Annotated in this window: 108 protein-coding genes and 4 tRNA genes; 40 read left to right on the top strand and 72 right to left on the bottom strand. The window is 67.3% G+C overall.

The features are described 5' to 3' along the window. The first annotated feature begins 86 nt into the window (after window positions 1-86). Window positions 87-380 (top strand): helix-turn-helix domain-containing protein, encoded by a 294-nt coding sequence (locus DVK03_RS02275; protein WP_004044502.1) that lies wholly within the window; start codon window positions 87-89, stop codon window positions 378-380. A 114-nt stretch (window positions 381-494) separates the two neighbouring features. Here the strand turns inward: DVK03_RS02275 and DVK03_RS02270 are convergent, their stop codons facing one another. Together DVK03_RS02270 and DVK03_RS02265 are read right to left on the bottom strand one after the other, a co-directional pair. After that, window positions 495-2,375, bottom strand: coding sequence for a PINc/VapC family ATPase (locus DVK03_RS02270; protein WP_004065310.1), 1,881 nt, complete (start codon window positions 2,373-2,375; stop codon window positions 495-497). A 117-nt stretch (window positions 2,376-2,492) separates the two neighbouring features. After that, a complete protein-coding gene (locus DVK03_RS02265; protein ID WP_115802128.1) occupies window positions 2,493-4,124 on the bottom strand; it encodes a methyl-accepting chemotaxis protein in 1,632 nt (543 codons plus the stop codon). Window positions 4,125-4,291: 167 nt separating this feature from the next. Between DVK03_RS02265 and DVK03_RS02260 the strand changes: the two genes are divergently transcribed. From DVK03_RS02260 to DVK03_RS02245, 5 genes are all read left to right on the top strand, one after another. Next, window positions 4,292-5,386: a M20 family metallopeptidase gene (locus tag DVK03_RS02260; protein WP_115802127.1), complete on the top strand. Its 1,095-nt coding sequence runs from the start codon at window positions 4,292-4,294 to the stop codon at window positions 5,384-5,386. A 328-nt stretch (window positions 5,387-5,714) separates the two neighbouring features. Beyond that, window positions 5,715-7,229, top strand: coding sequence for a carboxypeptidase M32 (locus DVK03_RS02255; protein WP_115802126.1), 1,515 nt, complete (start codon window positions 5,715-5,717; stop codon window positions 7,227-7,229). 91 nt (window positions 7,230-7,320) lie between these two features. Then, on the top strand, window positions 7,321-7,497 hold the full coding sequence (locus DVK03_RS20465; RefSeq protein WP_004044508.1) for an HVO_0416 family zinc finger protein: 177 nt from the start codon (window positions 7,321-7,323) through the stop codon (window positions 7,495-7,497). A 157-nt stretch (window positions 7,498-7,654) separates the two neighbouring features. Further along, window positions 7,655-9,505, top strand: coding sequence for a UvrD-helicase domain-containing protein (locus DVK03_RS02250; protein ID WP_008605905.1), 1,851 nt, complete (start codon window positions 7,655-7,657; stop codon window positions 9,503-9,505). A gap of 6 nt (window positions 9,506-9,511) precedes the next feature. Then, on the top strand, window positions 9,512-10,672 hold the full coding sequence (locus DVK03_RS02245; protein WP_115802125.1) for a M24 family metallopeptidase: 1,161 nt from the start codon (window positions 9,512-9,514) through the stop codon (window positions 10,670-10,672). A 33-nt stretch (window positions 10,673-10,705) separates the two neighbouring features. Here the strand turns inward: DVK03_RS02245 and DVK03_RS02240 are convergent, their stop codons facing one another. Further along, window positions 10,706-10,948 (bottom strand): hypothetical protein, encoded by a 243-nt coding sequence (locus DVK03_RS02240; protein ID WP_115802124.1) that lies wholly within the window; start codon window positions 10,946-10,948, stop codon window positions 10,706-10,708. 147 nt (window positions 10,949-11,095) lie between these two features. Between DVK03_RS02240 and DVK03_RS02235 the strand changes: the two genes are divergently transcribed. After that, window positions 11,096-12,922 (top strand): SLC13 family permease, encoded by a 1,827-nt coding sequence (locus DVK03_RS02235; protein WP_115802123.1) that lies wholly within the window; start codon window positions 11,096-11,098, stop codon window positions 12,920-12,922. Window position 12,923: 1 nt separating this feature from the next. Here the strand turns inward: DVK03_RS02235 and DVK03_RS02230 are convergent, their stop codons facing one another. Then, window positions 12,924-13,658, bottom strand: a complete 735-nt coding sequence (locus DVK03_RS02230) for a DUF502 domain-containing protein (RefSeq protein ID WP_115802122.1) — start codon at window positions 13,656-13,658, stop codon at window positions 12,924-12,926. 109 nt (window positions 13,659-13,767) lie between these two features. Between DVK03_RS02230 and DVK03_RS02225 the strand changes: the two genes are divergently transcribed. Beyond that, the gene (locus DVK03_RS02225) at window positions 13,768-14,379 is read left to right on the top strand and encodes a riboflavin synthase (RefSeq protein ID WP_115802121.1); all 612 of its coding nucleotides are present in this window, start codon (window positions 13,768-13,770) and stop codon (window positions 14,377-14,379) included. Between the two features lie 56 nt (window positions 14,380-14,435). On the opposite strand, the gene DVK03_RS02220 is transcribed toward DVK03_RS02225, so the two are convergent. Continuing rightward, a complete protein-coding gene (locus DVK03_RS02220) occupies window positions 14,436-15,473 on the bottom strand; it encodes a PrsW family intramembrane metalloprotease (protein WP_004065320.1) in 1,038 nt (345 codons plus the stop codon). A 171-nt stretch (window positions 15,474-15,644) separates the two neighbouring features. Here DVK03_RS02220 and DVK03_RS02215 point away from each other — a divergent pair, with 171 nt between their 5' ends. After that, window positions 15,645-16,019 (top strand): hypothetical protein, encoded by a 375-nt coding sequence (locus DVK03_RS02215; protein ID WP_004044517.1) that lies wholly within the window; start codon window positions 15,645-15,647, stop codon window positions 16,017-16,019. After that, a complete protein-coding gene (locus DVK03_RS02210; protein ID WP_115802120.1) occupies window positions 16,016-17,422 on the top strand; it encodes a DUF402 domain-containing protein in 1,407 nt (468 codons plus the stop codon). Before DVK03_RS02215 ends, DVK03_RS02210 begins: the two co-directional genes overlap by 4 nt. 225 nt (window positions 17,423-17,647) lie before the next feature. Here DVK03_RS02210 and DVK03_RS02205 read toward each other — a convergent pair whose 3' ends face one another. The 7 genes from DVK03_RS02205 to DVK03_RS02175 form a co-directional block, all read right to left on the bottom strand. Continuing rightward, window positions 17,648-17,980, bottom strand: a complete 333-nt coding sequence (locus tag DVK03_RS02205; RefSeq protein ID WP_004058105.1) for a NifU family protein — start codon at window positions 17,978-17,980, stop codon at window positions 17,648-17,650. Between the two features lie 160 nt (window positions 17,981-18,140). Then, complete coding sequence (locus DVK03_RS02200) at window positions 18,141-19,622, bottom strand: LVIVD repeat-containing protein (protein ID WP_115802119.1); 1,482 nt, start codon at window positions 19,620-19,622, stop codon at window positions 18,141-18,143. Window positions 19,623-20,072: 450 nt separating this feature from the next. Further along, complete coding sequence (locus tag DVK03_RS02195; protein WP_115802118.1) at window positions 20,073-21,041, bottom strand: ROK family protein; 969 nt, start codon at window positions 21,039-21,041, stop codon at window positions 20,073-20,075. An 84-nt stretch (window positions 21,042-21,125) separates the two neighbouring features. Then, entirely contained in the window at window positions 21,126-21,803 is a 678-nt protein-coding gene (locus DVK03_RS02190) for a TIGR00266 family protein (RefSeq protein WP_115802117.1), read from the bottom strand. 80 nt (window positions 21,804-21,883) lie between these two features. Next, on the bottom strand, window positions 21,884-22,342 hold the full coding sequence (locus DVK03_RS02185) for a universal stress protein (protein ID WP_004044522.1): 459 nt from the start codon (window positions 22,340-22,342) through the stop codon (window positions 21,884-21,886). A 192-nt stretch (window positions 22,343-22,534) separates the two neighbouring features. Next, window positions 22,535-22,915 carry a DUF5611 family protein gene (locus DVK03_RS02180; protein ID WP_004044523.1) on the bottom strand — a complete coding sequence of 127 codons (381 nt, stop codon included), beginning with the start codon at window positions 22,913-22,915 and terminating at the stop codon, window positions 22,535-22,537. Between the two features lie 70 nt (window positions 22,916-22,985). After that, entirely contained in the window at window positions 22,986-24,026 is a 1,041-nt protein-coding gene (locus tag DVK03_RS02175; RefSeq protein ID WP_004065326.1) for a hypothetical protein, read from the bottom strand. Between the two features lie 104 nt (window positions 24,027-24,130). Between DVK03_RS02175 and DVK03_RS02170 the strand changes: the two genes are divergently transcribed. Both DVK03_RS02170 and DVK03_RS02165 read left to right on the top strand, forming a co-directional pair. Then, window positions 24,131-24,430: a DUF6432 family protein gene (locus DVK03_RS02170; RefSeq protein ID WP_004044525.1), complete on the top strand. Its 300-nt coding sequence runs from the start codon at window positions 24,131-24,133 to the stop codon at window positions 24,428-24,430. Between the two features lie 165 nt (window positions 24,431-24,595). Beyond that, window positions 24,596-25,693 (top strand): aminomethyltransferase family protein, encoded by a 1,098-nt coding sequence (locus tag DVK03_RS02165; RefSeq protein WP_115802116.1) that lies wholly within the window; start codon window positions 24,596-24,598, stop codon window positions 25,691-25,693. Between the two features lie 24 nt (window positions 25,694-25,717). On the opposite strand, the gene DVK03_RS02160 is transcribed toward DVK03_RS02165, so the two are convergent. From DVK03_RS02160 to sepF, 5 genes are all read right to left on the bottom strand, one after another. Continuing rightward, window positions 25,718-26,800 (bottom strand): geranylgeranyl reductase family protein, encoded by a 1,083-nt coding sequence (locus tag DVK03_RS02160; RefSeq protein ID WP_008605964.1) that lies wholly within the window; start codon window positions 26,798-26,800, stop codon window positions 25,718-25,720. A gap of 75 nt (window positions 26,801-26,875) precedes the next feature. After that, window positions 26,876-27,892: a hypothetical protein gene (locus DVK03_RS02155; RefSeq protein WP_004065329.1), complete on the bottom strand. Its 1,017-nt coding sequence runs from the start codon at window positions 27,890-27,892 to the stop codon at window positions 26,876-26,878. A 170-nt stretch (window positions 27,893-28,062) separates the two neighbouring features. Beyond that, complete coding sequence (locus tag DVK03_RS02150; RefSeq protein WP_008577058.1) at window positions 28,063-28,485, bottom strand: hypothetical protein; 423 nt, start codon at window positions 28,483-28,485, stop codon at window positions 28,063-28,065. A gap of 131 nt (window positions 28,486-28,616) precedes the next feature. Further along, window positions 28,617-31,568, bottom strand: coding sequence for an excinuclease ABC subunit UvrA (gene uvrA / locus DVK03_RS02145; protein ID WP_004065331.1), 2,952 nt, complete (start codon window positions 31,566-31,568; stop codon window positions 28,617-28,619). A gap of 119 nt (window positions 31,569-31,687) precedes the next feature. Further along, complete coding sequence (sepF, locus tag DVK03_RS02140) at window positions 31,688-32,044, bottom strand: cell division protein SepF (protein ID WP_004044531.1); 357 nt, start codon at window positions 32,042-32,044, stop codon at window positions 31,688-31,690. Window positions 32,045-32,264: 220 nt separating this feature from the next. On the opposite strand from sepF, the gene DVK03_RS02135 reads away from it, so the two are divergent. Then, window positions 32,265-32,945 carry a DUF1028 domain-containing protein gene (locus tag DVK03_RS02135; protein ID WP_115802115.1) on the top strand — a complete coding sequence of 227 codons (681 nt, stop codon included), beginning with the start codon at window positions 32,265-32,267 and terminating at the stop codon, window positions 32,943-32,945. Window positions 32,946-32,987: 42 nt separating this feature from the next. Here the strand turns inward: DVK03_RS02135 and DVK03_RS02130 are convergent, their stop codons facing one another. After that, a complete protein-coding gene (locus DVK03_RS02130; RefSeq protein WP_004044533.1) occupies window positions 32,988-33,467 on the bottom strand; it encodes an RNA-binding protein in 480 nt (159 codons plus the stop codon). Between the two features lie 161 nt (window positions 33,468-33,628). On the opposite strand from DVK03_RS02130, the gene DVK03_RS02125 reads away from it, so the two are divergent. Together DVK03_RS02125 and DVK03_RS02120 are read left to right on the top strand one after the other, a co-directional pair. Further along, window positions 33,629-33,931, top strand: coding sequence for a hypothetical protein (locus DVK03_RS02125; protein ID WP_115802114.1), 303 nt, complete (start codon window positions 33,629-33,631; stop codon window positions 33,929-33,931). A 120-nt stretch (window positions 33,932-34,051) separates the two neighbouring features. Beyond that, the gene (locus tag DVK03_RS02120; protein ID WP_004044535.1) at window positions 34,052-35,371 is read left to right on the top strand and encodes a ribonuclease R family protein; all 1,320 of its coding nucleotides are present in this window, start codon (window positions 34,052-34,054) and stop codon (window positions 35,369-35,371) included. A 138-nt stretch (window positions 35,372-35,509) separates the two neighbouring features. Here DVK03_RS02120 and DVK03_RS02115 read toward each other — a convergent pair whose 3' ends face one another. The 8 genes from DVK03_RS02115 to DVK03_RS02080 all read right to left on the bottom strand — a co-directional run bounded on the left by DVK03_RS02115 (window position 35,510) and on the right by DVK03_RS02080 (window position 43,076). Then, window positions 35,510-35,749: a hypothetical protein gene (locus tag DVK03_RS02115; protein ID WP_004065334.1), complete on the bottom strand. Its 240-nt coding sequence runs from the start codon at window positions 35,747-35,749 to the stop codon at window positions 35,510-35,512. A gap of 96 nt (window positions 35,750-35,845) precedes the next feature. Continuing rightward, window positions 35,846-36,220, bottom strand: a complete 375-nt coding sequence (locus DVK03_RS02110) for a hypothetical protein (protein WP_115802113.1) — start codon at window positions 36,218-36,220, stop codon at window positions 35,846-35,848. Window positions 36,221-36,979: 759 nt separating this feature from the next. Then, a tRNA-Ala gene (locus tag DVK03_RS02105) sits at window positions 36,980-37,051 on the bottom strand. A gap of 254 nt (window positions 37,052-37,305) precedes the next feature. Further along, window positions 37,306-37,614 carry a 30S ribosomal protein S10 gene (rpsJ, locus tag DVK03_RS02100; RefSeq protein WP_004044563.1) on the bottom strand — a complete coding sequence of 103 codons (309 nt, stop codon included), beginning with the start codon at window positions 37,612-37,614 and terminating at the stop codon, window positions 37,306-37,308. Window positions 37,615-37,616: 2 nt separating this feature from the next. Then, complete coding sequence (gene tuf / locus DVK03_RS02095; RefSeq protein WP_004044564.1) at window positions 37,617-38,882, bottom strand: translation elongation factor EF-1 subunit alpha; 1,266 nt, start codon at window positions 38,880-38,882, stop codon at window positions 37,617-37,619. A gap of 191 nt (window positions 38,883-39,073) precedes the next feature. Further along, entirely contained in the window at window positions 39,074-40,027 is a 954-nt protein-coding gene (locus DVK03_RS02090; protein ID WP_115802112.1) for a homoserine dehydrogenase, read from the bottom strand. Next, window positions 40,024-40,593, bottom strand: coding sequence for a hypothetical protein (locus DVK03_RS02085; protein ID WP_004065336.1), 570 nt, complete (start codon window positions 40,591-40,593; stop codon window positions 40,024-40,026). Before DVK03_RS02085 ends, DVK03_RS02090 begins: the two co-directional genes overlap by 4 nt. A 299-nt stretch (window positions 40,594-40,892) precedes the next feature. Further along, entirely contained in the window at window positions 40,893-43,076 is a 2,184-nt protein-coding gene (locus tag DVK03_RS02080) for an elongation factor EF-2 (RefSeq protein WP_004044567.1), read from the bottom strand. A 190-nt stretch (window positions 43,077-43,266) separates the two neighbouring features. Between DVK03_RS02080 and DVK03_RS02075 the strand changes: the two genes are divergently transcribed. Beyond that, window positions 43,267-44,022: a DUF5781 family protein gene (locus DVK03_RS02075; RefSeq protein WP_004065337.1), complete on the top strand. Its 756-nt coding sequence runs from the start codon at window positions 43,267-43,269 to the stop codon at window positions 44,020-44,022. Window positions 44,023-44,129: 107 nt separating this feature from the next. Here DVK03_RS02075 and DVK03_RS02070 read toward each other — a convergent pair whose 3' ends face one another. The 9 genes from DVK03_RS02070 to DVK03_RS02030 form a co-directional block, all read right to left on the bottom strand. Further along, a complete protein-coding gene (locus DVK03_RS02070; protein ID WP_004044569.1) occupies window positions 44,130-44,744 on the bottom strand; it encodes a 30S ribosomal protein S7 in 615 nt (204 codons plus the stop codon). Window positions 44,745-44,746: 2 nt separating this feature from the next. Continuing rightward, complete coding sequence (locus tag DVK03_RS02065; RefSeq protein ID WP_004044570.1) at window positions 44,747-45,175, bottom strand: 30S ribosomal protein S12; 429 nt, start codon at window positions 45,173-45,175, stop codon at window positions 44,747-44,749. A 227-nt stretch (window positions 45,176-45,402) separates the two neighbouring features. Further along, on the bottom strand, window positions 45,403-46,296 hold the full coding sequence (locus DVK03_RS02060; RefSeq protein WP_004065338.1) for a mechanosensitive ion channel family protein: 894 nt from the start codon (window positions 46,294-46,296) through the stop codon (window positions 45,403-45,405). Between the two features lie 54 nt (window positions 46,297-46,350). Then, on the bottom strand, window positions 46,351-46,770 hold the full coding sequence (locus DVK03_RS02055; RefSeq protein ID WP_004044572.1) for a NusA-like transcription termination signal-binding factor: 420 nt from the start codon (window positions 46,768-46,770) through the stop codon (window positions 46,351-46,353). Window positions 46,771-46,772: 2 nt separating this feature from the next. Continuing rightward, a complete protein-coding gene (gene rpoA2, locus DVK03_RS02050; RefSeq protein WP_004044573.1) occupies window positions 46,773-48,032 on the bottom strand; it encodes a DNA-directed RNA polymerase subunit A'' in 1,260 nt (419 codons plus the stop codon). Continuing rightward, a complete protein-coding gene (locus DVK03_RS02045; RefSeq protein ID WP_008577039.1) occupies window positions 48,025-50,949 on the bottom strand; it encodes a DNA-directed RNA polymerase subunit A' in 2,925 nt (974 codons plus the stop codon). Before DVK03_RS02045 ends, rpoA2 begins: the two co-directional genes overlap by 8 nt. Before the next feature lie 12 nt (window positions 50,950-50,961). Beyond that, window positions 50,962-52,791 carry a DNA-directed RNA polymerase subunit B gene (rpoB, locus tag DVK03_RS02040; protein WP_004044575.1) on the bottom strand — a complete coding sequence of 610 codons (1,830 nt, stop codon included), beginning with the start codon at window positions 52,789-52,791 and terminating at the stop codon, window positions 50,962-50,964. 1 nt (window position 52,792) lies between these two features. Continuing rightward, window positions 52,793-54,358: a DNA-directed RNA polymerase subunit B'' gene (locus DVK03_RS02035; protein ID WP_004044576.1), complete on the bottom strand. Its 1,566-nt coding sequence runs from the start codon at window positions 54,356-54,358 to the stop codon at window positions 52,793-52,795. After that, a complete protein-coding gene (locus DVK03_RS02030) occupies window positions 54,355-54,582 on the bottom strand; it encodes a DNA-directed RNA polymerase subunit H (RefSeq protein WP_004044577.1) in 228 nt (75 codons plus the stop codon). The genes DVK03_RS02035 and DVK03_RS02030 overlap by 4 nt, the downstream gene beginning before the upstream one ends. A 267-nt stretch (window positions 54,583-54,849) precedes the next feature. On the opposite strand from DVK03_RS02030, the gene DVK03_RS02025 reads away from it, so the two are divergent. Beyond that, window positions 54,850-54,922: transfer RNA gene (locus DVK03_RS02025), tRNA-Asp, on the top strand. A 29-nt stretch (window positions 54,923-54,951) separates the two neighbouring features. Continuing rightward, window positions 54,952-55,024 (top strand) — tRNA-Asp (locus DVK03_RS02020). 406 nt (window positions 55,025-55,430) lie between these two features. On the opposite strand, the gene DVK03_RS02015 is transcribed toward DVK03_RS02020, so the two are convergent. Genes DVK03_RS02015 through DVK03_RS02005 form a run of 3 tightly spaced genes read right to left on the bottom strand, consistent with a single transcriptional unit; the run spans window position 55,431 to window position 57,189 of the window. Then, window positions 55,431-55,787, bottom strand: a complete 357-nt coding sequence (locus tag DVK03_RS02015; protein ID WP_004044578.1) for a CrcB family protein — start codon at window positions 55,785-55,787, stop codon at window positions 55,431-55,433. After that, window positions 55,784-56,119, bottom strand: a complete 336-nt coding sequence (locus tag DVK03_RS02010) for a CrcB family protein (protein ID WP_004065342.1) — start codon at window positions 56,117-56,119, stop codon at window positions 55,784-55,786. Before DVK03_RS02010 ends, DVK03_RS02015 begins: the two co-directional genes overlap by 4 nt. 20 nt (window positions 56,120-56,139) lie before the next feature. Continuing rightward, entirely contained in the window at window positions 56,140-57,189 is a 1,050-nt protein-coding gene (locus DVK03_RS02005) for an ATP-binding protein (protein ID WP_004065343.1), read from the bottom strand. A gap of 75 nt (window positions 57,190-57,264) precedes the next feature. On the opposite strand from DVK03_RS02005, the gene DVK03_RS02000 reads away from it, so the two are divergent. Further along, entirely contained in the window at window positions 57,265-57,708 is a 444-nt protein-coding gene (locus tag DVK03_RS02000; RefSeq protein ID WP_004065344.1) for a hypothetical protein, read from the top strand. Window positions 57,709-57,732: 24 nt separating this feature from the next. Here DVK03_RS02000 and DVK03_RS01995 read toward each other — a convergent pair whose 3' ends face one another. After that, window positions 57,733-59,001, bottom strand: coding sequence for a tRNA(Ile)(2)-agmatinylcytidine synthase (locus DVK03_RS01995; protein ID WP_115802111.1), 1,269 nt, complete (start codon window positions 58,999-59,001; stop codon window positions 57,733-57,735). A 142-nt stretch (window positions 59,002-59,143) separates the two neighbouring features. On the opposite strand from DVK03_RS01995, the gene DVK03_RS01990 reads away from it, so the two are divergent. After that, window positions 59,144-60,118 (top strand): transcriptional regulator, encoded by a 975-nt coding sequence (locus DVK03_RS01990; RefSeq protein WP_004044583.1) that lies wholly within the window; start codon window positions 59,144-59,146, stop codon window positions 60,116-60,118. A 58-nt stretch (window positions 60,119-60,176) separates the two neighbouring features. Here DVK03_RS01990 and DVK03_RS01985 read toward each other — a convergent pair whose 3' ends face one another. From DVK03_RS01985 to DVK03_RS01960, 6 genes are all read right to left on the bottom strand, one after another. After that, complete coding sequence (locus tag DVK03_RS01985) at window positions 60,177-60,431, bottom strand: glutathione S-transferase N-terminal domain-containing protein (RefSeq protein WP_004065346.1); 255 nt, start codon at window positions 60,429-60,431, stop codon at window positions 60,177-60,179. A 102-nt stretch (window positions 60,432-60,533) separates the two neighbouring features. After that, window positions 60,534-61,922 carry an aryl-sulfate sulfotransferase gene (locus tag DVK03_RS01980; RefSeq protein ID WP_004065348.1) on the bottom strand — a complete coding sequence of 463 codons (1,389 nt, stop codon included), beginning with the start codon at window positions 61,920-61,922 and terminating at the stop codon, window positions 60,534-60,536. 91 nt (window positions 61,923-62,013) lie between these two features. Beyond that, on the bottom strand, window positions 62,014-63,426 hold the full coding sequence (locus tag DVK03_RS01975; RefSeq protein ID WP_004065350.1) for an NCS2 family permease: 1,413 nt from the start codon (window positions 63,424-63,426) through the stop codon (window positions 62,014-62,016). Window positions 63,427-63,612: 186 nt separating this feature from the next. After that, entirely contained in the window at window positions 63,613-64,326 is a 714-nt protein-coding gene (locus tag DVK03_RS01970) for a phosphoribosyltransferase family protein (RefSeq protein ID WP_004044587.1), read from the bottom strand. A 74-nt stretch (window positions 64,327-64,400) separates the two neighbouring features. Further along, window positions 64,401-64,931, bottom strand: coding sequence for an orotate phosphoribosyltransferase (gene pyrE / locus DVK03_RS01965; RefSeq protein ID WP_115802110.1), 531 nt, complete (start codon window positions 64,929-64,931; stop codon window positions 64,401-64,403). 66 nt (window positions 64,932-64,997) lie between these two features. Then, entirely contained in the window at window positions 64,998-65,540 is a 543-nt protein-coding gene (locus DVK03_RS01960) for a CDP-2,3-bis-(O-geranylgeranyl)-sn-glycerol synthase (protein ID WP_115802109.1), read from the bottom strand. A 126-nt stretch (window positions 65,541-65,666) separates the two neighbouring features. On the opposite strand from DVK03_RS01960, the gene DVK03_RS01955 reads away from it, so the two are divergent. Both DVK03_RS01955 and DVK03_RS01950 read left to right on the top strand, forming a co-directional pair. Then, on the top strand, window positions 65,667-66,506 hold the full coding sequence (locus tag DVK03_RS01955; RefSeq protein WP_004065353.1) for a proline dehydrogenase family protein: 840 nt from the start codon (window positions 65,667-65,669) through the stop codon (window positions 66,504-66,506). 88 nt (window positions 66,507-66,594) lie between these two features. Continuing rightward, window positions 66,595-67,239: a DUF502 domain-containing protein gene (locus DVK03_RS01950; protein WP_115802108.1), complete on the top strand. Its 645-nt coding sequence runs from the start codon at window positions 66,595-66,597 to the stop codon at window positions 67,237-67,239. An 85-nt stretch (window positions 67,240-67,324) separates the two neighbouring features. On the opposite strand, the gene DVK03_RS01945 is transcribed toward DVK03_RS01950, so the two are convergent. Further along, window positions 67,325-68,263 (bottom strand): branched-chain amino acid transaminase, encoded by a 939-nt coding sequence (locus DVK03_RS01945; protein WP_115802107.1) that lies wholly within the window; start codon window positions 68,261-68,263, stop codon window positions 67,325-67,327. 89 nt (window positions 68,264-68,352) lie between these two features. Between DVK03_RS01945 and DVK03_RS01940 the strand changes: the two genes are divergently transcribed. Then, a complete protein-coding gene (locus DVK03_RS01940) occupies window positions 68,353-69,243 on the top strand; it encodes an NAD(P)-dependent oxidoreductase (RefSeq protein ID WP_115802106.1) in 891 nt (296 codons plus the stop codon). 30 nt (window positions 69,244-69,273) lie between these two features. Here DVK03_RS01940 and ribB read toward each other — a convergent pair whose 3' ends face one another. From ribB to DVK03_RS19935, 3 genes are all read right to left on the bottom strand, one after another. Then, window positions 69,274-69,963 (bottom strand): 3,4-dihydroxy-2-butanone-4-phosphate synthase, encoded by a 690-nt coding sequence (gene ribB / locus DVK03_RS01935; protein ID WP_042663446.1) that lies wholly within the window; start codon window positions 69,961-69,963, stop codon window positions 69,274-69,276. Next, window positions 69,960-70,700 carry a DUF120 domain-containing protein gene (locus tag DVK03_RS01930; protein WP_004065371.1) on the bottom strand — a complete coding sequence of 247 codons (741 nt, stop codon included), beginning with the start codon at window positions 70,698-70,700 and terminating at the stop codon, window positions 69,960-69,962. The genes ribB and DVK03_RS01930 overlap by 4 nt, the downstream gene beginning before the upstream one ends. A 443-nt stretch (window positions 70,701-71,143) precedes the next feature. Beyond that, complete coding sequence (locus DVK03_RS19935; protein WP_008577007.1) at window positions 71,144-71,296, bottom strand: hypothetical protein; 153 nt, start codon at window positions 71,294-71,296, stop codon at window positions 71,144-71,146. A 212-nt stretch (window positions 71,297-71,508) separates the two neighbouring features. Here DVK03_RS19935 and argS point away from each other — a divergent pair, with 212 nt between their 5' ends. Continuing rightward, entirely contained in the window at window positions 71,509-73,272 is a 1,764-nt protein-coding gene (argS, locus tag DVK03_RS01925; RefSeq protein WP_115802105.1) for an arginine--tRNA ligase, read from the top strand. 45 nt (window positions 73,273-73,317) lie between these two features. Here argS and DVK03_RS19930 read toward each other — a convergent pair whose 3' ends face one another. Both DVK03_RS19930 and minD read right to left on the bottom strand, forming a co-directional pair. After that, window positions 73,318-73,455 carry a hypothetical protein gene (locus DVK03_RS19930; protein WP_004065378.1) on the bottom strand — a complete coding sequence of 46 codons (138 nt, stop codon included), beginning with the start codon at window positions 73,453-73,455 and terminating at the stop codon, window positions 73,318-73,320. 39 nt (window positions 73,456-73,494) lie between these two features. Further along, entirely contained in the window at window positions 73,495-75,285 is a 1,791-nt protein-coding gene (gene minD / locus DVK03_RS01920) for a cell division ATPase MinD (RefSeq protein ID WP_115802104.1), read from the bottom strand. A gap of 156 nt (window positions 75,286-75,441) precedes the next feature. Here minD and prf1 point away from each other — a divergent pair, with 156 nt between their 5' ends. Continuing rightward, window positions 75,442-76,686 (top strand): peptide chain release factor aRF-1, encoded by a 1,245-nt coding sequence (gene prf1, locus DVK03_RS01915; protein ID WP_004044602.1) that lies wholly within the window; start codon window positions 75,442-75,444, stop codon window positions 76,684-76,686. Window positions 76,687-76,743: 57 nt separating this feature from the next. Here prf1 and DVK03_RS01910 read toward each other — a convergent pair whose 3' ends face one another. The 11 genes from DVK03_RS01910 to ahaH form a co-directional block, all read right to left on the bottom strand. Then, a complete protein-coding gene (locus DVK03_RS01910; protein ID WP_004044603.1) occupies window positions 76,744-77,127 on the bottom strand; it encodes a DUF6276 family protein in 384 nt (127 codons plus the stop codon). Window positions 77,128-77,208: 81 nt separating this feature from the next. Next, the gene (locus tag DVK03_RS01905; protein ID WP_004044604.1) at window positions 77,209-77,916 is read right to left on the bottom strand and encodes a V-type ATP synthase subunit D; all 708 of its coding nucleotides are present in this window, start codon (window positions 77,914-77,916) and stop codon (window positions 77,209-77,211) included. 198 nt (window positions 77,917-78,114) lie between these two features. Then, window positions 78,115-80,091: a bacterio-opsin activator domain-containing protein gene (locus DVK03_RS01900; RefSeq protein ID WP_004065380.1), complete on the bottom strand. Its 1,977-nt coding sequence runs from the start codon at window positions 80,089-80,091 to the stop codon at window positions 78,115-78,117. A 129-nt stretch (window positions 80,092-80,220) separates the two neighbouring features. Further along, window positions 80,221-81,627 (bottom strand): ATP synthase subunit B, encoded by a 1,407-nt coding sequence (locus DVK03_RS01895; protein ID WP_004065381.1) that lies wholly within the window; start codon window positions 81,625-81,627, stop codon window positions 80,221-80,223. A gap of 4 nt (window positions 81,628-81,631) precedes the next feature. Then, a complete protein-coding gene (locus DVK03_RS01890) occupies window positions 81,632-83,392 on the bottom strand; it encodes an ATP synthase subunit A (RefSeq protein ID WP_115802103.1) in 1,761 nt (586 codons plus the stop codon). A gap of 6 nt (window positions 83,393-83,398) precedes the next feature. After that, complete coding sequence (locus DVK03_RS01885; RefSeq protein WP_004044608.1) at window positions 83,399-83,719, bottom strand: V-type ATP synthase subunit F; 321 nt, start codon at window positions 83,717-83,719, stop codon at window positions 83,399-83,401. Continuing rightward, a complete protein-coding gene (locus tag DVK03_RS01880) occupies window positions 83,716-84,762 on the bottom strand; it encodes a V-type ATP synthase subunit C (RefSeq protein WP_115802102.1) in 1,047 nt (348 codons plus the stop codon). Before DVK03_RS01880 ends, DVK03_RS01885 begins: the two co-directional genes overlap by 4 nt. After that, the gene (locus tag DVK03_RS01875) at window positions 84,759-85,343 is read right to left on the bottom strand and encodes a V-type ATP synthase subunit E (RefSeq protein WP_004065384.1); all 585 of its coding nucleotides are present in this window, start codon (window positions 85,341-85,343) and stop codon (window positions 84,759-84,761) included. The genes DVK03_RS01880 and DVK03_RS01875 overlap by 4 nt, the downstream gene beginning before the upstream one ends. Window positions 85,344-85,364: 21 nt before the next feature. Next, complete coding sequence (locus DVK03_RS01870) at window positions 85,365-85,622, bottom strand: F0F1 ATP synthase subunit C (protein WP_004044611.1); 258 nt, start codon at window positions 85,620-85,622, stop codon at window positions 85,365-85,367. A gap of 174 nt (window positions 85,623-85,796) precedes the next feature. Then, window positions 85,797-87,998 carry a V-type ATP synthase subunit I gene (locus DVK03_RS01865; protein ID WP_115802101.1) on the bottom strand — a complete coding sequence of 734 codons (2,202 nt, stop codon included), beginning with the start codon at window positions 87,996-87,998 and terminating at the stop codon, window positions 85,797-85,799. Further along, complete coding sequence (gene ahaH, locus DVK03_RS01860; protein WP_004044613.1) at window positions 87,985-88,317, bottom strand: ATP synthase archaeal subunit H; 333 nt, start codon at window positions 88,315-88,317, stop codon at window positions 87,985-87,987. The genes DVK03_RS01865 and ahaH overlap by 14 nt, the downstream gene beginning before the upstream one ends. Window positions 88,318-88,471: 154 nt before the next feature. Between ahaH and DVK03_RS01855 the strand changes: the two genes are divergently transcribed. Beyond that, entirely contained in the window at window positions 88,472-89,095 is a 624-nt protein-coding gene (locus tag DVK03_RS01855) for a methyltransferase domain-containing protein (protein ID WP_004044614.1), read from the top strand. A 66-nt stretch (window positions 89,096-89,161) separates the two neighbouring features. Here DVK03_RS01855 and DVK03_RS01850 read toward each other — a convergent pair whose 3' ends face one another. Both DVK03_RS01850 and DVK03_RS01845 read right to left on the bottom strand, forming a co-directional pair. Beyond that, complete coding sequence (locus tag DVK03_RS01850) at window positions 89,162-89,644, bottom strand: type IV pilin (protein WP_115802100.1); 483 nt, start codon at window positions 89,642-89,644, stop codon at window positions 89,162-89,164. Window positions 89,645-89,683: 39 nt separating this feature from the next. Beyond that, window positions 89,684-91,075, bottom strand: coding sequence for a hypothetical protein (locus tag DVK03_RS01845; protein ID WP_115802099.1), 1,392 nt, complete (start codon window positions 91,073-91,075; stop codon window positions 89,684-89,686). 146 nt (window positions 91,076-91,221) lie between these two features. Here DVK03_RS01845 and DVK03_RS01840 point away from each other — a divergent pair, with 146 nt between their 5' ends. The 4 genes from DVK03_RS01840 (at window position 91,222) to DVK03_RS01825 (ending at window position 95,369) form a co-directional block, all read left to right on the top strand. After that, on the top strand, window positions 91,222-92,406 hold the full coding sequence (locus DVK03_RS01840) for a hypothetical protein (protein ID WP_115802098.1): 1,185 nt from the start codon (window positions 91,222-91,224) through the stop codon (window positions 92,404-92,406). A 69-nt stretch (window positions 92,407-92,475) separates the two neighbouring features. After that, the gene (locus DVK03_RS01835; RefSeq protein WP_004044618.1) at window positions 92,476-93,273 is read left to right on the top strand and encodes an electron transfer flavoprotein subunit beta/FixA family protein; all 798 of its coding nucleotides are present in this window, start codon (window positions 92,476-92,478) and stop codon (window positions 93,271-93,273) included. Further along, window positions 93,270-94,223, top strand: coding sequence for an electron transfer flavoprotein subunit alpha/FixB family protein (locus tag DVK03_RS01830; RefSeq protein WP_115802097.1), 954 nt, complete (start codon window positions 93,270-93,272; stop codon window positions 94,221-94,223). The genes DVK03_RS01835 and DVK03_RS01830 overlap by 4 nt, the downstream gene beginning before the upstream one ends. A 303-nt stretch (window positions 94,224-94,526) precedes the next feature. After that, a complete protein-coding gene (locus DVK03_RS01825) occupies window positions 94,527-95,369 on the top strand; it encodes a polyprenyl synthetase family protein (protein ID WP_004065397.1) in 843 nt (280 codons plus the stop codon). Window positions 95,370-95,408: 39 nt separating this feature from the next. Here DVK03_RS01825 and DVK03_RS01820 read toward each other — a convergent pair whose 3' ends face one another. Both DVK03_RS01820 and DVK03_RS01815 read right to left on the bottom strand, forming a co-directional pair. After that, window positions 95,409-96,542 carry a DUF373 family protein gene (locus tag DVK03_RS01820; protein ID WP_004044621.1) on the bottom strand — a complete coding sequence of 378 codons (1,134 nt, stop codon included), beginning with the start codon at window positions 96,540-96,542 and terminating at the stop codon, window positions 95,409-95,411. A gap of 130 nt (window positions 96,543-96,672) precedes the next feature. Continuing rightward, complete coding sequence (locus tag DVK03_RS01815; protein ID WP_233506006.1) at window positions 96,673-98,562, bottom strand: PAS domain S-box protein; 1,890 nt, start codon at window positions 98,560-98,562, stop codon at window positions 96,673-96,675. Window positions 98,563-98,669: 107 nt separating this feature from the next. On the opposite strand from DVK03_RS01815, the gene DVK03_RS01810 reads away from it, so the two are divergent. Next, window positions 98,670-99,665 carry a radical SAM protein gene (locus tag DVK03_RS01810; RefSeq protein ID WP_013035304.1) on the top strand — a complete coding sequence of 332 codons (996 nt, stop codon included), beginning with the start codon at window positions 98,670-98,672 and terminating at the stop codon, window positions 99,663-99,665. Window positions 99,666-99,713: 48 nt separating this feature from the next. Here the strand turns inward: DVK03_RS01810 and DVK03_RS01805 are convergent, their stop codons facing one another. Continuing rightward, window positions 99,714-100,400 (bottom strand): hypothetical protein, encoded by a 687-nt coding sequence (locus DVK03_RS01805; protein ID WP_115802096.1) that lies wholly within the window; start codon window positions 100,398-100,400, stop codon window positions 99,714-99,716. Window positions 100,401-100,490: 90 nt separating this feature from the next. Between DVK03_RS01805 and DVK03_RS01800 the strand changes: the two genes are divergently transcribed. The 3 genes from DVK03_RS01800 (at window position 100,491) to DVK03_RS01790 (ending at window position 102,441) form a co-directional block, all read left to right on the top strand. Then, window positions 100,491-100,973, top strand: a complete 483-nt coding sequence (locus DVK03_RS01800) for a TRAM domain-containing protein (protein WP_004065411.1) — start codon at window positions 100,491-100,493, stop codon at window positions 100,971-100,973. Between the two features lie 76 nt (window positions 100,974-101,049). Next, on the top strand, window positions 101,050-101,544 hold the full coding sequence (locus DVK03_RS01795) for a Tfx family DNA-binding protein (protein WP_004044626.1): 495 nt from the start codon (window positions 101,050-101,052) through the stop codon (window positions 101,542-101,544). 111 nt (window positions 101,545-101,655) lie between these two features. After that, window positions 101,656-102,441: an SDR family oxidoreductase gene (locus DVK03_RS01790; protein WP_115802095.1), complete on the top strand. Its 786-nt coding sequence runs from the start codon at window positions 101,656-101,658 to the stop codon at window positions 102,439-102,441. Window positions 102,442-102,454: 13 nt separating this feature from the next. Here DVK03_RS01790 and DVK03_RS01785 read toward each other — a convergent pair whose 3' ends face one another. From DVK03_RS01785 to DVK03_RS01775, 3 genes are all read right to left on the bottom strand, one after another. Next, window positions 102,455-103,102, bottom strand: coding sequence for a hypothetical protein (locus DVK03_RS01785; RefSeq protein WP_004044628.1), 648 nt, complete (start codon window positions 103,100-103,102; stop codon window positions 102,455-102,457). 41 nt (window positions 103,103-103,143) lie between these two features. Further along, complete coding sequence (locus tag DVK03_RS01780; protein WP_115802094.1) at window positions 103,144-104,148, bottom strand: mannose-1-phosphate guanylyltransferase; 1,005 nt, start codon at window positions 104,146-104,148, stop codon at window positions 103,144-103,146. Window positions 104,149-104,214: 66 nt separating this feature from the next. Continuing rightward, on the bottom strand, window positions 104,215-104,496 hold the full coding sequence (locus DVK03_RS01775) for a hypothetical protein (protein WP_115802093.1): 282 nt from the start codon (window positions 104,494-104,496) through the stop codon (window positions 104,215-104,217). A gap of 168 nt (window positions 104,497-104,664) precedes the next feature. On the opposite strand from DVK03_RS01775, the gene DVK03_RS01770 reads away from it, so the two are divergent. The 3 genes from DVK03_RS01770 to DVK03_RS01760 all read left to right on the top strand — a co-directional run bounded on the left by DVK03_RS01770 (window position 104,665) and on the right by DVK03_RS01760 (window position 106,769). After that, a complete protein-coding gene (locus tag DVK03_RS01770; protein ID WP_004065425.1) occupies window positions 104,665-105,600 on the top strand; it encodes a hypothetical protein in 936 nt (311 codons plus the stop codon). Beyond that, window positions 105,601-106,191, top strand: coding sequence for an RPA family protein (locus tag DVK03_RS01765; RefSeq protein WP_008606062.1), 591 nt, complete (start codon window positions 105,601-105,603; stop codon window positions 106,189-106,191). Between the two features lie 164 nt (window positions 106,192-106,355). Further along, window positions 106,356-106,769: a ribbon-helix-helix protein, CopG family gene (locus tag DVK03_RS01760; protein ID WP_004044633.1), complete on the top strand. Its 414-nt coding sequence runs from the start codon at window positions 106,356-106,358 to the stop codon at window positions 106,767-106,769. A 39-nt stretch (window positions 106,770-106,808) separates the two neighbouring features. Here DVK03_RS01760 and DVK03_RS01755 read toward each other — a convergent pair whose 3' ends face one another. Continuing rightward, a complete protein-coding gene (locus tag DVK03_RS01755; RefSeq protein ID WP_004065429.1) occupies window positions 106,809-107,270 on the bottom strand; it encodes a DUF5814 domain-containing protein in 462 nt (153 codons plus the stop codon). Between the two features lie 150 nt (window positions 107,271-107,420). Here DVK03_RS01755 and DVK03_RS01750 point away from each other — a divergent pair. After that, window positions 107,421-107,493 (top strand) — tRNA-His (locus tag DVK03_RS01750). Between the two features lie 577 nt (window positions 107,494-108,070). Next, on the top strand, window positions 108,071-108,853 hold the full coding sequence (locus tag DVK03_RS01745; RefSeq protein ID WP_115802092.1) for a molybdopterin-binding protein: 783 nt from the start codon (window positions 108,071-108,073) through the stop codon (window positions 108,851-108,853). Window positions 108,854-108,868: 15 nt separating this feature from the next. On the opposite strand, the gene DVK03_RS01740 is transcribed toward DVK03_RS01745, so the two are convergent. Continuing rightward, complete coding sequence (locus tag DVK03_RS01740; protein WP_004065436.1) at window positions 108,869-110,041, bottom strand: M50 family metallopeptidase; 1,173 nt, start codon at window positions 110,039-110,041, stop codon at window positions 108,869-108,871. 87 nt (window positions 110,042-110,128) lie between these two features. On the opposite strand from DVK03_RS01740, the gene DVK03_RS01735 reads away from it, so the two are divergent. Beyond that, window positions 110,129-110,518: a cupin domain-containing protein gene (locus DVK03_RS01735; protein WP_115802091.1), complete on the top strand. Its 390-nt coding sequence runs from the start codon at window positions 110,129-110,131 to the stop codon at window positions 110,516-110,518. The last annotated feature ends 82 nt before the right edge of the window (window positions 110,519-110,600 follow it).

Raw genomic sequence — 110,600 nt, 5'->3', positions numbered from 1 at the left:
TCCTCCCGCCGCCCCGCGGATAAAGCGTTGTCGGCCGGTCGCAGGCCAACAAGGTTTATGCTGGTAGCGCGTTTCGATTCGTAACGATGGCTGGAACAGAAGAGGAGAGTCTCGACGACCTCCCACCGAGTGCGAAGCTTGTTTTCAAAGTGCTCGAATACAACGGTCCGCTCACCCAGAAAGGCATCGTCGAAGAGTCGATGCTCTCGGCGCGAACCGTTCGCTACGCGCTCGAACGACTGGAGGGAATCGGTATCGTCGACGAGGACGTCTACTTCGCCGACGCCCGACAGAACCTCTATCAGTTGACCGATCTCGCGCCGCAGCAGGCGCAGGCCAAAGCCGACGGCGGCAAGGAAAAGGCCTGCTGCGCCGAGTAATCAGAACCGCCGCGGAACCACCGCACGCTTCGCAGTCGGTGTCGTAAGAGACCAGTTGCGACGTGTCGACCCGGTCGAACTCCGACCGACGAAAACGACGATTCGGCCGTTCTGTTAGGCCGGAACGACCGTAATCTGCTGTTTTCTGTCGATTGCGTTCTCCAGTTCCTCGGCGATGGCGCTGCCGCGGGAGACCTGAATGTCGCCGCCGCGACCGACCGTCGCCGTGAACAGGTACTCCCCGTCGGCGCGGACCTCGACCGTCTCACCGACGTGGCCGTCCATCCGAACGACGACGTGCCGCGAGGTGACCTCGGGCGTCACGACGACGCCCTCGTCGGCCCCGCCCGCGGAGGCTGACGCGCCGGACTGTCCGCCGGCGTTCGCGCCCGCGTGCTGCCCCGACGACGAGGGCTTCTCGTCGTGGGTCCGCACGTCGATGTCGATCCCGAGTCGGTCTTCCACGTCCGAGATGCGGCCGCCGCCCTTCCCGATGACGTAGGAGATGTCGTCTTCCTCGACGTAGACGACCGCGCGGTTCTGGCCCTGCAAGTCGACGTCGACGTGGCCGCGGGCGATGGAGCGAATCTCCCGTTCGATTTCCTGTTTCGCCAGCCGGGAGACGCCGCTTTCCTTCTCCTCGCCGTCCTCGCCGAGCGGGACGGTGACGACCTGCCGGTTGAACGTGTAAATCTCGTACTTCGGGGTGCCGGTCTCGAAGTCCCGAATCTGGATGACCGGACGGGCGAGGTCCTCCGCGAAGAGGCCCTCGGGCACCTTCACCTCGGTGCGCACGTCGTACACCGTGTGGACCTCGCCGTCTTCGATGTAGACGACGGTGTCGACGACCTGCGGAATCATGCCGAGTTCGACCCGGCCGACGAGGCGCTGGAGCGCGTCGATGGCGCGGGTGGCGTGGACGACCCCGACCATGCCGACGCCCGCCAGCCGCATGTCCGAGAACACGGAGAAGTCCTCGGTCTTTCTGACCTCGTCGTAGATGGTGTAGTCGGGGCGAACGAGCAGCAGCGAGTCGGCCGTCTTCGCCATGTCGCCGCCGAGGGCGGTGTACTGGGTGATGTCGGGGCCGACCTGGAGGTCGCGCGGCTTCTCCATCGTCTTGACCGCGTAGTCGCTGTCGTTGAGGAACTCGGCGACCGCCTGCGCGAACGTGGACTTCCCGGCCCCGGGCGACCCGGCGATGAGGACGCCGCGCTGGCGCTCGGAGAGTCGGTCGCGGAGTTCGTCGGCGAACTCGTAGTCGTCGAGTTCGGTCTTGACGATGGGACGGACGGCGGTGATTTCGATGCCGTCGGCGAACGGCGGGCGGGCGACCGCGATGCGGTAGTCGCGGAACTGGACGATGTCCATGCCCGGCTCGGAGAGTTCGACGAAGCCGTCGGTGGCGGCGCGGGCGGAGTTGACGATGTCGTCGGCCCACTCCTTCATCGTCGCCTCGTCGGTCGGCTCGTCGGCGATGGGCTGGTAGTGCATCTCGCCGACCGCGCCGCGTTTGGCCTTCGGGCGGGTGTCGGTCTTGAGGTGGACCGACATCGTCTGGTCGTCGAAGAAGCGCTCGATGATGAGCCCGCCGGAGCCGCGGACCGCGGCCTCGACGTACTCGACCGAGACGCCCTTCGCCTTCGCCACTTCGGCCTGCACCACGTCGCTCGTCAGGAGCGTCGCCGACCGCTCGGTGGCGATGTCGCGGATGAGCGCGTCGATGTCGCCCTCGCCGGCACCTTTCGTCTCGCCCGAACTCGGGCGACGGCCGACGTAGTTGAGGTCGATGACGCCGTCGTCGGCGAACTCTGCGAGGCGCTGGAGCTCCGAAAGGCCCTCCCAGCCCGTGTCACGGCCGTCGTTGGCCTGCGATTCGAGTTCGCTGACGACCGCCTCGGGGACGAGTACGTCGGCACCCTCGTAGGTGCCGTCGTCGACTCGCTCGGACACGCGACCGTCGATGACCGCGCTCGTGTCCGGCACTATCTTCATGCGCGTGAGTTTGGGCGGGTGACGGATAAGGTTGTAGATAAAAGCGGTGACACCGCCGGCGGGTCGTCGGGTGGTACCGCGTCCCGCGTTCCGCGCCCCGCGTCCGGCGACCCCGACTCAGTCGTCGCCCGGCGCGACGGCTCGCTCGCCGTCGACCACCTCGAACGACTCGACGAGGTCGTCGAGGTCGGCGGCCTGCGACGACAGCACCTCGGTCTGGTCCGCGAGGTCGCCGATGGACTCGGACTGCTCCTGTGCGGTCTCGACGACGGTTCGCGACTGGCCGGCGGTCTCCTCGGAGATGTTCGCCACGTCGTCGACGCGGGCGGCGATGTCCGCCGCCGACTCGGCCTGCTGGTCGGTCGCGGCGCTCACCTCGGCCACGCTGGCGTCGATATCCGTCACCATGTCCACGATGGTCTCGAACTCGCCGATGGCCTCCGTGACCGTCTCCAGACTGTCGGCGACCTGCCGGTTCATCTCCCGCACGTCGGCGAGCGTCTCCTCGGAGTGCTCGGTGATGTCTGCGATGAGGCCCGATACCTCGTCGGCGGAGTCGCGGGTCTCCTCGGCGAGCGACTTGACCTCCTGTGCGACGACGCCGAAGCCGTCGCCGGCCTCGCCCGCGTGGGCGGCCTCGATGGCCGCGTTGATGGCGAGCAGGTCGGTCTGCGAGCCGACGTGGTCGATGAACGCCGCGATTTCGTCTATCTCCTCGATGCTCTCGGTGAGTTCCGCGACGGCGTCGGCGGTGCGGTCGATGCGGGCCTCCACGGTGTCTAACTCCTCCATCGCCTCGGTCGCGGCGGCGCGGCCGACCTCGCCGCGCTCGGAGGCCGTCTCGGCCGTGGTGGCGACCTCGTCGGCGGAGGCGGCTATCTCCTCGACGGTCGCGGAGAGCGTGTTGAGTTCGTCGGAGACGGTCTGGAGGTGTTCCGTCTGCGCCCCCGCGCCGTCGGAGATTTCGGTGACCGAGGCGGCGACTTCCTCGCTGGCGGCGTCGGCCCGGCGGACGTGCTCGCGGGCGGTCGAACTCATCTCCGACACCTCCTGTGCGAACGACTGCACCTCGCCGATGGTCGACGAGAGTGTGCGGACGAGGTCGTTGTAGGTCGCCGCGACCTCCGCGTACCGCTCGTCGTCGACGCCCCAGTCGTCGGTGTCGATGGTGGCGGTGAGGTCGCCCGCCTGCGCCCGCGAAGTCGCCTCCGCGAACGCCTCCACGAGGTGCTGGAGGTTGCGCGTGTAGTCCGCGAGGTCGCGCTGCATCCGGTCGAGCGCGTCACCGAACTCGCCCGGTAAGTTCTCGTCGAGCGCCGGGTCGTCGAACCGCTGGTCGGCGAGCGCGCCCGCCTGCGAGGCGACGACGCAGAGGTGGTCGTGCATCGCGCCGAAGTCGTCGGCGAGGCGGGCCACCTCGTCGGTTCCGCTCACGTCCGGGGGGCGGGCCGACAGGTCGCCCGCCGCGACGCCCGCGGCCGCCGACGAGATGGACTCGATCGGCGAGACGATGTCTTTTCGCGTGATGATAATCGTGTTGACGAACGCGAGGCCGGCACCGAACAGGAGGAGCGCCGAGAGTTCGAGTCGGAGCGCGCCGGTCGCGACCCACGGAAGCGCGGCCTGCGCGAGCGAGACCGCGAACTGGATGGCGACGGCGGCGACGACCTTTCTCTCGACCGAACCCGAGATACCGAGCGCGTCCATGCTTCCCCAGAGCAACTGTTCGTACGTCGAGACGAGTCGCATACTCCGACGTGCGGGGTATACGTCATAAGCCGGACCGGGCATTCTCGGAATTTGATAACGGACTCCCCGCGAGGCGGCGCGAGGGAGTGCCCGACCGCAGTCGCGACGGGTCCGCGGCGGGACTGCCGGACGCACACGCTTTTGGAGCGACCCGCCGACGGGCCGGCATGGACGAACTCCGCGACCTCACGGAGACGCTCGTGTCGGTGCCGAGCCACGAGGACGAGACCGCCGCCGGCGACGCCATCGAAGCGTGGCTCCGCGAGGAGACCGACGCCGACGTGGCCAGAGACGACGCGGGGAACGTCGTCGCCCGCGTCAACCCCGGCGTCGGCGAGTCGCTCGCGCTCGTCGGCCACCACGACGTGGTTCCGCCGGCCGACCGCCAGACCACGGACGGCGGCGACTACGTGGTCGAGACCCGCGACGGCCGCCTCTACGGCCGCGGCGCGGCGGATATGAAAGGTGCCGTCGCGGCGTCGATGCTCGCCTTCCGCGACGCGGCCGCCGACGCCGACTCGGAAGTCGCCTTCGCCTCGTTCGTCGGCGAGGAAATCGGCGGGGAAGGCGTCCGCGCCGCCCTCGACGACGGCTTCGAACTCGACTACGCCGTCGTCGCGGAGGGGTCGACGAACTACACCGGCCCGGACCGAACCGACGTGGCCGTCGCCCACCGGGGCCGCCGGGCGAGCACCCTCGTCGCGTCGGGGACCGCCTGCCACGCCAGCGAACCCGAGCGCGGCGAGAACGCCGTCTACCGCGCGACCGACGCGGTGGACGTGGTCCGCGGCCTCTCGATACCGGACGCCGAGGTCCTCGGCCACCCCGTCTCGGGGAGCCTCGCCGTCACCGAAATCGACGGCGGGAGCGCGTGGAACGTCATCCCCGACCGCTGCGAGGTGACCATCGACGAGCGGACCGTCCCCGGCGGCTTTGCTGACCTCGCGCTGGCTGCGGAAATCGAGGGCGTCGAGTGGGTCGTCGAACAGGACCTCCCGCCGATGGCGTGCGACGACGCCGAGTTCGCTGACCGCGTCCTCGACGCCGCTCGGACGGTCCACGAGGCCCGCGGCGACGAAGCACCCGAACAGACGACGAAGCCCCACGCGACCGACGCCGGGTGGCTGGCGCAGGCGGGCACGACCTGTGTCGTCTACGGCCCCTCGGAGCCCGGCGAGGCGCACACGAGAGACGAGAGCGTGTCGCTCGACGTGCTGGCGCGGTGTTACGAGACGTACCGCGCGCTCGTTGGGGAGTGGTGAGAACCACCGGCTCCGCCCGCGACGACACCTGAACACCCCGCCCGCGACGACGCCCGAGACACCACCGGGCGGGACTGAAAGGGGCCGCGAGCGAGGGCGAACCCCGGCGGCGTGAGCACCGCAGGCCGGAGGCCGAGGAGCGCGCGTCGCCGCGGGAGTCGTCGCTCGCGGGGGCTTTCGCGGTGTCGTTCACGGCTGTTGTGTCGTTGGAGCCGGTCGCTATCTCGTCGGAGTCGAAAGCGCGCCCAGTGACGACCGAGTAGCAAAAGCCCGCCACGAATGACCGCCTCCTGCGGTTTAATACGCCTCCGAGACCACCGTTCGTATCATGGCACAGTCCTCCGCGGAATCCGACTCGGAGTCGGCGTACGACCGACTCCTCACGAAGTACAAGCGAATCGCCAACGTCGAGAACGCCGGCGGCATCCTCTCGTGGGACCAGCAGGTCGTGATGCCCGACGAGGGAACGCCTGCGCGCTCCCAGCAGATGTCCGCGCTCTCCGCCTTGAGCCACGAACTCCTGACCGACGACGAGTTCGGGGACCTCCTCGACGCGGCCGAGGCCGACGACCCGACCGACGAGCAGGCCGACGTGCTGCGCGAACTCCGCCGCGACTACGAGCGGGCGGCCCGCGTGCCGAACGACCTCGTCGAGAAGATTTCGGCGGCGTCGTCGGAGGCCATTCCGGCGTGGAAGCAGGCGAAGGCCGAAGACGACTTCGAGAAATTCGCGCCGCATCTGGAGAAGCACGTCGAACTGAAGCGGCAGTACGCCGAGCACATCGACCCCGACCGCGACCCCTACGAGGTGCTGTTCGAGGACTACGAGCCGTGTCTCCCGCTCGAACAGGCCGAGGAGATTCTCGCAGAGGTGCGCGAGGTGCTCGTCCCGATGATTGAGGACATCCGCGAGTCCGACACGGACCTCGCGGTCGACGCCTTCGAGGGCGAGTTCCCCGAAGAGGACCAAGAGGAACTCGTCCGCGACGCGCTGACGACGCTCGGCTACCCGTGGGAGCGCGGCCGTCTCGACACCGCCCCGCACCCGTTCTCCTCGGGGACGCAGTTCGACGCCCGCGTGACGACCCGCTACGACGAGTCAGACGTGCTCGGGTCGCTGTTTTCGACCGTCCACGAGTTCGGCCACGCGCTGTACACCCTCGGCCTGCCCGACGAGCACTACGCGACCCCGCTCGGTGAGGACCGCAACCTCTCGGTCCACGAGTCGCAGTCGCGGCTCTGGGAGAACCACGTCGGCCGCTCGCGCGCCTTCTGGCGGCACTTCCTGCCCACGCTCGAAGACCGGTTCCCCGAGGTCGACGCGACGGTCGAGGAGGCCTACGAAGCGGCCAATCGGGTGTACGACGACAACCTCATCCGCGTCGAGGCGGACGAACTGACCTACCACCTCCACATCGTCATCCGGTTCGAACTCGAACGCGACCTCATCGCCGGCGACCTCGACGTCGAGGACGTGCCGGAGGCGTGGAACGACAAGTACGAGGAGTATCTCGGCATCCGCCCGGACACCGATTCCGAGGGTTGTTTGCAGGACATCCACTGGGCGTACGGGAACTTCGGCTACTTCCCGACCTACTCGCTCGGCTCCATCATGGCCGCCCAACTGTTTTCGGCCGCCGAGGAAGACATCGACGACCTCGACGGGAAACTGGCCGACGGCGAGTTCGACGACCTCCGGGAGTGGCTCCGGGAGAACGTCCACCGCCACGGTCGGCGCTACGAGACGAACGACCTCGTGAAGCGAGCCACCGGTGAAGACTTCGCCGCCGACGCGTTCCTCGACTACGTCGAGTCGAAATACGGGGCGCTGTACGACCTGTAAACGAGCGGAACAGTCCGCCGCAGTCGCCCGGTTTTCGACAACTCGGAGTCGTCGTAGGAACTAAATAGGGGTATGCCATATCATACCATGTATGGCCTCAGCACCCAGTGACGACTTGTTCGACCAGTTCTTGACCGACCGCGGTCACGAGACAGAACCGGCACGCTGGGACCGATCCTATAACAAGTTGCAGTGCCCCGACTGCGGGGCCCTGCACGACATGGGCGCGGCGACCTGCTCCGTCTGCGGGTGGGTGCCGGAGGCCTGACGCGTCCGAACTGACCACGCCACGAGCACCTGTTCTCGACGGTTTCCCACCCGTTCGGTGAGCCGTCCGCGAACGCCCGGCGAGTACGCTACTCCGGGCGCGTTCGCCCTCGTCCGAAGCACGTCGCTTATCACCGATAAGACCGTGAACGTGCACAATGAGCGAATCCGACGTGACCGTCACCCGGTTGTTCGGCGGCCCGGGAAGCGGGAAGACCACGGCCTTGCTCGACAAGGTCGAGGAGATTCTCGAACAAGACGGCGTCACCATCCGCGACATTCTCGTCGTCTCTTACACCCGAGCCGCGGCGGCCGAGGTCCGCGACCGGCTCGCTGAGCGACTCGACATCAACCCCCGGTCGCTGAAGGGGAACGTCTCGACGATGCACGCGAAGGCGTACGAACTCTTGAGCCTCTCGCGGAACGACGTGGTCGGCGAGAGCGACAAACAGGAGTTCTGCGAGGACTACGGCATCGAGTTCGAAGACGAGTACGGCGGCGCGGGCCGCCGGACCGCCCGCTCGACCACCATCGGCAACAAGGTCATCGCCACGAGCCAGTGGCTCCAGCGCACCCGCCGCGACGTGTCCGACTGGTACGACGTGCCGTTCCAGTGGAACGTCGAGGAGGTCCGCCTCCCGCCGGAAGTCGACCCGAACGCCCAAGAGGGCAACAAGTACACCCCGACGTGGCCCTCCGACGACGACCGCATCGACATCCCCGAGGCCATCCGCGCGTGGCGCGCCTACAAGGGCGAACACGGGTTGGTCGGATTCGCTGACATGCTCGAACGCGTCAAGCAGCGCGCGCTCGTCCCCAACGTCGACTACCTCGTCATCGACGAGTTCCAGGACATCACGACCCTCCAGTACGACGTGTACGAGGAGTGGAAGCCCCACATGCGGGGCGTCCTCATCGCCGGCGACGACGACCAGGTCGTCTACGCGTGGCAGGGCGCGGACCCGAACCTCCTCCTCGACGCCGAACGCGACAACGACGAGATTCTGCCGAACTCCTACCGCCTCCCGTCGAACGTCCTCAACGTCGTCAACCGAGAGATTCGCCACATCGACAAGCGACAGGAGAAGGACCTCAAGCCGCGCAAGGAAGGCGGCGCGGTCGAGGCCGTCGAGAGTCCGTCGATGCTCGAACTCGCCCGGAACGTCCGCTACACCGTCGAGAAAGACGAGGGCACCGTGATGGTGCTGTTCCGCGCGCGCTACCAGATGTTCCAGTTCATCGACGAGTTCCTCCCGTCGGGCATCCCCTTCTCGACGCTGACCGACCAGCGCATGTGGACCGACCGGCTCACGCAGTACGTCCGCGCGGTCGAGGCGCTCGACGCCGAAGAGCCCGTCAACGGGCTGGAGGCCCGCCGCCTCGCGGACATGCTCCAGGACTCCGCGTTCGGCACGAACGACCGCGACGACCTGTTCGACGCCATCGACGACAGACAGGAGGAAGTCGGCGTCGACGACATCACGAACATCGAGTTCACGCCGAAGGAAATCAAGAACTTCGCACCGTTCGCCCCCGACAGTTCGTCCGCGAGCGACATGGTCCGCAAGGTGACGAGCTTCCAGCGCAAGTCCGTCAACGCGTACTTCGGCGGCGGCTACGAGGAGATGGACCCCAGTCGCGTCCGCGTCGGCACCATCCACTCCGCGAAGGGTCGCGAGGCCGACCACGTGTTCATGGCGACCGACCTGACCGAGAAGGTGGTCGAGCAGATGGCGGCGTCCGTCTCCGACGAGGAGCTCGAAGCCCGCGGCATCGAGGAGTTCACCGCGACGACGAGCCCCGTCCCGCTCATCACCGACAACGAGCGCCGCGTCTTCTACGTCGGGATGTCCCGCGCCCGCGAGCGCCTCATCGTCCTCGAAAACCTCGTCACCGGCGCGCCGACGCTCCCCATCAGCGTCCTGCTCCACAACGAGATTCGCGAGGAACCCGCGCAGGAACTCGTCGACGACGCGCAGGAACTGCCCGCGCCCGAACCAGAGGCGTAACGTCCCGTGCGGTGGAGTCCGCGCGGCGGCGACGCCATCGACGCCGCCGTGTCCGAGCGAGACGCCGTCGGCTTCGTCGCCGTCTCCCGCGGTGCCGACCCGACGAGTCGCTACCTCACCGGCCGCGCGTTCGACTGCGACCTCGTGTTCGTCCGCGTCGGCGGCGAGACGCATCTCCGGGTCCCCTCGACCGTCGAACCGCCGTCGCTCCCGGTCGCCTCGGTCCGCGTCGACGACAGGCCGCCGGGGACGGCCGCCGCGGCCGTCCTCGCGGAACACGGCGCTTCCGACGGGACCGTCCTCGCGCCGCGGACGGTTCCGCACGACGCCGCGCTCCACCTCGAATCGGCGGGCTACGACCTCGCGTCGACCCCGGCGGTCGAAGCCGCCCGCGCCGTGAAAGACGACGCCGAGCGCGACGCCATCGAGGCCGCTCAGCGCGCGGCGACTCGCGGCGTCGGGCGCGCCGCCGCGATACTGTCGGCGGCGACGGTCGAGGAAGCTGACGACGGCGACGACGGCCGCGACGACAACGGCGACGACGAACAGTCCGTCCTCCACTGGGACGGCGCACCGCTGTCGACCGAGCGACTCCGCCGGCAGGTGAACGCGACGCTCGCGGCCGAGGGCGTCGATGCCGCGGGCGCGACGACGGTTCGCGCGGGACCCCGAGGCGACGGGGGCGGGGGCGAGCCGGTCGAACTCCGACCGGGCGAACCCATCGTCGTCTCGGTCGGCCCGCGCGGACCGACCGGCTACCGCGGCGCGCTGGCTCGCACGTTCGTCGTCGACCCCGACGGCGGGTGGGAGCGCCGGGCGCACGTCGCCTGCGACGCCGCCAGAAAAGTCAGTCTGGCCGAGGCCGACCCCGGCGACGACGCCGGCTTCCTCGGGAGCGAACTCCGGGCGGAGACCGCCGCGTTCGGCTTCTCGATGGCCGACGAGGTGACGAGAGACGTGGGCGGCGGCATCGGCCTCGCGGCCCGGGAGGACCCGCCGCTCGGCGGCGACAGAGAACTCGTCGCCGGCAACGTCCTGCGCGTCCGCGCCGCGGTCACGCACGCGGACCACGGGCGAGTCGAACTGACCGACGTGTTGGTCGTCGGTGACGACGGGCCGCGGCTGCTCGGCGGCGCGCCGACCGGTCTCGACCCGAGTCGCTGGTAGTCGGCTCGCGTCCCTTGCGTCCCTCGTGGGGAGTTATTCCTCGTCGTCCGGCTCTTTCGCAACGCCGCCGACGACTTTCTCGGCCGCGAGCGAGGGGAGGTCCTGCGGCATGGTGAGGAACTTCGGGAGCGCGACCATGAGCACCGCGAGAAGGAGCATCGCGCCGCCGAAGGCGGTCCGCCCGTCGGCGAGGAGCGTGAGGCCGAAGCCGCCGACGGGGATGGCGAAGATGAGGGTCGCCGCGAGACCGACCATCTCCATGATTCCGAGTCGCATCGCCCGAGGCTACACCGCGGGCGACTAAAAGCGTCGCGACCGGCGAGTGAGCGCGAGCACCGATGGGACGCCGGCGGCAAGCGACCCGTCGCCGCGGCCGACAGTCGCGCGGGGTAGCATTAAGCCGCCGCCGAGTCGACTGCCCGCATGGTCGCCGTCACGTCCGGAATGCTCGTCGTCTTCGCCCTCGTCGTCGTCACGATGGCGCTGTTCGTGACGGAGGCGGCCCCGCCGGACGTGACGGCCATCGGCGTCATCGTCGCGCTGGTCGTCCTCGAACCGTGGACGCGAGTCGGCCTCCAGACGGGGCTGTCGGGGTTTTCGAGCGCCGCGACGATTACCATCCTCTCGATGTACGCCCTCAGCGAGGGGGTTCGACAGACCGGCGCGATTCGCGTCCTCGGCGACGCGGTCGCCTCGTTCACGAACGGCAGCGAGAGCCGACTGCTCGCCGCGGTCGTGGGCCTCACCGGCCCCATCGCGGGCATCGTCAACAACACGCCGGTCGTGGCGGTGTTCGTGCCGATGGTGTCGGACCTCGCGGACCAGGCGAACGTCTCGCCGTCGAAGCTCCTCATTCCCCTCTCGTACGCCTCGATGCTCGGCGGCACGCTCACGCTCGTCGGGACGGCGACGAACCTCGTCGCCAGCGAGGCCTACGCCGAGGCCACCGGACTGCCGCCGTTTTCGATGTTCACGTTCACGCCGCTCGGGGCGCTCGTGTTCGTCGTCGGCGCGGGCTACCTGCTTGCGGTCGCGCCGCGGCTCCTCCCCGAGCGAATCGAGCCCGGGAACCGAACCGGCAACTACGGCGTCGAGCCGTTTCTCGCCCGCGTGCTCGTCCCCGCGCGGTCGCCGCTCGTCGGCATCCCCGCGGGCGAGGTGTCGGACGACACCTACCGCGACCTCAACGTGGACATCCTCGACGTGCTCCGCGGCGGCGAACACTTCATCGCGGCCGACTCCGACCGCGAGGTGGCCGCCCGCGACATCCTGACCGTCCGGGGCGACCCGGCGACGATTCGGCGCTTCTGCGACCTCGCGGGCCTGCGATTTCTCCCGCGGGCGTCGGTCACCGACGCCGAACTCGACCGACCCGACCGCGTGGCGCTCGTCGAACTCGTCGTCCCCCGAGAATCCGGCCTCGTCGGCGAGACCGTCGGCGGCGCGCGACTCCGCGAGCGGTACGACGCGACCGTGCTCGCGGTCCGCCGGCGCGGCGGCGACCTCATCCGCGAGCACTTCCGCGACGTGGACCTCCAAGCCGGCGACTCGCTGCTCCTCCAGACGACGAACGAGACGGCGCGGTATCTCCGCGACAGCGGCGACTTCGTCGTGACGAGCGAGGTCGCAGACGAGTTCATCGAGGACAACGGCGGGCTGTCGCCCACGGCGTTCCGGGCGTTCGCCGTCGTCGCGGCGGTCATCGGGCTGGCCGCGCTCGGCGTCGTCCCCATCGCCATCGCCGCGCTCGGCGGCGTCGCCGCGATGGTCTCGCTCGGCTGTCTGTCCGCGAGCGACGCCTACGACGCGGTGAGCTGGAACGTCATCTTCCTGCTGGCGGGCGTCATCCCGCTCGGCCGGGCGCTCCAACTAACCGGCGGCGTCGCGCTCATCTCTGAGTTCGTCGGCGTCGCCGCGACCTACCTGCCCGTCATCGCCGTGGTCGCCGCGTTCTACCTGCTCACGGGGCTGCTGGCGAACGTCATCACCCCGGTCGCGAGCGTCGTCCTCCTGCTCCCGGTCGCCATCGACACCGCGTTCGGCCTCGGTGCCGACCCCTTCGGCTTCGCGCTCGCGGTCACGTTCGGCGGGAGCACGGCCTTCATGACGCCCATCGGCTACCAGACGAACCTCATGGTGTACGGGCCGGGCGGCTACCGATTCACCGACTACCTCCGCGTGGGCGCGCCGCTCCAACTCCTGCTCGCGGTCGTCACGACCGCCGGCATCGCCCTCATCTGGGGCGTGTAACTCACTCGGCCCGGCTCTCGCCCGCGCTGCGACGCTGGTCAGTCTCCGCCCGGACGCCGCCCTCGCCGTTCGAGGGGTCGTATCCCGCGGGTCCGGAGGGGAGCGTCTCGGGGTCGTCGACGCTCAGCCCCGTGGTGACGAGCAGCCGGAGACCGCGGCGGACCGGCATGTCGAGTTCGCGAATCTCGTCGGCCGAGACCATGACGAGCGCCCCGGCGGTCGGGTTCGGGCTGTGCGGGACGAACACGGTAAACAGGTCGTCGTCGGAGACCTCCGAGACCGACGGCGGAGCCTCGTTCGTGACGAAGCCGATGGAAAACAGCCCCTCGCGCGGGTACTCGACCAACACCACGCGGTCGTAGCCGGCGGTCGGTTCGGTGAGCGACTCCGACACCTGCCGGACGCCGAAGTAGATGGTGCGGACGAGCGGCAGGAGCCGAACGCCGCGCTCGAAGCTCCCGAAGAGCCGCTGACCGAGGCTCATCGACGCGAGGTAGCCGAGAAGCGAGATGGCCACGGCGATGGTGAGCGCCGACAGCACCTGCGAGATGAAGACGATGTCGCCGGAGTAGTTGAGCGCTCCGGCGAGGAAGGGCGTCACCTCGCGGACGACCGGGCGGAGCGCGGCGGTGATGCGGTTGAACGCGAACTGGAGGACGAACACGGTCACGGCCAGCGGGGTCACGAGAATGAGGCCGGTGACGAAACTGCTCCGCAGTCGGGACAGAACGTCCATACCGACTCTCCGGACGATGACGGTAAAATTGTATGGGCGAGAGTGTCACGAAAACGTGATGAAGAACGGAAACGATAGGCATTAACTGCACCCGACCGAAGCCGCGGGTATGTTCACGGGAATCGTGGAGGGGCCGGGCGAAATCGTCGCTGTGACCGACACCGACGGCGGTCGCCGCCTCCGCATCCGAACCGACCTCGCGTTCGACGACCTCCACCACGGCCAGTCAATCGCGGTCTCGGGCGTCTGCCTGACCGTCGAGGCGTTCGGTGACGACTGGTTCGAGGTGTTCCTCGCGGCCGAAACCGTCGAGAAGACCTACCTCGGTGATGCGGTCGAAGGCGACCGCGTCAACCTCGAACGCGCCCTCGCGGCCGACGACCGCTTCGACGGCCACATCGTGCAGGGCCACGTCGACGGGACGACGACGGTCACGAACGTCGAACGCGTCGGCGACGACTGGTTCTTCGAGTTCGACCTCCCCGAGTCGCTGGCGAACTACGTCGTCCAGAAGGGCTCGGTCTGTCTCGACGGCATCAGCCTCACCGTGGCGGACCGCCGCGAAGGCGCCTTCGCCGCGGCCATCATCCCGACGACCTACGACCTGACGACGCTCTCCGAAAAGGCGGTCGGTGACCCGATTCACGTCGAGGTGGACGTGGTGGCGAAGTACGTCGAATCGATGCTCGACGGCTACGCCGAGCGGTTGGTCGTCGAGTAAGCGGGAGAAAGACACGGTTCGTCTCGCTCGCTTTTTCGCGCCGTCGCCGCCTCGCTTCAGTCCTCGAACTCAGTCTGCTCCGAGCTGAACGACGCCGCGCTCGGACCGGACGCGTGGGCGCTGTGGTAGGCCTGACTGTACCGGCGGAGCTTCCCGATGAGGTAGAGCCCGAAGACGCCGTCGTAGATGATGACGTAGACGAGGAAGGCCGCGAGACCGCCGAGGCCGGTTATCCCCGCGATGACGGTCGAGCCGAGGCCGACCGTCGAGTTGTACGTCGCGTGGACCAGCGCCGCGAGGATGAGGCCCTTGATGACGATGGGGCCGGCGTTCTCCTTGTTGAACTTGGCGAGGCCGAGGTAGTAGCCGGCGATGGCCGAGTAGATGACGTGTCCCGGCCCGGCGAGCGCTCGGACCGCGGTAATCGTCCCGCCGGCGGCGATGATGCCGACGCCGCCGGAACCCACATCGAGCCCTGAAGAGCTGAGATTCCGAGTGATATACAGCGCGTTTTCGATGGTGGCGAAGCCGAGGCCGGCCATCGCGCCGTAGACGGCCCCGTCGATGACGGCGTTGAAGCTGTCGTGAGAGTAGGCGTACAGCCTGACCGCGAGGAGCTTGACGGTCTCTTCGACCGGCCCGACGACGAGGAAGTAGAACACGACGCTGCCGAGGAAGCCGAGCGCCAGCTGGAACTCGCCCGCGATGGTCTGGCCGACGTTGCTCAGAAGCGAGTTGAGAATCGCCGCGAACGTGGCCGTGAGGACGCCGAGGAGGAACGTCACCACGAGCATCGAAAGCGGCTCGTTTTGGGTCACGTCGGAGTAGTAGACGTAGCCGGCGAGCGCGAGCGCCGGCAGCGCCGAAAGCAGGGTGAGCGCGCCGACCTGCGGGTCGGTGAGCGCCGAGAGGCCGCCGATACCGACGAGGATGAGCAGCGCGGCGAGGATGACGACCACTCGCGTCGACGCGACCAGCAGCCGGTAGAGCGCGACCGCCAGCCCGTCAACCGAGGTTCGTTCCTCCCACGTGGCGATGTCGTAGAGGTCGTCCGAGCCGTCGGACGCCTGCTCGACTGGGTCCTGCTGGTCCATTACGTGGCATAAAGGGTATTGCGTCTGGTAATAGCTTCGGCCACGGCATCCAGTGACATGGGGGGCGGAGGGTCGACAGTCGGATGGCTGGCGACCGGCGACCGGCGACCGGCGACCGACTGGTCGACGGCCGACCGTACGACGTTAATGCCTCCGCTCCGAAGGGCGGGTATGCACTTCGACCCCCGCGAACAGGCGGCGCTCCGCGAGGTCGGCCTCGACACCGACGACCTCCGGGCCGCGTCGGACCTCGTGAGCGACGCAGTCGAATCGGACGCAGACGCCATCGCCGCGTTCTTCGGCGACGGCGGCACCGTCTACTCGGACATGGAGATGGCCCACAGCGCCACCGACGTGCAGGAGCACGTCGTCGACCACGTCGACCTCTACACCCACGGCGCGGAGCTCCGGGGCTACCTCAAGTTCGACTCGTGGGGCGTCCCCATCGAGGGCGGCCGCGTGCTCTCGGAGGGGAAAGTCGAACTGACGCTCGGCCCGACGGTCGACGCCCGCGTCACCTTCGCCCGCGACGCCGACGAGCTATGAGAGTCCGCGTCCGCGGCATCTACGCCACCGCGCTCACGAGCGTCTTCCTCGACGACGGCCACGACGTGGTGCAGGCGTCCGGGCCGATTCGCGAGCGCTTCGACGCCGAGTTCGACTCGTCGGACCACGACGTGTCGGTCGAGACGACGCGGAACCGACAGGGCGTCGGCGCGACCGGCGCGCCCGAGGCGGTCGCAACGGCCACCGAGCGCCTCTCGGACCTCGGCATCGACACCTTCGCGTGGGACGACCCCGCGCCGACCGGCGCGGTGTTCGACGCCCGCGTGACCGACACCCTCGGCGGCGGCGCGGTCTGCGACCTCGGTGAGACCGAGGGCTACCTCTCGTACGGCGACATCGACGGCCGCGTCGAGGTCGGTGACGAGGTCCGCGTGCAGGTCGCGGAGTCGGCCCCGCCGTGGGCTTCCCGCCGCGCCGAACTGACCGGCGAGGTCCGCGCCGTCGCGGGGCTGGCGACGCTCGACCCCGACTCGGAAGGCGTCCGCGTCGACACCCGCGACGAGGCCGCCGCCCGCGAACTGGCGGGCATGACCGACCTCCTCGGCGGCGACCCGCCCGAGGGCTGGGGCATCCGCTGGCACCGCGACGCCGTCGACGCCGACATGAGCGCCCTGAACGACGCGCTCGACCGGGCCGCCGAGGTGGCCGCGGAACTCGACGACGCGCTCTCGGAACCCGTCGACGCCCCGCGGGCGGTCGCCGCGCCCACCGCGACGACGTGGGTCTGGTTCGGTCGCGAGACCCGCTTCGAACTCGATTCCCAGCGCCGGGCCGTCGAGACGACGATGCCCGGCCACCACCGGACGAAGGCCGCCTCGCAGAAGGCCTCCGCCGGCGTCGACCTCGCGGAGGCGCTCTGCGAATCGGTCGGCGACGGCGAGTTCCCCTTCGGCGTGGTGACCGCGCAGTTCGGCCCGCTCGAAGGCGACGACGTGGAAATCGGCCACGGCAAGCCCGACGGCCGACTCATCACGCTCGGCTCCGGCGAGGTGACGGAACACGACTCCGAGGGGACCGTCGAACTCCGGCGCGGCATGAGCGGCGGCGGCACCTACGACGCCCTCGGCGTCGACCGCGAGTCCGGCGACGTGGCGGTCACGAAGTTCCGCGAGGGGCGCTGGTGGTACCCGACGGTGTACCGCGACGCCGACGGCGCAGTCAAGGGGACCTACGTCAACATCTGCACGCCCGTCGAGTGCTTCCCCGACGAGATTCGCTACGTCGACCTGCACGTCGACGTGGTGAAACACGCCGACGGGACGGTCGAGCGCGTCGACGACGACGAACTCGACGCGGCCGTCGAGGCGGGACACATCTCGGAGGAACTGGCGGAAAAAGCGCGGTCGGTGGCGTCGAGTCTGGAGTCGGCGCTGTCGGGGTAGGCGTCGCAACTTCGGAAGACGGGCAGGCGTCGTTACCGGAGCGGACCCAGTCGTCGTGGTGGCGGGAGTTATCGAAAAGACGTACTGAGAACCGCGGAACAGGGTGCGAGTGTTGGAGGGAACCGTACGGCTACGACCGAAGGGAGTAGCCGCCTTTTTTGGTCCAGATTTTTTGGCGGGGTTCGAGGCGACGACGTGGCCGAGGACCCCGTGAAAAAAGGTGGGTTAGAAGTGCCCCGGTCCCTCGTCGCCGTACTGGAGTTCGCCGCCGCGGCCGCCCTCGACGGTGCTGCTGCCGTGGTCGCCGGAACTGGGGACCTTGACCTGCACGTCGGTGATTTCGTCGAACGTCATGATGAGGTCCGACTGGATGTTCTGGGCGGTGATGTTCGAGATGCCGCACCCGGCGCACGCACCCCCGAGTTCGACGACGACTTCCCCCGATTCCGCATCGGCCTTGCGCACGACGCTGTTGCCGCCGTGCATCTGGATAATCGGCATCTGACCGACCATCCACGTCTCGACGCGCTCTTTGAGGCTCTCCGACTCGTCGCTCATACCCCGATGCTTCGAACCCCACGGATTAGAATGAAACGGTTCTCCCGACGCGCCGGCCGGCGAGAGAAAGGCTATCTCGGTCGTTCGTGATAGATTCGACGCGGGAACCACGCGGTGCGGTGTTCCCGTCGACGCTCTCGGGCGCGAGCGTCGGTCGCTCTCAGTCGCGCCGCTCGTGACGGCGGACCAGCCAACCGGCGACGCCGAGCGCCGCCGCGCCGACGCCGAGTCCGAACCCCGGCGCGTCGGTCGTCGAGGTCGACGATTCGGTTTCGGACGCCGGCGCAGCCGTCTCGTTTCCGGACGGGGACGGCGTCGGCGTCGGCGTGTTGACGAGAGGTTCGGTGGTCGGCTCCGCCCCGAGCGTCGGCGGGTCGCGCTGGTCGCCGGCGTGGTCGGGGAACGTGTAGAGCGCGGGCGACGCGTCGTCGACGCCGCGGCTCGACGCGACGAAAACGCCCTCGTCGGCAAAGGGGTAGGCGTACTGCGCGGTCCAGAAGCTCGCGCGCTCGGGGTCGCGCCACCACGCGAGTTCGACGGGGTCGGTCGGGTCCGACACGTCGTGGCGCTTGACGCCGCCGCGGTACCACGAGGTGTAGAGCCTGTCGTCGCGGAAGTCGAAGTTGTGCGCCGTGGTCCAGACGCCGCCGAGCGTCGGGTCCGGGCTGGCCGGCGGCTCGATGGTCGAGCGCCGCTCGGGATTCGCGGGGTCAGTCACGTCCCAGAGTTCGACGCCGCTCGGCCCGCCGACGAGCTCGGTCGTCCCGTCGTCGCGGTCGACCTCGATTGCCCACGACTCGACGCCGACGCCGAGGAGGTCGCCGGCGTCGTCGGTGGCGACGTAGTGGTGGTTACCGGGCGGCGTCCGCCGCTCGCGGTTGCGGCCGCGAGGGGTTAACGCGGCGATTTCCTCGGGGTCTCCGGGAGAGACTGCCCCGAGGACCGACGGCGACGCGGGGTCCGAGAGGTCGACGAGCCACGTCCCGGCGTCCCAGAGAGCGACGTGCGCGACGCGGTCGTGAACCCACACGTCGTGGACGGACCGCATCGAGGGCGGCACGTCGGCCCAGCGGTCGTCGACGTCGACGACCGACCAGCGGCCGAGTTCGTCGCCGGAGTCGATATCGAGGACGACGAGCGGATTTCGGTCGCCGTCGTTGGCGGTCAGATACGCCCGGCCGTCGGCGGCGAAGCAGTTGTGGATGGGAAACCCGGTCTCGTGGAACGCGATTTCGTCGGGGTTCGCGGGGTCGGACACGTCGACGACGAGGACGCCCGCCGGCGCGCCCGGAATCGGGTTGGCCGGGCCGACGACCAGCAGGGTGTCCCCGTCGAGTTTCGCGTCGTAGAGGCCGCGGAAGGGGCCGTCTTCGCGGTCCGAAAGCGGGTCGCGGCGCTCGGCGAGGAGTTCCGGGCGGTCGGGCGCGGAGATGTCGACGACGGCGTAGCCGCTGGTCGCGGCGACGAAGACGGTCTCGCCGTCGGCCGACACGACGGCCTCTTTCGCGCCGTCGATGTCGATGCGGCCCAGCGGCTCGAAGGGACCGGGATGTGCGGTGGCGGGACGGGAACCGACGACGGCAGCGGTCGAGACGGCGAGCGCGCTCGCGCCGACGGTGCGGAGGAACTGGCGGCGGTCCACGGTGAATCTGCGGGTGCCGAGGGGAAAAATCGGACGGAGGCCCGGGTACTGAAACGAGCGAGGACCGCTCAGTCTGCACTGGGTTGCGTGAGAACTGAAGCGACGCCGGCGGGGATGGGTGGGTGGGTGGGTGGGTGGGTGTGGGTGGGTCACCCCGGCGGCGTCGGTCGGTCGACGATGGTGGTGGGGGGTGTCGACCGGTCCCGTTCTAGGCATCCGGTGGAACGCCCGTGCACCGTGCGGTTCGACGAGAACGGGAACGCGCCGACCGGCACGCCGAACGACTCGGCGTCGTCGGGTGCACGTCATCGCGTTTCTCGACCGGGGTTATAAGGCTGCGCCACCGAGTATCAATCGAGATAATCCGGTCGTGGTGACAGGAAGTGTCGCGTCGCAGCCGCGAGCGGTCACCGGTGCCACCTGCGGTGAAACCCGCGAATCCTCGCGGCCTCACAGCCGCGAGCGGTCGCCAGTTCCACCGGTCATCGCGCTCGCCAACGCCCCCTCGACCACGACCTCGTCGCCGAGCGTCGTCAGTTGAATCTCGGGGATGTTCGACATGACCATCTCGCTCATCTGTTCGCGGATGGGCTCCAACACGAGGTCCGGGTTGTTGAGCGCGACCGCGCCGCCGACGTAGATGATAAGCGGCGCGTACGCGTGGACGATGTTGGCGACGCCCATCGCGTTCCAGTGGCCCAGTTGGCTGATGATGTGGTCTGCGAACTCGTCGTCGCCGGCGTGCTCGAACACGTCGACCGCGGAGAAGTCGGGGTCGGAGATGGGGAGCGCGGTGTCGACCGGGTCTTCCTCGTGGAGTTCGCGGGCGTACTTCGGGATGTTGTTCCCCGAGCAGTAGCCCTCCCAGTGACCGTTGTGGCCGCAGCCGCACGTCATGAAGCCGTGCGGGTCGAGCGTCAGGTGGCCGACCTCGCCGGCGTTGCCGTCCCAGCCGGCGAGGACGTGCCCGTCGACGCAGACCCCCGCGCCGATACCGGAGGAGATGGTGAGGTACACCATGTCGTCGGGGTTGCGGTCGGAGTGGAACCGCTCGCCGATGACGCCGGCGTTCGTGTCGTTGTGCAGGTACACCTCGTCCGTCTCCAACAGCACCGAGAGGGGACCGGTCAGCGGGATGCGGTCGATGGTGTCCGGGAGGTTCGCCGGGTTTTCGACCGCGCCCTCGGCCAAGTCGAGCGGGCCGATTGCACCGATACCGGCCGCGACCACGTCGCTCGGGTCGATGCCCGCCTCGGCACACGCCTCGCGGACGACGCCGAGGACCGCCTCGGTGACCGCGATTCCCGTCGGGCCGCGCGGAGTGTTGTCACGGGCCTCTCCGAGGACGGTTCCATCGTCGTCGCCGACCACGGAACGGACGTTCGTCGCCCCCAAGTCGACGCCCACGTAGTACGCCATCGTTCCCATAGGGATGCGCCCACCACTTAACTAAGCGGGATTTTGGGCAGATTTACTCGCGGCGATGTAACTCCCGCGTCTGGGTCACGCGGAGCTGTTGGTCGGGAGTTTGGGAATGAGCCACGAGAGGAACGAGTCCATGCTGCGCGACTGTATCCAGACGGTTCCCGGGCCGGTGAACGTACAGACGAGGCCCTCGCCGCTGAACAGGGTGGACTTCAGGCCGCCGACGCGCTCGACCGAGAAACTCGTGGTTTCGTCGAAGGCGACGATGTGGCCGGTGTCGACCGTGTAGCGTTCGCCCTCACCGAGTTCGACCTCGTGGATGGCCCCGTAGCTCGACAGGAAGCTGTCACCGGTGCCGGTCAGTTTGAGCAGGAACAGCCCCTCGCTCCCGAAGAAGGTCTTCGCCCCGCCGAAGGAGGTGTCGAGGTCGAGCGCGGGGTCGGAGGCGATGTACGACCCGGACTGCACGTACAGGGTCTCGTCTTCGAGACCGTGGTGGACGATGTCGCCCGGCAGCGGGGGCGCGAAGGAGACCTCCCCCGCCTGCCGCGCGCTGAACGTGTTCTGGAAGAACGACTCGCCGCCGAGGACGCTCCGCTTGAGCGACCCGAACAGGCCGCCTTTCGCGTTCGTCTCGATGTCGATGCCGTCGGAGTAGCTGACCATCGCGCCGGCCTCCGACCGGAGCGACTCGCCCTCGTCGAGCGAGACGGTGAGGAGGGCGAACGACGGGCGGTAGTCGATGGTGTGGTCCATGCGGGAGTCGACGGCGCGCTAAGATATGTAGTTGCCTGCGAAAATCGGGAACATCGAGGGGTCGCGCCGCCCGCGACCCGTCACTTGGTGTCCGCGCGGACGAACGTCACGGGGCACGACGCTTCGAGCATGACCTCCTGTGCGACGCTCCCGAAGACGGCCTTGCCGGTCGGCGAGCGCTTCCGACCGCCGACGACGAGGCGGTCGGCGTCGACCTCGCCCGCGAGTTCGACGAGTTTCTCGCCGTGGTGGCCGACCCGGCCGTGGATGACGTAGTCGATGTCTGCGTCGTCGAAGCGGCGCGTGAGTTCGCGGACGGTGGCGTGTCGTCGGGCCACGTCGTCCGCCGAAACCTCCTCGGCCGTGATATCGAAATCGAGGTTGTCGAGCGCGTCGTCGTACTCGTCTTTCGTGAAGACGTGCCCGATGACGACCGTCGCGCCGGTCGGCCCGGCCACGTCGATTGTCTCCTCGGCGAGTCTGTCGATGCGCTCGGCGTCGCCCGCGCCGACCGCGAGCAGGATAGTTTCGATAGCCATACCAGTCCGTTCGTCCCGGTATCACTTAACCGTGCCGGAGATTTTTACTCGAACCGAAGTAAAAATTCATATTCGACCGTGTTACGGTCGCTCGCACTGAGTGTGTCACGAGGGAGCGATATGTGCGTTTCGCTGGCAGCGCGGCCGCTCGGCGGGCGACTGTGTGAGAAAATCCGGACCACGTCGGACGGCTCAGACGTCGGGCGCGTCGTCTTCGACCGCGCGCTTCATCGAATCGCGGCGGGACTTCGCGTCGCGGCCCGTCGCCTCCAGGAGGAAGTCGTTTTTCGCGCTGACGGCCTCGCCGGCGGCTTCGAGGTCTTCGGGAGCGAGGTCGGCCGGGTCGGCCTCCTCGAAGTTGACCGCGAGTTTGTCTTTCTTGCCGCTGTACTTGACCGCGCCGGCGACGATGCGGGTGAACACGGGGTTCTTGGGCTCGCCGACGACGTAGAGGTCGCTGCCTTTGAACTCCTCGGTGCCGGTGATGGGGCCGAAGTAGTCTTCGACCGTCGCTTCCATGTCCGGAATTCGCTCTTCGAGCGTCTCCCCACGACGCATCTTGTACTCCTTCATGGACGCCTTTTCGACAGGGTATGGTTTACCTGTTTCGCGACTCCGCGACGCCTGCGAGGGCGTGCCGCGGTCAGGACTCCCGCTCGGCTATGTAGCCCTTTTTACACTCGGGGCAGATGTCGCCGGCCCGCATCGACGACGAGGACGCGCCGCGGGCGTGGCCGCAGTTCGGACAGTAGTACTCGACGGCGTCGTCGGGGGCTTCGTTGCCGACGTTCGACTCGTCGGCCCGGACGAAGTCGTCTTCGCCCTCCGCCTCGACGTACTGCCCGTTGGCCTGCTGGCTCGACGAGCCGTTGTTCTCGGGCGTCAGACCGCCGCCGAACGAGACCGAGACGGGCTCGCCGTCGTCTGGCTGGGCGTTCCAACCCTCGTCGTCGCCCGGCGCGTCGGGCCACGCGCCGCGTTCGCGGGTCTGGCTCCCTTCGGGCTCCGCCTCGGCGTCGGTCTCGACGCCCGCCTCGGCGTCCGCGTCGATGAACTCCGCGTCGTCGCCGTCGGCCGGCGGCGTCGGGTCGTCGGTCTCGACCTCGTCGACCTCGTCGGGCCACTGCGTTCGGTCGCGGGTGGCCGACTGCTCTTCGTCGTCGTCGAGGATGATGCCGTCGTCGGTCACGGGCGGCGCGTCGGCGGTCCCGGCGTCAGCAGTGCCGGCGTCGGCGCTCGCGGCCGGCTGGTCGCCGGGTTGGTCGGCCGGCTGGGCGTCGGGCGTATCCGCGCTCGCGGCCTCGGTCGGCTGTTGCGCCGCGGGGTCCGGGGTGGCGTCCGCGTCCGTCTCAGCGGCGGTTGCGGCGTCGGCTTCGGCCCGCGTCTCCGCGTCCGGAGCCGTCTCGATGGCGGCGTCCTCGGCGTCGGAGACGCCGGGCTGCGGGTTCGCCGGCTCGAAGCCGGCGGCCGCGGTCTCGACTTCGCCCTCCGTCATCCCGACCTCCTCGGGCGTTCGGATGGCCGTGACCTCCTTGTTCTCGCTGATGACCTGTTCGTGTCCGCACCGCGAGCAGACCTGTATCTCCCGAATCGAGACGACCACCTCGTCGCCGCGTTCCTCGCGCTCCCGTTCCGTCTCGGCGTCTCCGTAGGAGTGCCCGAGAAGACGGCAAGTAAGTCCCATTACGCGAGGATTCCGGGATTCGGAAACAAAAAGCTACCCCCTGCCTGTCGGACGCCCGTCAGACGGGCGGTACAAGTAAACAGGAGGCGAACGATGTACCCGCTATGAGAGCGAGGCGGGAGTTTCGGAACCGCCGCGACATCGAGGTCGCGGTGCTCGACGCGCTCGTCGACCGCCACGACGAGGGGATGACGGTGTTCGAACTCCGTGCCGCCGTGGACGCCGACATCGACACCATCGAAGAGGCGCTGTCGGCGCTGAAAGACGAGAGCCTCATCGTGGTCGAAGAGGCCGACACGGGGGTCCTCATTCACGCCGACGAGCGCGTCGTTCCGGACCCGAGCGAAGCCGTCGAAGAGGACGCGTCGCTGTTCGAGAGACTCCGCGAGCGGTTCGGGCTCTGAGCGCGGCGACGCGGAGCACAGACTCGTTTTGACTACCCGCCCGCCGGCCCGCGACCGACGCCGGGTCGACCCCGCGACCGAAAACCGGGACGGCCCCGAACCAAAAGCCGGGGGTGTCGTCCGGGAGTGGGAGGGTTTTACGCGCCGAAGGCGAAACGGGGAGTAATGACACTCGTCGCCGACATCCACGAGGCACACGGTGCGACGTTCGAGACGCGCGGCGGAATCGAGGTCGTGAGCCACTACGGCCGCCCCGAGCGGACCCACCGCGCCGTCAGAAACGGCGTCGGCGTCATCGAACACGGCTACGGCGTGGTCGTCGTCGAGGGCGAAGACCGGGTCGACTACGTCGACAACGCGGTGACGAACACCGTCCCCGACGAGGACGGCGAGGGCGTCTACGCCCTGCTTCTCGACCCCGACGGCCGCATCGAGACGGAGATGTACGTCTACAACGCGGGCGAGCGCCTGCTGATTTTCACCCCGCGGGACCGCGCCGAACCGCTCGTCGAGGAGTGGGGCTCGAAGACGTTCCTCCAGCGCGTCAAGATACGCGACGCCTCCGACGAGTTCGGCGTCTTCGGCGTCCACGGCCCCCAGTCGACCGAGAAGGTGGCGAGCATCCTCTCGGGAGCGGGCGCGCCGGAGCCGGAGCTCTCCTTCGTCCGCGGCTCCATCGGCGGCGAACTCGGCGTCACGGTCGTCGCCTCCGACAACCCGACCGGCGAGGAGGGCTACGACGTCATCTGCCGGGCGAAGGACGCCGAAGACGTGCTCGACGCGCTCCTGTTCTACGGCAACCCCTCGGTCCCCGTGGGCTATCGGACGTGGGACAGTCTCACCGCCGAGGCCGGCACGCCGCTTTTCGAGTCGGAACTCCGCGGCAACGTCCCGAACGTCGCCGGCGTCCGCAACGCGCTGGACTTCGATAAGGGCTGTTTCGTCGGGCAGGAACTCATCTCGAAGATAGAAAACCGCGGGCGACCCTCGCGCCGGCTCGTCGGCTTCCGCGCCGACGCCCTCCCCGACTCGGGTGCCGAGGTCTCGGCGGACGGCGAGCCGGTCGGCACCGTCACCCGCGCCGTCGAGAGCCCGATGCTCGACGCGCCCATCGGCTTCGCGCTCGTCGACTACGGCCTCGATACCGACGCCCTGAAAGTCGCGGTCGACGGCGACCGCGTCGAGGCGACCCGCGAGTCGCTCCCGTTCGTCGAGGGGAGCGCGGTGTCGGCGCGGATTCCGGCGTATCCGGGCGAGAACTGAGCGGGGCGTCCGGGGAGCAGTCCCTCAGAGCAGTTTCTTCAGGTGCTCGCGCGAGAAGAACGAGCTCGGCTTGTCCATGTGGACGCCGATTTCGCCCGACAGCGACCGGAGGCCGACCCGTTGGAGCCACTCGGGGAAGGAGTAACACCGGCGCACGAGGTGGCCCAGCCGAATCTCCCGCGAGAGTTCGTCGCGCCACGCCGACTCGTAGGCCGACAGCGTTTCGGGGTCGTCGGGGTCGATGGTCGACGCGGCGATGTCGGCCGCGGTCATCCCGTAGAGGATGCCGCCGCCGGTGAACGGCTTGGTCTGTGCGGCCGCGTCGCCGACGAGGAACGCCCGCCGGGTCGTCGTCCGGTCCGGCGGGCCGATGGGAATAGCTCCCGAACAGAAATGCTCCGTCTCCACGTCGTAGGTGCTCGTGAGCGCGTCGAACAGCTCGGTGACCTCAGCGCCCGGCGGGGCCGCGAGGCCGTACTCGACGCCGGCGTCGCCGCGGGGGATGCGCCACGCGAAAAAGCGCGGGACCGTGAGGTGCACGTCCACGAAGTCGCCGTCGTCCGGGTCGGGGTCGAACGCGAGGACGCCGTGGAGCGTCTCCGACGGTTCGGGGAGGTCGAGCGCCCGGCGGACCCGCGAGGTGGGGCCGTCACAGCCGGCGACCATCTTCGCCTCGAACTGGACGGTGCCGGCCTCGCCGGCCACGCTCACGGTCAGTCGGACACGGTCGTCGAGTTCCTCGACGGCGGTGACGGTGTGGCCCTCGCGCACGTCTGCGCCGGCGTCGCGGGCGCAGTCGGCGAGGGTGCGGTCGAGTTCGACGCGGTCGATGACGTTCGAGACCTCGCTTTGCTTGTAGAACGGGTAGGCTTTCGAGTTCGGGCCGCCGACGCGGAAGTTCGCCCCGTAGATGCGGTTCTGAAACAGGCGGTCGCGCGCCTCGTCGGGGACGTACTCCCAGATGTCGGTGCTGACGTGGCCGGAGCACGCGAGGGGCGTCCCGACCTCGCCTTTCTCCAGCGCGAGCACGTCGTAGCCCGCGTCGGCCGCGCGGCGGGCGAACCGCGCGCCGGCGGGACCGACGCCGACGACGGCGAAATCGTACATGGTTGGGCGTCGCCGCGCCGACCCATGAATCTTCTCGCTTCGGACGAGGGAACCGCCCCGATGGAAACCGCCCGACTACGCGACGACCGCCAGCCCCGCCGCGGTCCGCCGCGTCCCGTCCCACGGGACTTCGATTCGGTCCCACGAGTCACCGAAATCGGTCGTCCGATAGAGACCGCGGTCGTTCGCAGCGTAGCACTCGCCGCCGGTTCGCCCGGCGGCCAAGACCGCGCGGGTCGCGCCCGACCCGGTCGGCAGGCCGGTCTCGTCGAGTCGGTCCCACGACTCGTCGCCGTCGCCCTCGTCGTCCGGCGAGTCCCGCCTGCGGTAGAGGTACGCCGCCGCCGACTCGACTCGGTGAGCGCGCATCGGCCCGGAGGCGGCCGTCAGAAGCACCGACTCCGGGTCCGCGGGGTCGACGGCGACGCTCCAGCAGTAGCCGTGGCCGAGCCCCGCGGTCGGCGTCGTCCACGTCTCGCCCGCGTCGTCGGTCTCGGCGTAGCCGTCGCCCGCGGCGACCCAGACGCGACCCGGCCGGTCGGGGTGCGTCGCCATCGAGTGCGTGTCGCGCTTGCTCGACGCCACGCGGTCTTGCCACGTCTCGCCGCCGTCGAAAGAGCGGACGAGCGCCCCGGCTTCGACCGCGACGAACAGTCGGTCGGCGTCGGTCGGGTCCGGCTCTATCCAGCGGACGTGGTGGGTGTGCGGGCGGGGCGGGAACGCCCACGACGACGCCGAATCGAGGGCCGAAAGCGGCGCGAGTTCGGCCCACGTCTCGCCGCCGTCGCGGGAGCGGAAGACGGCCGAGGGCTCGGTGCCGGCGTAGACCACGTCGGGGGCGGCCGGAGAGACGGCGAGGCTCGTCACCGACTCGGGGAGCGCGTCGGTGCCGACCGCGTGCCACGACGCCCCGCCGTCGGTCGTGCGGAAGACGCCGGCGTCGAAGGTCCCGCAGAGCGCCCGGTTCGGCGCGCGCGGGTCGGCCGCGACGCACTCGATTCGGTGCTCGCCGAGTCGCCGGCGGGTGGTCGAGTCGTCGGGCGACCCCGCGACCGCGAGGACCGCACCGTTGGCGGCGGCGTAGAGTTGCATGGGGGACGTAGGCGCTCGGGGATGAAAAACGCGGGTGCGGGGTGAGTCGCGGTGGGAGCGACGACGACAGGTCCCGGCGCTCGTCGTGGCCCTCGCGCTCGCGGGCGTCGGCTACTGGTGGTACCGGCGGCGCTGAAGGACGGTCGATGCTGAAAAAAGTCCGCGGACGCTCAGTCGTCGGCCGGCGACGCGGGGCCCGGCATCCCCCCGGGCGTCGTCGGCTCGCTGACCCACGCCTGCCACGCCATGATGAGCATGGAGACGATAAGACAGACCCCCCACAGGAACGTCGTCGGAATCAGGAACGTCAGCCCGAACCCGACGCCGACCCAGATGGTGAGCGGTAACAGCCACTGCCCGACGACGAACAGCCCGCTCACCGCCGCCCGGAGCCGCCCCGTCAGTGCGAACGCGTCCACCGCGAACCCCATCACGACCGCGAGAATCGACAGCACACCCAAGTGCGCGTGGCCGCCCACCAGCCACGACGGCACGCCCCCAGATTCCAGCAGCGTGTACTGGTACAGTCCCACCACCATCATCGTCGCGAGCCCGAGGAACCCCGACGTTTTGAGTATGCGTGACATACACATGGAGAGACGCGAAACGGTCGGAAATGTCTTTCCCCGGAGTAGTTTGATTGGCGAAAGCGTCTCGCCCGGCGAGCGGCCGTCGGCCGAACCGAGCGTGAAAACGAAACGTCGCAGTTACGGCGACGCGCGGCTCAGTCGTCGTCGTTTGTCACTTTCGCGGGCTTGCGGCGGTCCGACCGCGGCCCCTCCTCGTCCACGTCGGGGAGGTAGTCGCGGAGGTACCGGCCCGTGTGGGAGTCGGGGTTCGCGGCAATTTCCTCGGGCGTGCCGCTGGCGACAATCGTGCCGCCGCCCGCGCCGCCCTCGGGGCCGAGGTCGACGATGTGGTCGGCGTTCTTCACGAGGTCGAGTTCGTGTTCGACCACGAGCACGGTGTTGCCGTTGTCGACGAGGCGCTGGAGCACCTCGATGAGCTTTCGCTCGTCTTCCTTGTGGAGGCCGGTCGTCGGCTCGTCGAGCAGGTAGAGCGTGTCGCCGGTCTGCTTCTTGCCGAGTTCTTCCGCGAGTTTGACGCGCTGGGCCTCGCCGCCGGAGAGGGTGGTCGACGGCTGGCCGAGCTGCATGTAGCCGAGGCCCACGTCGTGGAGCAGTTGGAGGCGGCGGCGAATCTGCGAGTTCGCCTCGAAGAAGTCGAGCGCCTCGTCGACTTCCATGTCGAGCACGTCGGCGATGGTCTTGTCCTTGTACGTCACGTCGAGCGTCTCGGCGTTGTAGCGCGCGCCGTTGCACTCCTCGCAGGGCACGTACACGTCCGAGAGGAAGTTCATCTCGATTTTGACGTTGCCCTGTCCCTTGCAGGCCTCACAGCGGCCGCCCTTGACGTTGAAGGAGAACCGCCCCTTCTCGTAGCCGCGCTGTTTCGAGAGCTTCGTCTCCGCGAACAGCTCGCGGACGTAGTCGAAGACGCCGGTGTACGTCGCCGGGTTCGACCGCGGGGTGCGGCCGATGGGCGACTGGTCGATGAGCCGCACCGTCTCGATGTCGTCGTAGCCCTCGATGGCGTCGTGCTCGCCGGGGTCGACGGAGGTGTTGTCGTTCATCCGACGGGCGAGCCCCTTGTAGAGAATCTCGTGCATCAGGGTGGACTTCCCCGACCCCGAGACGCCGGTGACGGCCGTGAACGTCCCGAGGGGAATCGGCACGTCGAGGTCGTCGAGGTTGTGCTGGCGCGCGCCGCGGACGACGAGTTCGCCGTCGCCCTCGCGGCGGCTCTCGGGCACGTCGATGTCCTTGCGGCCCGAGAGGTAGTCGGCCGTGATGGAATCGTCGGCCGCGACGATGTCGTCGAAGTCGCCCTGCGCGACGACCTCGCCGCCGCGCTTGCCCGGACCGGGACCCATGTCGATGATTTCGTCGGCCCGGCGCATCGTCTCCTCGTCGTGTTCGACGACGATGAGCGTGTTACCGAGGTCGCGGAGGCCTTCGAGCGTGTTGAGCAGCTTGTCGTTGTCGCGCTGGTGGAGGCCGATGGACGGCTCGTCGAGGACGTAGAGGACGCCCACGAGGCCGGAGCCGACCTGCGTGGCGAGGCGGATGCGCTGGGACTCGCCGCCCGAGAGCGTGGCGGCCTCGCGGTCCAAGGTGAGGTATTCGAGGCCGACTTCGGTCATGAAGCCGAGGCGGGCGCGAATCTCCTTGAGAATCTCCTGTGCGATGGTGCGGTCGCGCTCGGAGAGCTCTGTTTCGAGCCCCTCGAAGTGTTCGAGCGCGCCCGCGATGGTCATGCGGTTGACCTCGGGGAGCGTCGTGCCGCCGACGCGGACGTGCCGGGACTGCTCTTTGAGCCGCGAGCCGTTGCAGTCGGGGCAGGTCGTGACGGCCATGAACTCCTCGATGTGGTCGCGCGTCCGGTCGGAATCGGTCTCGACGTGGCGGCGTTCGAGGTTGCCGACGACGCCCTCGAAGGGGTGTTCCTTGTGGCGCGTGCCGTTTTTCGTCGTCCACTCGAACACCACGTCCTCGCTCGTGCCGAACAGGAAGGCGTCCTGCACCTCGTCGGAAAGTTCCTCGAACGGCGTGTCGACGCTGACGCCGAAGTGGTCCGCGACGTTGTCGAGCTGGCGGCGGTAGTACGTCCGGTTGTAGCTCCACGGCTCGAAGACGTGCTTCAGCGGCTTCGAGGGGTCGGTGACGACGAGGTCGGGGTCGACCTCCTTGGCCTTGCCGAGGCCCTCACACTCCGGGCAGGCCCCGTGGGGGCTGTTGAACGAGAACGAGCGCGTCTCGATTTCGGAGAATCGGAACGACGAGTTCGGGTTGCCGAGTTCCTCGGAGAACTCGACGACGAGGCGGTCGTCGCCCTCGCCCGCGAGCGACCCGGTCGACCGGGTGTTGGAGGCGAAGGGGAGGTCCGCCGGCGGGTCGGGGACGATGAGTTTGAGGACGCCGCCGGCCTCCTCAAGCGCGGTCTCGACGGAGTCGGCGATACGGGAGCGCGCCTCGGGCGCGACTTTCACGCGGTCGACCACCACGTCGATGGTGTGGTCGTAGTTCTTGTCGAGTTCGGGCGTCTCGAACGAGAGGTCGAACTCCTCGCCGTCGACCTCGACGCGGGCGTAGCCCTCGGAGACGAGGTCCGAAAACAGGTCCTTGAACTCGCCTTTCTGGTCGCGGACGACCGGCGCGACGACCTTCGCGCGGGTCCCTTCGGGGAGTTCGAGAATCTGGTCGACCATGTCCTGTGCGGACTGCTCGCCGACCTCCTCGCCCGTGATGGGGTCGTACTGGGTGCCCACGCGGGCGTACAGGAGGCGGAGGTAGTCGTGGAGTTCGGTGACGGTCCCGACGGTCGACCGGGGGTTGTTGGCCCCGTTCTTCTGGTCGATGGAGATGGCGGGCGAGAGGCCCTCGACGGCCTCGACTTTCGGCTTGTCCATCTGGCCGAGGAAGTTCCGCGCGTAGGCCGAAAGCGACTCGATGTACCGCCGCTGGCCCTCCGCGTAGACGGTGTCGAACGCGAGGGAGGACTTGCCTGACCCCGACAGGCCGGTGACGACGGTGAACGTCTCGCGGGGGATGCGAACGTCGAGGTTCTTGAGGTTGTGCTCTTCGGCACCGCGAACCTCGATGTAGTCCTTGCTCATTCGGACGACTCTAGGAACGAGAGGACCGAATAGCCATCGGTTCGGGCCGTTCGAGCCGCATCGCTCGCGGCTGCGAGTCGGGGAGAAATCGGAGCGTAAGCGGGTGTCGTCCGCCGTCGTCAGCCGTTGAGCTTCTGCCGCGAGATAGAGATGCCCGTGGGCGTGATGACGATTTGGTCGTCGCCTTTCTGGACGATGTCGCCGTCGACCTCGCGCGCGACCTGTCGGAGGTCGTCGATGATGTGCTCCATCGTGCTGTCGGAGGTCGTGTGGCGGGTGATGTCCGCGATGACCAGGTTGCCGTCGTAGACGGCGTCCTTGATGGCGATAACGTCCTGCTGGCCGCCGATTTCGGCGATATGAACCGAGAGGCCGGCGTCGCCGCGAGCGGTGTCGAAGTCGTCGAGGTCGAGTTCGACGTAGTCCTCGGTCGTTCGGGAACCACCACCACCGAGAATCTTACTCATGATACCCATAGGACGTAGAGAGGCCACAACGGGGTTAGTTCTTACGTCAGACGATTGTCTGATTTCAGACAGGTCTTGCCCCGACGACGCGCCGAATCGCCGGCAGAACCGCCGCGAGCGCGTGCGACCGTGGAGTCGGCGGTTCCAACGGGCGTCCGACGCGCGCGGGGCGGTCGCGGCGTTTCGCCGGGTGTTTTTAGCCAGCGGCGCGCGGGGGCAGACGAACACGATGACCTTCAGCATCTGCGTCCGCGAGCCGTACGTCGACGCCGACGGCGACGACCAGCACCGCTTCGGCGTCGCCGTGACGACCCGCCTGCCGGGCGTCGGCGCGCTCTGCCCGTTCGCAACCGAACACGGCGCGGTGGCGACACAGGCGCTGACGAACGTCGAACTCGGGGAGAAAGGCATGGACTACCTCGAAGACGGCCTCGCCGTCGACGACGCCTTACAGGCGCTGTTGAACGCCGACGACGGCCGGGCGGAACGACAGCTCCACGGCGTCGGTTCCGAGGCGACGTTCGCTTTCACCGGCGACGACTGCCTCGGCTGGGCGGGCCACCGCGAGGGCGACGCCTACACCGTCGCGGGCAACCTGCTCACGGGCGAGGCGGTCGTCGACGCCACCGCCGACGCGTACGAGCGGACCGCCGGCGGCGACGAACCGCTCGCGAAACGACTCATCGACGCGCTCGGCTCGGGGCACGCCGCGGGCGGCGACAAGCGCGACGACCTCGCCATCCAGAGCGCGGCCGTCGTCGTGACTTCGACCGAGGACCGCGAGATGGAGCCGTACTACAACGACCTCCGCGTCGACGCGACGGAGACGCCGCTGCGCGACCTGCGGGAGACGTTCTCGATGGCGCGGGAGGGGTACGAGGCGGCGCTGGAGAAGTACGCCGAAGCGTAGCCGGGCGGAGCGCACGCCGACCCTGAGACCGCGGCGGTCGGCTCAGACCGAGAACTCGAAGAGGTCGTCGCCGACGTGGTGGATGGATTCGACGACCTTGCCGGAGTCACCGACGAGGTCGGCCCCGTCTTCGAGCGCGCGACCCACGGCGAGCACCTTGCCGTGGGTCTCCTCCGCGATGACGACCAGATCGCCCGCCTCGATGGACTCGTCGGCCTCGGTGATGCCGGGGCGCATCACGTCGGCCCCGCTGGAGACGAACGAGACCGCGCCAGCGTCGACCGTGACGACGTTCGTCGTCGGCGGGAACTGGTTCGCGCCCTTGACCGTGAGAAACGGCTGGTCATCGACGTACATGACCGCCGGCTCGCCGTCGACGAGGACGACCTCGTAGTCGGCGTCCGCGAACTCGACCGCCTCGAACGCGTCGCCAGCGAGGGCGACGCCGAGGGACGATTCGATGGAGTCGCACAGCGCGTCGATCTCGTCGCTTCGGAGGTGGTGGCGAGACTTGACCTTCATACCGGGTCGTGGACGCTCACGGCCGATAAATCGACCGCTCCGCGTCGAGTGGTCGGTGATGCCCCACGGCGGCCGGTCGAGCGCGAGCCGCGTCGGCGTCGGACGCGCGTCAGACTGTAACAGGATAAACTGCTAAGTACGACTGGGTCCACTCCCCTCATATGTGGCGCTCCCGGACGAACCGGGACCGGAATCGTGTCGTGTGCATCGCATGCGGTGACGCGGTCCTCCGGTCGGCGGCGCGCGAGTACGACAAAGAGGGGAACCGCTGGGAACGACACGGCAAGCGGTTCGAACACCTCTGTAAGTCCTGTTACCGGGGACTCTGCCACCAGCCCCGCGAGGAACTCGAAGGCCTCCTCGTCGACATCGAAGAACGCGGCATCTCCGACGAGGAGTTCCTGCTTCGCTACTTCGACGCGGTCAAAGAGCGGTACGAATCGCCCGGCGAGCGCGGTCGCTGAAGACGGGTTCGGCGGCCCGTCGCCGGGCCACGCAAACGCGCGCCGACGAGTGATATCGATTCTCGTACGTCGCGGCTCGTGCCCGACACTCATTTCTCCCTGCCCCGTCTAGTCGGGGCTATGTCAGACGACGCGCAGGCGTACGCCGGGACCGCCGAAGGGCAAGGACCGGTGGAGATAGACGCCGAACTCGCGCGACACCTCCAGAACAAGCGCGAGGAACTGTTCGAGGAGTTCGAGATACGTGACGCGTTCCCGCCGGAAGTCCTCTCGGAGGCGCGTGCGCGCACCGACGGCGTCCACGAGGAGATCGAAGACGAACTCGAACACCGCAAAGACCTCCGCGACCTCACGACGTGGACGACCGACCCCGTCGACGCCCAGGACTTCGACGACGCCCTGAGCATCCGCGAGAACGAGGAGACGTACACGCTGTGGGTCCACATCGCCGACGTGACCCACTACGTCCACCCCGGCTCGGAGATGTGGGCCGAGGCCGTCAAGCGCGGCAACACCGTCTACCTCCCCGCCTACACCATCCACATGCTCCCGCCGGCGCTGGCCGAGACGGTCTGTTCTCTCGTCCCCGAGGAGGACCGCCTCGCCCACACCGTCGAGATGGAAATCAAGAAGGACACGCTCTCGTTCGAGTCTATCGACATCTACAAGTCCGTCATCCACTCCAACGAACGGCTCACCTACACGCAGTGTGAAAACCGGCTGGAAGACCCCGACCTCCCCCTCCACGAGGAGAACGCGCTGGTCTTCGACCTCGCGGACCAACTCCACGAACAGCGCAAGGAAGACGGCTCGCTCGTCCTCAACCCGAGCCGCGACCGCGCCCACACCATCATCGAGGAGTGCATGCTGAAGGCGAACAAGGCCGTCACGCACGAACTCATGTGGAACCGCGGCGTCGAGGCGATGTACCGCGTCCACCCGCAGCCGACTCCCGACCAGTGGGACAAGGCGCTCCGCGAAATCACCGAACTCGACGGCGTGAGCATCCAGTCCACGTCGTGGGACGAGCCCCGAAAGGCCGTCAACGACGCCTTGGAGAGCGCGAACTCCCGCACGCTCAACAAGATTCAGCGCGCCGTGCTGAAGGTCATGCCCCGCGCGAAGTACATGAACGACCCCTTCGGCGGCCACTACGCGCTCAACTTCGACATCTACGGCCACTTCACCTCGCCAATCCGCCGGCTGTCGGACCTCATCAACCACTGGATCGTCCACGAAAACGACGTACCCGAAGATCTCGTCGAACTCTGCGACCGCGCCTCCGACCGCCAGAAAGACGCCGAGACGGCCGAGCGACTCTACAAGCAGTTCCTCCAAGAGGTCGGCTTGGACCCCTACGCGGTCAACAACCGCGGAATCGTCACCGTCGACGACGACGGCGAGGTCATCGACGAAAACGGCCTCCCGCCGCAGGAATAACCCGGCGGTCGCTCCCGTTCGACCACTTGTTTTTGGCCGACGAGAATCCACCGGCCGCTACTGGCGAGACGGGCGCGGAGTGACGGACTCGTAACCGAGAGGCTGAAACGGTGGCCCGCGTCCGACCGCCACGACCGCTTACTCCTCTTGTTTGTGCGTGAACAGGAGCACGTCGCCGTCGTGTTGGGTCACACAGAGGTCGAGCATCATGCTCAGTTCGAGGCTGTTGTAGTCGTTCTCGCAGACGACCAAGTCGTCGAACGGCTTCTCGCACGCCGGACAGGCGATAGAGACGGTGTTCTGGTAGGTGGTGACGCCGCCGCTGGACTCGTAGGGCGTGAGCGACGACCGGAGTTCGTCGAGTTCCTCGTCGTTCATGGACGTGTTGTGCGCGCGGCGTGCGTATAATTCTTCACGGTCGGACATCGGTCACGGTCGGACGTGGCAGCGGATTGCCGACTCGCGACTGCCGGCTCACGACCGCCCGGCGTCGTCCAGCCCGCAGACCCACCGGAAGTGCGGGTGCACCCACGACAGCCCCGCGGCGTTGGCCTCGACCCACGACGACGGGTCGCTCAGCCGACGCGACAGCACCTCCGCGCGCTCCTCGTGCGTTCCCTCCCGGTCGAACGGTATCAGTTCGAGCGTCTGCGACGCGGGGTTGAAGAAGACCGCCCGCTGGGTGTCCGCGTCGAGTCCGACCAGCCGCGAGCCGTTGGCGTCTCTCTGGAGCAACGCCTGCGCCATCCGGTGTTGGTGGACCCCGCGGCGCGTCTCGCGGAGTTTCGAGACGATTGCTCGAAAGAGGGCCGTCGGGTCCGACGGGGGTTCGCCTCGTCGTGTTTCCATACCGACGCCCTCGGAGCGAGACGGTAAGAGGGTCCGCCATGAGCGGAGTGAAAGTGTCGGGTTCGGCGGAAGTGAACGATGTTTCCGAGCGCGCTCGACGGCCGAGTCACGCTCGGACGACGAACAAAGCCGGTTTTCGTTCAGCAACGCTGACCGGCCCGAGCTCGTCCGGTACGACGGGGAGTGGTACTTCGTTCGGGTCGCGATTGTGTAGTCGTAGAGCGCGACGACTCAGTATTCGCCACGGTGGGAAGCGTCACAAAAACAGCGGTAGCCTAGGCTGTGAGGTACTGTGCAGAAATGACAATTTTAAAATAATTCTCTGCGTACGATGAGACTATGGACGTCCCTCCAAAAGACTTCATGCTGGGGCGGTCCAGCGCATGGTCCAGTAGATTTGTACTGGTGATTGTTTCGTTTCCTTCGATTGGATTCGCTGCGGTCGTATCTCGATTTCTTGGTATCAGCTCACCGAATTCAATCGTTGAACTTCTCTATTTTATAAGCACGTACTGCACTCTACTTGCCATATCGATGTTCAGTTCGTACTTCGCGGCATATCAACTCGGCATTGGACGGCAATGAGAAACGGGACGTACATCTGTTCGCGACGCAGTTGATACTCGCAGGGCTCCTGACGGAGTCACGACTCGCCGTGTTGCGTCGCGAAAATGGTAGTGGACTCGCGGGGTCCCCGTGAGCGAAGCGAACGGGGGCAAGCGAGTCCATTGACTGACGGAACGAAGTGACGGAAGGAAATGGACTCGCGGGGATTTGAACCCCGGGCCTCTTCCTTGCGAAGGAAGCGATCTGCCACTGATCTACGAGCCCTCATTCCCACGGAGTCGTGGGATACACTTATACCCTATGTTTTGTCCGCAGTCGGGCATGCGATAGCATCCCGTTCCGTCGGGCGATTCTGCGGGCGTCTGCTCGCGCGTCGAACGGAAGTGAGATGACACGCGCCTTAGCGCTGAAAGTCAGCTCGGAGGCAGAGTCCTCCGGACGCGCGCCTCGACAACCGCGAGTGTGACGGGCGGGCCGTCACGAACGGGCGGCCCGGGAGAGCCCGGACAGCGCCGTCGTTAGTCTTCGAGGACGATCTCGATGCTGACGTCGTTCGGAACCTGAACGCGCATCAGCTGGCGCAGAGCGCGTTCGTCAGCGTCGAGGTCGATGAGACGCTTGTGGACGCGCATCTCCCAGTGCTCCCACGTCGCCGTCCCCTCGCCGTCAGGCGATTTGCGGGCGGGGACTTCGAGCGTTTTCGTGGGCAGCGGGATCGGCCCGCTGAGGTTGACGCCCGTCTTGTTCGCGATCTCGCGGACGTCGTCGCAGATATCGTCGAGGTCTTCCGGACTCGTGCCGGCGAGCCGAACGCGTGCCTGTTGCATCGTTATCGCTCGTTGACTTCGAGCACTTTGCCGGCCGCGATGGTCTGACCCATGTCACGGACAGCGAAGCTGCCGAGCTCCGGAATCTCGGAGGACGGCTCGATGCTGAGCGGCTTCTGCGGACGGACGGTCACGATGGCAGCGTCGCCGGACTTGATGAAGTCCGGGTTCTCCTCAGCGACCTCACCCGACGCGGGGTCGAGCTTCTGGTCGATGGACTCGATGGTACACGCGACCTGCGCCGTGTGGGCGTGGAAGACCGGCGTGTAGCCAGCGGTGATGACCGAGGGGTGCTGCATGACGACGACCTGCGCCTTGAACGTCTCGGCGACCTTCGGCGGGTCGTCGGCCGGGCCACAGACGTCGCCGCGGCGGATGTCGTCCTTGCCGACGCCACGAACGTTGAAACCAACGTTGTCGCCAGGTCCGGCCTGGTCGACTTCCTCGTGGTGCATCTCGACGGTCTTGACCTCGCCGCCGACGTCAGAGGGCTGGAAGCTCACGTTGTCGCCGGGGTTGAGGGTACCCGTCTCGATACGGCCGACCGGGACCGTACCGATGCCGGAGATGGTGTAGACGTCCTGGATGGGCAGGCGCAGCGGCGCGTCCGTCGGCGGCTGCGGTGCCGGCAGGTTGTTGAGTGCTTCGAGGAGGATGTCGCCGTCGTACCACGACGTGTTGTCGGAGCGCTCGGCGATGTTGTCGCCCTCGAAGGCCGAAATCGGGACGTAGGTCGCGTCGTCGGAGTTGAAGCGGACCTGCTTGAGGAGCTTGTTGACCTGCTCCTTGACGTCCTTGTACTTGTCTTCGCTGTAATCGACGACGTCCATCTTGTTGACCGCGATGATGAGTTCGCCGATGCCCAGCGTGCGGGCGAGGAAGACGTGCTCGCGGGTCTGCGGCGCGACACCGTCGTCGGCGGCGACGACGAGTACCGCGTTGTCAGCCTGCGAAGCACCGGTGATCATGTTCTTGACGAAGTCGCGGTGGCCAGGACAGTCGACGATGGTGAAGTAGAACTCGTCCGTGTCGAACTCCTGGTGGGCGATGTCGATGGTGACACCGCGCTCGCGCTCTTCGGCGAGGTTGTCCATGACGTAGGCGAATTCGAATCCGCCCTTGCCCTTCTCCTCGGCTTCCTCTCGGTGCTGCTCGATGACGTGCTCCGGGACGGAGCCGGTCTCGAACAGGAGTCGGCCGACGAGCGTACTCTTACCGTGGTCGACGTGGCCGATAATGGCCAGGTTCTGGTGGGGTTTGTCGCTCATTGGTGTGGTCACGCGCTAAGGCGCTCTGTGGGGAATGTTTTTGCTGAAACCCCTAAAACGATTTCGATACGCGCTACGGGCCGTCTAACCGCCGTACTGCGATTTGCGGAACCATACCACGGTCGTAGGGGCAGGGAGTTTAGCTGAAGTCGACAGTCGAAGAAAACGAGAGGTACGAGCCCTCTGTACGCCTATTCGAGCCGAGAAACGTCGGACAAGACGGCCGTCGCCGTCTCGGGACCGCCCGCTCCGCGGCCGCTGATGTTCAGCTGCCCCGCGTGTTTGGTCTCCAACTGGACGATGTTCTGCGTGCCCGTGACCGACAGCGCGGAGCCCTGCGGAATCAGCCGCGGAGCCACGCGAACCCCGTCGGCGGTCGCCTCACCGATGAGTCTGACCGTCCGGCCGTCCTCGGCGGCGAGGTCGAGCGCCGTCCCCGGGACGTTGCGGATTCCCTCGACCGCGGCGTCGTCGAGCGCGTACTCCGTCTCGCCGTCGGAGAGGACGTTCGCGAGGATGACGAACTTCAGCGCGGCGTCGATGCCGTCGACGTCGAAGGTCGGGTCGGCCTCCGCGACGCCGAGGTCTTGGGCTTCCGCGAGGACGTGCTCGTAATCGAGTCCCTCGGCGGCCATCCGCGAGAGGATGAAGTTCGCCGTCCCGTTCAGCACGCCGCGCGCGGCGGTCACGTGCGGCGCGCCGAGGTCCGAGATAGTCGAGAGGATGGGAATCGCGCCGCCGACGGCCGCCTCGAACTGCACCGTCCCTCCGCTTTCGGCTTCGAGCGCGCGCAGGTCGGCGTACCGTTCCGCGACCGGGCCTTTGTTCGCGAGCACCACGTGGCGGTCGTCGGCCAGCGCCCGCTCGACGTGCGAGAAGCCGGGTTCGGCGTCGCCGAGCGTCGTCGGCGTCGCCTCCACTAACACGTCGTAGTCGGCGTCGAACACCGCTCCGGGGTCCGCCCCGCCGACCACGCCCTCGCGTTCCTTGCGGTCGTGGACCGCGCTCGGGTCGAGACCGTCCGGGTCGACCACGGAGGACGACGAGTCCGCGAAGGCGACGACCTCGTGCCCGTAGTCGCCCGCGAGGTCGAGCACCGAGCCGCCGACCGCGCCCGCGCCGAGCACGGCGAGTCTGAGGCTCATTGGGACCCCTCCGCGAGCGGTTCGACGACGTGTAGCTCCTTCTCGGCGGCGATGTCACGGACGACCCCGAGCGTCTCGTCGACGCGGCCGGAGCGGACCGCGAGTCGGAGCCGGGCGCTCGACGCCTCGTCGGTCCCCTCGCGGGCGGACAGCGACAGGTCCTGAAGCGTCGCGTCCGCCGAGGACTCGATTCGGTGGAGCGTGTCCGAGAGGTCGGAGTCGACGATGTCGCCGACGAGGATAACCATCACCTCTTCGCCGAAGTGCTCCGCGCCGGCGCGGATGACGTTGACGCCGGCGTCGCGGAGCGCCTCGACGATACGCGCGAAGCGGTCGGGCGGGCATTCGAGGTCGACCTCCACGGGGATGTGTCCGCGCGGCGTCAGGCTCCCGCGCTCGTGGAAGATGGAAAGCAGATTCCCGCCGTTGTCGGAGATGGGCTTGAGCGCGGCCAAAAGCTGTCCGGGCTCGTCGACGAGTTCGAGCCGAATCGTGTGCGGTTTCGGCATCTCGCCGCTTCCGTCGGCCTCGGCGTCGCTCTCGCCGTCGAGGTCCTGTGCACTCATCGCCCCACCTCCGTGGGCCGTCCCGACGCTGTTGTCCGCGACGCGCGGTTCGGTCGTGGTTTCGCGTCGTCGCGCCAGGAGTCGAGAGACGTACCCTTACGCATATCTACCCGTGATTCGGCCACGCGGTATAAGCCTTCGCAGCCGACACGGTTTGCCGACGCCGGGAGCGTGCTGGCATGTGTCACAGACGGCCGCCGAGAAGCGAAGCGAACGGTAGATGCGGCGCGGATGGGGCCGACGGACCGGGGCTATCGCTGCCCGGGTGAAAAAACGAAAGAAAGCGCGAAGGGTCGCGCTTAGATGTAGTCGATAGCCTGCGAGAGCTCGAGCTTCATGCCCTTGCGCTCGCGGATCTCCATAATCTTCTCGCGCTGGAGGTTGTCCGAGAGCACGCGGAAGCCGGCGTTCTCCGTGTTCCAGGAGGCGCGACCTTCCGTCGCGGAGCGCACGTCAGACGAGAAGCCGATCATCTCTTCGACGGGCGCGATGCCCTCGATGACCATGAGGTCACCCTCCTGGTACATGTCGTCGACGCGGCCGCGGCGACCCTGAATCTCGCCGGAGGCCGAGCCCATGTACTCGGACGGAACGTCGATGCGGACGTTCTGGATGGGTTCGAGGAGCTTCACCTGGCCCGCGATGAGCGCGCGGTGGACCGCGTCGCGCGTCGCAGGGATAACCTGGGCGGGACCGCGGTGGATGGTGTCCTCGTGGAGCCGCGCGTCGTGGAGTCGCAGGAGCGTCCCCTGAACGGGTTCCGCGGCGAGCGGACCGTCGTCGAGCGCCTCTTCGAGACCCTCGATGACGAGTTCCATCGTCTCGTTGAGGTGCTGGATACCCTTCGTGTCGTCGATGAGGATGTTCGTCCCGTGGATGTGTTCGACGTTCTGGGACGTGTCCTTGTCCATGCCGGCTTCCTGCAGCGCCTCGCGGCGCTCCAGTTCGGGCATGTCCATCGAAATCTCGCCGAGCTTGATGGAGTCGACGATGTCCTGCGAGAGGGGCTCCGCCGTGATGTAGAACTTGTTGTGGCGGTTCGGGGAGACACCTTCGACCTCGTGGGACTCGCCCTGGACCTGCTCGCGGTAGACGACAATCGGCTCACCGGTGCGGACCGGGATGCCCTGGTTGTCGCGGATTCGCTGGGTGATGACTTCGAGGTGGAGCTCGCCCTGACCGGAGATGAGGTGCTCGCCCGTGTCCTCGTTAATCTCGATGCGGATGGTCGGGTCCTCCTTTGCGACCTGCTGGAGCGTCTGGATGAGCTTCGGCAGGTCGTCCATGCGCTCTGCCTCGACGGACTTCGTGATGACAGGCTCGGAGATGTGCTCGATGGACTCGAACGGCGTCATCTCGACGGACGAGACGGTGGAACCCGCGATGGCGTCACGGAGCCCCGTGACGGCCGCGATGTTCCCCGCGGGAACGCCGCGGTCGAGTTCCTCGCGCTCGCCGCCCATGAACACACCGACGGACTGGACGCGGTTCTTGCCCGCGGTCCCGGAGACGTAGAGCTCCTGGCCCTTGCGGATGGTCCCGGAGAACAGGCGACCCGTGGCGATTTCGCCCGCGTGGGGGTCCATCGAGATGTCGGTCGCCATGAAGACGACTTCGCCGTCGTCGTCGACTTCGCGCATCTGGCGCGCGAGGTCGGACTCGGAGTCACCGCGCCAGACCGTCGGGATACGACGGGGCTGGGCGTCGAGCGGGTTGGGGAAGTGCTCCGCGACCATGTCGAGGACGACGTCCGAAAGCGGCGTGCGCTCGTGGAGTTCCTGGCGGTCGCCGCCGCGTTCGAGTTCCATGATGTCGCCGAAGGAGATGCCGGTCTCCTCCATCGACGGCATGGAGACGCCCCACTTGTAGAGGGCGGACCCGAAGGCGACGGTGCCGTCTTCGACGGAGACCGTCCAGTCGTAGTCCTTCTCCTCGGTCATCCCGCGGATAAGCTCGTTGACGTCGGAGATGACGTCGACGAGGCGCTTCTGCATCTCCTCGGGACCTTCCTGCAGTTCGTTGATGAGGCGGTCGACCTTGTTGATGAAAAGCGCCGGCTTGACGCCCTCGCGGAGCGCCTGACGCAGGACCGTCTCGGTCTGCGGCATGGCTCCCTCGACGGCGTCGACGACGACGAGCGCGCCGTCGACGGCGCGCATCGCGCGGGTCACGTCGCCACCGAAGTCGACGTGGCCCGGCGTGTCGATGAGGTTGATGAGGTGGTTCTCGCCTTCCCATTCGTGGGTCATCGAGACGTTTGCGGCGTCGATGGTGATGCCGCGTTCCTGTTCGTCTTCCTTCGTGTCCATCGCGAGCTGCTGGCCGGCAGTCTCGTCGGAGATCATGCCCGCACCTGCGAGGAGGTTGTCGGAGAGGGTCGTCTTACCGTGGTCGACGTGAGCGGCGATGGCGATGTTCCGGATCTGCTCCGGCTTGTCCATCAGTTTCTCACATTCCTGGACGATCTTCTTTCGTCGGCCCATTATACAGGGGTCTACCGGCAGGAGGGTCAAAAGAGTAGTGTTTTTGCCGAGCGGATTTCCCATTTTCAGCCGCCCTACCGCCGGGGTATGAGCATTTTTGTCACGATAGGCGCGACTGTCCGCCGGACGCGAATCTCGTCGCCGCGCTCGGCGCAAGAGTCATGTTGGTTGATAACATTCCTCAACTTGAATGGACCTCCGAGTCGTCGGGGGCGCACCGGCAGACCCGTTCTTGAGCGCCGCCGACCTGTTCGAAACCGAGTTCGAGCTTTCGTACCCCGTGTTCGTGCGCGTGCGGGACGACCCCGACTCCCGAACGTGGGCCGGCCACTATCAGGACCGTCACGTCCTCAACATCTCCCGACAGGCCGCCACCAGCGCGATGGCCCGCGAGCTCGCGCTCCACGAGCTCTCGCACATGGCCCGAAACGAGGAAGGCCACGTCTCGCACTACCAGTCGACGCGCGAGGCGGTCTTTCTCGCGCTCGCGGGCCGGACCGTCGAGCGCCGAAAGCTCGCGCACTGCTATCAGATTGCCAACCACTGCAAGGACATCTACGCCGACGACCTGACGCTGTCTGTCGCGCCCGCGGACAAACTCGTGCAGTTCCTCGAATCGCAATTGGCCGCGGCGCTCGCCGACCGGCCGCAGGCGTCCGGGCGGCCGGGCTCTCGGCTCGTCACCGCCGGGTCGGACCCCGAAATCACGGCCGTGAACGCCGCGTTTGCGCTCGCGCTCGTGGAGCGACACGACCTCGTCGGGTCGGACCACCGGCTGTACGACCTCGCGCACGCCGCGGCCGACGACGCGCCGTCGGTGTCGCTCGACACGTTCAAAGAGCGGTTCCGAACGCTCGCCGCCGACCCCTCGAAAAGCGAGTACCGCCGGACGCTCGTCGACGTGGTGAAACGCTACGTCGTCAACCCCGGAGTGGCCGCCGACTGAGCGCCGCGCACCGACCGCGAGCGGACGGGCGAACGGTCCGCGAGCGTGGCGTGCCGGCGTACGGCGTCGCCACTCGGCGCAGTGAAAAACGAAAGAGAGTGGAGAGATTACCGGGCGGCTTCGGCGACGCGCTCTTTCTCCTCTTTCTGGGAGATAGCGTACGTCTGGACGTCGTAGTCGGCCGCGCCGATGAGCTGCTGTGCGAGCGCCTCGGCGGCGGTGGTCGTCGTCTTGTAGGAGCCGCTGAGCGTGCCCTGCGCGATGAACTTCAGCGCCTCGTCGACGCGGCGCTGCGGGGCGACGTCGACGGCCTGCGGGACCGAGATGCCGCCGTACTTGAGGCGGACGGTCTCCTCGCGGGGACCGGCGTTCTCGACCGCGCGGATGAGCACCTGCACGGGGTTCTCCTCGGTGCGCTCGTTGACGATTTCGAACGCGTCCTTGACGATTTTGCTCGTCTTCTGCTTGTGTCCTGTGTTGTCCTCGGTCTGCATCAGGCGGTTGATGAGCCGCTCGACGATGCTGATTTCGGACTTCTGGAACTGCTTCGAGGCGTGACGACCCATCGTGTGGGCGATGGGCGTCGCCTTGATGTACCGGCTCATGCTGGGGTCGGTGTACTCCATCTCGGAGACGTCCCAGACGCCGAACAGAAGCGCGTTCTCCTTTGCTTCCTCGCTGCTCGCCGGGGACTCGGGTTCGGGTGCGTCGCTTTCCGACATGGTTAGCGCACCGGCTTTTCGGCGTTCCCGCGGACGAGTTCGATCATCGAGACGCCGTTGACCTTCTCGACCTTGTAGTTGACACCCGAAAGGTCACCCATCGCGCGACCCTTCGCGCCACCGATACCGGCGATGGTAACTTCGTCGTGCTCGTCGATGAACGAAATCGCGCCGTCACCGGGACAGAAGGCGGTGACCTGCTTTCCGTTCTTGATGAGCTGAACACGGACGCATTTCCGAATCGCCGAGTTCGGCTGCTTTGCTTCGATACCGACCTTCTCGAGGACGATGCCGCGACCCTGCGGGGCACCCTCGAGCGGGTCGGACTTCTTGCCGAGACCGCGCTCACGGCGCGCGTACTCAGAGTCGGACCAGCGGCGCTTCTGCCGGTCCTGCTTGAGCTTGCGCGCGGCGTATTTGCCGTTCGCCATAGTGAACAACAGTTCCGGATGGAGCTACTTAAGCCTCCCTTTTCGAATCCGACGAGACGGCTTCAGGAGCGATTAGCGACCCCTAAGGAGGCATCTGAGGTCGTTTCGTAGATTCGAACGACGGCGCCTCCGCGTCGAAGAGGGACTAAACCGCCCGGAGATGGTGTCGTTTCACCCACGCATGCGAACGACCGCCACACCGGGGGGTTTCCGGTCTCGCGGGCGGCTCACTCGCCGTCGCGCCCCCCGACGAGGTCCACGTCGAGGCGGCCGCTGACTTCGCGGCCCGACGCCGGCCCGAGCGTCAGCCCCTCCTCGTCGAACCGTCGCTTGACGCGCCGTCGGTACTGCGAGCGAACATCGACGAGATTTGCGTCCATCGGCGAGCCGACCCAGAACTCCGTCTGGAGCCCGACCGAACTCCCGGCGAACTCGACGATGCGCGCGGTCGGCTCCGGGTCGTCCAGCACGCGGTCGTCCTCCCGCGCCGTCTCGACGAGTTCGCGGAGCGCCAGTTCCGCGTCGTCGGCGTACGCGATATCGACGCGTTCGGTGAGTCGGTAGCGCTCTCGGCCGTACGGGCGGGTGAGGGCGTTCGTCGTCAGCTCCGTGTTCGGCACGGAGATGGTCTCGTTGTTCACCGTCCGCACGCGCGTGACCCGGAAGTCGACCGCCTCGACGACGCCCTCGCCGCCCGGCCACGATATCCAGTCGCCGACGTTGAAGTCCGGGTCGGCAACGAGAAAGAGCCCGCTGATGAGCGCGCCGATGACCTCCTGTCCGGCGACGCCGACGACGAGCGTCAGCGCCGCGACGATGAGCGCGGTGTCGGTCAGCACCGAGGCGTAGCCCGCGCCGACGACGCCCGCAAGCGTCGCGAGCGCGATGACGACGGCGTGCGCGTAGGTCTCCGTCGCCGACTGCAACGTCGGGTTGTTCCGGTTCCGGGCGCTGACGAGTCGCGTCACGCCGGGGACCAACAGCAGCCGGCCGACGAGATAGACCACGACCGCCGCGGCGGCGAACCCCGCGGTCGCGCTCGCGAGCTCCTCGTAGTCCGCAAACTGCGTCGGGTCGAGTTGCCCGGCGGCGACCCCGACCGACGGTCGTATCGACGACATGCGTAGCTCGCCGTTCGGTGGGGACAAAAACGTGTGGTCGAGTCGGCCGCCGCGTTACGTCAACTGGATGTCGTCGATGTCGTAGTGGCGACGCGCCAACTCGCGGGCGGTGTCGATGGTCTTCCCGCTCGCGCCGATGGCGACGCCGCGGTCGGCTTCGGCGACCTCGACGTACGCGACGGTGTCGTTCTGCCGCGAGAGCGTTACGTGTCGGACGGCCGCCGGCGCGAGCGCGCTCGCGACGAACGCCTCGGGCGTGTCGGCGTCCTCGACCAGTTCGACCGTCCGGCCGAGTTGGCGTTCGACCGACTGGACGGTCCGCCCGCCCGGACCGATGGCCGTCGCCATGTCGCCCGCGGCGACGAGGAAGACGACCCGGTCGTCGAAGACGAGACAGTCGTGGGCGGTCGCCTCCGTCTCCTCCTCGAAGAGGGCGATGAAGCGCCGGGCCGTATCCGACAGCGTAACTTTCATCGTCAGTCGTCGGACGGTTCGGGTGCCGCGTTGGCGTCCGCGTCCTCGACGTCGAGCGAACCCATGCGGAGGTCCACGTCGCCGGTGCCGATAGCGATCGGCTTGCCGACGATGACGTTCTCGATGACGCCGTCGAGGTCGTCTTCCTCGCCGTGGATGGCGGCGTCGAGCAGGTGGTTGACCGTGACCTCGAACGCGGCGCGGGCGAGGACGGAGTCCTTCGACCCGGAGATACCGTGACGGCCGATGGACTCGATGGTCCCGTCGTTCGTCATGATGTCCGCGACGAGCATCAGGTGGCGGATGTTCACGTCGTCGAGACCCTGCTCGCGCAGCGTGTTCATCGTCTCGTCGATGATGGCCTCGCGGGCGGCCTCGATGCCGAGCTGCTTGTGCACCTCGTGGATGTTGTTCGAGGTGGTCCGGGAAGCGTCGACGCCCTCGATGGCGAGCGCGTCGCCGAACGCCGAGCCCTCGGTGTAGAGGACGAACTCCTCTTCGTCGGTGTCCTCGTTGTTCTCCTTCCGGATGACGACGCGGGAGACCTCCTCGATGCCCTTGAACACGATGTCGCGCAGCTCCTCGACGAGTTGGAGGAGCCGGCGGTAGCTCGGGCTCTCGGGGCCGAACTCGATGAGCGTCCCCTCGCGGCGGGTCTTGATGCCGAGCGCGTCCTCGATGGTTTCGGCAATCTCGCTCGCGACGACGCCCTCGTCGTCGTACGTCGGCCAGCGTTCGAGGAGCGTCTCGTCGTTGAGGTTGACTTGCACGACCATGTCGGCGACGTTCGTCGAGATATCGCCGAGCGCCAGAATCTTCGTGGACTCGATGTTCCAGACGACCTGGTGGGCGAGTTCGCGGTTGTTCGCGTACTCGTCTTCGAGGTACACCGTCATCATCGGCGTGTCGGGGGTCTTCCGCGCGTCCACCAGCTCGATGAGCCGCGGCAGCCCCTGCGTGACGTCGATTTCGGCGACGCCCGCGTAGTGGAACGTGTTCATCGTCATCTGCGTCCCCGGCTCACCGATGGACTGCGCCGACACCGTCCCGACGGGGTCGAGCGGGTCGACGCGGGTGTCGAGGTAGCGCGCCTCGACGGCCTGCGCGATTTCGCCGGCCTGGTCGAGGGTGACGCCCTCGCGCTCTTCGATGGTCTGGTAGATGCGGTCCTTCAGGCGTCGAGACAGCTCTTTGGACTCGACGACGTCGACGATGGCGTCGTCGACGAACTCGTAGTCGGCGGTTGCGTCGGTATCAGTCATCGGATTCGACCCCCGCACGGGCGTCGACACGCGGTTCGGCGTGCTCGGAGAGGTTGGTCGGCGGTGCGCGCTCGCCGAGGAAGCGTTCCTTCTCCTCGTCGGAGCTGAACTCCGAGGTGAGGATGCGGTCGGCGATGTTCTCGACGTCGATAGGCGTCTCGTCGTCGGACGAGACCTTCACGGGGCTCGTGCCGTCCTCACCGAACTCGAACTGGACGATGGTCCCCGACGTGTCGCGGACGGAGCCGTCGTACTGCGCTTCGAGCTCGGACAGCGCGTTGATGAGCCGACGCTGCAAGTACCCGGACTTCGAGGTCCGGACTGCCGTGTCGACCAGCCCTTCGCGACCACCCATCGCGTGGAAGAAGAACTCACGCGGGGTGAGGCCGGCGCGGTAGGAGTTCTCGACGAAGCCGTGGGCCTCGGCCGAGAGGTCGCCTTTCTGGTAGTGGCTCAGGGTGCGGCCCTCGTAGCCGCGGTTGATGCGCTCGCCCCGAACCGCCTGCTGGCCGACACAGCCGGCCATCTGGGTCAGGTTGAGCATGGACGCACGCGCGCCGGACTTCGACATCACGACCGCGGGGTTGTCCTCCTCGAAGTGGTCCTCCGCGATTTCGCCGGCGGAGTCGCGCGCCTTGCCGAGGCGCTGCATGATCTTCATCTCCAGCGTCTCGTCGACGGAGCGACCCGGCAGCGATTCGAGCTCGCCCGCCTCGTAGATTTCGATGAGCTCCTGAATCTTGTCGTAGGCGGCGTCGATGGCCTCGTCGACCTGCGCCGTCGCCTCGTCCGGGATGGACTCGTCGTCGATACCGATAGACAGCCCGAAGTGCATGATGGCGCGCATCGCCAGCGAGGCAATCTCGTTGATGAAGATGCGCGAGCGCGTCTTCGAGTAGTCCTTGGCGAGGGCGTCGACGATTTCGCCGCCGAACGCGCCGACGGCGTCCTCGTCGATGGTGCCCTGCACGAGCTGGCCGTCCTCGATGGTGACCGTGTCGCCGACCTTCGAGGTGAACTCCATGTTCAGGTCGTCCGGCAGGAGTTCGGAGAAGATCTGCTGGCCGGTCCAGTAGGGCTGACCGTCCTCGTTTTCGCCCGCGGGCTCTGGGAGCGTGTCCACGCGCGTCGCGCGAAGCAGGTCGAGCGCCTGCGTCTCGACAAACTCGGGGTTGTCGTGGGTGAGCAGGTAGGTGCCCGAAATGTGGTCCTGAATCGCGCCGATGATGTTCTCACCGAAGCGCGGCGAGAGAATCTGCTCTTGGACGCGCATGAGAACGCGCGCCTCGGCACGGGCCTCCTCGTTCTGGAGGGCGTGCATGTTCATCTCGTCGCCGTCGAAGTCGGCGTTGTACGGCGGACAGACGACCGTGTTCAGGCGGAACGTCTTGTACGGCATCACGACGACTTCGTGCGCCATGATGGACATCCGGTGCAGCGACGGCTGTCGGTTGAAGATGACGATGTCGCCGTCGACGAGGTGGCGGTTGACCTCCCAGCCGAGTTCGACCTTCTCCGCGAGTTCCTCGCAGTTCTTCTCTGTCACCTTCAGGCGGCGGCCGTCCGGGCGGCGGACGTAGTTCGCGCCGGGGTGGCTCTCGGGGCCGTTACGGACGTACTGCCGAGCCTCGTCGATGTTGCGCTCGGTGACGTTCATCGTCTGGGTCATCTCGGACGCGACGCGGTCCGGGACGCCGACCTCGTTGAGCGAGAGCGTCGGGTCCGGCGAGATGACGGTACGCGCCGAGAAGTTGACGCGCTTCCCGGACAGGGAGCCGCGGAAGCGACCCTCCTTGCCCTTCAGGCGCTGGCTGAGCGTCTTCAGCGGGCGGCCGGAGCGGTGACGCGCCGGCGGCGTGCCCGAAATCTCGTTGTCGATGAACGTGGTGACGTGGTACTGGAGCAGTTCCCACAGGTCCTCGATAATCAGCTGCGGCGCACCCGCCTCGCGGTTCTCCATGAACCGCTGGTTGATGCGGATGATGTCCACGAGCTTGTGGGTCAGGTCGTCCTCCGAGCGCTGGCCGTTGTCCAGCGTGATGGAGGGACGCGCCGTGACCGGCGGGACGGGGAGGACGGTCAGAATCATCCACTCGGGGCGCGACCGGTCGGGGTCGATGCCGAGCGTGACGAGGTCCTCGTCCGGGACGTCCTCGAACCAGTCGCGGATGTCCGAGGGCATCAGCTTGTTCATGTCCTCCTCGGTGAGGTCGAGGTCGAGCGCCTTTTCGAGCGCCTTGCGGTCGTCGCCGACCGGGCGGAACTCGCCGGCGAGCACCTGATTGACGCGCTCGGCGTCGAGACCGGTCTCGTTGGCGAGGGTGACGGGGTCGACGCCCTCGTCGTCCTCGTCGTCGGGGTCGGGCTGCATCGCTTCGGCGATGCGCTCGGAGTAGTCCCCGGCGAGCACGTTCTGGACCTCGTAGTAGGTCGTCGGCTTCTCGTGTTTGATGTCGTGCTGCGGCGAGCCGCAGTGGGGACAGCGGTTGGCCTTGCGGGCCTGCCGGACCGCCGACTTCATCACGTCGCTCCAGTCGTCGCCGAGTTCCTTCGTGCGACCGAGCTTGTCGCGGTACTCGTCTGCTTCCTCGTCCGTCAGCGAGAGGCGACCGCACTCCCGACACGTCGAGCGGAGCAGGCGACGGATGAGCTTCGTGAAGCCGACGTGGATGACGGGCGCGGCCAGTTCGATGTGGCCGAAGTGCCCGTTACACGACCCGGAGTGCTGGCCGCAGGTGCGGCATTGCAGCCCGGGGTCGATGACGCCCAGCCGCGGGTCCATGAGACCCATGTCGATTGGGTAGCCGTCGTCGTCGTAGGTGTCCGCGGTGATGACCTTCGTCGCGGACATGTCTCGGTACGTCTCCGGGTCCATCAACCCGAACTGGATGCTGCCGATTTCTTTGGGTGTCTGCATTGACATGAGTGGTTAGACCGCGTCCTTCAGTTCGATTCGCGGGCGGACGCCGAGCGCGACCATCTCGTCGAGAAGCAGCTTGAACGCGTAGCTGATCTCGATTTCGTGGATGTTGTCCTCGTCGCCGGTGACCGGGTCGTAGATGCGGCGCTGGTCGCGGTCCTCGACGGCGACCATGCCGGTGTCGGCGGAGATGTAGACCTTCTCCTTGTCGGAGGAGTCGAGCAGGCGCTCCTGGAGCACCATCGCGGCCCCGTGGCCGATGACGGTGTCGCGCTCCATCTCCCCGAGACGGAGGCCACCCTCGCGGGCGCGACCCTCCGTCGGCTGGCGGGTGAGCACCTGCACGGGACCGCGCGAGCGGGCGTGCAGCTTGTTGCTCACCATGTGGTACAGCTTGTGGTAGAAGATGATGCCGACGAAGATTTCGGCCTCGATCTTCTCGCCGGTGACGCCGGAGTACATGACCTCCTTGCCGGAGGACATGAAGCCGCGCTCTTCGAGCGCCGAGCGGAGTTCCTCTTCGTTTTCGCCCTGGAAGGCGGTGCCGTCGACGCGGCGACCTTCGAGCGCACCGACCTTCCCGCCGAGCATCTCCAGCACGTGGCCGACCGTCATGCGCGACGGCAGGGCGTGCGGGTTGAGCACGAGGTCGGGCACGACGCCGTCGGCGGTGAAGGGCATGTCCTCCTGGGGAGCCAGGTGGCCCACGACGCCCTTCTGTCCGTGCCGGGACGCGAACTTGTCGCCGAGTTCCGGAACGCGCTGGTCGCGGACGGACACCTTGGCGAGCTTCGAGCCGTCTTCGCCCTCCATGAGCGTGACCGTGTCCACGACGCCGGATTCGCCCGAGCGCATCGTGACGGAGGTCTCGCGGCGCTTCTGCGGCGAGAGTCCCGCCATGTCGTCGGGTTCTTCGAGGAACCGCGGCGGCGAGGTCTTGCCGAGCAGCACGGAGTTCTCGTCGACGACCGTCTCGGGGTTGACGAGGCCGTCCTCGTCGAGGTGCGAGTACGCGTCTTCGCCGCGCGCGCCGCGCACGTCCTGCGACGGAATCTCGAAGCGGTCTTCCTGACCGCCGGGGTAGCGGCGCTCTTCGCCCTCGTAGGTGCGGAAGAAGTGCGAGCGGGCGAGGGCACGTTCGACCGAGCCCTTGTTCATGACGAGCGCGTCCTCGATGTTGAAGCCCTCGTAGGACATGACGGCCACGACGAAGTTCTGGGCCGCGGGTCGCTCGTCGAACCCGATTTGCTCCGTGGTCTGCGTTTTGACCATCGAGAGCTGCGGGTAGTGCATGAGGTGCTGGCGGGTGTCCGGGCGGATGCGGTAGTTCGCCGCGGGCAGCCCCAGCGACTGCTTCATCATCCCTGCCCCCATCGTAATACGGGGCGAGGCGTTGTGCTCCGGGTACGGAATCATCCCGGCACCGATGCCGAAGATGAGCTGCGGGTCGATTTCGAGGTGCGTGTGGTCCTCGTTGAGTTCGTCCTCGTCGACCGCGACGTAGATGTCTTCTTCCTCCTCGGCGTCGATGAACTCGACGAGCCCGCGCTCGACGAGGTCGTCGAAGTCGAGTTCGTCGTTGTCGAGCGCCTCGACGTGGTCGTCGTCGAGGAGCGGCTCGCCGTCTTCGACGACGATGAGCGGACGGCGGGCGCGGCCCGCGTCGGCGTTGATGATGACTTCGCGGGTGCGCTCTTTGACGGAGACGTTCACCATCTGGCTCACGTCGCCGCGGCGGCGCGCCTCTCGAATCTGTGCCGCGAGTTGGTTGGGGTCCGGGTGGGTCCCGACGAGACTACCGTTGACGTATACTTTCGCTTCTCGCTGTGCCTGAGCCATGTTAGTCGTCCGCGGGTGCGGCGTCGACGCTGTCGATGCCGGGGATACCCTCGACACCCATCGACGCGAGTTCTCGTTTCAGCGACTGTTCGTCTTCGACGTTCTGGGAGAGCTCCATCGCCTGCGCGAAGTTCTTCACCAGCCCGCAGTTCGGTCCCTCGGGGGTCTCGGAGGGACAGATGCGACCCCACTGGGTCGCGTGCAGGTCGCGCGCCTCGAAGTGCGGCTGCGACCGCGACAGCGGACTGCGAAGGCGGCGAAGGTGCGACAGCACACCCATGTAGTCGGTACGGTCGACGAGCTGGGAGACGCCGGAGCGGCCGCCGACCCAGTTGCCCGTCGCGATGGGGTGTTCGAGCCGCTCGGTGAGCACGTCGGACCGGACGACGGTGTTGACCGTCAGGTTCCGGTTTCGCATGTTAGCGCGTTCGAGCTGGTACTTCACGTCGCGCGCCAGCTTGTTGAGCGCCGTCCGGAAGAGGTCCTTCATGAGGTCGCCGGAGACCTTCAGGCGCTTGTTGGCGTAGTGGTCCTTGTCGTCGGAGTCGCGGCGCTGGAGCGCGAGTTCGAAACACGCCTCGGCCATGCGACAGAGGTAGTACGCCTTGTTCATGCGCACTTCCTCTTCTTCCGCGCCCTCCTCGTGGAGGTGCGGAAGCAGGTAGCGGTCGATGACGTAGTTGGCGCGCTTAAGCTGGTAGTTCTTGCCCTGCCCGCCGGCGACGCGCTTGCCGAGCGCCTCGATGGCCTGCTCTTGGGTCTGCACCTCGGCCTCCTCAAGGTTCTCGAGCATGAACTTCACAATCTCCGGGTCGTCGGAGACGCGGTGGACGATTTCCTCGTCCGATTCGAGACCGAGCGCGCGGACGAGCGTGACGAAGTTGACGCTCCCCGAAACCGAGGGGAACGAGACTTCGAGGAGCCCCTCGCGGTTGCGTTCACAGAGCACGAGCGCGCGGTAGCCGCGGCGCTGGCTGAACGTCTTCGCGACCTGAATCTCGTCGCCGTACTTCGTGTCGTACTCGGCGAGAATCTTGTTCGGCGCCAGGTCCTCCGAGGTCATGAGCACGCGCTCGGAGCCGTTGACGATGAAGTAGCCGCCGGGGTCGACGGGGTCCTCGCCGATTTCGACGAGGTCCTCGTCGGAGAGCTCCGCGATGTTGCACTTCGAGGAGCCGACCATGATGGGCATCCGGCCGACCTTCGTCTCGGCGGTGTCGACGACGACCTCCTCTTCTTCCTCGCCGCCGCGGACGATGGACATCTCCATGAACACGGGGGCGGAGTAGGTGATGTTGCGCAGGCGCGCTTCCTGCGGGAAGAGCAGTTCCTCGGAGCCGTCGGCCTCGCGGACGCGGGGCGTCTCCACGCGGACGCCACCGAGCTCGACGTAGACGGGTTCCTCGCCCTCCTTGTCGCCGATGTCCGTTTCGATGGTCGCCTTCTCTTCGACGACGTCCATCATGCCGCGTTCGAGGAACGCGTTAAACGAGCGGAAGTGGTGTTCAGCGAGCCGTTCTTCGGAGAAGTACTTGCGAGAGACCTCGCGTCGCGCTTGTCGGTTCATTCAATCACCAGTCGGTATACGACTGCTTTGTCTGTCGTTCGAGAGTTCCGAACGATCTTGATGACGTCGCCGGGCTCTGCGTCCTCGGGGAGCGCCGGGTCCTTCAGCTTGATCTTCGGGAGATTCGTCTTCTCGACGTTGTACTCCTGTAACACGTCCTCGACGGCCTCGTCGTCGAGTTTCGTGTGTTCCGGAACCAGTTTGTGTTGGCTTACGTCTACCATGTATGGTGCTGCTGGGTGCTGGAAGAAGCTGTCACGGGATACTACGGCTGATTTTGGGACGCACCCATTTAACCCTTGCCAACTGCGTCGAAGAAAGGCGACGCTATCGGCAGTCACGCACCGGAGATGCGCGAATCGTCACACGTTGGCATGGGGTGTCACGATATAAATGTCTTCGGGGCGAGAATCGCGGTACCGCGGGCCAAGGGCAGCCCAGATGGTAAGTCTTATCTATAAACCTCGGCTACGGATGAGTGCAGACGGAGGGCCCGGGTGGTGTAGTGGCCCATCATACGACCCTGTCACGGTCGTGACGCGGGTTCAAATCCCGCCTCGGGCGCTCTCCGTACCGCAAACTCACTTCAGTAAGCCCGGGTGGTGTAGTGGCCCATCATACGACCCTGTCACGGTCGTGACGCGGGTTCAAATCCCGCCTCGGGCGTACTTTTCGATGAATTACTCGCTGAGCGCCGAGTCTCGTCTCGGCGCGGCCGTAATTCTCGTGAATACCCCAAAAGGGATTGAACCCGACGACGAGCGAGAGAAACGAGCGACGTCGGCACGGTTCAAATCCCGCCTCGGGCGCTTCTCTGATTTCAACTCCTCCAGCGAGGCGTCTCGTCGCCAAGCGACAGCGAGTGACATTTGTGAACGTTGGCAGATAGGATTTGAACCAAGGAGCGAAGCGAGCGATAGCGAGCAGAGCGACTGAGGTTCAAATCCCGTCACACCCGTTCGTTCACGTCGTTCACTCACGGGAGTTCCTGAGTTCACCTCACGCTGTTCGGTGAACTCCCGCCTCGGGCGTACGTTTCGACGAATTACCCACCTACCGCCGCGCTCCGCAGTCAGCCAACCAACCCGCCCATCGCCCCACCAATCGCCACGCCGACCAACGCCGCCACCAACGTCCCGAAGGCGTACCGAGCGGCCGTGTCGTAATCGCCCGCCTCTGCGAGTTCCGCGACGCCGACCGCAAACGACGAAAAGGTCGTGAAGGCCCCGCAGAAGCCGGTTCCGGCGAGCGTCGCGGCCGCGTCGCCGACGGACGCAGTGACGATGAATCCCAGCGCGACGCTCCCGAGGACGTTGACGGTGACGGTGCTCCACTTGCCGACGACTCGCTGGTCGACGGTGTGCCGGGCGACTGCGCCACCCATCCCGCCGACGCCGACGAGGACGGCCGAGAGCAGCGAGGGAGTCACCGCCGCCCCCCGAACGCGAGGCCGAGCGCGGCGGCGGCGAAGCCGAGCGCGTAGTTCGCGCCGACGTTGAGCGCGCCGCCCACCGGCGACAGCGACGCGGTCTGGACGGCGAACGTGCTGTACGTCGTGAACGACGAGAGCAGCCCGGTTCCGAAGAACAGCTGCGCCCGGCGGGAGGAGACCGACGTGATGAACGTCCCGAGGGCGAAGCTCCCGAGGACGTTCACCGCGAGCGTGCCGCCCGCGCCGGGAATCGCGACGGAGACGGCGTAGCGAAGCGTCGCGCCGGCGAACCCGCCGAGGGCGACCAACGCCAGTTCCGAGCGGTCCATACGGCAGTACTCCGGGGAGGCTACTCTATGGTTTCGGAACTGCCAGGCGCGGAGACCGCCCGCGGCGTCGCGCCGCCGTCGGGCGTCTCACGGGGGCGAACCCGAACGTCGTGGACGGTCTCCGTGGTGTCGTCGACGACGAGCGCACAGCCGCGTTCCCGCGGGAGCCGAGCGCGGAGCGACTCGTCGAAGTACGTCGGGTCGGCGGCGGCCATCGCCGACACGTCGGGGCCGGCGGTGAGTCGGTGGACGACCCGGAGGTCGGCCTGCGAGACCGCGACCTCGGGGAGCGCCGAGGGGCGCTGGGTCGCGAGGACGACGCCGACGCCGGGGGCTCGCCCGCGCGTGAGAAGGGTTCGAAGCGCGGGGTCTGCGAGCCCGCCGGCGAACGCGTGGGCCTCGTCGAGAAGCAGCCACGGGATTCGGGGGACCGAGCCCGCGACGCGGGCGTCGTAGAGGCCGCGGGCGACGACGCGAACCACGGCGCTCGCGGGGGTCGCCTCCAGTCCCGAGAGGTCGAGCACGTCGGGTGAGGAGCCGCAGAGCGACCGCGGGTCGAGTCCCTCGGGGTGAAACACGTCCCACGAGTCGGCCAACGCGAGGTGGTTCGCCGCGGCTCTGCGCGTCTCGGGGGCGGCGTCGTCGTCGTCGACCGCCCCGCGCATCGCCACCAACGAGTCTTCCTCGGCCGCGAGTCGCCAGACGAGCGACCCCGCGGGCGCGGTCGGGTCGAGACCGAGCAGCTCCGGCCACGCGCTCGGCGGGAGCGCGTCGGCGCGGACGCGCGGCGAGTCGTGAACCGTCGCGTCTATCGGCGACTCGGTGAGGCCACAGAAGACGCCCATCGGGTCGATGACGACCGGCGCGACGCCCGCAGCGCGTGCCAGTCCTTCGGCCATGACGCCGAGCGTGTGGGACTTCCCGCTGCCGCGCTTGCCGACGACGACGGCCGCGTGCGGACGGTTCACGTCGAGGCCGACGGTCGCGCCGTCGCTCCCGTCGCGGGCGCGGTAGCATCCGAGTCGACAGGCCGGGCCTTCCTCGTCCGACTTGCGGCCGATGGTGTGCATGGCACGGACTGGCCGCGCGATGCGACTTGAACCCCCGGACGAGGATTTATATACGAACCCGCGGCCAGACGGTCCATGCTCGATATGTTCCGGTCAGACACGCGCGCTATCGAAGGACTGCCAGTTCGTCTCGTCGTCGCTCTCGTCGTCGGCGTCGCCAGCATGAGCGTCATGCTCAACATGCTCTCCGGGGTGCAGGGGCTCGCCACCTCGGAACTCGACGTGAAGCCGACGCCGGACGTGGTCGGCCCCGGCGAACAGGCGCTGGACTTCACCGTCGTCGACCACGAGGGGAACCCCGTGGAGGGCGCGACAGTCATCGTGAAATCGGGGACCGCCGAAATCGACGGCGTGGCGACGGCGAAAAGCGATGACGGCGGGTCTGCGACTGTCAACGTTGACGCCGAACTCGGCGCGAACCGCGAGGACGGAACGCTCATCGTGGACGTGAAACCGCCCGCCGGGGAGTCGTTCGTCGACCGCCGCGAGAACACGAACGTGCTGGTGGTTCAGGACTGAGCGCCGAACACGCGAGCCGCGACCTCAGCGCTCCGGGTGCGTCGCCGCGTCGAAGCCGCCGCGAACGAGCGGCTTAGCGATGTGTCGGCGGGCGCACGGCGGCACCTCGTACCAGCCGGGTTCGAGGTCGCGGTCGACCGCCCGCTCGACTTTGCCGGGTGCGTCGGTCCCGCAGTCGCGGCACCGGTAGCCCTGATTCCGTCCCGCGCTTTTCATCGTCCGCCCGCAGTCGGGGCAGACGGGCGTCGCGGGTTCCGTCCGCACGAGGTCGCGGACCGCGAACTTCTCCAGTTTGAGCGTGCCGTCTCCGACCTCGCCGCAGGCGGTGACCGCGTCGCCGACGCGGAGCGCCCGCACCCGGTTTCGGAAGCGCTTCGTCGGTTCGAAGGCGGCGACAGCGACCACCGCGTCGCCGGCTTCGAGGTCGAAAAAGACGTGGCCACCCGGTCGGGTCTCCGGGTCGGAGGCGACGGTGCCGGCGACGCGGTAGGCGCGGCCGTCGCGGAGGTCCGAGACGACGCCGTCCCGGAGGTGGGCGTCGGTCCCCTGATTCGTGCGAAACGTCGCCGAGCGGTCGACGGGTTCCGAGTCGATGGCGGCGGCGACCTCCCGGACGGTGTCGGCGTCGTCGCCGCGGATGCCGTGGAGAATCGGTCCCGGCGCGTTCGGCACGCAGACGGCTTCGCCCTCCTCGCGGTCCACAGTGTCCCACGCGTCGGGATACGCCGCGTCGGCGGCGTCGAAGACGGAGTCGACGTCGACCTCGCGGGGCGTCCCGCAGCGGTGAAACTCGCGGTAAGAGATGTGTTCGTAGGTCCACTCGTCGAAGGCGGCCCACGCGCCGACGGCCGCGAGCGCGCCGATGCGGCCCCGGCCGCCGTGCCACCCCTCGGTCAAGAAGCCGGAACGCTCCGCGAGGGCGACCGCGTCGTCGAGGTCGTGGAAGTCGCGGACGGCGTCGCGGGCGAAGTCGGCGACGGCGGTCGAAACCGTGTCGGGAGACCCCGGCGCGACGACGACACCCGGGCTGGTCCGGTCGTCGTCGAGGACGGCCCAGCGGTCGAGTTCCTCGCGGGCGAGGTCGAACGCCGCGCCCGCGGGGAGGTCGGTGTGAATCGCCAGCGCCGCGTTCCCGCGGGTCTTGTGCTCGACCGCCGGGTTCAGCCGGACGAGGAGTCGCCGCTCGACGGTCCCGCCGCGCGCCTCGACGGCCTCGGCGACGAGCGTCGCCAGATAGGTCGTACACATCCCGAGGGTGCGGGAGTCGGTGTCGTCGAGGCCGATGACGGTCATACGCGGAGATTGCCGGACGGCGCAGTAACGCCTTTCGGGTCGATTACGGCTATATAAATGCGGCATCGAGAAGGGAGATACCACGGCGAGGGCGGCGGTATCGGGGAAAACGCTTTATGGGCCGAATCGCTTATTGCCCCCTATGTCCCGGTCAGCGCTGGTTGGTAATGTCGCCGCGATGCTCCAAGACGCGGGCTTCGTCGTGAGCGACCGCATCGCCATCCGGCCGAAGAGCTTCGACCTCGCCGCTCGGAGGGGCGAGGACCTGTTGCTCCTCAAGATACTGGGGAACATCGACGCGTTCGACGGCGTCACCGGCTCGGAGATGCGACGCCTCGGCTCGTATCTCGACGCCACGCCGTTGGTCGTCGGGCTTCGAACCCGAGACGAGGACCTCAAACCCGGCGTCGTCTACTTCCGCCACGGCGTGCCGGTGTTGAACCCCGACACCGCCATGGACCTGTTCGTCGAGGAGGTTCCCCCGCTCATCTACGCCGCCCCCGGCGGACTGTACGTGAGCCTCGACGGCGACGTGCTCGCCGAAGAGCGGCAGGAGCGCGGATGGAGCCTCGGGCAGCTCGCGACCGAACTCGGCGTCTCGCGGCGCACCGTCTCGAAGTACGAAAACGGCATGAACGCGAGCATCGAAGTGGCGATTCACCTCGAAGAGCTGTTCGACCGCCCCTTCTCGAACCCGGTCGACGTGCTCACGGGCGCGGAGGACGTGCGCGACGCCGAGCCGACGCCCGACGACCCCGACGTGGACCCCGACGACGAACACGTCCTGTCGGTGCTGACGCGCGCCGGCTTCACCGTCCATCCGACCGCCCGCGCGCCGTTCAAGGCCGTCAGCGAAGACGCCGGGCGGAAAAAGGAGACGAACGTCCTCACCGGACACTCGCCGTTCACTCGAAGTGCCGAGAAGCGCGCCCAAATCATGTCGTCGCTCGGCGAAATCACGCGGACGCGCTCCGTCTACTTCGTCGAGGAACAGCAGAAGCGCGAGTCGGTCGACGGCACCGGCATCGTCAGCTGTGAGGAACTCGCCGCCATCGACGACCCCGACGAGATTCGCGACCTGATTCGCGAGCGGACCCGCGACCCCGCCGAGAGCTAATCGTCGCGGGGTGCGCGGCGAGCTGTACTGCCGGCGGAAAAATCAGTGACGGTCGCGCTTACGCCGCCGAGCCGTAGGTCTCTTCGAGGTAGTCGACGATATCGTCGCTCTCGGGCATCCCCTCGACGCCGTGTTCCTCGTCGACGAGGACGGGGACGCCGGTCTGGCCGCTTACCTCTTCGACTTCCTCGCGCTCGGCGTGAGCGCTGGGGACCATCCGCGACTCGTATTCGAGGTCGAGGTCGGCGAGTTTGTCCTTCACCTTCGCGCAGTACGGACAGCCTTGCAGTTCGTAGAGGATGAGGTCGGACATCAGCCTGGGGTATGGAGCCGCGGCTAATGAGTGCCATGGTCTTCTGCAATCGAACCACACGACCCCGAAAGGCGCGCCGCGGGGTCGGCCGCGGGGTCAGCGTTATCTCCCGAACAGCCCGCGGACCGCGTCGAGTAGTCGCTGACGCATCAGATACAGTTCGCCGGCGGTCGCGGTGAGCCCGACGCCGACCGCGCACGCCGCCCAAAACAGGTCCCACGGCGTCATCCACACCGGGCGGAGCCACGGCAGGACGTGCGACAGTCGCGTCGAAAGCCCGCTCATCGGCTCTTCGAGCGGCGTCCCGGCGAACGTCGACTGAACCCGCGAGACGAAGCCGACGCTCCCGTCTCCGCCCGCGGTGATGTTCGCGCTCCCGGTGATGGGGTACGAACCGCTGGCGTTCAGGTCCCGAATCGTCGGCCCCGAGGACTCGTCGCCGTGGGCGACGCGCTCGGCGTCGTACGGCCCCCACGTCGCGTAGTACTCCCAGACGACCTCGCCGGTTGGCGTGACCTCTATCACTCGGTGGTTGAGCGTGTCGACGATGAGCGTGTTGCCGTTGGGGAGGCGGTCGGCGTCGCGCGGCCAGTTGAGCGTGTTCTTTCCGACGGACCACGTCCGGACCCACTCGCCGTCTTCTTTCGCGTACTCGACGACGCGGTTGTTCCCGCTGTCGGCGACGAGCATGGTCGGGGTGCCGTTCTCGCTGACCAGCCAGTCGGGATTGTGCTGTTCGTTGAGTACGTCGTAGTCGTCGTCGGTGCCGAGGCGCTCGACGATGTCTTTCGACTCCATGTCGACGACGATTGCCTGGTCGAAGTTTCGCGGCGACAACAGGAGCCGACCGTCGCCGATGTAGTCCACGTCGTTGACGTGGCTCCAGTCGGCGTTGTAGCCGCCGTCGGTGTCGGCTGGGAAGTGGTTCTTGAAGTACCACTCCCACGTTATTTCGTCGGTCGTCCGGTTGTACACCACGATGCGGTCCTCGCTGACGCCGGCGGAGTCGTTCCACTCGCGCATGTTGGCGATGAGGAGTTCGTCCTCGCCGAAGGCGTCAACGTCGTGGGTGTCCTCCATGTCGAAGCGCTGTTCCCAGACGCGTTCGCGGGTGTCCGGGTCGAGTTCGAAGACGACGGTGTCGGTCCCGCGCGGCGACGAGACGAGCAGGTTCCCGTTCGGGAGCGGGTCGACGTCGAAGAACCACGCGTTCCCGTTGACCGAGTCGTCATACGTCCACTGGAGGCTCCCGCGTTCACCGACCGAGACGACCCGAGCGGGTTTCTTCGGGTTCGTGTTGCCCTGGAAAGTGTAGCCTTGGACGCTCACAATCGTCGACCCGTTGGCGGGGCTGGTGACGGTTCCCGGTTGGAGGCTCGTCTGCTGCCCGGGGTCGTACGTCACGGCAGAGACGGCCGAAGGAGCGAGAAGGCCGATAATGAGGAGGAACACGGCTCCGCGGAGGGCGAGCCGTTCGTTGGGAATATTCATACGGAGTGGGTTAGCACCGGGGTTGTTCAATACTTTATGAATCCGATTAGGTCGTGAGAAAATCAGCGCGACGAGAGAGTCGTCGGCGCGGTCAGACCTGCGCCTGGAGCATCCCCGAGGTGCGGACGACGAAGTAGAGGACGAACGCGACCGCGAGCGCCCACTGGCCGGCGCTGACGTCGTCGTACTCGCCGGCGGCGACCTTCACGAGCGGGTACGAGACGATGCCCGCCGCGATGCCGTACGCGATGGAGTACGTGAAGGGCATGACGAGGATGGTCATGCCGGCGGGGATGGTGAACGTCAGGTCGTCCCACTCGATGTCGACGACGTTGCGGAGCATGACGACGCCGATGACGACGAGCGCGATGTGGGAGGCGTACTGCGGGATAGCCGTCGCGAGCGGGACGATGGCGAGCGAGCCGAGGAACAGGAGGGCGACGACGAGCGCGGTGAGGCCCGTTCGGCCGCCCTCTTCGACGCCGGTGGCGGACTCGATGTAGGTCGTGACCGTCGAGGTGCCGAGCATCGCGCCCGCGGTGGTGCCGACCGCGTCGGCCATGAGGGGCTTGTCGATGTCGGGGAGGTCACCGTCGTCGTTGAGGAAGCCCCCGGCCTGCCCGACGCCGACGAGCGTGCCGGCGGTGTCGAAGAAGTCGACGAAGAAGAACGTGATGACGATGAGGGCGAAGCTGAACGCTTCGACGTTGCCGAAGCCGGAGATGAACGCGCCGGCCAGCGGCGTGATGTCGTAGGTGGCCGCCGAGGAGTTGGCGACGAGGCCGGCCTCGGCCGAGACGACGCCCGAGGCGGTGAGGCCCCAGCCGAGAAGCGACGTGCCGACGATGCCGATGATGATAGAGCCGGGGACGTTCGCCGCGTAGAGGGCGAACGTGAAGAACAGGCCGACGATGGAGACGATGGCGATGGGGTTCGACGCGAGGTTCCCCATCGTGACGAGCGTCGAGTTGTCGTTGACGACGATGCCCATCGCCTGCAACCCGATAATCGCTAAGAACAGCCCGATACCGGTGCCCACGGCCATCTTGACCGGTTCGGGGAACACCTTGATGATGGCTTCCCGCGCGCCGACGGCGGTGAGCGCGATGAAGATGAGCCCCTCGACGAAGACGGCCGCGAGCGCCGTCTGCCACGGGACGCCCAGCGCCCCGACGACGGTGAACGCGAAGAAGGCGTTCAGGCCAAGCCCCGGCGCTTGCGCGAAGGGTCGGTTGGCGTAGAACGCCATAATCGTGGTCGCGATGGCGGCCGCGATGATGGTGACGACGGCGAGCATCGACTGGACCTCGCCCGGCGTGTAGCCGGCGATTGCGATGCCGTCGACGCCCTCGATGTACGGTTGGTCTGTGAGAAGCGACGGGTTGACGACGACGATGTACGACATCGTGAGGAACGTCGTGATGCCCGCGAGAATCTCGGTCCTGACCGTGGACCCGTGTTTATGCACGTCGAAGTAGTTTGCGAGGGTTTCAGAGAGCCCCATGATGCACGACTAAGCATACCCCGGATTCCACACATAAGCATTACCATCCTGACGGGCGGATACATCCACGAACGTGGGTTAAACGACCCATTCGACGTGAACGAACGGCACAGAAGTGCCTATTTCTACGTCACCTGTGATTGAACTGAGCAGTTCAGAACAGTTTTTCGGCGGGTCCCTGAGCCGTCAGTCGAAACTGCTCAGCGCGCCGACGGGCGCGTCGGTGAGTTCGCGGGCGCGGTTCGTCCCCTCGTCGCCGACGGCGATGAGCGCGAAGACGCCGGCGATGTCGGCGTCGGCCTGCAAGGCGATGTCCAAGAGGAGTTCCTGGGTCTCGCCCGAGCGGATGAGGTCGTCCACGACGAGGACGCGCTCGCCGTCGTCGATGGCGCTGGCGGGGAGGTAGTAGGTGAGTTCGATGCCGGACGCGAGGCGCTGACGGGATTCGATGAAGTCCTCGACGGCGGTCTCTTTCGACTTCTTCGCGTACGCGAGGCGCGCGCCGAAGTAGCTCGCCATCGCCGCGCCGAGGGTGATACCGTCGGTCGCCGCGGTCAAAATCACGTCGGGGCGTTCGAGGTCCAGCGCGTTCGCCGCGACGGGCGCGACGAGGTCGAGGAACGACTGGTCGAAGACGACGCCGGAGTTGTCGACGTAGCCCTCGTCGTCGAATCTGACGCGGGCTTCGAGTTCGTCTGCGAGCGCGTCGCGGCCGACGCCCTCGACGACCTCGCGGGCGCGTTCGACTCCGGGCAGGACGTGCCCGTTGACGTAGCGGTTGAGGTCGCCGGCCGGCAGTCCCGTGAGTTCGGCCAGCTCGTCGTACGTCCGGGTCTCTTTGAGCATCCGGAGCACGGAGACAGCCTGCAACTGGAGTGCGGCCTTCTCTGCTCTGTTCATGCCTCCGGCTTCGTACTTGCACAAAAATGAATACTTCGATTACCGATTCCGAGTGAATTAGTCACAAGCGTGTATTAGCCGTCGGCGTCGGCCAGCAGGTCCTCGGCGGTGAGAAGCGACTCCAGTGCGATGTCGTGGTCGGCCAGCAGGTCCGCCGCGCCCTCCTGTCGGTCCACGACGACGACGACGCGGTCGACGACCGCGCCGGCCTCGCGGAGCGCCTCCACGGCGTCGACGGCGCTCTGGCCGGTCGTCGCGATGTCTTCGAGGACGACGACTTCCTCGCCCTCGTCGAGCGCGCCCTCGATGCGCTTTGCCGTCCCGTACTCCTTTGCCTTCTTGCGGGCGATGACGTACGGCTTGTTCGTCTCGACCGCGGTGGCGGCCACGAGCGGGACCGCGCCGAGCGCGACGCCGGCCAGTTTGTCGTCGTCCGCGACGCGCTCTGCGAACGCTTCGGCGATGAGCTTCAGACACCGGGGGTCGGTCTCGAAGAGGTACTTGTCCACGTAGTAGCTCGACGTGCCGCCGTGGGAGAGCTCGAACTCGCCGAACTGGACCGCGTCGGCGGCTCGGAGCGCCTCGATGAGTGCTGCGTTCGCCATCTTGTTTCGAGAGGGTTCAGGGAGGCGCTTAAGCGGGACGGTTCGGGTGAGCGGTAACCGCGTGGATTACCACGGCTCGTTTTTCAGTCCCAGCAAGTACGCGCCGACGTTGGTGACGACGTGGAGCACGGGCGTCATCACGAGCACGACCGCGAGCACGGGCAGGGAGAACGTCGCCGCGAACCAGCCGGGCGCGGCGACGAACGCGAGGGCGAGCGCGCCGACGACGAAGTCGAGTTGGTCGAGGCCGGGGAAGGCGGCCCCGCGCTCGCGACCCGAGCGACGCTTGATGAACGACGCGCCGATGTCACCGAGCATCGCGCCGAGCGCGAGTCCGCACCCGGCGGCGAGCGGGAACGTCGGGAGCGAGACGCCGAGCGCGCCCGAGGCCGCGGGCGCGGCGGCGTTGAGGACGACGGCGAGGAGCGTCCCGGCCAGCGTCCCGGCGGCGGTGCCGCGCCACGTCTTGCCGTCCCCGAGGACGCGCCGACCGCCCCACGTTCGGCCGCCGTCGATGGGGCGGCCGCCGCCCGCGAGGACGGCGGCGTTGTTCGGCACGTACGCGGGCAGCATCGCCCAGAAGGCGGTGGCGACGAGAGAGACGACCATACCGACCCGTCGGCGGCGAGGACTGTAAGTTCCGACGGTTCGTCGCCGGGGGAGGCGACGGTGTCGTTCGATTTCGCGTCCGAATCGATGATAACCCTCAATAGCTGACGGTTGCAATCGTTTATTATGATTCCGCCCATCGCGAGCAGGTTCGTCGCGGGAGAGTCCGCGGCGGGAGCGCTCGACCACGCCCGACGGATGAACGACGACGGCGTGGCGGTCATCCTCAACCTCCTCGGGGAGCACTACGCCGAGCGCGCCCCCGCGGACGAGGACGCGGCGGCCTACGTCGACCTCGTCGAGGACATCGCCTCGACCGGCATCGACGCCTGCGTGTCGGTCAAGCCCTCGCAAATCGGCCTCGACGCGGGCGACCACGTGTTCGAGGAGAACTACCGGCGCATCGCCGAGGCGGCCGACGAACACGGCGTCTTCCTGTGGTGCGACATGGAGGACCACGAGACGACCGACGTGACCCTCGACGCCTTCGAGGAGCTCGCCCGCGAGTTCGACGGCGGGATGGGACTGTGCGTGCAGGCGAACCTCAAGCGCACGCCCGACGACCTCGAACGCCTCGCCGACGTGCCGGGGAAGATCCGCCTCGTCAAGGGCGCGTACGACGAACCGGCCGCGGTCGCCCACAAGCAGAAATCGGCGGTGAACGAGGCGTACAAGGAACTCCTCGCGTACCTGTTTCGGGAGTACGACGGCGGCATCGCCGTCGGGAGTCACGACCCCGAGATGATTGACTACGCCCGGGACCTCGGCGCGGAGTACGACCGCGACTACGAGGTGCAGATGCTCATGGGCGTGCGCGAGGACGCCCAGCGCGAACTCGCCGCCGACGGCGTCGAGGTGTGGCAGTACGCGCCCTACGGCGACAAGTGGGTCTCCTACTTCTACCGGCGGGTCCGCGAGCGCAAGGAAAACGCCCTGTTCGCACTCCGCGCCGTCGTCGGCGTCTGAGCGAGCGGCGACCGACGAAACGCGGCGCGTGTCTCTCGTCCCACACTAGAAATCCCCTTATGCCCGCGGGTTCACGTACCCCATATCAATGTCCTCGTGGAGACGCGATTTTGCCAGCGGTCTCGTGGTCCTCGTTCCGCTCATCGTCATCCTGTACATCCTCGCACTCTTCTACAACGCCATCGTCAGGATACCGTACGTCGCAACGCTCCTCGAATTCCCCGACCAGTACGCCTACCTCTCGGAGGTGTTCGGCTTCTTCGTCGCCATCGTCATCTTCCTGCTGTTGATTCTCTCGGTCGGCTACCTGATGCGGACGACGGTCGGTCGCCTGCTCGAATCCGGCCTCGACGCCGCCATGAACAAGGTCCCGCTCGTTCGCGTCGTCTACAACGCTTCTAAGCTCGCGGTCGAAACCGCGCTCACCGGCACCGAAGACCTCCAGAAGCCGGTCCGTCTCGAAACGTGGCCGGGCATCCGCATGACCGCGTTCAAGACGGGCAAGACGACCAAAGACGGCCGGGAAGTCATCTTCATGCCGACCGCGCCGAACATCACCACCGGGTTCGTGATGGAAGTCGACCCCGAGGATATCGAAGAAACCGGCGAGAAGGTCGAAGAGGCCCTCACGCGCGTCCTCTCGGCCGGATTCGCCGAGCAGGACCACGTCGACGAGTTCGATATCGAAGTGACCGAGGAGTCCGGCGACGGACAGGTCGCCGCCGACGAGTAAGGGAAGCGCCCCCACCGGCGGTCGTCGCTATCGGCTCGCGGCGGGACGGCAACAAAAAGACCGCTCGTGTTCCGGACGTCTCCGATTACTGCTCGTCGACGTAGGTGAACCACTCTTCGTGGTCGTCGGTGCGGCGCTCCACGAGGTCGAAGAAGGCGGACTGGAGTTCCTCCGTGACCGGGCCGCGGGTGCCCTCGCCGATGACGACGTTGTCGACCTTGCGGATGGGGGTCACTTCGGCGGCGCTGCCGGTGAAGAACAGCTCGTCGGCCGTGTTGAGTTCGCCGCGGCTGATGGTCGCGCTGTCGTCGACCTCGTAGCCGCGCTCGCGGGCGAGGGTGATGACGGTATCCCGGGTGATGCCGTCGAGGATGCTCTGGGAGAGACCGGGGGTGTAGAGCTTCCCGTCGCGGACCATGAAGATGTTCTCGCCGGGACCCTCGGCGACGTTGCCCTCCTTGTTCAGGACGATAGCTTCGACGTAGCCGTTGCGGCGGGCTTCCTCGCCCGCGAGCATGGAGTTCACGTACAGCCCGGTCGTCTTCGCGTTCGTCGGAATCTGGCTGGAGGCGTGCTTGCGCCACGACGAGACCATCACGTCGACGCCGTTTTCGAGCGCTTCCTCGCCGAGGTAGGTGCCCCACGGCCACGCCGCGATGGCGACATCGGTCGGGTTGTCCTTGGGGCTGACGCCGAGCGAGTCGTAGCCGTAGAAGGCGATGGGGCGGATGTAGCCGCCGTCGAGGTCGTTGCGCCGGATGACTTCCAGCGTCGCCTCGGTGAGTTCCTCGCGCGTGTAGGGAATCTCCATGTCGTAAGGCTTCGCGGACTGATAGAGCCGTTCGAGGTGCTCCTCCCAGCGGAAGATGGCCGGGCCGCGGTCGGTGTCGTAGGCGCGAACCCCCTCGAAGACGCCCGTCCCGTAGTGGAGACCGTGGGTGAGGACGTGCACCGTCGCGTCCTCCCAGTCCTTGTACTCTCCACTCTGCCAGATCGTCGAGACATCCATCTCGTCAAATCCCATGTAGTGGCCTTCGGCGGCCCCCTCTAAAATCATGACGACCCGACTACCACGCCCCCGGCGGTTTTGTCCGCGGGCCGCCATGACGAGGTATGAGCCTCGAATCCGTCGCCGTCACGGGCGGCACCGGGAACCTCGGGCCGACCGTCGTCGCCCACCTCCGCGCGAGCGGCTACACCGTCACGAACCTCTCGCGACACAGCGAGTCGTCGCTCGCGGACCACGACTACCGCGTGAGCGCGCTCGACCCGGGCGACCTCACCGCGGCGCTCAGCGACGTCGACGCCGACGCGGTCGTCCACCTCGGAACCATCTCGACGCCGACGAACGACCCCGGCCACCGCGTCTTCGAGAGCAACGTCCAATCGACCTACGTCGTCCTCGAAGTCGCCGCCGCGCTCGGCATCGACCGCGTGGTCGTCGCCTCCAGCATGAGCGCCATCGGCGGGAGCTTCGAACCCGACCCCGCCCGCATCGACTTCCTCCCGGTGGACGAGACCCACCGCGCGACGCCCTCGAACCCCTACGGCCTCGGGAAGTACGTCGCCGAGCAGACCGCCGCGGGGTTCGTCCGCCGCGACGACGCCCCGGAGACGGTCGCCAGCCTCCGATTTCCGTGGATGCCGAGCGAGGAGGAGGCGAGACAAACGTTCGCCGAGGCCGACCGCTCGCTGTCGGGACTTCGGGACGCCGGGCACTTCCACACCGCGCGCAACACGCTCTTTTCGTACCTCGGCAGAGAGGACGCCGCGCGGCTCGTCCGCCGGGCGCTCGAATCCGACTTCGCGGGCCACGAGGTGTTCTGGGCCGCGGCCGCCGACACCTCGACGACCGTCGAGTCAGCGACAGTCGCCCGGGAGGTCTACCCCGGCGCAGAGGTGAGAGCGCCGCTTTCGGGCCACGAGGCGCTCGTCTCGACCGAGAAGGCGAAGCGACTGCTCGGGTGGGAGCCGACGTGGTCGTGGCGCGACGGGCGCGCGTGAGAAGGTGAATCCGGGCGACCCCTCGGTCGCTCAGACGAGTTCGTCGATGAGGCCGTCGCCGTCGACGAAGGCGAAGCCGTGTCGGTCGGCGTAGTCGCGGGCGGCGTCCTTCGAGAGGGCCGCGCCGGTCTCGTCGTCGAGCATCTCGCAGACGACGACCGCCGGCGGGATACCCGCCTCGTCGGCCATCGCGAGGCCGAGTTCGGTGTGGCCCTGCCGGTCAGAAAGCAGGTTCGGCGCTCCGCGGAGCAGGTGGACGTGTCCGGGCGCGCGGAACTCGCCGCCGAAGTCGTCGGCGTCGTACTCGCCGGCGCGGGCGGCCTCGGCGACGGGCGCGAGTCGAGAGATGGTCATCGCGCGGTCGCGGTCGGTGATGCCCGTAAACGAGTCGCGGTGGTTCACCGTGAAGGAAAACGACGACCGCGAGTCGTACGCGAGGTCGTGAGACGACGCGGCCGGATGGTCGAGCACGTCGTCCATGAACGGGAGACCGAGAGACTCCGACACGTCGTTCGGAAGGGCGACGCAGACGAGGCCGCCGGCGTCGTTGCGCATCCGGGCCACGTCGGCGGAACCGACCGCGCCCGCGGGGTAGACGAGGTCGGTCTCGCCCTCGCGGTCGTCGAAGTCGTGGACGAGCACCGGCTCGCCGGCGCGGAAGGCGTCGAGGACGCGCGAGACGGCGTCGAAGTCGCCGGTCGACTCGGCGGTTCGGCTCATTCGTACTCCGCCTCCTCGACGCGGACCGTGACCGCGTCGCCGTCGTCGAGGTCGAGTTCGTCGCGGAGCTTGTCGGGCGCGATTATCTCCAGTTGCGACTCGTCGTGGTGGGTCCGCTCGGGGACGATGATGTGGACCGGCTCGTAGGAGTCGCCGCCGACCGCGACGGAGGCGGCGTAGCACGTCGCCGGGCCGAAGGTGCGCTCGTCGTCCTCCCAGCCGTCGATGGGAACCGCGTCGAGGGCGGTCATCCCGGCGCGGGCGCGGACCGCGTCGTCGTCGAGGCGGACGTTCAGCGTGCCGGGGAACGGCTCGTAGCCGAGTCGGTCTTTGAACTGCTTCATGTAGCCCGAAAGCGAGATGTAGTGGCGACCCTCGCCCATCCCGCCGGTGACTTCGCCCTCGAGGACGACCACGGAGGGCGTCTCGAAGATGCGTCGGTAGTCGGCGTACTCCTGTCTGAGCGCGGACTCGCCCGCGTCGGTGATGGTTATCCACTGGCCGTCGGAGACGACCTCGCGGTCGATGAAGTCGGCCTCTTCGAGGCGTTGAAGCCGGCGAGAGGCCGTCTGGTTCGACACGTCGAGTCGATTCGCGACGCCGGAACAGGAGAGCTTGACCGGGCCGGAGCGCCCGCCGTCGAGCGCGACGAGCTTGAGCGTGGCCAACTCGTCGTACCCGACCGCCGCGGCGACTGCCGATTCTGACATACTCCCGGCTTCGAACGCGCGCCCCATAAGCGTATCGTAAGTGGAATGCATTCCAAAAATGAGACAAGTGGCGGGGAGAGAACCGGCGGGGTGGAACCGCCGTAGATACGCGACAGTTCCAATCGGGAACGGGTAAGTCCGTCGGTCAGTCTACCGCGGTGAGAAGGGATGGGTCCGGCGAAGCGCGGCCGCACCGCGTGATTCGACGAGTGGGCGTCAGCCGTTGGAATCGGTGGGGCGCGGCTCACGGCCGGGGTGGCGGTCCGCGGCCGGGGGCGATGGACCGGGACCGAATCGGGGCACGTCGGGCCGAGTTGGGGCGACGTCGAACGGGTCCGAGGCGCGTGGAACGGTGGGGTACGACACGGGGCGCTGTGGGGAAGCGAGGGAGTGATACCGCGGGTGCGGTTCCGCGCGTCCGAATCCGTGAATTCGTCCGAATCCGTCGGGTCGACGACCGAACGGCGTCCTCAGAGCGACGACGCCCGCCGCTCGGAGCTGACCTGTGAGATACCCGCGTTCGCCGAGCAACTGGGACACGCGTAGACGTTGCCGTCCTCGTCACCGAAGACGCGGACGAAGTTGTTCGACACGAACGCATCGCAGTGGTTGCATTGACTCATGGGTGGGTGGTGAGAGCGGCGGGTCGCCGCCCCGTGGTTTGAACGTCGTCCCCGGGCGATATACCACTACTACCTTACTAGTAAGGTATCCGCGCGGGTTGCGCTAAGACCCCCCCGAAAACCGAGGGGAACGAACGTCCCCGGTCGGCGCGGGGCGCGGTCGCCCGGACGGTTCGGAAAGGCCTTTAGCCGCCTATCGAGAATCCGCGTACATGTTCAGACAGTTCCGTGAGGAGGTCGAGACGGCGCTCTCTGCGGCGCTTTCGTCGCTCGACCTGCCCACCGACGACCTCGGGGTCGAGGAGCCGCCGGAGGACGTACCCGCGACGCTCGCCTCCAGCGTCGCCTTCCGACTCGCCGGGGTCGTCGGCGCGCCGCCGCCGAAAATCGCCGCCGACATCGCCGAGGAACTCTCCGTCGAGGGCTACGACTACCTCGCCGCGGTCGACACGCAGGGGCCGTACGTCAACTTCCACGTTTCGGACGCCTACTACGACGACACCCTCGAATCCGCCGCGACCGACGAGGAGTACGGTCGCCTCCCCGCGACCGGCGACAGCGTCGTCGTCGAGCACACGAGCGCGAACCCGACCGGACCGGTCCACGTCGGCCGCACCCGCAACCCGGTCATCGGCGACGCCGTCGCCAACCTGCTCGACTTCGCCGGCAACGACGTCGACCGCCACTACTACGTGAACGACGCCGGCCGCCAGATGGCCGTCTTCACGTGGGCCTACGAGACGTTCGACGAGGACGACCTCGAAAGCGAACCCGCCCGCGAGCGCGTCGAGTACGACCTCGTCCGCTACTACCGCAAGGGCAACGCCTTCCTCGAAGAGGCCGACCCCGAGGAGGTCGAACGGGCCGAAGCCGAAATCACCGAAATCCTCCAGGGCATCGAGGAGGGCGACGAGGAGACGTACGCCCGCGTCGAGACCGTGGTCGACCAGGTGCTCGGCGGCATGCGCGAGTGCCTCGAACGCCTCCCCGCGGAGTTCGACGAGTTCGTCAAGGAGACGCGGTTCATGTTCGACGGGAGCACCCGCGACCTCGCGGAGCGCCTCAAGGAGACCGACCACGCCGTCTACGAGGAGGACGCGTGGCAGCTCGAACTCGACGATTACGGCTTCGAGAAGAACCTCGTGTTCCTCCGGTCGGACGACACCTCGCTGTACACGACGCGCGACCTCGCCCACCACGAGTGGAAGTTCGACAACTACGACCGCGCCGTGACCGTCCTCGGCGAGGACCACAAGCTCCAGTCCGGCCAGCTCCGCGCCGCGCTCGACATCCTCGGCAACGACGTGGACAAACTGGAGAACGTCATCTACTCGTGGGTCAACCTCCCCGGCGGCGAGACGATGTCCACCCGCAAGGGGACGGGCGTCATGCTCGACGACCTCCTCGACGAGGCCATCGACCGCGCCCGCGACGAGGTCGAGACCCGCCTCGAAGGCCGCACCCGCGACGACGACCTCGACGAGGCCGACATCGACCGCATCGCCCGGCAGGTCGGCATCGGCGCGGTCCGCTACGACATCGTTTCCAAACAGCCCACGAAGACCATCACCTTCGAGTGGGACCAGGCGCTCAACTTCGAGGCCCAGTCCGCGCCGTACATCCAGTACGTCCACGCGCGCTGTTGCGGCATCGCAGACGAGGCGGCCGCCGCCGGTCTCGACGCGAGCGAGGCCGACCCCGCCGTGCTGACGACCGACGCCGAGCGCGACCTGCTGGCGACCATCGCGCGGTTCCCCGCGGTCGTCGAAACCGCGGCCGACGACCTCGAACCCCACACCGTGGCGACGTTCGCCCGCGAACTCGCAGAGGTGTTCAACACCTTCTACCGCGAGTGTCCCGTGCTCGACGCCGACGAGGAGGTCGGCGCGGCCCGACTCGCGCTCGTCGAAGCCTCGCGGAACGCGGTGGCGAACGCGCTCGCTATCGTGGGCGTGGAAGCGCCCGAGTCGATGTGACCGCGGGCGAATCGGGTGTCTCGGTGACGGCGTTTTTCGAGCGGTTCAGAAGAAAAACGGGAGCGCGACGGCCCCGGAGATGAGCGACCCGCCGACCGAGAAGACGACGGCGGCTCCGCTGCCGAGCGCGAGAACGAGAAACAGGACTATCCACCAGAAGGGAACGGACTCGGATTCTGCCATAGAGGGCATTCCGCAGACGCGAGTAAAAGACCTTCCCGTTTAGCCGAGGAAGCGACTGAGGAACCCCTTTTTCTTCTCGTCGCGCTCGTCGTCGTCGAACGACTCGACCTCCTCGACGAGCGAGGTGGTGTAGACGCCCTCCTCGTCGTCGTCTTCGGGTGAGTCGTCGGCGTCCGGATCGGCCTCAGTGGCGTCCGATTCGGCCTCGGCCGCATCCGGTTCGGCCTCCGCGACGAGCGGTTCGTCCGCGCCGGGCGCGTCCGCCCCCTCGACCGACGCCGAGGACGACGAGCGCGACTCGTCTGCGACCGCGCCTTCCGCGAGCGGGTCCGCGTCCGCCGAGTCGGTGTCGGCGTCGACGTCCGACACGACTTCGTCGTCGGCCACGGCGACCGTCTCCTCGTCAGCAGCCGGCGTCCCGCGGGTGACCGCGTCGAGGTCAGCCGCCAGCGGGTCGGTGTCGGACTCCTCGTCGCCGACCGGGTCGGGGTCAGCGAGTACCGGGTCGTCGGATGCGTCGGCGGCCAACGGGTCGGCCGGCGCGTCGTCGCCGGGGTCGACCGCGGAGTCCACGGCGGGGTCTGCGGCGGACTCGGACGCGTCCGCGCCATCGGCAGGGTCGGGTTCCGCGGGGTCGTCCGGCTCCTCGACGGTGCTGGCGGAAAACGGAATCGACGCCGCGAGGTCGTCGTCGGTGTCCGAATCGACTGCTGGCTCCGGTTCGGTCTCGGCGTTCGGTTCCGCCTCCGGTTCGGTCTCGACAGTCGATTCTCCCTCGGGTTCGGCTTCGACGTTCGGTTCGGCCTCCGATTCGAGTTCGGGGTCCGCCGTGGCCCGGCCTTCGTCCGCGACTGCGGCGGCGTCGGGGTCGGCCACGGAGTCCGAACCCGAATCGAGGTCCGGGGTCGCCGCCGGACCGGCTCCGTCGTCGACCCCGCCACCGCTGTCCTCGACGAAGTCCGAGTCGGGGGCAGGTTCGGGGTCGGGCTCCGGGTCGGCGGCGTCCGCCGGTTCGTCCGTCTCGTCCGTCTCGTCCGTCTCGTCCGTCTCGTCCGCCTCGTCCGCCTCGTCCGCCTCGTCCGTCGCGTCCGCTTCGTCCGCCTCGTCGTCCAGACCCGGAACCGGGACCGGCGTTCCGGTGAGCGCCTCGGCGAGCGCGCGATACCCCGCGGTCGCGATGCTGTCGGGCGAGTGAACGACGACCGGGTCCCGCGTGCTGAGCGCTTCGCGGATGGCCGGGGACTCGGGGACGACAGCGATGACGCCGGTATCGAGGAGCGAAGCGACCACGTCGGCGTTCGGCTTCGACTGGTCGACGCGCGTGAGGACGACGCCGACCACGTCGGCACCGATGCGGTCTGCGAGCTGTCGGGTCTTTTCCGTGTCACCGAGCGCCTCGCGCTCCGTCGTGGAGACCAGGATGACCTCGTCGGCGAGCTTCAGCGGGACGAACGTGTCGTCGCTCAGCCCCGCACCGGTGTCGATGATGACGATGTCGTAGCTCGCTTCGAGCGTCGAGATGACCGGTTCGAGCTCCTTGGCGTTCGCCGTCGCGAACGCTTCGAGCGCGTTCGAGCCGGGGAGCACCGAGAGTCCCGCCGGTCCGTCGTAGACGGCGGTCTCGACCGCCGCCTCGCCCGTCAACACGTCGTGGAGCGTCGCCCCGTCGGGGTCGACGCCGAGCGCGCCGGCGAGGTTCGGCATCCCGAGGTCACCGTCGACGACGACGACGTCGTGACCGGCCATCGCGAGCGTCGTCCCGAGGTTGGCCGTGCTCGTCGTCTTTCCAACCCCGCCTTTCGCGCTGGCAACTGCGTACACCCGGGCCATAATTCCAACGTCGAAGTCCACCCGTGACAGCAACATAAATGTTCTCCGACCGCGCTCGTCTCCGCACGTCGGTTCGGACGGCCGCTCGTGCGTCGAGATACCGCGGCACGTGCCCAGTCAAAGGTTACTTAGCCGCTGGAGGGACTAGGTGGAGTGATGAGTAGCGACGCCGAGGAGGCGAGCGAGGACCGCCGAAAGTACGAATTCAAGAAGGTCATCGAGGACCTGCGAGAGTACGAAGGGTCGGGAACGCAGCTCGTCACCATCTACATCCCCGAAGACAAGCAGATTTCCGACGTGGTCGAACACGTCATCACGGAGCACAGCGAAGCGTCTAACATCAAATCGAAGCAGACGCGAACGAACGTCCAAGACGCCCTGACGAGCATCAAGGACCGACTCCGGTACTACGGGAACTTCCCGCCGGACAACGGCATCGTGATGTTCTCCGGCGCGGTCGACGCCGGCGGCGGCCAGACGACGATGGTCACCAAGGTACTCGAAAGCCCGCCGGAGCCGATTCAGTCGTTCCGGTACCACTGCGACTCGAACTTCCTCACCGGGCCGCTCGAAGACATGCTCATGGACAAGGGCCTGTTCGGCCTCATCGTCCTCGACCGCCGCGAGGCCAACGTCGGCTGGCTCAAGGGCAAGCGCGTCGAGCCGGTCAAGAGCGCCTCGTCGCTCGTCCCCGGCAAGCAGCGAAAGGGTGGTCAGTCCGCCCAGCGTTTCGCCCGCCTCCGCCTCGAAGCCATCGACAACTTCTATCAGGAGGTCGCCGGCATGGCCAACGACCTGTTCGTCCCCAAGCGCCACGACATGGACGGCATCCTCGTGGGCGGCCCCTCGCCGACGAAAGACGAGTTCCTCGACGGCGACTACCTCCACCACGAACTGCAGGACCTCGTCGTCGGGAAGTTCGACGTGGCCTACACCGACGAGTCCGGCCTCTACGACCTCGTCGACGCCGGGCAGGACGCGCTGGCCGACCAAGAGGTCATCAAGGACAAAAAGCAGATGGAGGAGTTCTTCGAGAAGCTCCACCGCGGCAACGAGTCCACCTACGGGTTCGAGGCGACCCGCAAGAACCTCGTGATGGGGTCGGTCGACCGCCTCCTCATCTCCGAGGACCTCCGAAAGGACATCGCCGTCTACGACTGTGGCGGCCAAGAGGAGTACGAGCTCGTCGACCACCGTCACGACACGCCCACCCACGAGTGCGACGACGGCTCGGAGGCCGAACTGAAAGACCGCGAGGACGTCATCGAGTGGCTCATGGACCTCGCGGACCAGCGCGGCACCGAGACGAAGTTCATCAGCACCGACTTCGAGAAAGGCGAACAGCTCTACGACGCGTTCGGTGGCATCGCCGGCATCCTCCGGTACTCCACCGGCGTCTAAGCGACCTCCTCCTCGGCGTCTTCACGCCACGCGTTCGACGGCACGGAGCGACGGCACTCAGAGAAACGCGTCCAACTGGCGCTGCCGGCGAGCGACGTCGAAGTGGGGGGCCGTCGCCGTCTGCTGGAGCCGGTCGAGCGTGAGGTGCACGTCGGTCCCGGATCGCTCGGCGAACTCGACGCAGTCGACGATACCGGCGCGGTTGAGCGCGAGCGAGTCGAGCATACCGACGAGGAGCGCGACCGCCGCGCCCGCGTCGCCGTCGGGAAGCGCGCCCGCGAGCGGCCGCGACGCACCGTCGCTCGGCGGTGCCTCGGTCGAGTGCAGTCGGAGACAGTCGGCGCACAACCCGACGGTCAGCGCCGCCTCGGGCGCGTGTGATTCGAGCGGTTCCGGCACCGCGAAGACGGCGAGGTCGCCGTCGCAGTCGGGACAAGACATGAGACGCTCTACGCGCCGATAGGATGAAAAACGGTCGGAGACCCGACCGAGAGAGGAGTCGAGAGAAGACAGGCGGCCCCGTCAGTCTGCGGTCGCCGCTTCCGCGTCTGCGTCCGCGTCGGCTTCGGCCGCCGCCTTCTCCGCGGCGCGTTCTTCCTTTTCTTCTTCTTCCTTCTTCGCCTTGATTTTCTTCAGGCGGAAAATCTCCTCGCGCTCCTGTTCTTCGAGCTTCTGCTCGATGTACTCCTGGTTCTCGTACAGCTCCGGGAGCAGTTTGAATTCGAGCGCGTTGACGCGGCGCTTCGTCGTCTCGATCTCTTCGAGCATCTTCTTCATCGCCGTCTCGACCTCCGCCGCGAGGATGATGGATTCGAGGAGTTCCTCGTAGGCGTCCGCGGCCTCGTCGATGCGGGCCGAGGAGCCGAGGAGTCCGTAGCCGCGCTGGTCGAGGCTCTTTTTCACGCGCGAGGACTCGATCTGCGGGACGACGACACCCATGATGTTCTTCGACTGCGTCGTGATTTCGGGGTACTCCTTCAGCGCGGAGGCCGCGCCGCGGACCGCCACGTCGCCCTCCATGGCGCGGGCCATGTTGATCTTGTTCTGCGCGCGCTCGTAGTCCTGATTGAGGTTGGCCCGCACGTCCTGGGCCTGGTCGAGGATGTCCATGAACTCCATGATGAGCCCGTCACGCTTCTGTTCGAGCGTGTCGTGGCCCCGCTCGGAGAGTTCGATGCGATCTTCGATCGCCATCAAGTTCTTGCGGGTCGGCTTGACGTCTTCGGCCATCGTTGCCGGGGGTTGTTCGCCTGGGGTGTTAATCTTTTACTGTCTGGCCGGCCGGACCGGGCGAAATCGGGCGTGCTTGGAAGTGTCACGTCCGCAGGTCGAGACCGCGATTCAGTCCGCAGGTCGCCACGGGTGCTGAAGTCGGCGCACCGGAGGCGGTAGCCGTTGAGCGACCGTCAAAAAACCGGAGCCGCCCGACTAGTATGGGTCGCTGTCGAAAAATCGGGAGATGAGTTTGCGCTCCGCGGCGTGCAGGTGCTGGTGGAACGTCGCCCGCGAGACGCCCATCGTCTCCGCGAGTTCCTCGCCGGTGACGGCGTGGGGCCACTCGAAGTAGCCGCCGAGGTAGGCGAGTTGGAGGGCCGACTGCTGTCGGTCGGTGAAGTCGTCGGTGACGCTCGCGACGAACTCGCGGCGCGCCTCCGGCGGTTCCGACCGGTTCGTGACGGAGCGGAGTTCGGCGTTCGCCGCGACCGTCTGCAAGTCGTCGAGGAGCGCCCGGCCCGCCACGCGGTCGGAAATGATGACCGTGAGCCGACAGCCGAGGCGGTCTACTTCGAGGTCGACGAGCCGCCCACCCGCGTCGGCGACGAGGTGAAGGAGCGACCCGTCGTCGAAGGTGAGCTCGTAGAGTTCCGCGTCGTCGCCGCGGGGGAGAACGTCGACGCTTCGAAGGCCGTCGAGGTCGGTGTCGGCTTCCTCGAACTCGGTCGCGGGGTGCGTCGAGACGAACAGACTCACGGTCCCGTCGTCGTGTTGGGCCGAACCGCGATACGAGAGTTCGCAGTCGCCCGCGACGGCGAGTCGGACCAACGGCTGGCTCTCGTCGCGCACGTCGAGTTCGAGTTCGAGCCGCTCGTCGGACAGCAGTGACCGCCGGCTCTCGAAGGCGTCGATGGCCGCGCCGACGGCCCGCCCGAGTGTCCCGAACACCACTCGGACCTGGTCGTCGAGTTCCGCGACGTCGGTGTAGACCGTCAGGACGCCGTAGAGCGTCCCGCTGTGGACCAACGGGACCGCGATGACGGAGTCGAACGGGACGAGCGTCTCGGCGTGGACGCTGCCGTCGCCGACGGCCGCCGACTGGACGGCCCGCGTCTCCGCGGCGCGAGCGGTGGGATCGTCGGGATTCGACCGGCTGATTTCGAGGCCGTCGAGGAACTCCGTGTCCGTTCCGGCCCGCTCGTTTGGAACGATGACCGCCGGCGAGAGGTCGCAGTGGCCGACCCACGCGCAGTCGAACGACCCCGCGGCGGTGACGCGGTCGCAGACGGCCGCTTCGAGTTCCTGTCTGCTCTCGGCGCGGACGAGCGCGCTCGTCACGTCCGCCAACAGCCCCTCGATGTGCTCGACGAGCGTCTGGAGGCGCGCGCGCTCCTCGTCGACTCTGGCGGCGTAGCGCTCGGCGGCCGCCTCCGCGCGCACGCGCTCGGTGATGTCCGTCTGGAAGCCGACGTAGTGCGTCACCTCGCCGTCCGGCCCGCTCAGCGGCGCGACGTCGACCCGATTCCAGAACGTCTCGCCGTTCGCGCGGTAGTTCAGCAGTTCGACCGACGCCGACTCCTCGGCCTCGATGGCGCGGCGGAGTGCGGCGACTCGCTCGGGGTCAGTGTTCGGCCCCTGAAGATACCGGCAGTTCCGCCCCAACGCCGCGTCGGCCGAGTAGCCGGTCATCGTCTCGAACGCCTCGTTGACGTAGACGAGCGGTCGGTCGGGCAGCGAGCAGTCCGCGACGGTGATGCCGACCGGAGCCTCGTCTATCGCCTGTTCTTTCAGGTCCTCCGTAATCTTGCTCGCGGCCGCCGCGCCGCGGCGACGCCACGCGACGGCGCTTTCGACCCGTTCTGGAAGCCGTTCGAAGAGGTTCGAGTCGACGACCGGGACCACGTCGGCCGCGCCCGCGTCGCGGGCGGTCGCCGCCGAGAGGTCGCCGTCGGGCGGGACGACGACGACCAGCGGGACCGCGAGCGCACCGTGGACCGCGTTCACGTGGGCGAGGCGGTCGGTTCCGAGCACGACGCAGTCGACCGATTCGGCCTCGGCGCGCCGGCCGGCCGCGTCGACCGAGGGGGCGACCGACACCGAAAGCGGCGAGAGCACGTCCACGAGTCGCTCCCGGTCGACGGCGGGACCGACGACCGCGAGGACGCGGGTGGGAGACGAGGTGGCGTCCATGCGGAGTCGTCGTGGCCGAGACGTAAGGAAGTTCTCGCGGGCGACGCGCGGCCGCGCGGCTCGGGAGGCGAGTGGCGCGAATAGAAGAGGAGAATCGAACCGAGGGACGAACGCGGCGTTCGCCGCGGTCTAGGCTTCCGCTTCGACCGACTCGGCGTCGTCTTCGTAGTAGTCCTCGATGAGCTCTTCGTCGATACGGTTGAGCTCGGACTTCGGAAGCGTCGACAGGAGGTCCCAGCCGATGTCGAGGGTGTCCTCGATGGACCGGTCCGTGTCGAAGCCCTGATTGACGAACTCGGCTTCGAAGCGCTCTGCGAAGTCGAGGTACTTGTTGTCGCGCTCCGACAGCGCCTCGCGACCGACGATGTTCACGAGGTCGCGCAGGTCTTCACCCTCCGCGTACGCCGCGTACATCTGGTCGGACACGTCGGCGTGGTCCTCGCGGGTGAGGCCCTCGCCGATACCGTCGTCCATGAGACGCGACAGGGACGGAAGCGGGTTGATCGGCGGGCGGATGCCCTGCGAGTTGAGGTCGCGGTCGATGTAGATCTGCCCTTCCGTGATGTAGCCGGTCAGGTCGGGAATCGGGTGCGTGTCGTCGTCACCCGGCATGGTGAGGATGGGAATCTGCGTGACAGACCCCTCGCGGCCCTCGATGCGACCCGCACGCTCGTAGAGCTGTGCGAGGTCGGTGTACATGTAACCCGGGTAGCCACGGCGACCGGGGACCTCTTCGCGAGCCGCGCCGATTTCGCGGAGCGCCTCGCAGTAGTTGGTCATGTCGGTCAGGATGACGAGGACGTGGTAGTCCTTGTCGAACGCGAGGTACTCGGCGGTCGTCAGCGCGAGTCGCGGCGTGACCGTCCGCTCGACCGCGGGGTCGTCCGCGAGGTTCGTGAAGACGACGGAGCGCTCGAGTGCGCCCGTGCGCTCGAAGTCCTCCATGAACTCGTTGGCCTCTTCCTGCGTGATACCCATCGCGCCGAAGACAACTGCGAACTCCGAGTCTTCGCCGCTGTCTTCGTCCTCGGGCACCGTCGCCTGACGGGCGATCTGGAGCGCGAGGTCGTTGTGGGGAAGCCCCGACGCGGAGAAGATGGGGAGCTTCTGGCCGCGGACGAGGGTGTTCATGCCGTCGATGGCGGAGACGCCGGTCTGGATGAACTCCTCGGGGTACTCGCGGGAGTAGGGGTTGATTGCCGCGCCGACGATGTCCCGACGCTCGTCGGGGACGATCTCGGGGCCGCCGTCGATGGGCTGGCCGGACCCGTCGAGCACGCGCCCGAGGAGGTCCTCGGTCACGGGCATCTTGAGGGTCTCGCCGAGGAACTTGACGGACGCGTTCCTGTCGATACCGGTCGTGCCTTCGAACACCTGAATCGCGACGAGGCCCTCGGAGGATTCGAGGACCTGTCCGCGCTTGGTCTCGCCTTGGGGCGTCTCGATTTCGACGATTTCGTCGTAACCGATCGGCTCGTCGACCTCGGCGAACACCAGCGGGCCGCTGATTTCGGTGATGGTCTGGTATTCCTTCATGGTCTCAGTACAGCTCGCGGAGCTGCTCGGTGATCTCTGCTTTGAGGTCCTCGATGTACGCCTCCCAGTCTTCCTGCACACCGATGCGGTTCAGCCGGGGAGCCGCCTCGATGGCCTGAATCTCTTCGACGGGGACGCCGGCTTCGAGCGCCTTGAACGCCTCGTCGTTGAACGTGTGGATGGCGGTGAGGATTCCGTACGTCTTCTCGGGGGAGCAGTACGTGTCCGTCGGGTGGAACGCGTTCTGCTGGAGGTACGCCTCGCGGAGGTAGCGAGCGATTTCGAGGGTCAGCTGCTGGTCCTCCGGGAGGGCGTCCTTACCGACGAGCTGAACGATTTCCTGCAGTTCGTTCTCCTCGTCGAGCACGTCGACGGCCCACTGGCGCTCTTCTGCCCAGTCGTCCTCGACGTTCTCGACGAACCACGGGTCGAGCTGCTCTTGGTAGAGCGAGTACGACTCGTTCCAGTTGATGGCCGGGAAGTGACGGCGCTCTGCGAGGTCCGCGTCGAGCGCCCAGAACGTCTTGACGATACGCAGGGTATTCTGCGTGACCGGCTCGGAGAAGTCGCCGCCCGGCGGCGAAACCGCGCCGATGACGGAGACGGAGCCTTCCTCGCCGTTGACGGTCGTGAAGTAGCCGGCGCGCTCGTAGAACTCGGAGAGACGCGCGGCGAGGTACGCGGGGTACCCCTCTTCGCCGGGCATCTCTTCGAGGCGCGACGAAATCTCGCGCATGGCCTCTGCCCACCGAGAGGTGGAGTCGGCCATGAGCGCAACGTCGTATCCCATGTCGCGGTAGTACTCCGCGATGGTGATGCCGGTGTAGATACAGGACTCGCGGGCCGCCACGGGCATGTTGGACGTGTTCGCGATGAGGCACGTCCGAGCCATGAGCGGGTTACCCGTCTTCGGGTCGTCGAGTTCCGGGAAGTCCTCGATAACCTCGGTCATCTCGTTACCGCGCTCGCCGCAGCCGACGTAGACGACGATGTCCGCGTCGGCCCACTTGGCGAGCTGGTGCTGCGTGACCGTCTTCCCGGAGCCGAACGGCCCCGGAATCGCGGCCGTTCCACCCTTCGCGATGGGGAACAGGCCGTCGAGGATGCGCTGCCCCGAGACGAGCGGTTCGCGCGGGGTCTTCTTCTCCGCGGCGGGGCGAGCCTGACGCACCGGCCACTCCTGGTGCATCGTAATCTCCTCGCCGTTGTCGAGTTCGACGACCGTCTCGGTGACGGAGAACTCGCCTTCCTCGACGGCGACGACCTCGCCGCCCTCGAAGTCCGGCGGGACCATGACCTTGTGCTCGATGGTCACGGTCTCGGGGACCGTCCCGACGACGTCGCCGGGGGCGACCTCGTCGCCCTCGGAGACGGTGGGTTCGAACTCCCACTTCTCGTCGAGGTCGATACCCGGCGCGTCGACACCGCGGTCGAGGAACGCCGAGTTCATCTTCGACTCCAGCACGTCCAGCGGACGCTGGACGCCGTCGTAGATGGCGTCCATCATCCCCGGACCGAGGTCGACGGTCAGCGGTTCGCCCGTACTCTCGACGGGTTCGCCGGGACCGACGCCGGAGGTCTCTTCGTACACCTGAATAGTCGTGAGGTCGCCCTCGATTTCGATGACCTCGCCCATCAGCCCTTCGTCGCCGACGTAGACGACGTCGTTCATGCGGGCGTCGAGGCCACGGGCGGTCACGACCGGACCACTCACGCTTGCGATGACACCGTCCTCGCGAACGGAATCTTGTGTTGCCTGACTCATGTTTGGTTATTCGTCCATCAGATCGATACCGATTGCTCTCTTGATCTGGTCACGGAGGCCACTCGCGCCGCCGGAGCCGCCGAGCGTCACGAGCGTCGGCTCGATGCTGCGCTCGACCGACTGCCGGGCGTTACGCGAGAGGTGGTCGAGGTCGTCTTCGTGCATCACGATGATGCCGACGTCCTCGTCCTCCAGCGTCCGCGTCACGGCCTCGTCGAGTTCGTCGTCCTTCGCTTCGTCCGGGACGTTCTCGAACTTGCGGACGCCCGCAAGCCGAAAGCCCGTGGTGAAGTCCGGACTGCCGATAACTGCGATTTCCTGGCTCATAGGATGACCAGCTCCGCTTCTATTGCATCGGGGTCCAGCCCGGCTTCGCGGCCGCGGGCGATGGCCCGGATGTTGTCGACCTCGCGCTCCTTGGCGAGGATGTACGAGACGATTGGCGTGACAGAAAGCGGGAACACGTAACCGAGCGTGTCCGCGTACTCCAAGAGCGCCGCGTCGAGGGCGCGCTCGAAGCCGATGAGGCTGTCTGCCGCTTCGAGGTCCGAAAGGGCCGCCGAGAGGCGGTCGCCGTATCGGCTGTCACGAATTTTCGACACCAGCTCGTCCGGGCTGGTCGCCAGCGACGCGAGCTCCGTCGCGCGGAACAGCGTGCCGCCCTCGATGAAGTAGTCGACGGGGTCGAGGTCGGCACCGCTGCGAGCGATGCGGAGCGCGTTGCGGGCGTTTCGGAAGTCGATTTCGGCTTCGAGGAACTCGCGGTACTGCTTTGCCTCTTCGCCGACGACCAGGTCGTCGAGCAACTGCTCGTAGAAGGCGCGGTCGACCGCGTTCTCCAGCGGGACGAGGACGCCGACTTCCTCGTACTCCTCGTAGGCGGCCGCGAGGCCGTCACCGAAGATGGTGCCGGAGAGGACGCTGACGACCTCTTCTATCTCGCCCGCGTCGAGCAGTCGCGAGATGAGGCGGTCGTCGAACTCGCCGGCGCGGATGAGGTCGGATTCGACCTCCTCGCGGGACGCACCGGAGTAGAGACCGCGGATAACCGTCTTCACGTTCCACGCGTCGAACTTGCGGAGATACCGCGCGATGAGGTCGTAGAGGCGGCCGTCTGCCCAGTCGAGGATATCGTTGAACTGCTTCGCCAGATTCTGGTTCAGCGCGTACTCGATGAGGTCGACGCCGGAAAAACGGCTGCCCAGCGCGTTGACCTCGGTCTCGTACTCCGATTCCTCCATGAACCGAGCGATTTCGGCCGGTCCCATGCGGACCAGTTTGCGGTACTCCTCGTCGCCGAACAGGGCACTACGTCGCGCTCGAACGCGAGCGATGACGTATTCGGGATTCGAGCCGCCGGTAGTGCTCATTGGTCGTCGAACAGTCGCGCACTCACTTCCTTCAGGTTGTCCTCCCAGACCGTGTCGAGGACCGAGTCGAAGGTGTTGTTCACCCGGACGCGCGAGTTCGACCCCTCGACCACGACGCCACCGAGGCAGTCGCGCTCGCCGGCGAACTCGTAGCCGTCGTAGTCTTCGAGGATGCTCGAAAGCAGCTCCTCGTCGTCGGCGCGGCCGTAGACGGAGACTTCGTCTGCGTCTTCGAACTCGACCGCCGCCGCGTCGAGCAGCGAGCGGGTGAGCTCTTCGCGACGGTCGCCTTCCAGCTCGGCGAGCTCGCGTTCGACCTGCTCGCGGACGCGCTGGAGCACGTCTCGACGGGCGCCGAGTCGGGCCTGCTTGGCTTCGAGCTTCGCGCTGGAGAGCGCCTGTTCGCGCTCCCGTTCGAGCTGTTGCTCGACGTCCGCCTTCCGCGATTCGAGGAGCTCTTCGGCGTCGGCCTCGGCCTCGGCGACGATCTCGTCTGCCTGTTCCTGGCCGTCCTGCCTGATGTCCTCTGCGCGTGCGCGGGCTTCGTCTCGGATGTCCTCAACGACGTTGTCCAAACTCATAATGGGAAAGAGAGGGGGTGCTTAGGCCGCGAAGACAACGACCAGTGCGAGGATGACGAGGGTCTCGGGGAGAACCGTGAGGACCAGCCCGTTGACGAAGAGGTCGTCGTCTTCCGCGATGGCACCCATCGCGGCGGAGCCGATGCCACGCTCCGCATAGCCTGCGGCGAAGGCGGCGATACCGACGGAGAGGGCCGCCGCGGCGTCGGCGGTGATAGCGGGCGAGGAAGCGGCTTCACTCTGCAGTGCAGTCATGAGGGGTTCGATTGCTTCAATCATTGTGTGTTCCTGAGTACCGGATTGTCGTCTCCGAACGTCCGTATGTGCTGTTAGCCGTATCATAAAGGTTCCCAAAACGTCTGGAGCGGTCTGCCTACGGCGGCGGAATCGTCGTCATTGCAAAAAGCAGTCGCTCCGAGCGGACAAAAGTCAAAAAAGAATCGACGATGAGGGTTAGTCTTCGGTCGTGAACTCGCGGTCGTAGCCGAACGGGTTGTACGCGCGGCCGCCGCCCTCGAAGAACTTGTTGAAGAACTCGACGTACTCGAGACGCACGGCCTGCAAGCCGGCGCTCGTGACGCCGAGCGCGAGGACGACCAGGTGACCGACGACGAGGACGAGCAGTCCGCCCACGACGCCCGCGGCACCCGTGTGGAAGATGCCGCCGAACAGAATCTCGGTCACTTCGTGGCCGTGATAGCTCACCGTTCCTGCCGCTTCGAGTGCAGCAGCGTCGGGCATTCCGCCGAGCCCGAAGTGCCAGCCGCCGTGGTCGTCGACGTACACGCCGAAGACGAGCAGGTTGACGGCGAACGCCATCGACGCCTTCGCGATGAGGACCGCGCCGAGACGCGTGTACGACAGGACGTTCGAAAGCGGGGCGGCGAACTCGACGAGTTCGGCCAGTTCGGCCGTCCCGAGCAGCCCCGCGCCGAGGAAGTACAGCCCGAGGCCGATCCAGCCGACGGTGAACGAGAAGCCGGAGAAGCCGAGCGGGATGAGCCCGTCGGCCGCGAACGTGGTGAACAGGAACTCCGGCGGGACGCCACCGAGCGCGTCGCTGAAGATCCAGACCCACAGGCCGTTCAGCATGAGGATCCACGAACCGCTTTCGAGGACCGCCTCCTTCGCGCCGTGGAGTTCGTAGTTCTCGAAGAAGTCGAGAATGTACCCCACGTTGATGTGGAAGATACCGACGGCGACGCTCACGGTGAGCCAACCGAGGGCCCACTCAGAGGTGGCCGGCGACAGCCCCTTCTCGATGGGCGGGTGCGACAGCCCGAGCATTCCTTCCCAGAAGTACTGGGTGATGAGGTGGAAGCCGAATATCTCGCCGTAGAGGATGCCGAACAACGTCGTGAACAGCCCCGCAGCGATGGTGACGCCACCCATGCTCTTGAGCGCACCGTCCTCGAACTTCGAGTAGAGGAAAAAGCCGATGGCGGTGTAGATGACACCGTACCCGAAGTCACCGATCATGAACCCGAAGAACGTCGGGAACGTCAGGAACAGGATGATGGTCGGGTCGAGCTCGTGGTAGTTCGGGCGGTTGACCGCCTGCACGAGGATTTCGAACGGCTTGACAGCGCCGCTGTTCTTCTGGACGACCGGCGGGTCGTCGTTGGACATCGAGACCGTTCCGCCGTCGGTAACGGCGGCCGTGCCGCCGGTCTCGGTGACGTCCTCTCGCGCGTGGTCGTGTCCGTCACGCGAGAACTCGGCGCGTTCGAGCTCCTCGACGGCGACGTGCTCGCCGACCTCGTCTTTGAGCGTGCCCGCGAACGTGTTGTAGCGCTCCGTCGGAATCCAGCCCTCGGCGACGAAGGCGTTCTCCGTCGTCGCGAACGAAAGCGGCGCTTCCGTCTTCTGGACGTCGATTGCGAGTCGCTCTTCGGCGGCGAGGAGGAACTCGCCCTCCTCGACGGCGATGTCGTGGAGCTCGGATTCGACGGTCTCGAGCTTCGACTCGATTTCGCGCTTCTGCTGTTCGAGGCTGCGGATGTGCTCTTCGGGGCTTCCCGAGGCGTCCGGGACTTCGAGCGTGGCGAACTCGACGCCGACCAGCGCGTCGGCGAGCGCCATCTCGTCGGCACCGTCGACCGGCCGACCGAAGACGGCGTGCGTGCGCTCGCCCGAGAAGATCTCGTAGGCGCTGATGTCGTCGGCGTCGACGACGGCGCGCTCGACGGGCTCGACCTTCCCCTGTCCGACGACGACCTGCAGGGTGTCGTACCCCGAAAGCAGGTCGAGGTCGAGTCCGAGGTCGACGAACGGCTCCATCGCGTCGATTTCTTCGTCCACCGCGCGGAGCTCGTTTTCGAGCTCGGAGCGGCGGTCGTCCAGTTCATTGACTTCGGCTCGAATCTCTTCGAGGGGCTCGCCGAGCGCGTCGTCGGGGACGATGCGCTGCCGGCCGGAGTCGGTGTCTTCGACCCCGAGGATGCTTTTGAGCGAGCGGACGGTGACGAGCTTGTCGGACGCGCTCTCGGCGCCCTCGATGGGCGACCCCGTCTCGAATCCGAACTCCTCCTGCCACGAGCCGTCGTATTCGGTGACGTGCAGCAGTCGGAGGTCGTGGACGGTCTCGATGACCTCGGGCATGACGCCCTTGGAACCGGTCACCGAGACCTTGCTCATCTGCTCAGGTCTGAGCATCCACCGCCTCCTCGAATTTGCCGATGGCGAACTCGACCGCGTCGTCGATGTGGTCTTCCGCCTCGGCAACCAGTTCGTCGCGGGCGTCCTCGCCTTCTTCGAGGATGCGTTCCCGCTCCGTCTCTATGTCCGCGCGTCCCTCCTGAAGACGCTCGGATTCGAGCTCTGCGGCCTCTTCTTCGGCCTCGGAGCGAATCTCATCGGCTTCCTCACGCGCCTCCGCGACGAGCTCCTCACGTTCGGCCTCGGCCTCTTCAACGATGTCGTCGGCCTCCTGCTCGGCCGTTTTGATTCGTTCGAGAACCTCTTGTCTCGGCATACTCGTATCACAGGAACGTTGCACAAGCGCTGTATAAGGTGTTTGCGGAAAGTCTGTGACAGACGCTCGGGAAACGCGGCGATTTTCCCCCCCGAACGCCGACCGGCGCGGCGAATCCGCACCGTTATCATCGGCGAGTTCTAATCCCGGCGCGATGGGAGTCCTCGAAAACAAAGCGCGGGCCCGCCTGTTCTACAAGTACCTCTCGAAGGTGTACGACCGGGTGAACCCGTTCATCTGGAACGAGGAGATGCGCGACGAGGCGCTGGAGATGCTCGACATCCAGCAGGGCGACCGCGTCCTCGACGTGGGCTGTGGCACCGGCTTCGGAACCGAGGGACTGCTCCGCTACACCGACGACGTCCACGGCCTCGACCAGAGCATCCACCAGATGCAGAAGGCGTGGGAGAAGTTCGGCAAGCACGACGAGGTCCGGTTCTACCGCGGGGACGCCGAGCGGCTCCCCTTCGCTGAGGACTCGTTCGACGTTATCTGGTCGTCCGGCTCCATCGAGTACTGGCCGAACCCGGTCACCGCGCTCGAAGAGTTCCGCCGGGTGGTGAAACCGGGGAGCAAGGTGCTCGTCGTCGGCCCCGACGACCCGAAATCCGGCGTCTTCCAGAAGCTTGCGGACGCCATCATGCTGTTTTACGACGAGGAGGAGGCCGACCGGATGTTCGAGGCCGCCGGCTTCGTCGACATCGAACACCACATCCTCCAACGCCAGCCGGGGAGCCCGCGGGCTATCGTCACCATCGCGCGCGCACCCGAGGAATAATCGCTGACCGCCGCGGTCGACGCGGCCGCTCGTGTTCGTCGCTGTCAGCGCATCGTCGCGACCGACTCACGACGCTGTCGCTTCGAGCGCCGCGACCGGCGTGTCGCCGTCGAAGACGCGGACGGTCACCGTCGCACCCGGCTCGATAGTCGGGTCGTTCGTCCCCGCGAGTTCGAGGGTCGCCGTCTCACCGACGGTCCACCGGGGGTCGGCCGCGGCGTTGAACGGGCCGGTTGGGCCGGGCCGGAACCCGCTGGCCGAGAAGAACGGCACGGGCGGTTGGTGCGCGAGCGACTCACCGTCCACCGAGATACGAACCGCGAGCGAGTCCACGTCGAGCGGCGCGCCACCCTCGTGAGTCAGCGACAGCGTGTCACCAGAGACCCCGAGCGACAGCGCCGTGGGTCGAGTCGGCGTCGGCGAGGCGTCGGCCGCGTCGAACGCCGCCGCGCCGACAGCGGCCGCGACGACGACCACGAGACCGATGAGGAGCACGCTCCCGATGAGTACTGACGAGCCGCGGGTCGAGCGGCGGAACTGACGAGGCATCGAGACGGGGTGGTCCCGTCATGGGATAAGAAGCTCCGGTCAGCCGACCGTCGGAGAACCGACCGTTGGCGAGTCGCCGGGTGCGCCCTGCGGGACCGTCCGGGAGGGGCCGGGCGACTCGGTCGATTCGGTCGGCGTCGACGTGACCGTCGGGGACGTGTCGTTTTCCGTGTCGGTTGGGTTCGCGGCGAGGGTGGGCGTGGGCGTCGGATCGGCCGTGAGCACGACCGCCGAGTTGCCCTTGATGACCGTGACGGTGTAGGGCGCTGACGGCGAGACGGTCCAGAGCGTCCCGTCGGAGCCGGTGTGACCCAACAGCGTGCTCTCCTGGCTGGCTTCGAGTCCAATCGTGACGTTCGCGTCGACCGGGTCGCCCGTCTCGCTTTCGTTCAACTGGATGCGGAGCGGTCCGCCGGGGTAGGTCCGGTCGACGGTGAGCGCCAGCCCGTCTCTGACCCCGGTGGCGGTGGCGGTGGTCGAAATCGACCTGAGGGGACGCGTCTGGGACTCCTTGAACACGCGTCCGCTTCCGGTGTCAACGTACGCCGTCAACTGCCCGTAGTTGTAGTTGATTCGCACGCGGTGGCTGTCGCCGGCACTGATGACGTTGGTCCCGTTCTGTGCGGTGCGGCTGGAGTAGATGGTCGGGTAGTTCTCCGCGACGATGTCGAGCGCCTCCTCGTAGGTGACCGTGCGCTGGTCGCGGTCGCGGAGGTCCGCGCGGTAGGCCTCGCGGACGTACTCGCCGTCGGCGACGACGCTGAGGACGACCCCGGTCTCGCTCGTCCGCACGGAGAACCGCGCGGCGTCGGCCTCGCCGGTCATGACCGCGACCGCGTGCGTCCGAACGGGGCCGGTGAACGTGTCGAGTTCGCGTTCGAGCGCCGCGAGCCGCCCGGAGCTAATCGAGAAGTCCGACGTTCGGCTCGTGACGTCACGGAGGGCGACGCGCCGCTCGTTGAGCGCCCGCGCCTCGGCGTCGATTCGCGCGAGTTCGATGAGGAGCTCTCGCGCGGTGAGGTTGTCGTCGTTGAACCGTTCGATGACGGAGCGCTGTGCGCTCTGGAGCGCGATTGCGCGCTGCTCGATGCCGTTTAGCTCGTCGAGGATGAGCTGTTGTCGGGTGCTGTCGTCGCTCGCGGCCTCGATGCGCTCGAGAGACGCCCCCGTCTGAATCCGCCCGCCGGCCCTGAGCGCGGAGAAGTCGAGAGAGGGACCGAGGTCGACGTGGTGGGCTTCGACCGTCGACCGGACCAGCTCCGACGACGGGATATCGAGGACGTGAATCGTCTCGTTGGACGGCGACTCGACCTGTGCGTGGGTCGCCCCATCGAGCGCCGACGAGTGGGACGAGCCGTCGGTCGGACCGACCGCGCCGAGCACCGGCGACGCCACGAGGAGCATGACGACGACGAGTGGGAGGGCCTTCATCGCCGTGAGGGTACACGGGGGCAGTACTAAAATGACCCTCTTGCTGCTGTCGACGACGGCGACGGCGGGGGCGTCTCTCGACGGCGTCTGACGCTGTTGAATCGATGGAAAGCGTTTTCATCGCCGGACGAAACGGATTTACGTATATGCGGAGCGCCGCCCTCATCGTTGCCCTCCTCACCATCGTCGCCGGCGTCGCAGTCCCAGTGACGGCCACGGACGTGGCCGCGGCCGGCACGCAGAGCGCGGACGCGGTCGCCGGCGTTCCCGACACCGATGTCATCGATTCGAGCGCGGACGCGGACGAGACAGCGACGCTCGCGAAGCTCGGTCGCGGACCGCTCGCCGCCCAACAGACGACGCTCGAACGGTCACCGGAGACGGAAATCTCGATTCAACTACGCGCTGATCGCTCCGCGAACTGGCGGGTCGAGACGCGCTACGAGCTCGAGACGCAAAACGAGACCGCGGCGTTCGAGGAGTTCGCACGGGAGTACGAGCAGGGAACCGCCGACGCCGGTCCCGACGCGGCGTTCTTCGAACGCGTCAGTCAGACGGCCGCCGAGCAGACCGGCCGGTCGATGGCGGTTCAGAACGCGACGACGAGAGGCTACGTCGAAAACGAGACCGGCGTCCTCGTGTTGACGTTCACTTGGACCAACTTCCTCGAACAGACCGACGAGGGACTGCGTCTCGGTGACGCCTTGTCGGCCGATGACGACGGGACGTGGCTCACGTCGCTTCGGTCGAATCAGAACCTCACGATTCAGACGCCGCCGGGCTACGCCGTCAGCGACACGAACCTGCCGCTCGAAAACAACGCCCTCGTCGTCGAGGGACCACGGACTTTCGAATCGATTGACCAGTTGACCGTGACGTACGTCTCGACGGGCCCGGAACAGACGATTCCATGGACGCTCGTCGGCGGCGGCGCGGTCGTCCTCGCGGTGCTCGTGGCCGGCGTCGTCCTGTTCACGCGGCGGCGGCCGAGCGGGGCGGAGCCGGCCGGGGCGTCGGTGAGCTCCGAACCGCGACAGGAGCCGACGCCGGAGCCGACCGACGAGTCCGCACCGGACGACGACGACGGTGAGGAGCACGACGAGGTCGACGTCGACCTCGACCTGCTTTCGGACGAGGAGCGGGTCGAACTCCTCTTGGAACGGAACGGCGGGCGGATGAAGCAGGCGAACATCGTCAAGGAGACCGGCTGGTCCGACGCCAAGGTCTCACAGCTCCTGTCGGCGATGGCCGACGAGGAGCGCGTCGAGAAGCTGCGTCTCGGCCGCGAGAACCTCATCTCGCTGCCCGACGAGGACGAAGACGAGGAGTAATCGGGCGACGGCGTCGCGGACGGCCGCGGTGCGAAAACGTTTATTCGCCCCGGTCGGTAGTGAACGTTGATGAAAATTCTCGTAACCGTCAAGGAGGTAGCCGAGGTCGAAGAGGACTTCGAACTCGACGGGCTCCGCGTGGCGGACCAGTACCTCGACTACGACCTCAACGAGTGGGACGAGTACGCGGTCGAGGAAGCCGTCCAAATCGCCGAGGAGAGCGACGACGACGTGGAGGTCGTCGCCGTCACCATCGGCCCCGAGCGGTCGGAAGAGACCATCCGCATGGCGCTCGCCAAGGGCGTCGACCGCGCGGTCCGCGTGTGGGACGACGCGCTCGACGGCGTGGACCTGCTCGACGTGGCCGCGAAGACGCGCCTCCTCTCGGCGGTCGTCGAAGACGAGGACCCCGACCTCGTCCTGACGGGCGTGCAGGCCAACGACGACAGCTTCGGCGCGACCGGCGTCTCGCTCGCCTCGGCAATCGGCTTCGAGTGGGCCGCGGTCGTGAACGCCCTCGACCTCGACGCCGACGGCGGCGTGGCGAACGTCCGTCGCGAACTCGAAGGCGGCGTGGAGGAACTCACCGAGGTCGACCTCCCCGCGGTCCTCACCATCCAGACCGGCATCAACGAGCCGCGCTACGCCAGCCTGCGCGGGATTCGACAGGCCCAGTCGAAGGAAATCAAGCCGCTCGCGCTCTCCGACCTCGGCCTCGACGCCGCGGCGGTCGAATCCGACCTCGTCCTGACCGACGTGTACGAGCCGGAGACAGAGTCCGACGCGACCTACTTCGAGGGTGACGCCGGGGAGCAGGCCGCCGACCTTGCGACCGTCCTCCGGGAAAAGGGGGTGGGCGCGCAATGAGCGACGTGCTCGCCGTCGTCGAGCACCGCCGCGGAAGCCTCCGCGACGTGTCGTTCGAACTCGTGACGGCCGGGAGCGACCTCGTCAGCGACACCGGCGGTGACCTCCACCTCGCGGTCATCGGCGGCGACGTGGACGCCTTCGCCGGGGAGCTCTCGCTCGCCGGCGTGGACGCGATTCACACCGTCGCCGAGGGCGACGAGTTCAACCACGACGTGTCCGTGCAGGCTGTCGAAGCCCTCTACGAGGAACTCGACCCCACGTACGTCCTCATGGGCAACACGGTCAACGGCCTGGACTACGCTCCCGCGGTCGCAGAGCGTCTCGGCCTCCCGCTCGTGACCGACGCCATCGGCCTGGAGAACGACGGCGGTCTCGTCGTCACCCGCGAGATGTACGCCTCGAAGGTCGAATCGACCGTGGAAGTCGACGCCGACCGCGCCGCGGTCACCGTCCGCCCGGGCGAGTGGGACGCCACCGAGGAGCCGGGCGAGCCCGCCATCGAGGCGTTCTCGTTCGTCCTCGACGAGTCTCGCGTGCGCTCGCGCGTGACCGGGTTCGAGGAAGTCGGCAGCGGCGACGTGGACATCGCCGACGCCGACGTACTCGTCTCCGTCGGCCGCGGCATCGAAGAGGAAGAGAACATCGAACTCGTACAGGAGCTCGCCGACGCGCTCGGCGCGACGCTGTCGTCGTCGCGGCCCATCGTCGACAACGGCTGGCTCCCGAAGGACCGGCAGGTCGGCCAGTCCGGGAAGGTCGTCACGCCGAAGTTCTACATCGCAGTCGGCATCTCCGGCGCGGTCCAGCACGTCGCCGGGATGAAGGGCGCAGAGAACATCGTCGCCATCAACACCGACCCCGACGCGCCCATCTTCGATATCGCTGACTACGGTATCGTCGGCGACCTCTTCGACGTGGTGCCGGAGCTCATCGAGCAGTTCGAATAGAACCTTTTGCGCTGCGGGCGGCCTGAGGCCGCCCTCGGCAAAAGCTTCACCAAAAACGCTCCTCACTCACTCCAGCGCGGCAGGTCGCGCTTCCGTTCGCTCGTCGGTCCGTTCGCTCGGGTGCCCCCTCGCTCACGGCACAGGGCAGCGTGAGAGAACGTGAAACGCCCAGCGTGAGAGAACGTGAAAGGGCACACAATCTCGACCTCGCTGACGGGTCAGGAACCGCCGACGGCGACCGCCTCCGCGCTCGGTTTTCGGAAATCCGGTACGTACTTCCCTACCCAACCCTACGAACCGACAATGGAATACCTGGAGCGCCGGGTCACGATGGTAAACGACCGCCTCGAGGAGGTCGTCTCGGCGGTCGAGCCGTCGGAGCTCGCCGACCAACTCGACCACGTCGCTCTCGCGGGGGGCAAGCGCGTCCGCCCCGCCGTGACCATCCTCGCCTGCGAGGCCGTCGGTGGCACCCCCGAAGACGCCGTCGACTTCGCGGTCGGCGTCGAACTCGTCCACAACGCCTCGCTCGTCGTCGACGACATCATCGACCGGTCCGACATCCGCCGCGGCACGCCGAGCGCGTGGGCCGAGTACGGCTACGGCCCGGCCATCATCGCCTCCGACGGCCTGCTCGGCGAGGCGTTCGCCCTCCTGTCGTCGTCCGACCGCGCCACCCGCATCGTCGCCGAATCGATGGTCGAACTCGGTGAGGGCGAGGCGACCGAACTGGTCGCGGTCCCCTCGAACGAAGCCGAATATATGCAGCTCGCCCATCGCAAGACGGGCGCGCTGTTCCGCGCTGCGGCCGAACTCGGTGCAGTCGCCGCGGGCGGTGACGCCCACGTCGTCGAGGCGTTCGGTGACTACGCGGCCCGCGTCGGCGTCGCCTTCCAAATCCGCGACGACGTGCTCGACGCCACCGCGGACGCCGAGGAACTCGGGAAACCCACGGGACAGGACGCCGAGATGGGCCGGCCGTCGCTCGTGCAGGTGACTGACCTGACCCCCGAGGAAGCGAACCGCCGGGCCCGCAAGCAGGCCGACGAGGCGCTGTCGGCGCTGGACGACTCGGGCGTCGACGACTCGGAGCCGCTGGAGTATCTCCGCGACCTCGCGGAGTTCGTCATCGTCCGCGAGAGCTGAGGAGTCGAGAGGAAACACAGTCGGCGGGGGGAACGCCGATTACGCCGGTTGCTCGTTTTCGCCGTCGGAGCCGGTCGGGTAGCGCGACTCCGCCACCGCGAACGTGAGCGTGCTCAGCACGCCGAGGAGCGTGCCGACCGTGAGCGCGACGGCGAGCCCGGGGAGGTAGAACGTCTGGACGCCGACGACGCCCTCGGGGAGGAAAAACCCCGAGAGCGCGTACAGTACGATGGCGATGGCGAGCACGTAGAACGGCGCGTTGAGATAGCGCCACTTGAAGCGGTCGTGGAGGTACTCGTCCGTCACCTGCCCGAGGCTGCTGGTGATGCCGGCGGCGGCGAACCACTCGACCGCGCCGTGGACGAGCGTGGCGAGGACGAGCCCCGCCGGGGGGTCGCCCGCGACGCTCTCCGAGACGGTTTCGAGGAGTTCGACCCCGCGGACGCCGCCGACGACGAGGAGCGCCGCGGCGGCGACGTAGGTGATGATGGTGACGCGGCCGGCGTAGAGGACGTTCCGGGCGCGGTCGGCCGCCTCGTCGACCGCTGATTCGAGGCCGAGGCCCCGGAACAGCGTGTACAGGCCGAGCAGCGCCGAGATGAGGCCGAGAACGACCGCGCCCGGAACGTCGAAGAAGCTGGCGATGGTGACGAAGGGGTAGATGAGAAGCAGGATGCCGAGCGGGACGAGGATGGTCCCGCGGGTCTCGGGGTCGGCGAGCACCTGCTTCATCGTGTAGTACATCGATTCGAGGTTCTGGGCCTGCCTGACGACGACCCGGCGAACCCCGTCGATGGGGACGCGCGAGCGGATGACCGGCAGGACCGACTCGTCCTGCGCGCCGTCGGTGATGACGATGGCGTGGACGGGCTCGCCGGTCGAGAGGCTCGCGAGGACGGTGTCTATCTCGTCGCCGATGGCGCGGTTCGCCTTCACGTCGCTGCCTTCCAACCCGGTGACCGCCGCGACTTCGACCTCCTCGTCCTCCGATTCGAGGAGTTCGTCGTGGACCTGAATGCCCTGAAAGAGGACGTTCACGTCGGAGTCCTCCGGGTCCGCGGTGGCCAGCGCCACCGCGGCGTCCTCGACGCGCTGTCGGCCGACGACGGGCGTCGACAGACCCGTCTTGCGGCCGAGGTCGTCGTCGAGGTCGACACAGAGGACCAAGAGCATCGTTGACTCCTATGCCACGGGGATATATCTGCTTTCGGGGGAGCGGTCGCGGTGGCGCGGTCCGTCGGTCTCACCGAGCGAGCGGTCGACCTCGGGCGCGCGGTCGCGACCCGCCCGTGAGCCGCGGCGCTCACTCCGCCGCGCCGGCCTCGCCGACGGGGTCGAAAAGCACCTCGAAGCGCGCGCCGGCCGCGCCGTCGACGACCCGAACCGCCCAGCCGTGGGAGTCGGCGATCTGCCGGACGATGCCGAGTCCGAGGCCGTTTCCGTCGCCGTCTTTGGTCGAAAAGCCGGCGTCGAAGACGCGGTCGCGAATCGACGCCGGGATGCCGGGCCCGTTGTCCTCGACGAAAAAGCCGCGGCGCGACGGAAGCGCGCCGACGCGAATCACGAGGCCCGTCGGCTCGTCGCCGCGGTCGGCCGCGCCGGCGCGGCCGTTTCGAGCGTGCTGAAGCGCGTTCCGAAACAGGTTCTCGAAGAGGCGCGTCGTCCGGCTCTCGTCGGCTTCGACCACCGGAAGCTCGCCGATTTCACAGCGGACGTGGTCGGCGTTCGACGAGCACATCTCCCAGCCGGTGGCCGCGGCGTCGGCCAGCGAGACCTCCGTCGCGTCGAGGACGGAGCGCTCGTCGCGGGCGAGAGACAGCACGTCTTCGACCACGTCGGTGATGCGTCGGTGGGCGCGCTCGACGTGGTCGAGGTGGCTGTCGTCGTCGAGTTCGCGTGCGAGTTCGAGCCGGCCCTGTGCGACCGCCAGCGGGCCGCGGATGTCGTGCGAGAGGACGCGGGCGAAGGCGTCGAGCCGGGCGTTCTGCTGGGCGAGTTCGCGCTCGTGGCTGATGCGTTCCGTGAGGTCGGAAATCACGCCGAGGATGTTCGTCACGTCGCCGTTCTCACCGAGGAGCGGGACCGCGCGGGCGGTGGCCCAGTGGATACGCTCGCTCCCCTCGGGAACGAATCGGAACTCGTACTCGTACTGGTCGTCGACGGCACCGTCTCGGATGTCGACGAACATCTCGTCGATAGCCCGCGTCAGTTGGTCTCGGTCGTCGACGTGGATGAGGTCGAGGAACGAGTTCGGGTCATCGTAGAGAAGCGACACGTCGCGTCCCCAGACGCTCTCGAACTGGTCGTTGATGTAGACGATGTCGAACTCGGTGGGCTCCGAGATGAACACCATATCCGGGAGCGACGAGATGATTTGGCTGGTGAGACGCTCGGACCGTCTGAGGAGTCGTTCGGACTCCAGTCGGGCCGTGACGTCCATCGCGGTCCCGACGACGACCGGCTCGCCGTCGACCGTCGTCCGCTGACCGGTGATTTCCAGCGCGGTCAGCTCGTCGGCGTAATCACGGACGCGAACGGTGTACGACATCGATTCGACGCTGCCGTGGGACCTGTTTCGAAGGCTCTCTTCGACGATGGCGCGGTCTTCTTCGACGACGAACTCGGTGATGGGTCGGCCGACCACCTCGTCCGTGTCGTAGCCGAGCAAGTTCGAGAGATACTCGTTGACGAACGCGACCCGGCCGTCGCGTATCACGTACAGGCCGACGAGCGACTGCTCGGCGACGACGCGGAGCCACGCGTGCAGTTCGTCGAGTTCGGTCGACTGGCGGGCCGCGGCGACCGCCTTCGAGATGCGGTGGGCGAGCACCGCGATTTGAGCGTCGGTCGGTCGCTTGTCGACCACGTCGGCGACGCCGGCGGCGACCGCCTCGCGGACCGTCTCCTCGGAGTCGAGCCGGGTGAACAGAATCACGGGCGGCGGGTTCGGCAGCTCGCGGACGCGAAGGAGCGCGTCGAGACCGCCGGTGCCGTCGAATTCGAACTCGGTGACGATACAGTCGAACGGCGACTCGGCGTGCGCGTCGACCGCCGCGGTCGGCGCGTCGACCGCCGCGACATCGAGGCGGTCACAGCCGCTGAGCGCCGACATCGTGTCCGCGGCGGACTCGGTGTCGTCGACGAGGAGCACCCGTACCGGGCCCTCAGCACGAACGACGGAACCGAGAGACATGGCGTGTTGTCAGTCACAGACAATAATAATCGTACCGGCGAGCGGGAGGTGCTCCGGGCGAAGTCGGACGCCTTTTGACGATGCACCAAGTATGGTTCCGTAATCGAATGATCTCGAAGGGATGCGAACAGTGCGCCATGGGCGGGAAGATGGTGCTGTTCGTCTACGGGTACTGCGACCAGCGCGATTGTTTCTACTGCCCGCTCGGCGAGAATCGCAAGAACGTCACCGACGTGTACGCCAACGAGCGGAAAGTCGAGTCCGACGCCGACGTCATCGAGGAGGCGAAACGCATGGACGCGCTCGGGTCGTCCATCACCGGCGGCGAACCGCAGGAGGCGCTCGACAAGACCTGCCGATACATCTCGCTTCTCAAAGACGAGTTCGGTGAGGACCACCACATCCACCTCTATACGGGAATCACTGGCGGCCGCGAGAACATGCGCCGCCTCGCTGAGGCCGGCCTCGACGAGATTCGGTTCCACCCGCCGCTCGAACTCTGGGGCGACATGCACGGCACCGAATGGGAAGATATCCTCTACATCGCCCGCGAGGAGGGCCTCACCCCGGCGTTCGAGATTCCGGGCATCCGCGCGGAACCGGAGTTCCTCGACTTCCTCGACGAGGGGGCCGCGGAGTTCTGCAACATCAACGAGTTCGAGATGTCCGACGGGAACTACCGCCGGATGCAGGAGAAGGGCTACGAACTGCAAGACGGCCACATGTCGGCGGTCGACGGCTCGAAGGAGGCCATCCTCGACGAGATGGGCGACCACGAGCGCGTCTACTTCTGTACCTCCGTGTTCAAGGACGCCGCCCAGCACAGAAATCGCCTGAAGCGCATGGCCCGCAACCTCCGTCGCCCCTTCGACGAGGTGACGGACGACGGCACGCTCGTCTACGGCAAGACCTACACCCCCGCCGAGCGCTTCATCGAACTCGGCGTCCCCGACGAGTTTTACAGCATCAAGTCGAACCACGTCGAGGTCGCGTGGTGGCTCCTCGAAGAGATGATCGAAGACGGCGACGTCGACGACGGCGAAATCGTCGAGCAGTACCCGACCTACGATGGCACGGTGGTCGAGCGGACGCCGCTGGCCTGAGTTCGGCGTTCTTTTTGGTCCAGATTTTTGCGGCGGTTCACACGCCTGTCACGACCGAAAGCGGTGTGCCCGCCCCCGGTTTCTCGCGAGCGCGACGGACAGACTCGGCGTGAGCGCCGCGGCGACAGCCGCGGCCGTGGTCGGCCCGAGAGGGAGACCCGTCGCGACGCCGGCGGCCGCGACCGCGACGCCGACGAACACGCCCGCGGCGATGCCGGCGCGCTGTTGGCGGTGTGTCGGCCTGAATCCGCGGGCGTCGGCGTAGAGCGCGCCCGAGAGTCCGAGGACAAATCCGAGGAGCGCGCTGGTCGTCCCGAGACGCGGGGCAAGCGCGAGGAACGCCGCGCCGACGACCGCACAGCAGGCGAGCGACTGGACCGGCGACAGCGGGTTCACGTCCGCGCCGAACCGGACCGCGTAGGCGACGGGCGGAAGCGACACCACGACGGCGGCGAACACGCCGTCGAGCGGTTCGACCGTCGCGCGTTCGAGGACGGCGGCCGCCGCGGTCAGGAGGCCGATGGCTACGCCGAGGCCGAGGACGACCCGCGGCGGCAGCGCCTCAGAGGGGTCTTCGGACCGGAGGACGCCGAAGGCGGCGAAGGGGTAACAGACGGCGGCACCGAACAGGAGCGGGCGAAACAGCGCGCCCGAGAGAACCGCCGCGGAGACGGTCGCAGAGAGGCCGAGGAAGACGCCGATAAGGAGTGCGAACTCGGGGACGCGTTCTGCCATACCGCGGGGTTCGAGCGCGCGAGGGAAAGCGTTTCGGCGGGCGACGGGGTACCCGCAAGCGTTTAGAGTGCCCCTAGTGTACCTCCCCGCATGTCCGACTGTCCACTCGCGGACGACTGCCCGAGCTTCTCAGAACGAATCGCGGGCATGGGGTGCCAGTACTACGGCGACCGCGGCGGCGCGGAGTGGTGCGACCACTACGAGCGCCCCATCTCCGAGCTCAAACAGCAGCCCGTCAAGCCGGGGGAGGAGGTCATCGTCACCGTCGAGGACATCCACGAGAGCGGTGCCGGCGTCGGGCGGACCGAAGACGGCTTCATCGTCTTCGTGGACGGGCTCCTGCCGGACGCGCGCGCCATCGTCCGCATCGACCGGGTGAAGGGGAGTCACGCCCGCGCGAAGAAAGTCGTCGAGCGCCTGCCGCTCGACCCCGAAGCCGAGGGGGACGAGGCGGGAGAGACGAGCGGGGCGGGCGAGTCAACCGGCGCGGACGCCAAATCGAAGGGAAGCGGTCGCGACGGTCCGAAGCGCCCCGAGGCGCTCGGCAGCCGAGACAACTTCTGGGGCGAGTAACGCCGAGTCGGCGGCGGCGTCCCGTGGACAGTCAGCCTGCTGTATCTTTTTTCACCCCCGAGACCTACCCCGAGGTATGAGCGACGCCGGACGCGACGACGAGACGGTCCCCGACGTAGACCAACTGCTCGACAGGGCGGGGTTCGACCCGGAGACGAGCGTCCTCACGCGACGGCAGGCGGAGGTGCTCGCGCTGCGCGAGCGTGGGGTCCGCCAGTCGACTATCGCCGACTTCCTCGGCACCTCGCGCGCGAACGTCTCCAGCATCGAAGCCAGCGCCCGCGCCAACGTCGAGAAGGCCCGCGAGACGGTGACGTTCGTGGACGCGCTCACCGCGCCGGTCCGCGTCGAGGTCCCGACCGGAAGCGACCTCTACGACGTGCCCAAGCAGGTGTACGACGCCTGCGACGAGGCGGGCGTGAAGGTGAACCAGACCGCGCCGGACCTGATGAAAATCGTCTCCGACGCCGCCGGCGACGCGGTGGAGGGACGGGAAATCAAAGAACAGCTGTTCGTCGGCGTCACGAGCGACGGCCGGGTTCGCGTCCGCCGGCACGCCGACGGCGTCTGAGCCCGTACAGCGCGCAGCCGACCGCACCGACCCGCCGTTCTGACGGCCCGATTCGCCACACGTCGTGCCGCGAGGCCCACGCTTTTGCTCGCGGCGGTCGTCGCCCCGGACATGGAACTCGGACTCGACGGCGACACGGTCGTCGTCACGGCGAGTTCGGCCGGTCTCGGGCGCGCGAGCGCCGCGGCGCTGGCCGACGAAGGAGCGAACGTCGTCGTCTGCGGGCGCGACCCCGAGCGCCTCGCGGCGACCGAATCGGAGCTTGGCGACCTCGACGGCGACGTGCTCGGCGTCGAGACCGACATCACGAACAAGGGAGACGTGGAGGCGCTAGTCGAGGCTGCCGTCGAGGAGTTCGGCGGCGTCGACCACGTCGTCACCTCGGCCGGCGGCGTGCCGCCGGGCGGCTTCGCTGACCTGACCGAACAGGAGTGGTACGGCGCGTTCGACATGCTCGTCATGAGCGCCGTCTGGACCGTGCGGGCGGCGCGGCCGCACCTCGAAGCGAGCGACGCGGGGACGATTACCTGCATCACCTCCACGTCGGTCAAGGAGGTCATCGACGACCTCATCCTCTCGAACGCGGTCCGCCGCGGCGTCATCGGCCTCGTGAAGTCGCTGTCGCGCGAACTCGCGCCGGGCGTGCGGGTGAACGCGGTCCTGCCGGGCGCACACGAGACGAGTCGCATCGAGGAACTGGTCGAGGCGGCCGTCGAGCGCGGCGACCACGACACGTACGAAGAAGGCCTCGACTCGTGGTCCGACGGGATTCCGCTGGGCCGCGTCGGTGACCCGCGCGAACTCGGCGACGTGGTCGCGTTCCTCGCCAGCGACCGCGCGAGCTTCGTCACCGGGGCGTGTGTCCCGGTCGACGGCGGGCGGCTGCGGAGCGCCTGAGCCGCCCCGCCGGTCACGGCGCAATTTTTGAGGGAGACACCGACGCCGCCACGCCCCGGTGGACCCGCGACCTGAGCGCGAGGTGCGAGAGTCCCACGAGGAGCAGGCCGGCGAAGTACACGAGAAGCGCCGCGCCGACGAGGTCGGCGTTTAGGTCGATGCCGACGACCGACGGAACGGTGCCGCCGTAGCGCTCCCACGCCACGGGGCGCGTCGAAATGACGGCGAAACAGCCGTACGCGACGACGCCGAGCGCGAGCTGAAACAGGTGCGGAACGTCGGCCAGCGCGAGCCATCGTCCCCTCCCGCGCTCGTCGCCGAAGACGCCGCCGCGGACGCGTTCGTGTCTGAACGGGGAGTCCGACGACCCCGCGAGCGCCGCCTCGATGACGGCGAGATGCTTCGCCACGAAGAGCATCTGGTTGTGAGTGAGAATCACCTCGACGAACACGAGACCGATGAGAATCGGAACCATCCCGAGATACACGAGGTGGCCGGCGTAGAGCGCGTAGCCGATGACGGCGGCGATGGCGGCCATCAGCCCCTGAATCCGCCTGCTCTGTTGGTCGATGAGGTCCTGTTTTTCGCTCTGGAGACACTCGTACTGCGTCAGTAACTGCTCGACGCGCTGTCGTCGGTTCGGGAGGTGCCTGTCGCCCATACTGTCAATCAGGCTGAACTACGCGACGAAGAACCGTTCGGTCAGAACATCTCTTTCCGATTCAGCCGCGACACCACCTCGCGAACTTTCTGCGCCTCCCCTTTCGGGACGACGAGCACCCGGTCGTCCCACGCGACGACCGCGAGGTCGGAGACGCCGACGAGCGAGACGGTCGCGCCGTCGGTGGCGACGACGTTGTCCGCGGCGTCGACGAACACCGGGTCGTCCCCGAGCGCGACGTTGCCGTTCTCGTCGGCGTCGACGACGCGTTCGAAGGCGTCCCACGAGCCGAGGTCGTCCCACTCGAAATCGGCCGGGACGACCGCCGCGTCGGCGGCGCGCTCCATCACCGCGTAGTCGATGCTGACGGCCTCGACCGCCGCGAAGCCGGCGTCCGCGTCGCCGTCGTCGAGGGCGTCGAGGAGGGGGGAAAGCGGCGAGTCGCGCGCGGCGGAAAACAGCGCTTCGGGCGTCCACGCGAACATCCCGGCGTTCCAGAGGTAGCCCTGGTCGACGTAGCGGGCGGCCGTCTCGGCGTCCGGTTTCTCGTGGAACGCAGCGAGGTCGCGGGCGTCGCCGCGGTCCGCGCCGGGTTCGATGTAGCCGTAGCCGGTCTCCGGGCGAGTGGGTTCGACGCCGAAGGCGACGAGGGAGTCGGTGTCGGCGGCGACGCGCGCCCCGCTGGTCATCGCCTCGGCGAAGCCGTCGCCGACGTGGTGGTCGCTCGGGAGGACGACCACGACCGGGTCGTCGTACGATGCGGCGATGCGGTGGGTCGCGTAGACGAGCGCCGGGCCGGTGTCCTTGGCCGCGGGCTCGACCACGACCTCGGCGTCGGGCGCGTGGTCAGCGATGTCGTCGGCGAACGCGGGACGCGTCGAGACGACGACGTGGTCGGCGAAGTCGGCGCGGGCGACGGTCTCCGCGAGCAGCGAGCGGTCGCCGCCGAGCGGGAGGAACTGCTTGGGCCGGTCGCTCCGGCTCGCGGGGTACAGGCGGGTGCCGGTGCCGCCGGCGAGGACGAGCGCGACGAGTGGGCGGTCCATACGGGCCGGTGGTGCCACAGCCTCAAAACCGTACCACGTCGCGGTCGGCTCGCTCCCCCGCGTCGCCTACCACGTCTCGACCATCCCCTCGCGGATGTCCTCGACGCAGCCCTGGCAGTCGGGGTGGTCGGGGTCGAAGCAGGCGGGCCGGCCCTCCCCGTCGACGGCGACGGCGCGGCGCTCGGCGTGGCGGCGACAGACGAGCTTCGCGCGGCCCTCGGCGTCCCGCGGGAGCGAGTTCGCCGGGGCCGAGTCACGACCGTCTCGGTAGGCGCGCTTGGCCTCCTCGTAGCGCTTGCCGGCCGAGCGGGCGGCGCTGCGGATGATGCTTTCGAGGCGGTCGTCCATGGTGTCGAATGCGTCCCCGTGGCTATCAATTCCTCGCTCGGTGCGACGGTTCCGGCGCGCTCTCCGGCGTGACGTTTACTTTCACTCCGGCTCAGACATTTTTATATGAATACGCATCCAACCTCGATATGCCTCCCAATGGAAACCAAGGTGGAGGCGAGGTAGACCATGACTGATTTGCGAACCCATGCGGCTGAGATAGCCGACCAGTTCTCGGACCACTTAGACGTGTCCGCGGACGAAGTCGAAGAACGATTAGAGAGCCTCGTCAGCGAGTACCGCGTCCCCGTCGACGAAGCGCGGCGGAGCGTCGTCAACAGTTACCTCGACGAGGCCGGCATCGAGCGCGACGAGCTCGCCGGCGGCGCCGGCGGGAACGAACAGACCCTGCTCAACGACATCGACCAAGACGAGCAGTGGGTCGACGTCCGCGCGAAGGTCGTCGAACTCTGGGAACCCCGGAGCGAGTCCGTCGCGCAGGTCGGCCTGCTCGGCGACGACTCCGGGCGGATGAAGTTCATCGCCTTCACCACGTCCGAACTCCCCGAACTCGAAGAGGGGAAGTCGTACGCGCTCGGCAACGTCGTCACCGACGAGTACCAGGGCAACTTCTCCGTGAAGCTCAACCGGACGACGAGCATCACCGAACTCGACGAGGAAATCGAAGTCGGCGACGACTCGACCAGCGTCGAGGGCGCGCTCGTGGACATCCAGTCCGGAAGCGGCCTCATCAAGCGCTGTCCCGAGGAGGGCTGTACGCGCGTCCTCCAGAACGGGCGCTGTTCCGAACACGGCAGCGTCGAAGGCGAGTTCGACCTCCGAATCAAGGCCGTCGTCGACGACGGCGACGAGGTCCACGAAGTCATCTTCAACAGAGAGATGACGGAGGAGCTGACCGGTATCGAACTGGACGAGGCGAAGCAGATGGCCATGGACGCCCTCGACACCACCATCGTCGAAGAGGAGATGCGCGGTGACCTCGTGGGGTTCTACTACCGCGTCACCGGCCCGACGCTGGGCCGGTACGTGCTCGCCAACGAAGTCGAGCGGCTGCGCGAGCCGGCGGACGCAGAAGAACTGCTCATCAAAGCGAGGTCGATGTAAATGAGTTCCAACGAAATCCCCACCCGAGAGGTCGCCCGGCGCGTCTTCGCACAGGAGTTCAACGACGCTGGTTACACGTTCAAAGAGTCGGACGACGAGCGCGCGCCCGTCTATCTGCTGCTCCCGACGGGAGAGAGCGCGAACCGCGTCTTCCTCGTCGGCACGCTGACCGAGAAGGAAGACGTCGGCGAGGACAACGAGTACTGGCGCGGTCGCATCGTCGACCCGACGGGGACGTTCTTCGTCTACGCCGGCCAGTATCAGCCCGAGGCCGCCAGCGCGCTGCGCGACCTCGACGCGCCCGCCTACGTCGCGGTCGTCGGCAAGCCGCGGACCTACGAGACCGACGACGGCAGCATCAACGTCTCCGTCCGCCCCGAGTCCATCACCGAGGTCGACGCGGCCACGCGCGACCGCTGGGTGACGGAGACCGCGGACAAGACGCTCGACCGCATCGCGGCGTTCGACGACGAGGGCGACGAGTACGCGCGGATGGCCCGCGAGCACTACGACCTCGACCCCGACGAGTACAAGCGCGCCGCCATCGCCGCGCTCGAAAGCCTCGAACAGGCCGACGAACTGAGCGCGTAAGCGGGCGTCTCGCTCCGTTTCGTGCGCGTCGGCCTGAACGCCGACCGAACACAACCGACGGCCGAGTTCCACCGTCACACGCCCCTTTTTGCGACGAATTACGACGCCCGGGACCCCTCGTCTGACGAACCATTAAGTGGCCTCACCACGGACCGACCAATATCATGGGCAACAAGAACAAGACCATCTCGTTTCGCGTCAACGAGGACGCGTTCGAGACCCTTCGGGAGATAGCCGAGGAGCGGGACATCTCCCTGTCCGCCGTCTTCCGCGACTACGTGGACACGTTAGTTGCCCACGACGGTCAGGTGCAGGTCGTCCCCAAACACGAACTCGAAAAGCTGCGCGAGGGCGAAGACGAGTCGTTCCCGCCGACCGTGGAGGTTCCCAAGAGCTTCATCCGCGAGCACGAACGCCTCGAACTGGAGGCCGAACACCTCCGCGAGCAACTCGAAGAGCACAAAGGCTACGTGAACTACCTGCGCGAGCAGGTCGAAAACGACCACGACGACGTGGAGGAGGTCATCCAACTGGAAGACCTCGATACGGGCGACGAGCCGTCGTTCCGCCTCGGCTAAGCGCCGTCGTCTCCGCCGCGGCGTCCGCGCCCACCGATTTCAGCGAGGACCGACGAGGTCCTGCTTCGCCCGCCGCGCCTCGTCCTGCATCTCTCTGTCTCCTTCCACGTCCGCGAGCGCCTCGACCGATTCGAGCGTCCGGACCGAGTCGTCGAGGAACGAAAGCACGTCGCCGGGGTAGGCGTACACCATGTAGTCGTCGCTCATCACGTCCACGATGGCGTCGGGGCCGAGGCCCTGCGCGCGGAGTTCCAGCAGGTACTCGATGAACTGGCGCTCGGGGTAGCCGGTGTAGATGTCGTCCGAATTCTCGCAGTCGAGGAAGTCCTGCGCGAAGTCGAGCAGGCGGTCGCGGGTGGCGTCGTCCACCTTGGCGAGGCCCTCGCCGGAGTAGAGGATTTCGAGGGTCGCACCGCTGAAGACGCGCTTGGGGATGTTCGTATCCAGTTGCGAGACGATTTGGCGGTGGTTTTTGAGATAGATCTTGTCGGTGATAGCCACTGCTACCCGGGAGTTCGGGCCACCGCGGCAAAAGCGTCCCGCTCGCCGGCGCGGAGTGGTCGATGGGGGCGACCTCTGTTACGTACTGTCATTCCGGGACCGTAGCGTAACGTATTTTAGTCGTAGCGAATTAGGAAAGATTGTAACGTGTCCGGGTTGGGGTAGTGGACTATCCTTCAGCCTTGTGGAGGCTGAGACGCGGGTTCAATTCTCGCACCTGGACCTTCTTCACATTCTCACTCTTTCGAGCGTGTGCTCGCGCCAGCGAGCACCGCGAGTACCATGGAGAATGTGCGAAGTCGAACCGAGAGAATTGAACCGGGGAGCGATGCGAACGGAGTGAGCAGAGCGACCGGGGTTCACGCGAGTGAAACGAGCGTGAATACGTGAGGCGGAGCCTCACGGCGTTCAATTCTCGCACCTGGACCTCTAATCTCGAACGACGAGGGCCGCAATCGAGACGTGAGCGCCGCGACGCCCCACCAGACCCAAGTGCGTCACACACTAACATTCGTCGTGGGATGAGCACCCAACTCCGCGCGGACGACTCGGTGTTCGACCGCATCCGCGACGCGATACGCAACCGCGGCGACCCGGAGGACAACGAAGACCCAGTCGGCCCAACGGTTCCGACGGGCTAATCGGTCGGTCCACGAGGTCGTCGTCGGTCCACCTCGCTTTTCGGCGCTCGAACTGTCGGGCGCGACCAGTTACGAAGCGGCGGTATGGCCGTCGTCGACAACGCGAAGGGAACGCCGGAAACGGGCAGGTCTTTCGTCTGGAAGTACTAGCACTCGGCCATGCAAATCGCCATCCTCACCGTCGGCAACGAACTGCTCGCGGGAGACATCGAGAACACGAACGCGACGTGGTTAGCCCGGCGGCTCACCGAGGGTGGGGCGACGGTGGCGCGGATTCAGACGGTTCCCGACGACCACGGGGTCATCGCCGAGACGGTCGCTGACTGGGCGGCCGTCTTCGACGCGGTCCTCGTCACGGGCGGCCTCGGCGGGACGCCGGACGACATCACGATGGAGGCCGTCGCCGCCGGTCTCGACCGGGCGTTCGTCGTCAACGAGGAGGCCGCGGCGCAGGTCGAATCGACCATCGCGGCGATTCTCGAACGTCGGCCGGACATCGACTTCGACCTCGAACCGGAGTGGTACGCCTCGATGCCCGCCGACGCCGAGGTGCTCCCGAACGAGGAGGGGCTCGCGCCCGGCTGTCGGGCGGGGAACGTCTACGTCCTTCCGGGCATCCCCACGGAGATGAAGCCGATGTTCGAGTCCATCGACGAGCGGTTCGCCGGCGACGTTCGGTCGCGAGTGGTCTACGCCGACGCGCCGGAGGGGGCCGTCGCCCGCGAACTCGGGGAGGTCACAGAGCGCTTCGGCGTGGGCGTCGGGAGCTATCCCAACAGCGGCGGGCCGACGCGAGTCAAACTCACCGGCGGCGACCCGGCGGCGCTCGACGAGGCGATGGCGTGGTTCCGGGCGAACGCGACGGTCGACCTCTACGAGAGCGAAGCCGCGGTCGAGGCGGCGCGCGAGGAGATATCGGGGAGTGACGCCCCCGAGAACTGAGCGTCAGTCGGGGAATCAGCGAAGCTGTGCGAGGCCGGCGTCGGAGCGGGGCATGGCGTCGAGCGACCCGCGACTGCGGATGATGTTGAAGGCGGTGACGAGGTCCGACCGGGAGACGAGGCCGACGAGTTCGCCCGCCTCGTCGACGACCGGGAGGCGGCCCACGCCGCGTTCCTGCATGAGGGCGATGGCGTCCATCGCGTCGGCGTCGGGGGTGATGGTCGCCAGTTCGTCGCTCATGATGTCGTCGACGCGGAAGGCGTCGCGCTCGACTTCCTTGACGCCGCGGGCGTCGTCGAGGGTGACCATGCCGACGAGGTCGCCGTTTCTGAGCACCGGGTAGCCCGTGTGGCGCTCGACGAACATGCGTTCGAGAAGCTCCGCGACGGAGGTCTTCTCATCGACCACGTCGAGGTTCTCGCGGCCGGTCATGATGTCGCGGACGACCACGTCCTGGAACGTCGCCTTGAGGACGGTCTGTTGGGCCTCGCCGGACGCCCCCATGTAGATGAAGAAGGCGAGCGCGACGAGAAACAGGTTGAAAAAGAGGCCGAACAGGCCGAGCAGGAACGCGAACACCTTGCCGACCTCGGCGGCCATCTGCGTCGCTTTTGCGTGCGGGCGGTTCCGCGCGAGAAGCGCCCGGAGGACGCGCCCGCCGTCCATCGGGAAGCCGGGGAGCATGTTGAACACGGCGAGAGAAACGTTCACCAGCGCGAGGTAGCCGAGGACGAACTGCGCGGGGGCCTGCGACTCGGGGAGCAACAGGAAGCCGGCGTAGGAGACGACGCCGATGGCGACCGAGACGACCGGGCCGGCGACGGCGATGGTGAACTCCTGTTTCCAGTCCTCGGGTATCTCCTTGAACCGGGCGACGCCGCCGAAGAGCCAGAGCGTGATGGACTCGATTTCGTAGCCGTAGCGCATGGCGACGAGCGAGTGGCCGAACTCGTGGAGCAGGACGCCGGCGAACAACCCGATGGCGGCCGCGCTCCCGAGCACCCACTGCATCGACCCCGCGGAGATGGCCGCGCCGTCGATGGTCGAGCCGAAGAGGTCGTTGACGATGGCCGCGAGATTCGTCACGTCCGAGCCGATGAGCCACGCGAAAAGCGGGAGAACGATGAGGAACGTGAGGTCCAACTTTATCGGGATACCGAAGACGCTACCGATGCGGATTCCTCGCATACCCGTAGGTAGCCGCGGAGGGGCCTTAAGCAGTCAGGGCGGAGAGACGGGGAAATGCTTACGCGGGCGGGCAATCGACGGGGAGATATGAGCGATTCCCGACCGGAGCCGGTGGTCAAGCGGAGCGCGGACATCGAGTACGAGGCGGTCGGCGCGGCCGACGGGATGTCGAAGGGCGTCCTCGTCTCCGAGGCCGACGGCGCGCCGAACTTCGCCATCCGGCGGTTCGTCCTCGACCCCGGCGCGTCGGTCCCGAAACACACGAACGAGGTCGAACACGAACAGTACGTCCTCTCGGGACGCTACGTCGTCGGCATCGGCGACGAGGAGTACGAGGTCGAAGCCGGGGACTTGCTTCTGATTCCCGCCGGCGTCGTCCACTGGTATCGAAACGAGTCCGACGAGGAGGGGGCGTTCCTCTGTGCGGTCCCCAACGGCGACGACGCCATCGAACTCGCCGCCGACGCCGACGCCTGAGCGCGGTTGCCGTCAGTGGCCGTCGGTTGCCCTCGGGGGTCGGGGCTCGAAGACACGGTACGAAGGCGTGTGCGGGTCGCTA

It is taken from the genome of Haloferax sp. Atlit-109R, assembly GCF_003665865.1.
Lineage (GTDB): Archaea > Halobacteriota > Halobacteria > Halobacteriales > Haloferacaceae > Haloferax > Haloferax volcanii.
This window is presented reverse-complemented; position numbering and strand designations above follow the sequence as displayed.

Bases quoted from the DNA above. Each gene is read 5' to 3' on its own strand.
- DVK03_RS02070 (WP_004044569.1), bottom strand. From the start codon at position 44,744: ATGTCGGAAAGCGACGCACCCGAACCCGAGTCCCCGGCGAGCAGCGAG.
- DVK03_RS01980 (WP_004065348.1), bottom strand. From the start codon at position 61,922: ATGAATATTCCCAACGAACGGCTCGCCCTCCGCGGAGCCGTGTTCCTC.
- DVK03_RS01735 (WP_115802091.1), top strand. From the start codon at position 110,129: ATGAGCGATTCCCGACCGGAGCCGGTGGTCAAGCGGAGCGCGGACATC.
- DVK03_RS01865 (WP_115802101.1), bottom strand. From the start codon at position 87,998: ATGCTCAGACCTGAGCAGATGAGCAAGGTCTCGGTGACCGGTTCCAAG.
- DVK03_RS01905 (WP_004044604.1), bottom strand. From the start codon at position 77,916: ATGGCCGAAGACGTCAAGCCGACCCGCAAGAACTTGATGGCGATCGAA.
- DVK03_RS02240 (WP_115802124.1), bottom strand. From the start codon at position 10,948: ATGCGACTCGGAATCATGGAGATGGTCGGTCTCGCGGCGACCCTCATC.
- DVK03_RS01810 (WP_013035304.1), top strand. From the start codon at position 98,670: ATGATCTCGAAGGGATGCGAACAGTGCGCCATGGGCGGGAAGATGGTG.
- DVK03_RS02260 (WP_115802127.1), top strand. From the start codon at position 4,292: ATGGACGAACTCCGCGACCTCACGGAGACGCTCGTGTCGGTGCCGAGC.
- DVK03_RS02205 (WP_004058105.1), bottom strand. From the start codon at position 17,980: ATGAGCGACGAGTCGGAGAGCCTCAAAGAGCGCGTCGAGACGTGGATG.
- DVK03_RS01910 (WP_004044603.1), bottom strand. From the start codon at position 77,127: ATGTCTTGTCCCGACTGCGACGGCGACCTCGCCGTCTTCGCGGTGCCG.
- DVK03_RS01880 (WP_115802102.1), bottom strand. From the start codon at position 84,762: ATGAGCACTACCGGCGGCTCGAATCCCGAATACGTCATCGCTCGCGTT.
- DVK03_RS02275 (WP_004044502.1), top strand. From the start codon at position 87: ATGGCTGGAACAGAAGAGGAGAGTCTCGACGACCTCCCACCGAGTGCG.
- DVK03_RS02270 (WP_004065310.1), bottom strand. From the start codon at position 2,375: ATGAAGATAGTGCCGGACACGAGCGCGGTCATCGACGGTCGCGTGTCC.
- DVK03_RS01740 (WP_004065436.1), bottom strand. From the start codon at position 110,041: ATGCGAGGAATCCGCATCGGTAGCGTCTTCGGTATCCCGATAAAGTTG.
- DVK03_RS01875 (WP_004065384.1), bottom strand. From the start codon at position 85,343: ATGAGTTTGGACAACGTCGTTGAGGACATCCGAGACGAAGCCCGCGCA.
- DVK03_RS02185 (WP_004044522.1), bottom strand. From the start codon at position 22,342: ATGGCTATCGAAACTATCCTGCTCGCGGTCGGCGCGGGCGACGCCGAG.
- uvrA (WP_004065331.1), bottom strand. From the start codon at position 31,568: ATGAGCAAGGACTACATCGAGGTTCGCGGTGCCGAAGAGCACAACCTC.
- DVK03_RS01845 (WP_115802099.1), bottom strand. From the start codon at position 91,075: ATGAAGGCCCTCCCACTCGTCGTCGTCATGCTCCTCGTGGCGTCGCCG.
- DVK03_RS02180 (WP_004044523.1), bottom strand. From the start codon at position 22,915: ATGAAGGAGTACAAGATGCGTCGTGGGGAGACGCTCGAAGAGCGAATT.
- DVK03_RS01975 (WP_004065350.1), bottom strand. From the start codon at position 63,426: ATGGGGCTCTCTGAAACCCTCGCAAACTACTTCGACGTGCATAAACAC.
- DVK03_RS01990 (WP_004044583.1), top strand. From the start codon at position 59,144: ATGTCCCGGTCAGCGCTGGTTGGTAATGTCGCCGCGATGCTCCAAGAC.
- DVK03_RS02030 (WP_004044577.1), bottom strand. From the start codon at position 54,582: ATGGTAGACGTAAGCCAACACAAACTGGTTCCGGAACACACGAAACTC.
- DVK03_RS02235 (WP_115802123.1), top strand. From the start codon at position 11,096: ATGGTCGCCGTCACGTCCGGAATGCTCGTCGTCTTCGCCCTCGTCGTC.
- DVK03_RS02255 (WP_115802126.1), top strand. From the start codon at position 5,715: ATGGCACAGTCCTCCGCGGAATCCGACTCGGAGTCGGCGTACGACCGA.
- DVK03_RS02120 (WP_004044535.1), top strand. From the start codon at position 34,052: ATGTCAGACGACGCGCAGGCGTACGCCGGGACCGCCGAAGGGCAAGGA.
- DVK03_RS02000 (WP_004065344.1), top strand. From the start codon at position 57,265: ATGCTCGATATGTTCCGGTCAGACACGCGCGCTATCGAAGGACTGCCA.
- DVK03_RS01780 (WP_115802094.1), bottom strand. From the start codon at position 104,148: ATGGACCGCCCACTCGTCGCGCTCGTCCTCGCCGGCGGCACCGGCACC.
- DVK03_RS02005 (WP_004065343.1), bottom strand. From the start codon at position 57,189: ATGCACACCATCGGCCGCAAGTCGGACGAGGAAGGCCCGGCCTGTCGA.
- DVK03_RS02045 (WP_008577039.1), bottom strand. From the start codon at position 50,949: ATGCAGACACCCAAAGAAATCGGCAGCATCCAGTTCGGGTTGATGGAC.
- DVK03_RS01815 (WP_233506006.1), bottom strand. From the start codon at position 98,562: ATGTCTCTCGGTTCCGTCGTTCGTGCTGAGGGCCCGGTACGGGTGCTC.
- prf1 (WP_004044602.1), top strand. From the start codon at position 75,442: ATGAGTAGCGACGCCGAGGAGGCGAGCGAGGACCGCCGAAAGTACGAA.
- DVK03_RS02110 (WP_115802113.1), bottom strand. From the start codon at position 36,220: ATGGAAACACGACGAGGCGAACCCCCGTCGGACCCGACGGCCCTCTTT.
- DVK03_RS01785 (WP_004044628.1), bottom strand. From the start codon at position 103,102: ATGGGCGACAGGCACCTCCCGAACCGACGACAGCGCGTCGAGCAGTTA.
- DVK03_RS01800 (WP_004065411.1), top strand. From the start codon at position 100,491: ATGTCCGACTGTCCACTCGCGGACGACTGCCCGAGCTTCTCAGAACGA.
- DVK03_RS01940 (WP_115802106.1), top strand. From the start codon at position 68,353: ATGAGCCTCGAATCCGTCGCCGTCACGGGCGGCACCGGGAACCTCGGG.
- tuf (WP_004044564.1), bottom strand. From the start codon at position 38,882: ATGAGCGACAAACCCCACCAGAACCTGGCCATTATCGGCCACGTCGAC.
- DVK03_RS02265 (WP_115802128.1), bottom strand. From the start codon at position 4,124: ATGCGACTCGTCTCGACGTACGAACAGTTGCTCTGGGGAAGCATGGAC.
- DVK03_RS01970 (WP_004044587.1), bottom strand. From the start codon at position 64,326: ATGAACAGAGCAGAGAAGGCCGCACTCCAGTTGCAGGCTGTCTCCGTG.
- DVK03_RS02165 (WP_115802116.1), top strand. From the start codon at position 24,596: ATGACACTCGTCGCCGACATCCACGAGGCACACGGTGCGACGTTCGAG.
- DVK03_RS02215 (WP_004044517.1), top strand. From the start codon at position 15,645: ATGCACTTCGACCCCCGCGAACAGGCGGCGCTCCGCGAGGTCGGCCTC.
- DVK03_RS02060 (WP_004065338.1), bottom strand. From the start codon at position 46,296: ATGTCGTCGATACGACCGTCGGTCGGGGTCGCCGCCGGGCAACTCGAC.
- DVK03_RS02035 (WP_004044576.1), bottom strand. From the start codon at position 54,358: ATGAACCGACAAGCGCGACGCGAGGTCTCTCGCAAGTACTTCTCCGAA.
- DVK03_RS01870 (WP_004044611.1), bottom strand. From the start codon at position 85,622: ATGATTGAAGCAATCGAACCCCTCATGACTGCACTGCAGAGTGAAGCC.
- DVK03_RS02085 (WP_004065336.1), bottom strand. From the start codon at position 40,593: ATGAGTGCACAGGACCTCGACGGCGAGAGCGACGCCGAGGCCGACGGA.
- DVK03_RS01820 (WP_004044621.1), bottom strand. From the start codon at position 96,542: ATGCTCTTGGTCCTCTGTGTCGACCTCGACGACGACCTCGGCCGCAAG.
- DVK03_RS02190 (WP_115802117.1), bottom strand. From the start codon at position 21,803: ATGGACCACACCATCGACTACCGCCCGTCGTTCGCCCTCCTCACCGTC.
- DVK03_RS02125 (WP_115802114.1), top strand. From the start codon at position 33,629: ATGTGGCGCTCCCGGACGAACCGGGACCGGAATCGTGTCGTGTGCATC.
- DVK03_RS02250 (WP_008605905.1), top strand. From the start codon at position 7,655: ATGAGCGAATCCGACGTGACCGTCACCCGGTTGTTCGGCGGCCCGGGA.
- DVK03_RS02135 (WP_115802115.1), top strand. From the start codon at position 32,265: ATGACCTTCAGCATCTGCGTCCGCGAGCCGTACGTCGACGCCGACGGC.
- DVK03_RS01985 (WP_004065346.1), bottom strand. From the start codon at position 60,431: ATGTCCGACCTCATCCTCTACGAACTGCAAGGCTGTCCGTACTGCGCG.
- DVK03_RS20465 (WP_004044508.1), top strand. From the start codon at position 7,321: ATGGCCTCAGCACCCAGTGACGACTTGTTCGACCAGTTCTTGACCGAC.
- DVK03_RS02195 (WP_115802118.1), bottom strand. From the start codon at position 21,041: ATGGCGTACTACGTGGGCGTCGACTTGGGGGCGACGAACGTCCGTTCC.
- DVK03_RS01745 (WP_115802092.1), top strand. From the start codon at position 108,071: ATGCAAATCGCCATCCTCACCGTCGGCAACGAACTGCTCGCGGGAGAC.
- argS (WP_115802105.1), top strand. From the start codon at position 71,509: ATGTTCAGACAGTTCCGTGAGGAGGTCGAGACGGCGCTCTCTGCGGCG.
- minD (WP_115802104.1), bottom strand. From the start codon at position 75,285: ATGGCCCGGGTGTACGCAGTTGCCAGCGCGAAAGGCGGGGTTGGAAAG.
- DVK03_RS01765 (WP_008606062.1), top strand. From the start codon at position 105,601: ATGAGTTCCAACGAAATCCCCACCCGAGAGGTCGCCCGGCGCGTCTTC.
- DVK03_RS02055 (WP_004044572.1), bottom strand. From the start codon at position 46,770: ATGAAAGTTACGCTGTCGGATACGGCCCGGCGCTTCATCGCCCTCTTC.
- DVK03_RS02075 (WP_004065337.1), top strand. From the start codon at position 43,267: ATGGACCTCCGAGTCGTCGGGGGCGCACCGGCAGACCCGTTCTTGAGC.
- DVK03_RS02230 (WP_115802122.1), bottom strand. From the start codon at position 13,658: ATGGACGTTCTGTCCCGACTGCGGAGCAGTTTCGTCACCGGCCTCATT.
- sepF (WP_004044531.1), bottom strand. From the start codon at position 32,044: ATGGGTATCATGAGTAAGATTCTCGGTGGTGGTGGTTCCCGAACGACC.
- DVK03_RS01855 (WP_004044614.1), top strand. From the start codon at position 88,472: ATGGGAGTCCTCGAAAACAAAGCGCGGGCCCGCCTGTTCTACAAGTAC.
- DVK03_RS01835 (WP_004044618.1), top strand. From the start codon at position 92,476: ATGAAAATTCTCGTAACCGTCAAGGAGGTAGCCGAGGTCGAAGAGGAC.
- DVK03_RS01830 (WP_115802097.1), top strand. From the start codon at position 93,270: ATGAGCGACGTGCTCGCCGTCGTCGAGCACCGCCGCGGAAGCCTCCGC.
- DVK03_RS01995 (WP_115802111.1), bottom strand. From the start codon at position 59,001: ATGACCGTCATCGGCCTCGACGACACCGACTCCCGCACCCTCGGGATG.
- DVK03_RS02065 (WP_004044570.1), bottom strand. From the start codon at position 45,175: ATGGCGAACGGCAAATACGCCGCGCGCAAGCTCAAGCAGGACCGGCAG.
- DVK03_RS01930 (WP_004065371.1), bottom strand. From the start codon at position 70,700: ATGGGGCGCGCGTTCGAAGCCGGGAGTATGTCAGAATCGGCAGTCGCC.
- DVK03_RS19930 (WP_004065378.1), bottom strand. From the start codon at position 73,455: ATGGCAGAATCCGAGTCCGTTCCCTTCTGGTGGATAGTCCTGTTTCTC.
- DVK03_RS01840 (WP_115802098.1), top strand. From the start codon at position 91,222: ATGCGGAGCGCCGCCCTCATCGTTGCCCTCCTCACCATCGTCGCCGGC.
- rpsJ (WP_004044563.1), bottom strand. From the start codon at position 37,614: ATGCAACAGGCACGCGTTCGGCTCGCCGGCACGAGTCCGGAAGACCTC.
- DVK03_RS01945 (WP_115802107.1), bottom strand. From the start codon at position 68,263: ATGGGATTTGACGAGATGGATGTCTCGACGATCTGGCAGAGTGGAGAG.
- DVK03_RS01885 (WP_004044608.1), bottom strand. From the start codon at position 83,719: ATGAGCCAGGAAATCGCAGTTATCGGCAGTCCGGACTTCACCACGGGC.
- DVK03_RS01950 (WP_115802108.1), top strand. From the start codon at position 66,595: ATGTCCTCGTGGAGACGCGATTTTGCCAGCGGTCTCGTGGTCCTCGTT.
- DVK03_RS01770 (WP_004065425.1), top strand. From the start codon at position 104,665: ATGACTGATTTGCGAACCCATGCGGCTGAGATAGCCGACCAGTTCTCG.
- DVK03_RS01825 (WP_004065397.1), top strand. From the start codon at position 94,527: ATGGAATACCTGGAGCGCCGGGTCACGATGGTAAACGACCGCCTCGAG.
- DVK03_RS01790 (WP_115802095.1), top strand. From the start codon at position 101,656: ATGGAACTCGGACTCGACGGCGACACGGTCGTCGTCACGGCGAGTTCG.
- ribB (WP_042663446.1), bottom strand. From the start codon at position 69,963: ATGAGCCGAACCGCCGAGTCGACCGGCGACTTCGACGCCGTCTCGCGC.
- DVK03_RS02170 (WP_004044525.1), top strand. From the start codon at position 24,131: ATGAGAGCGAGGCGGGAGTTTCGGAACCGCCGCGACATCGAGGTCGCG.
- DVK03_RS02010 (WP_004065342.1), bottom strand. From the start codon at position 56,119: ATGGACCGCTCGGAACTGGCGTTGGTCGCCCTCGGCGGGTTCGCCGGC.
- DVK03_RS02225 (WP_115802121.1), top strand. From the start codon at position 13,768: ATGTTCACGGGAATCGTGGAGGGGCCGGGCGAAATCGTCGCTGTGACC.
- DVK03_RS02150 (WP_008577058.1), bottom strand. From the start codon at position 28,485: ATGTGTATGTCACGCATACTCAAAACGTCGGGGTTCCTCGGGCTCGCG.
- rpoB (WP_004044575.1), bottom strand. From the start codon at position 52,791: ATGGCTCAGGCACAGCGAGAAGCGAAAGTATACGTCAACGGTAGTCTC.
- pyrE (WP_115802110.1), bottom strand. From the start codon at position 64,931: ATGGCGAACGCAGCACTCATCGAGGCGCTCCGAGCCGCCGACGCGGTC.
- DVK03_RS01895 (WP_004065381.1), bottom strand. From the start codon at position 81,627: ATGAAGGAATACCAGACCATCACCGAAATCAGCGGCCCGCTGGTGTTC.
- DVK03_RS02210 (WP_115802120.1), top strand. From the start codon at position 16,016: ATGAGAGTCCGCGTCCGCGGCATCTACGCCACCGCGCTCACGAGCGTC.
- DVK03_RS01955 (WP_004065353.1), top strand. From the start codon at position 65,667: ATGATTCCGCCCATCGCGAGCAGGTTCGTCGCGGGAGAGTCCGCGGCG.
- DVK03_RS02175 (WP_004065326.1), bottom strand. From the start codon at position 24,026: ATGGGACTTACTTGCCGTCTTCTCGGGCACTCCTACGGAGACGCCGAG.
- DVK03_RS02090 (WP_115802112.1), bottom strand. From the start codon at position 40,027: ATGAGCCTCAGACTCGCCGTGCTCGGCGCGGGCGCGGTCGGCGGCTCG.
- DVK03_RS01775 (WP_115802093.1), bottom strand. From the start codon at position 104,496: ATGGACGACCGCCTCGAAAGCATCATCCGCAGCGCCGCCCGCTCGGCC.
- DVK03_RS02115 (WP_004065334.1), bottom strand. From the start codon at position 35,749: ATGAACGACGAGGAACTCGACGAACTCCGGTCGTCGCTCACGCCCTAC.
- rpoA2 (WP_004044573.1), bottom strand. From the start codon at position 48,032: ATGACTGATACCGACGCAACCGCCGACTACGAGTTCGTCGACGACGCC.
- DVK03_RS01850 (WP_115802100.1), bottom strand. From the start codon at position 89,644: ATGCCTCGTCAGTTCCGCCGCTCGACCCGCGGCTCGTCAGTACTCATC.
- DVK03_RS01900 (WP_004065380.1), bottom strand. From the start codon at position 80,091: ATGGACGCCACCTCGTCTCCCACCCGCGTCCTCGCGGTCGTCGGTCCC.
- DVK03_RS01960 (WP_115802109.1), bottom strand. From the start codon at position 65,540: ATGGTCGTCTCTCTCGTCGCCACCGCCTTCTGGGCGATGCTGCCCGCG.
- DVK03_RS02220 (WP_004065320.1), bottom strand. From the start codon at position 15,473: ATGGACCAGCAGGACCCAGTCGAGCAGGCGTCCGACGGCTCGGACGAC.
- DVK03_RS01760 (WP_004044633.1), top strand. From the start codon at position 106,356: ATGGGCAACAAGAACAAGACCATCTCGTTTCGCGTCAACGAGGACGCG.
- DVK03_RS01805 (WP_115802096.1), bottom strand. From the start codon at position 100,400: ATGGCAGAACGCGTCCCCGAGTTCGCACTCCTTATCGGCGTCTTCCTC.
- DVK03_RS01890 (WP_115802103.1), bottom strand. From the start codon at position 83,392: ATGAGTCAGGCAACACAAGATTCCGTTCGCGAGGACGGTGTCATCGCA.
- DVK03_RS19935 (WP_008577007.1), bottom strand. From the start codon at position 71,296: ATGAGTCAATGCAACCACTGCGATGCGTTCGTGTCGAACAACTTCGTC.
- DVK03_RS02130 (WP_004044533.1), bottom strand. From the start codon at position 33,467: ATGAAGGTCAAGTCTCGCCACCACCTCCGAAGCGACGAGATCGACGCG.
- DVK03_RS02155 (WP_004065329.1), bottom strand. From the start codon at position 27,892: ATGCAACTCTACGCCGCCGCCAACGGTGCGGTCCTCGCGGTCGCGGGG.
- DVK03_RS02080 (WP_004044567.1), bottom strand. From the start codon at position 43,076: ATGGGCCGACGAAAGAAGATCGTCCAGGAATGTGAGAAACTGATGGAC.
- DVK03_RS02160 (WP_008605964.1), bottom strand. From the start codon at position 26,800: ATGTACGATTTCGCCGTCGTCGGCGTCGGTCCCGCCGGCGCGCGGTTC.
- DVK03_RS01795 (WP_004044626.1), top strand. From the start codon at position 101,050: ATGAGCGACGCCGGACGCGACGACGAGACGGTCCCCGACGTAGACCAA.
- ahaH (WP_004044613.1), bottom strand. From the start codon at position 88,317: ATGCCGAGACAAGAGGTTCTCGAACGAATCAAAACGGCCGAGCAGGAG.